97 protein-coding genes and 1 pseudogene (1 of these 98 only partly in view) are annotated in these 115,343 nt (G+C 58.1%); 55 read left to right on the top strand and 43 right to left on the bottom strand.

Translation table 11 applies throughout. From position 1 onward, the window contains the following. A protein-coding gene (locus LC334_RS02685) for a LysR substrate-binding domain-containing protein (RefSeq protein ID WP_085798665.1) crosses the window boundary here: on the top strand, nucleotides 1–372 show its 3' end. It extends 528 nt beyond the left edge of the window; the window shows 372 of its 900 coding nt (coding positions 529–900); its start codon lies off the left edge, out of view; it ends in the stop codon at nucleotides 370–372. Between the two features lie 151 nt (nucleotides 373–523). Here LC334_RS02685 and LC334_RS02680 read toward each other — a convergent pair whose 3' ends face one another. Next, nucleotides 524–721, bottom strand: coding sequence for a DUF1127 domain-containing protein (locus tag LC334_RS02680; RefSeq protein WP_085798664.1), 198 nt, complete (start codon nucleotides 719–721; stop codon nucleotides 524–526). Between the two features lie 110 nt (nucleotides 722–831). Next, the gene (locus tag LC334_RS02675) at nucleotides 832–996 is read right to left on the bottom strand and encodes a hypothetical protein (protein WP_223412852.1); all 165 of its coding nucleotides are present in this window, start codon (nucleotides 994–996) and stop codon (nucleotides 832–834) included. Here LC334_RS02675 and ruvC point away from each other — a divergent pair. From ruvC to folD, 18 genes are all read left to right on the top strand, one after another. Then, nucleotides 995–1,492 carry a crossover junction endodeoxyribonuclease RuvC gene (gene ruvC / locus LC334_RS02670; RefSeq protein ID WP_085798663.1) on the top strand — a complete coding sequence of 166 codons (498 nt, stop codon included), beginning with the start codon at nucleotides 995–997 and terminating at the stop codon, nucleotides 1,490–1,492. The genes LC334_RS02675 and ruvC overlap by 2 nt on opposite strands. Beyond that, a complete protein-coding gene (ruvA, locus tag LC334_RS02665; RefSeq protein ID WP_085798662.1) occupies nucleotides 1,489–2,142 on the top strand; it encodes a Holliday junction branch migration protein RuvA in 654 nt (217 codons plus the stop codon). Before ruvC ends, ruvA begins: the two co-directional genes overlap by 4 nt. Nucleotides 2,143–2,145: 3 nt before the next feature. Further along, nucleotides 2,146–3,174, top strand: a complete 1,029-nt coding sequence (gene ruvB / locus LC334_RS02660) for a Holliday junction branch migration DNA helicase RuvB (protein ID WP_085798661.1) — start codon at nucleotides 2,146–2,148, stop codon at nucleotides 3,172–3,174. A 110-nt stretch (nucleotides 3,175–3,284) separates the two neighbouring features. Further along, entirely contained in the window at nucleotides 3,285–3,920 is a 636-nt protein-coding gene (locus LC334_RS02655) for a hypothetical protein (protein WP_085798660.1), read from the top strand. Nucleotides 3,921–3,982: 62 nt separating this feature from the next. Continuing rightward, on the top strand, nucleotides 3,983–4,483 hold the full coding sequence (thpR, locus tag LC334_RS02650; RefSeq protein ID WP_244900025.1) for an RNA 2',3'-cyclic phosphodiesterase: 501 nt from the start codon (nucleotides 3,983–3,985) through the stop codon (nucleotides 4,481–4,483). A 30-nt stretch (nucleotides 4,484–4,513) separates the two neighbouring features. Then, nucleotides 4,514–4,900 carry a tol-pal system-associated acyl-CoA thioesterase gene (ybgC, locus tag LC334_RS02645; RefSeq protein ID WP_085798659.1) on the top strand — a complete coding sequence of 129 codons (387 nt, stop codon included), beginning with the start codon at nucleotides 4,514–4,516 and terminating at the stop codon, nucleotides 4,898–4,900. 114 nt (nucleotides 4,901–5,014) lie between these two features. Then, nucleotides 5,015–5,710 (top strand): protein TolQ, encoded by a 696-nt coding sequence (tolQ, locus tag LC334_RS02640; protein ID WP_085798658.1) that lies wholly within the window; start codon nucleotides 5,015–5,017, stop codon nucleotides 5,708–5,710. 3 nt (nucleotides 5,711–5,713) lie between these two features. Further along, on the top strand, nucleotides 5,714–6,187 hold the full coding sequence (gene tolR, locus LC334_RS02635) for a protein TolR (protein WP_085798657.1): 474 nt from the start codon (nucleotides 5,714–5,716) through the stop codon (nucleotides 6,185–6,187). Nucleotides 6,188–6,196: 9 nt separating this feature from the next. Then, complete coding sequence (locus LC334_RS02630; protein WP_085798656.1) at nucleotides 6,197–7,309, top strand: energy transducer TonB; 1,113 nt, start codon at nucleotides 6,197–6,199, stop codon at nucleotides 7,307–7,309. After that, nucleotides 7,309–8,631 carry a Tol-Pal system beta propeller repeat protein TolB gene (gene tolB, locus LC334_RS02625; protein ID WP_370737934.1) on the top strand — a complete coding sequence of 441 codons (1,323 nt, stop codon included), beginning with the start codon at nucleotides 7,309–7,311 and terminating at the stop codon, nucleotides 8,629–8,631. The genes LC334_RS02630 and tolB overlap by 1 nt, the downstream gene beginning before the upstream one ends. A 77-nt stretch (nucleotides 8,632–8,708) precedes the next feature. Beyond that, nucleotides 8,709–9,221, top strand: a complete 513-nt coding sequence (gene pal / locus LC334_RS02620; RefSeq protein ID WP_085798654.1) for a peptidoglycan-associated lipoprotein Pal — start codon at nucleotides 8,709–8,711, stop codon at nucleotides 9,219–9,221. Nucleotides 9,222–9,236: 15 nt separating this feature from the next. Continuing rightward, nucleotides 9,237–10,085, top strand: a complete 849-nt coding sequence (gene ybgF / locus LC334_RS02615) for a tol-pal system protein YbgF (protein ID WP_085798653.1) — start codon at nucleotides 9,237–9,239, stop codon at nucleotides 10,083–10,085. Continuing rightward, a complete protein-coding gene (gene tilS, locus LC334_RS02610) occupies nucleotides 10,082–11,341 on the top strand; it encodes a tRNA lysidine(34) synthetase TilS (protein WP_085798652.1) in 1,260 nt (419 codons plus the stop codon). Before ybgF ends, tilS begins: the two co-directional genes overlap by 4 nt. Nucleotides 11,342–11,442: 101 nt before the next feature. Then, nucleotides 11,443–13,359 carry an ATP-dependent zinc metalloprotease FtsH gene (ftsH, locus tag LC334_RS02605; RefSeq protein WP_085798651.1) on the top strand — a complete coding sequence of 639 codons (1,917 nt, stop codon included), beginning with the start codon at nucleotides 11,443–11,445 and terminating at the stop codon, nucleotides 13,357–13,359. 101 nt (nucleotides 13,360–13,460) lie between these two features. Then, nucleotides 13,461–14,141, top strand: a complete 681-nt coding sequence (locus LC334_RS02600; protein ID WP_085798799.1) for a methyltransferase domain-containing protein — start codon at nucleotides 13,461–13,463, stop codon at nucleotides 14,139–14,141. Nucleotides 14,142–14,352: 211 nt separating this feature from the next. Next, complete coding sequence (locus LC334_RS02595) at nucleotides 14,353–14,958, top strand: MOSC domain-containing protein (protein ID WP_085798650.1); 606 nt, start codon at nucleotides 14,353–14,355, stop codon at nucleotides 14,956–14,958. A gap of 182 nt (nucleotides 14,959–15,140) precedes the next feature. After that, complete coding sequence (locus LC334_RS02590; protein WP_085798649.1) at nucleotides 15,141–16,817, top strand: formate--tetrahydrofolate ligase; 1,677 nt, start codon at nucleotides 15,141–15,143, stop codon at nucleotides 16,815–16,817. An 87-nt stretch (nucleotides 16,818–16,904) separates the two neighbouring features. Then, nucleotides 16,905–17,795: a bifunctional methylenetetrahydrofolate dehydrogenase/methenyltetrahydrofolate cyclohydrolase FolD gene (folD, locus tag LC334_RS02585; protein WP_085798648.1), complete on the top strand. Its 891-nt coding sequence runs from the start codon at nucleotides 16,905–16,907 to the stop codon at nucleotides 17,793–17,795. Between the two features lie 55 nt (nucleotides 17,796–17,850). Here the strand turns inward: folD and LC334_RS02580 are convergent, their stop codons facing one another. After that, on the bottom strand, nucleotides 17,851–18,273 hold the full coding sequence (locus LC334_RS02580; RefSeq protein ID WP_085798798.1) for a PaaI family thioesterase: 423 nt from the start codon (nucleotides 18,271–18,273) through the stop codon (nucleotides 17,851–17,853). Nucleotides 18,274–18,434: 161 nt separating this feature from the next. Between LC334_RS02580 and LC334_RS02575 the strand changes: the two genes are divergently transcribed. Beyond that, the gene (locus LC334_RS02575) at nucleotides 18,435–19,217 is read left to right on the top strand and encodes a LytTR family DNA-binding domain-containing protein (RefSeq protein WP_176237601.1); all 783 of its coding nucleotides are present in this window, start codon (nucleotides 18,435–18,437) and stop codon (nucleotides 19,215–19,217) included. Here LC334_RS02575 and pdeM read toward each other — a convergent pair. The 15 genes from pdeM to LC334_RS02500 form a co-directional block, all read right to left on the bottom strand. After that, nucleotides 19,214–19,876 carry a ligase-associated DNA damage response endonuclease PdeM gene (pdeM, locus tag LC334_RS02570; RefSeq protein WP_085798646.1) on the bottom strand — a complete coding sequence of 221 codons (663 nt, stop codon included), beginning with the start codon at nucleotides 19,874–19,876 and terminating at the stop codon, nucleotides 19,214–19,216. The genes LC334_RS02575 and pdeM overlap by 4 nt on opposite strands. Before the next feature lie 39 nt (nucleotides 19,877–19,915). Next, nucleotides 19,916–22,330 carry a ligase-associated DNA damage response DEXH box helicase gene (locus LC334_RS02565; protein WP_085798645.1) on the bottom strand — a complete coding sequence of 805 codons (2,415 nt, stop codon included), beginning with the start codon at nucleotides 22,328–22,330 and terminating at the stop codon, nucleotides 19,916–19,918. Between the two features lie 142 nt (nucleotides 22,331–22,472). Continuing rightward, nucleotides 22,473–23,783, bottom strand: a complete 1,311-nt coding sequence (locus tag LC334_RS02560; protein ID WP_085798644.1) for a P-loop NTPase family protein — start codon at nucleotides 23,781–23,783, stop codon at nucleotides 22,473–22,475. A gap of 163 nt (nucleotides 23,784–23,946) precedes the next feature. After that, entirely contained in the window at nucleotides 23,947–24,447 is a 501-nt protein-coding gene (locus LC334_RS02555; RefSeq protein ID WP_085798643.1) for a prepilin peptidase, read from the bottom strand. 17 nt (nucleotides 24,448–24,464) lie between these two features. After that, nucleotides 24,465–25,322, bottom strand: coding sequence for a tetratricopeptide repeat protein (locus tag LC334_RS02550; protein ID WP_085798642.1), 858 nt, complete (start codon nucleotides 25,320–25,322; stop codon nucleotides 24,465–24,467). Nucleotides 25,323–25,352: 30 nt separating this feature from the next. Then, a complete protein-coding gene (locus tag LC334_RS02545) occupies nucleotides 25,353–25,901 on the bottom strand; it encodes a tetratricopeptide repeat protein (protein WP_085798641.1) in 549 nt (182 codons plus the stop codon). 12 nt (nucleotides 25,902–25,913) lie between these two features. Further along, a complete protein-coding gene (locus LC334_RS02540; protein ID WP_085798640.1) occupies nucleotides 25,914–26,888 on the bottom strand; it encodes a type II secretion system F family protein in 975 nt (324 codons plus the stop codon). 13 nt (nucleotides 26,889–26,901) lie between these two features. Next, on the bottom strand, nucleotides 26,902–27,870 hold the full coding sequence (locus LC334_RS02535) for a type II secretion system F family protein (protein WP_085798639.1): 969 nt from the start codon (nucleotides 27,868–27,870) through the stop codon (nucleotides 26,902–26,904). 5 nt (nucleotides 27,871–27,875) lie between these two features. Beyond that, nucleotides 27,876–29,330, bottom strand: coding sequence for a CpaF family protein (locus LC334_RS02530; protein ID WP_085798638.1), 1,455 nt, complete (start codon nucleotides 29,328–29,330; stop codon nucleotides 27,876–27,878). 14 nt (nucleotides 29,331–29,344) lie between these two features. Next, nucleotides 29,345–30,580 carry an AAA family ATPase gene (locus tag LC334_RS02525; RefSeq protein ID WP_085798637.1) on the bottom strand — a complete coding sequence of 412 codons (1,236 nt, stop codon included), beginning with the start codon at nucleotides 30,578–30,580 and terminating at the stop codon, nucleotides 29,345–29,347. A 268-nt stretch (nucleotides 30,581–30,848) separates the two neighbouring features. Beyond that, a complete protein-coding gene (locus LC334_RS02520) occupies nucleotides 30,849–31,511 on the bottom strand; it encodes an OmpA family protein (RefSeq protein ID WP_085798636.1) in 663 nt (220 codons plus the stop codon). A gap of 17 nt (nucleotides 31,512–31,528) precedes the next feature. Further along, the gene (locus LC334_RS02515; RefSeq protein ID WP_085798635.1) at nucleotides 31,529–32,941 is read right to left on the bottom strand and encodes a type II and III secretion system protein family protein; all 1,413 of its coding nucleotides are present in this window, start codon (nucleotides 32,939–32,941) and stop codon (nucleotides 31,529–31,531) included. A gap of 201 nt (nucleotides 32,942–33,142) precedes the next feature. Beyond that, nucleotides 33,143–34,012, bottom strand: coding sequence for a Flp pilus assembly protein CpaB (cpaB, locus tag LC334_RS02510; protein WP_085798634.1), 870 nt, complete (start codon nucleotides 34,010–34,012; stop codon nucleotides 33,143–33,145). A gap of 210 nt (nucleotides 34,013–34,222) precedes the next feature. Then, nucleotides 34,223–34,432, bottom strand: a complete 210-nt coding sequence (locus LC334_RS02505; protein ID WP_223412851.1) for a hypothetical protein — start codon at nucleotides 34,430–34,432, stop codon at nucleotides 34,223–34,225. 150 nt (nucleotides 34,433–34,582) lie between these two features. After that, a complete protein-coding gene (locus tag LC334_RS02500) occupies nucleotides 34,583–34,771 on the bottom strand; it encodes a Flp family type IVb pilin (protein WP_085798633.1) in 189 nt (62 codons plus the stop codon). A gap of 464 nt (nucleotides 34,772–35,235) precedes the next feature. On the opposite strand from LC334_RS02500, the gene LC334_RS02495 reads away from it, so the two are divergent. Continuing rightward, the gene (locus LC334_RS02495) at nucleotides 35,236–35,946 is read left to right on the top strand and encodes a lytic transglycosylase domain-containing protein (protein ID WP_317850388.1); all 711 of its coding nucleotides are present in this window, start codon (nucleotides 35,236–35,238) and stop codon (nucleotides 35,944–35,946) included. Between the two features lie 61 nt (nucleotides 35,947–36,007). On the opposite strand, the gene LC334_RS02490 is transcribed toward LC334_RS02495, so the two are convergent. The 7 genes from LC334_RS02490 to LC334_RS02460 all read right to left on the bottom strand — a co-directional run bounded on the left by LC334_RS02490 (nucleotide 36,008) and on the right by LC334_RS02460 (nucleotide 46,861). Beyond that, nucleotides 36,008–36,631, bottom strand: a complete 624-nt coding sequence (locus LC334_RS02490) for a 3-oxoacid CoA-transferase subunit B (protein ID WP_085798631.1) — start codon at nucleotides 36,629–36,631, stop codon at nucleotides 36,008–36,010. Continuing rightward, entirely contained in the window at nucleotides 36,631–37,335 is a 705-nt protein-coding gene (locus LC334_RS02485) for a CoA transferase subunit A (RefSeq protein ID WP_085798630.1), read from the bottom strand. The genes LC334_RS02490 and LC334_RS02485 overlap by 1 nt, the downstream gene beginning before the upstream one ends. A gap of 111 nt (nucleotides 37,336–37,446) precedes the next feature. Beyond that, complete coding sequence (gene topA, locus LC334_RS02480) at nucleotides 37,447–39,981, bottom strand: type I DNA topoisomerase (RefSeq protein WP_085798629.1); 2,535 nt, start codon at nucleotides 39,979–39,981, stop codon at nucleotides 37,447–37,449. Nucleotides 39,982–40,188: 207 nt separating this feature from the next. After that, nucleotides 40,189–41,337, bottom strand: coding sequence for a DNA-processing protein DprA (dprA, locus tag LC334_RS02475; protein ID WP_085798628.1), 1,149 nt, complete (start codon nucleotides 41,335–41,337; stop codon nucleotides 40,189–40,191). A 385-nt stretch (nucleotides 41,338–41,722) separates the two neighbouring features. Further along, nucleotides 41,723–42,952, bottom strand: a complete 1,230-nt coding sequence (locus LC334_RS02470) for an HlyD family type I secretion periplasmic adaptor subunit (RefSeq protein ID WP_244900024.1) — start codon at nucleotides 42,950–42,952, stop codon at nucleotides 41,723–41,725. 100 nt (nucleotides 42,953–43,052) lie between these two features. Continuing rightward, a complete protein-coding gene (locus LC334_RS02465; RefSeq protein WP_085798626.1) occupies nucleotides 43,053–45,143 on the bottom strand; it encodes a peptidase domain-containing ABC transporter in 2,091 nt (696 codons plus the stop codon). Beyond that, nucleotides 45,143–46,861, bottom strand: coding sequence for an ABC transporter transmembrane domain-containing protein (locus LC334_RS02460; RefSeq protein WP_176237600.1), 1,719 nt, complete (start codon nucleotides 46,859–46,861; stop codon nucleotides 45,143–45,145). The genes LC334_RS02465 and LC334_RS02460 overlap by 1 nt, the downstream gene beginning before the upstream one ends. 200 nt (nucleotides 46,862–47,061) lie before the next feature. Between LC334_RS02460 and LC334_RS02455 the strand changes: the two genes are divergently transcribed. From LC334_RS02455 to LC334_RS02440, 4 genes are all read left to right on the top strand, one after another. Further along, on the top strand, nucleotides 47,062–49,926 hold the full coding sequence (locus LC334_RS02455; protein WP_085798624.1) for a PA14 domain-containing protein: 2,865 nt from the start codon (nucleotides 47,062–47,064) through the stop codon (nucleotides 49,924–49,926). Nucleotides 49,927–50,203: 277 nt separating this feature from the next. Further along, complete coding sequence (locus tag LC334_RS02450) at nucleotides 50,204–51,718, top strand: malonate--CoA ligase (RefSeq protein ID WP_085798796.1); 1,515 nt, start codon at nucleotides 50,204–50,206, stop codon at nucleotides 51,716–51,718. Between the two features lie 136 nt (nucleotides 51,719–51,854). Continuing rightward, complete coding sequence (gene mtnA / locus LC334_RS02445; protein ID WP_085798623.1) at nucleotides 51,855–52,952, top strand: S-methyl-5-thioribose-1-phosphate isomerase; 1,098 nt, start codon at nucleotides 51,855–51,857, stop codon at nucleotides 52,950–52,952. Between the two features lie 49 nt (nucleotides 52,953–53,001). Then, complete coding sequence (locus LC334_RS02440; protein ID WP_085798622.1) at nucleotides 53,002–55,038, top strand: bifunctional aldolase/short-chain dehydrogenase; 2,037 nt, start codon at nucleotides 53,002–53,004, stop codon at nucleotides 55,036–55,038. Between the two features lie 114 nt (nucleotides 55,039–55,152). Here LC334_RS02440 and LC334_RS02435 read toward each other — a convergent pair whose 3' ends face one another. Beyond that, on the bottom strand, nucleotides 55,153–56,547 hold the full coding sequence (locus tag LC334_RS02435) for an aminotransferase-like domain-containing protein (protein ID WP_217809096.1): 1,395 nt from the start codon (nucleotides 56,545–56,547) through the stop codon (nucleotides 55,153–55,155). A 115-nt stretch (nucleotides 56,548–56,662) separates the two neighbouring features. On the opposite strand from LC334_RS02435, the gene LC334_RS02430 reads away from it, so the two are divergent. Further along, entirely contained in the window at nucleotides 56,663–57,523 is an 861-nt protein-coding gene (locus LC334_RS02430; RefSeq protein WP_085798794.1) for a DMT family transporter, read from the top strand. Between the two features lie 12 nt (nucleotides 57,524–57,535). Here the strand turns inward: LC334_RS02430 and LC334_RS02425 are convergent, their stop codons facing one another. The 7 genes from LC334_RS02425 to LC334_RS02395 all read right to left on the bottom strand — a co-directional run bounded on the left by LC334_RS02425 (nucleotide 57,536) and on the right by LC334_RS02395 (nucleotide 73,960). Beyond that, a complete protein-coding gene (locus tag LC334_RS02425; RefSeq protein WP_085798621.1) occupies nucleotides 57,536–60,901 on the bottom strand; it encodes a hypothetical protein in 3,366 nt (1,121 codons plus the stop codon). After that, on the bottom strand, nucleotides 60,898–62,271 hold the full coding sequence (locus tag LC334_RS02420; RefSeq protein ID WP_085798620.1) for an ATP-binding protein: 1,374 nt from the start codon (nucleotides 62,269–62,271) through the stop codon (nucleotides 60,898–60,900). The genes LC334_RS02425 and LC334_RS02420 overlap by 4 nt, the downstream gene beginning before the upstream one ends. After that, entirely contained in the window at nucleotides 62,264–66,037 is a 3,774-nt protein-coding gene (locus LC334_RS02415; RefSeq protein WP_085798619.1) for a contractile injection system tape measure protein, read from the bottom strand. The genes LC334_RS02420 and LC334_RS02415 overlap by 8 nt, the downstream gene beginning before the upstream one ends. Beyond that, nucleotides 66,034–68,166 carry a hypothetical protein gene (locus LC334_RS02410; protein WP_085798618.1) on the bottom strand — a complete coding sequence of 711 codons (2,133 nt, stop codon included), beginning with the start codon at nucleotides 68,164–68,166 and terminating at the stop codon, nucleotides 66,034–66,036. Before LC334_RS02410 ends, LC334_RS02415 begins: the two co-directional genes overlap by 4 nt. Then, entirely contained in the window at nucleotides 68,163–69,038 is an 876-nt protein-coding gene (locus tag LC334_RS02405; RefSeq protein ID WP_085798617.1) for a hypothetical protein, read from the bottom strand. Before LC334_RS02405 ends, LC334_RS02410 begins: the two co-directional genes overlap by 4 nt. Continuing rightward, on the bottom strand, nucleotides 69,035–72,919 hold the full coding sequence (locus tag LC334_RS02400) for a baseplate J/gp47 family protein (RefSeq protein ID WP_223412850.1): 3,885 nt from the start codon (nucleotides 72,917–72,919) through the stop codon (nucleotides 69,035–69,037). The genes LC334_RS02405 and LC334_RS02400 overlap by 4 nt, the downstream gene beginning before the upstream one ends. Nucleotides 72,920–73,105: 186 nt before the next feature. Further along, the gene (locus LC334_RS02395) at nucleotides 73,106–73,960 is read right to left on the bottom strand and encodes a hypothetical protein (RefSeq protein WP_139836272.1); all 855 of its coding nucleotides are present in this window, start codon (nucleotides 73,958–73,960) and stop codon (nucleotides 73,106–73,108) included. Nucleotides 73,961–74,235: 275 nt separating this feature from the next. On the opposite strand from LC334_RS02395, the gene LC334_RS02390 reads away from it, so the two are divergent. The 14 genes from LC334_RS02390 (at nucleotide 74,236) to LC334_RS02325 (ending at nucleotide 87,364) form a co-directional block, all read left to right on the top strand. Further along, complete coding sequence (locus tag LC334_RS02390) at nucleotides 74,236–76,707, top strand: hypothetical protein (RefSeq protein WP_139836271.1); 2,472 nt, start codon at nucleotides 74,236–74,238, stop codon at nucleotides 76,705–76,707. A gap of 2 nt (nucleotides 76,708–76,709) precedes the next feature. Continuing rightward, entirely contained in the window at nucleotides 76,710–77,240 is a 531-nt protein-coding gene (locus LC334_RS02385) for a hypothetical protein (protein ID WP_085798613.1), read from the top strand. Between the two features lie 81 nt (nucleotides 77,241–77,321). Next, entirely contained in the window at nucleotides 77,322–77,960 is a 639-nt protein-coding gene (locus LC334_RS02380; protein WP_085798612.1) for an eCIS core domain-containing protein, read from the top strand. Further along, entirely contained in the window at nucleotides 77,957–79,207 is a 1,251-nt protein-coding gene (locus LC334_RS02375; RefSeq protein ID WP_085798611.1) for a transporter substrate-binding domain-containing protein, read from the top strand. The genes LC334_RS02380 and LC334_RS02375 overlap by 4 nt, the downstream gene beginning before the upstream one ends. 241 nt (nucleotides 79,208–79,448) lie before the next feature. Then, nucleotides 79,449–80,036 carry a DUF4255 domain-containing protein gene (locus LC334_RS02370; protein ID WP_085798610.1) on the top strand — a complete coding sequence of 196 codons (588 nt, stop codon included), beginning with the start codon at nucleotides 79,449–79,451 and terminating at the stop codon, nucleotides 80,034–80,036. Then, a complete protein-coding gene (locus LC334_RS02365) occupies nucleotides 80,036–80,800 on the top strand; it encodes a hypothetical protein (RefSeq protein ID WP_085798609.1) in 765 nt (254 codons plus the stop codon). The genes LC334_RS02370 and LC334_RS02365 overlap by 1 nt, the downstream gene beginning before the upstream one ends. Nucleotides 80,801–80,819: 19 nt before the next feature. Further along, on the top strand, nucleotides 80,820–83,000 hold the full coding sequence (locus LC334_RS02360) for a cadherin-like domain-containing protein (protein ID WP_085798608.1): 2,181 nt from the start codon (nucleotides 80,820–80,822) through the stop codon (nucleotides 82,998–83,000). Between the two features lie 20 nt (nucleotides 83,001–83,020). Continuing rightward, nucleotides 83,021–83,479, top strand: a complete 459-nt coding sequence (locus LC334_RS02355) for a phage tail protein (RefSeq protein ID WP_085798607.1) — start codon at nucleotides 83,021–83,023, stop codon at nucleotides 83,477–83,479. A gap of 5 nt (nucleotides 83,480–83,484) precedes the next feature. Continuing rightward, a complete protein-coding gene (locus tag LC334_RS02350; RefSeq protein ID WP_085798606.1) occupies nucleotides 83,485–83,940 on the top strand; it encodes a phage tail protein in 456 nt (151 codons plus the stop codon). A 1-nt stretch (nucleotide 83,941) separates the two neighbouring features. After that, on the top strand, nucleotides 83,942–84,121 hold the full coding sequence (locus LC334_RS02345) for a hypothetical protein (protein WP_085798605.1): 180 nt from the start codon (nucleotides 83,942–83,944) through the stop codon (nucleotides 84,119–84,121). Nucleotides 84,122–84,143: 22 nt separating this feature from the next. Then, on the top strand, nucleotides 84,144–84,824 hold the full coding sequence (locus LC334_RS02340) for a CIS tube protein (protein ID WP_085798604.1): 681 nt from the start codon (nucleotides 84,144–84,146) through the stop codon (nucleotides 84,822–84,824). A 7-nt stretch (nucleotides 84,825–84,831) separates the two neighbouring features. Further along, nucleotides 84,832–86,616 (top strand): phage baseplate assembly protein V, encoded by a 1,785-nt coding sequence (locus tag LC334_RS02335; protein ID WP_085798603.1) that lies wholly within the window; start codon nucleotides 84,832–84,834, stop codon nucleotides 86,614–86,616. 15 nt (nucleotides 86,617–86,631) lie between these two features. Beyond that, nucleotides 86,632–86,922: a PAAR domain-containing protein gene (locus tag LC334_RS02330; RefSeq protein WP_085798602.1), complete on the top strand. Its 291-nt coding sequence runs from the start codon at nucleotides 86,632–86,634 to the stop codon at nucleotides 86,920–86,922. A gap of 4 nt (nucleotides 86,923–86,926) precedes the next feature. Further along, on the top strand, nucleotides 86,927–87,364 hold the full coding sequence (locus tag LC334_RS02325; RefSeq protein ID WP_223412849.1) for a GPW/gp25 family protein: 438 nt from the start codon (nucleotides 86,927–86,929) through the stop codon (nucleotides 87,362–87,364). A gap of 60 nt (nucleotides 87,365–87,424) precedes the next feature. On the opposite strand, the gene LC334_RS02320 is transcribed toward LC334_RS02325, so the two are convergent. After that, nucleotides 87,425–87,904 (bottom strand): ion channel, encoded by a 480-nt coding sequence (locus LC334_RS02320; RefSeq protein WP_085798601.1) that lies wholly within the window; start codon nucleotides 87,902–87,904, stop codon nucleotides 87,425–87,427. Nucleotides 87,905–88,059: 155 nt separating this feature from the next. On the opposite strand from LC334_RS02320, the gene LC334_RS02315 reads away from it, so the two are divergent. Both LC334_RS02315 and LC334_RS02310 read left to right on the top strand, forming a co-directional pair. Further along, nucleotides 88,060–89,265, top strand: coding sequence for an efflux RND transporter periplasmic adaptor subunit (locus LC334_RS02315; protein ID WP_223412848.1), 1,206 nt, complete (start codon nucleotides 88,060–88,062; stop codon nucleotides 89,263–89,265). A gap of 3 nt (nucleotides 89,266–89,268) precedes the next feature. Then, nucleotides 89,269–92,319, top strand: coding sequence for an efflux RND transporter permease subunit (locus LC334_RS02310; protein WP_085798599.1), 3,051 nt, complete (start codon nucleotides 89,269–89,271; stop codon nucleotides 92,317–92,319). Between the two features lie 12 nt (nucleotides 92,320–92,331). Here LC334_RS02310 and LC334_RS23005 read toward each other — a convergent pair whose 3' ends face one another. The 5 genes and pseudogenes from LC334_RS23005 to LC334_RS02290 all read right to left on the bottom strand — a co-directional run bounded on the left by LC334_RS23005 (nucleotide 92,332) and on the right by LC334_RS02290 (nucleotide 94,575). Then, entirely contained in the window at nucleotides 92,332–92,748 is a 417-nt protein-coding gene (locus LC334_RS23005) for a trimethylamine methyltransferase family protein (RefSeq protein ID WP_280522411.1), read from the bottom strand. 110 nt (nucleotides 92,749–92,858) lie between these two features. After that, a pseudogene (locus tag LC334_RS02305) lies at nucleotides 92,859–93,479 on the bottom strand (trimethylamine methyltransferase family protein); the annotation flags it as partial. 16 nt (nucleotides 93,480–93,495) lie between these two features. After that, nucleotides 93,496–93,960 carry a carboxymuconolactone decarboxylase family protein gene (locus LC334_RS02300; protein ID WP_085798597.1) on the bottom strand — a complete coding sequence of 155 codons (465 nt, stop codon included), beginning with the start codon at nucleotides 93,958–93,960 and terminating at the stop codon, nucleotides 93,496–93,498. A gap of 9 nt (nucleotides 93,961–93,969) precedes the next feature. After that, entirely contained in the window at nucleotides 93,970–94,194 is a 225-nt protein-coding gene (locus LC334_RS02295; protein ID WP_085798596.1) for a hypothetical protein, read from the bottom strand. Beyond that, nucleotides 94,195–94,575, bottom strand: coding sequence for a hypothetical protein (locus tag LC334_RS02290; RefSeq protein WP_085798595.1), 381 nt, complete (start codon nucleotides 94,573–94,575; stop codon nucleotides 94,195–94,197). 494 nt (nucleotides 94,576–95,069) lie between these two features. Here LC334_RS02290 and LC334_RS02285 point away from each other — a divergent pair, with 494 nt between their 5' ends. From LC334_RS02285 to LC334_RS02260, 6 genes are read left to right on the top strand one after another with little or no spacing between them, the layout of a single operon-like run. Beyond that, complete coding sequence (locus LC334_RS02285) at nucleotides 95,070–96,173, top strand: substrate-binding domain-containing protein (protein ID WP_085798594.1); 1,104 nt, start codon at nucleotides 95,070–95,072, stop codon at nucleotides 96,171–96,173. Continuing rightward, nucleotides 96,170–97,165, top strand: a complete 996-nt coding sequence (locus tag LC334_RS02280; RefSeq protein ID WP_085798593.1) for an ABC transporter substrate-binding protein — start codon at nucleotides 96,170–96,172, stop codon at nucleotides 97,163–97,165. The genes LC334_RS02285 and LC334_RS02280 overlap by 4 nt, the downstream gene beginning before the upstream one ends. A gap of 48 nt (nucleotides 97,166–97,213) precedes the next feature. Next, a complete protein-coding gene (locus LC334_RS02275; protein WP_085798592.1) occupies nucleotides 97,214–98,017 on the top strand; it encodes an ABC transporter permease in 804 nt (267 codons plus the stop codon). Nucleotide 98,018: 1 nt separating this feature from the next. After that, on the top strand, nucleotides 98,019–98,810 hold the full coding sequence (locus LC334_RS02270; RefSeq protein WP_085798591.1) for an ABC transporter permease: 792 nt from the start codon (nucleotides 98,019–98,021) through the stop codon (nucleotides 98,808–98,810). Beyond that, the gene (locus LC334_RS02265) at nucleotides 98,807–99,841 is read left to right on the top strand and encodes an ABC transporter ATP-binding protein (RefSeq protein WP_085798590.1); all 1,035 of its coding nucleotides are present in this window, start codon (nucleotides 98,807–98,809) and stop codon (nucleotides 99,839–99,841) included. The genes LC334_RS02270 and LC334_RS02265 overlap by 4 nt, the downstream gene beginning before the upstream one ends. After that, entirely contained in the window at nucleotides 99,838–100,659 is an 822-nt protein-coding gene (locus LC334_RS02260) for a phosphodiesterase (RefSeq protein ID WP_085798589.1), read from the top strand. Before LC334_RS02265 ends, LC334_RS02260 begins: the two co-directional genes overlap by 4 nt. A 175-nt stretch (nucleotides 100,660–100,834) precedes the next feature. Here LC334_RS02260 and LC334_RS02255 read toward each other — a convergent pair whose 3' ends face one another. The 3 genes from LC334_RS02255 to LC334_RS02245 all read right to left on the bottom strand — a co-directional run bounded on the left by LC334_RS02255 (nucleotide 100,835) and on the right by LC334_RS02245 (nucleotide 104,588). Beyond that, nucleotides 100,835–101,974, bottom strand: coding sequence for a Hint domain-containing protein (locus LC334_RS02255; RefSeq protein WP_085798588.1), 1,140 nt, complete (start codon nucleotides 101,972–101,974; stop codon nucleotides 100,835–100,837). A 431-nt stretch (nucleotides 101,975–102,405) separates the two neighbouring features. Continuing rightward, a complete protein-coding gene (locus LC334_RS02250; protein ID WP_223412847.1) occupies nucleotides 102,406–103,509 on the bottom strand; it encodes an alcohol dehydrogenase family protein in 1,104 nt (367 codons plus the stop codon). 200 nt (nucleotides 103,510–103,709) lie between these two features. Then, on the bottom strand, nucleotides 103,710–104,588 hold the full coding sequence (locus LC334_RS02245) for a LysR family transcriptional regulator (RefSeq protein WP_085798587.1): 879 nt from the start codon (nucleotides 104,586–104,588) through the stop codon (nucleotides 103,710–103,712). Between the two features lie 201 nt (nucleotides 104,589–104,789). On the opposite strand from LC334_RS02245, the gene LC334_RS02240 reads away from it, so the two are divergent. Genes LC334_RS02240 through LC334_RS02230 form a run of 3 tightly spaced genes read left to right on the top strand, consistent with a single transcriptional unit; the run spans nucleotide 104,790 to nucleotide 109,103 of the window. Beyond that, complete coding sequence (locus tag LC334_RS02240; protein WP_085798586.1) at nucleotides 104,790–106,415, top strand: GMC family oxidoreductase; 1,626 nt, start codon at nucleotides 104,790–104,792, stop codon at nucleotides 106,413–106,415. A 29-nt stretch (nucleotides 106,416–106,444) separates the two neighbouring features. Further along, complete coding sequence (locus LC334_RS02235) at nucleotides 106,445–107,647, top strand: mandelate racemase/muconate lactonizing enzyme family protein (RefSeq protein ID WP_085798585.1); 1,203 nt, start codon at nucleotides 106,445–106,447, stop codon at nucleotides 107,645–107,647. A 25-nt stretch (nucleotides 107,648–107,672) separates the two neighbouring features. Next, nucleotides 107,673–109,103, top strand: coding sequence for an aldehyde dehydrogenase family protein (locus tag LC334_RS02230; RefSeq protein ID WP_085798584.1), 1,431 nt, complete (start codon nucleotides 107,673–107,675; stop codon nucleotides 109,101–109,103). 123 nt (nucleotides 109,104–109,226) lie between these two features. Here LC334_RS02230 and betI read toward each other — a convergent pair whose 3' ends face one another. Beyond that, nucleotides 109,227–109,823 carry a choline-binding transcriptional repressor BetI gene (gene betI / locus LC334_RS02225; RefSeq protein ID WP_085798583.1) on the bottom strand — a complete coding sequence of 199 codons (597 nt, stop codon included), beginning with the start codon at nucleotides 109,821–109,823 and terminating at the stop codon, nucleotides 109,227–109,229. A gap of 139 nt (nucleotides 109,824–109,962) precedes the next feature. Between betI and betA the strand changes: the two genes are divergently transcribed. From betA to LC334_RS02205, 4 genes are all read left to right on the top strand, one after another. Beyond that, a complete protein-coding gene (gene betA, locus LC334_RS02220; protein WP_085798582.1) occupies nucleotides 109,963–111,639 on the top strand; it encodes a choline dehydrogenase in 1,677 nt (558 codons plus the stop codon). Between the two features lie 317 nt (nucleotides 111,640–111,956). Further along, nucleotides 111,957–112,544 carry a TetR/AcrR family transcriptional regulator gene (locus LC334_RS02215; RefSeq protein WP_085798581.1) on the top strand — a complete coding sequence of 196 codons (588 nt, stop codon included), beginning with the start codon at nucleotides 111,957–111,959 and terminating at the stop codon, nucleotides 112,542–112,544. Further along, the gene (locus LC334_RS02210) at nucleotides 112,541–113,728 is read left to right on the top strand and encodes a pyridoxal phosphate-dependent aminotransferase (RefSeq protein WP_085798580.1); all 1,188 of its coding nucleotides are present in this window, start codon (nucleotides 112,541–112,543) and stop codon (nucleotides 113,726–113,728) included. The genes LC334_RS02215 and LC334_RS02210 overlap by 4 nt, the downstream gene beginning before the upstream one ends. Further along, the gene (locus LC334_RS02205) at nucleotides 113,725–115,323 is read left to right on the top strand and encodes a 5-guanidino-2-oxopentanoate decarboxylase (protein WP_085798579.1); all 1,599 of its coding nucleotides are present in this window, start codon (nucleotides 113,725–113,727) and stop codon (nucleotides 115,321–115,323) included. Before LC334_RS02210 ends, LC334_RS02205 begins: the two co-directional genes overlap by 4 nt. Nucleotides 115,324–115,343 lie beyond the last annotated feature (20 nt).

Raw genomic sequence — 115,343 nt, 5'->3', positions numbered from 1 at the left:
GGAGGACTTTCGGCTCCGGGGGATGTTCTGCGCGCCGATCTGCTGCATCTGTCGGACCGCGGTGATTGGACGGCGTGGTTGCGCATGGCGGATGTGGCAGGCCGCGAGGATATGAAGGGCATCATATTCGCGGATATGACGCAGGTTTATTCGGCGGCGATCAATGCCCAGGGCATTGCGATGGGCGACGAGTTTATCTGTCACGACGCGATGGCGGCGGGGCACTTGGTCCGCCCGTTCGATCTGGCGGTTAATCCCGCGAAATCATATTATCTGTGGGTGCCGCCGACAAAGCAGGATATCGCCAGCGTGATTGCCTTTCGCAACTGGATCCTCGCCGAACTTCCAAGTCCGAAAGCCGCCCGCGCATAAGAGTTGTTGGCAAACCTTGTTTGTCAAATCCTGAGCAGCCGCTGGCTTGCACATGGGGTCAAACAGGCCTGAAAGAAAAAACCCTGCGCAGGGAGGGGCGCAGGGCTCTTTATTGCTAAATCGGCCAGGGAGAGTGACCGGAAAGCAAATCTCAGTGGTAGATGCCAATGCGGCTGATGTCGGCGCGGCTCAACCCGATATCGTCAAGCTCGCGCTCGCTGAGTTGCGACAGGGCCTTACGGGTGGCGCGGGCGTCAAACCATGCGGTGAACGCAGCGGTGAATTTTGCAACGGCGTCGCCAATGATGCCGGTTGCGGCATGGGTGCGGGTGGTGTCGATGACGGCCATGATTTTCTTCCTTCTTTCCGGTATGTTGACCCGGTTTGTAACAGTTCGATGTCTGTGGCTGAGCTAGTCCTGAAATGCCGCACTTACAAGCGGCGAAAACTGCATATTCCCTATGCAATCAATGCATAACTGGCGTGTTCCGTATGGCTTTCGCCGCCATTTTGATGTGATGCTGAATGGGGGAGATGCGAGATAACGTTGCGCATTCCGCTTGGTGTTTGTTCTCGTTTCGTGCTAGTGCTTGGCAAAACACAAAAGAGCAGGGCTGTTTTCATGCGTGTATTGGGTATTGACCCCGGGTTGCGAAACCTCGGATGGGGAGTGATTGACGTGGATGGCAGCCGTCTGAGCCATGTGGCGAATGGCGTCTGCAAATCAAGGGGAGAGGATATGTCGGCGCGCCTGTTATCCCTTCATCAACAGCTTACAGCAGTGTGCGAGGCCCACATGCCGGATACGGCTGCGGTGGAACAAACCTTCGTCAACAAGGATGGCGCGGGCACGCTGAAACTGGGCCAGGCGCGGGGCATTGCGATGCTGGTGCCGGCGCAGTTCGGGTTGAACGTCGGGGAATATGCGCCCAACCGGGTCAAGAAGACCGTTGTGGGTGTGGGGCACGCCGACAAGGCGCAGATCGGTCATATGGTGAAGGTGCAGCTGCCGGGGTGCGATCCGGCCAGCCCCGATGCGGCGGACGCTTTGGCAATTGCCATATGTCATGCGCATTATGCGCGGTCGATCCAGGTAACAGCTGAGAAGGTGCGTGCATGATCGGGCGGATCGCAGGCCGGGTGGATTACCGCGCCGAGGATCACGTGCTGATCGATGTGCGCGGTGTGGGGTATCTGGTCTATTGTAATGATCGCACGCTGCAATCGCTGCCAGGGGTCGGCGAACATACTGCGCTTTATACCGACCTTCTGGTGCGCGAGGATAATCTGCAGCTTTTCGGTTTCACCTCATTGGTCGAAAAGGAGTGGCACCGGCTCCTGATGTCGGTGCAGGGGGTTGGTGCCAAGGCGTCAATGGCGATTCTGGGCGCGCTGGGGCCTGACGGCGTGGGCCGTACGATTGCGCTGGGCGACTGGAATTCGGTCAAGGCGGCTAAGGGGATCGGCCCCAAGACCGCGCAGCGCGTGGTAAATGAGTTGAAAGACAAGGCGCCGCAAGTGATGGCGATGGGCGCGAGCCCGGTGCCGGTTATTGATCGCGGCAGCGATGAGGTGATCGAGGCAACTGTGCCCGCCGCACCTGTAGCCGGGTCCGGCGCGCAGGCCGAGGCGCTGTCAGCCCTGAGTAATCTGGGTTATGCGCCGGGCGAAGCCGCCGGTGCCGTGGCGCAGGCGGCAGGTGATGCGCCCGAGGCGGAGACCTCTGCGCTGATCCGGGCGGCGCTGAAATTGCTGGCACCGAAAGGGTGATAGATGGCCGAGCCTGATCCCACCTTGCGGCCTGAACATCTTCCTGAAGATCAGGACCGGTCGCTGCGGCCGCAACAGCTGAGCGAATTCATCGGTCAGGCCGAAGCGCGGGCCAATTTGCGCGTCTTCATCCAGTCCGCCCGCCAGCGCGGCGAGGCGATGGATCATACGCTGTTTCATGGCCCGCCCGGTCTGGGTAAGACGACGCTGGCGCAGATCCTGTCGAGAGAGCTGGGCGTCGGGTTCCGGATGACCTCGGGCCCGGTGTTGGCCAAGGCGGGGGATCTGGCGGCGATCCTGACCAATCTGGAGCGCAATGATGTGCTGTTCATCGATGAAATTCACCGGCTGAACCCGGCGGTTGAGGAGGTGCTCTACCCCGCGCTGGAGGATTTCGAGCTGGATTTGGTGATCGGCGAGGGCCCGGCTGCGCGCACGGTGCGGATCGAATTGCAGCCCTTCACGCTGGTCGGGGCGACCACGCGGTTAGGGCTGTTGACGACGCCGCTGCGCGACCGGTTCGGCATCCCGGTGCGGTTGCAGTTCTATACCGATGACGAGCTTTTCGAGATCGTGAGCCGCAATGCCGATCTGCTGGGCGCGCCCGCCGATGCAGAGGGTGCGCGAGAAATTGCCCGTCGCGCGCGGGGCACGCCGAGGATTGCCGGCCGACTGCTCCGGCGCGTGGTGGATTTTGCCCTGGTTGAAAGTGATGGCCGGGTGACGCACGCCATTGCCGATCACGCGCTGACCCGATTGGGCGTGGATCATATGGGTTGCGATGGCGCTGACCGGCGGTATCTGACGCTGATCGCCGACGCCTACCAGGGCGGGCCGGTGGGGATCGAGACCATCAGTGCCGCGTTGTCGGAATCGCGCGATGCGCTTGAAGAGGTGATCGAGCCGTTCCTGTTGCAGCAGGGGCTGATCCAACGCACCCCGCGCGGACGCATGCTGGCGCAACGCGGCTGGCGGCATCTGGGCTTGGCCGCGCCAGACGGAAAGGCGCAATCTGACCTCTTTGGGAAGTGACTTTCCTGTCTGGATTTCGAGTATTTTGGGGAAAGGAGAAGCAAGGGTGCGTTGACCTCGGGCCCGGTTTTGGTATGTCGTCCGGGATTTGAGATAAAGGACTTTCGGGAATGCAACCGGACGAGATAGAGGCGTATTTCACCCGCAGCGACGATACGTATCTTTTTGCTCGGTGGGGACGGCCGATTGCGCCTATTGTCTTTGGCGTCGATGATGCGACGCTGAGCGTGGTCAAGGGGGCAGTCGAGGCCGTGGTACGCCTTGCCGGTCACGAAATGGCCGAGGCCGACCCGGAACTGGGTGCGAACCTGATGTTCTTTTTCTTTCGCGATTGGGACGAGCTGCCTCAGGTGCCCGATCTTGACCGGTTGATCCCGGATCTTGGCCCTCTGGTGGCGCGGTTGAAGGCGGCGGATGCTAACCAGTATCGCAGTTTCCGCTTCGACGACGCAGGCGCAATTCAGGCAAGCTTTGTTTTCCTGCGCATGGACCAAAGCCTGAGCGATATCCCCGCTGAAACACTGGCGCTGAACCAGATGGTCCAGACGATCCTGCTATGGTCGGATCAGGCGTTTCTTGATCATTCCCCGCTGGCGAACTTGCCCGAGAGCGGCGGCGTGATCCTCAAGCCTGAAATTGGGGACCTGATCCGGGTCAGTTATGATCCGATCCTGCCGGTGGTGGCGCAGGATGCCAGTCATGCGCTGCGGATATACGCGCGGATGCAAGCCGCCCCACAGACCTAGCTTACGATGCGTGCGTTTGTCGGCCCCCCCTTCCGGACAAGGTAATTTCCGCGCTCGAGCGCGTGCAGGCGGAGCTGTCGATCGGGCGGGCAGTGGCGCCGGAAAACCTGCACCTGACTCTGGCCTTTCTGGACGAACAACCCGAGATGGTTCTGGCGGCGCTACACGACGAACTTGCCCTGATCACCGGGCCGCAGCCACGTATACGGATCGCGGGACTGGATGCACTCGGCGGCGCAAAGGCACGGTTGGTCTTTGCTGCTGTTTCGCCAGATCCGGCGCTAGTTTCTCTGCGAAAGCGCGTACGTATCGCGGCGCGCGCCGTGGGCGTGAACCTGCCACGCGAGCGCTTTCGCCCGCATGTGACCCTGGCCCGGTTCCGGCAACGCCAGGTACCCGGTGAGTCCGAAAAGCTTGCAGCGTTTCTTGCACGAGAGGGCGCCTTTTCACTGCCGGAATTTATGGTCGCGGACTTCGCGCTCTACCGCTCGACGCTGACACCGGAGGGGCCTATCTATGACACTTTGGCGTCCTACTCTCTGGCTATTGGGCCGGACTTGTAACCAGACGAGACTGCCCATAGGGTCCGCGACATGAGCTATATTTTCCCGATCCGCGTCTACTACGAAGATACCGACATGGGCGGGATCGTGTATTACGCCAACTACCTGAAGTTCATCGAGCGCGCCCGAAGTGATTGGGTGCGTGAGATCGGGATTGATCAGAATGCGATGCGCGATCAGGGCGTCGTCTTTGCTGTCCGGCGGGTTGAAGCCGACTATCTGGCACCTGCCCGGTTTGACGATGAATTGCAGGTTGAGACCACTACGCAGGCGGTGACCGGCGCGCGACTGGTGATGGAGCAGAAGGTCAGCCGGGGCGATGATCTGCTTTTTTCGGCGATCGTGACGATTGTTTGCCTGAATGAGAATGGGCAACCGGCGCGTCTTCCGGCAAATATCCGCCTGATGCTGCATTAAACCCTGAAAAAAACCGCTCCTGATGCGATGTGATTGGCTTTCCCCTTTTAAATCGTCTAGTTTGCACAGCAATAAGTCTGGGACATAACCGGGCCAAAATAAAAGAGCAGGCAGATGGAAGCAGAAACCCTGGCAATGGCACAGGAGATTGATTTCTCCATGTGGGCGCTATTCGCACGCGCAACCTTTATCGTAAAAATCGTCATGCTGATGCTGATCGTGGCCTCCTTCTGGGCCTGGTCGATCATCATTCAGAAATGGATTACCTATCGAAAGGCGCGCCGCGAGGCAGAAATTTTTGACCGCCGTTTCTGGTCCGGAGAGCCGCTGGACCAGCTTTTCGATGAAATCGGCCCCGAGCCTGGTGGGCAGTCGGAGCGCATCTTTGCCGCCGGCATGATGGAATGGCGACGGTCGCACCGTAATGATGGCGAGATGATCGCCGGAGCCACCGCGCGGATCGACCGCAGCATGGACGTGGCCGTGACGAAAGAGGCCGAAGGGCTGCAGCATGGGTTGCAGGTGCTGGCCACGGTCGGCTCGACCGCGCCGTTTGTCGGGCTTTTCGGCACGGTCTGGGGGATCATGAACGCCTTTATCGAGATTGCCGAACAGCAAAGCACCAATCTGGCGGTTGTCGCGCCGGGCATCGCCGAGGCGCTTCTGGCCACGGGGCTGGGGCTGCTGGCAGCGATCCCGGCGGTGATCTTCTACAATAAGCTAAGTGCCGACAGCGACAGGATCGTCGCCGGTTACGAGGCGTTTGCAGATGAATTCGCCACCATCCTCAGCCGCCAGTTGGACGGCTGACCGATGGGGGGTGGTGTCATGCAAAAGGCCGGTGACGGGGGCCGCAGACGGCGGGGCCGGGGGCGGTCGCGCCCGATGTCCGAGATCAATGTCACGCCTTTCGTGGATGTGATGCTGGTGCTGCTGATCATCTTCATGGTGGCGGCGCCGCTGATGACGGTGGGCGTGCCGGTGGAATTGCCAAAAACCGCTGCTGCGGCCTTGCCGGGAGAGCAGGAAGAGCCACTGACAGTCACCGTAACTGCCGAGGGCGTCGTGATGATCCAGACGACTGAGGTAGACCGCAATGAGCTGGTGGCGAAATTGCAGGCGATTGCTGCCGAGCGGGACAGCGCGCGCATATACCTGCGCGCAGACGGGTCGGTGTCTTACGCCGACGTGGTGCAGGTGATGGGCGCGCTCAATCGAGGCGGTTTCAATGATATCGGGCTGGTGACGGATACCGGCGGCCCGACGCTGGACGGCCGGGACGGCTGACGCAGAGAGATGAATACCGGGCAGATCATATCCGGGGCGGGGCATCTGGCCCTGATCAGCTGGGCCTTGCTGGGCGGCGTGTTCAAATCCGAGCCGCTGCCTTTTGAGGTGACCGAAGTGACGGCGATTTCCGGCGAGGAATACGCGGCCCTGGTCGCACCGCAGGAGGCACCGGATACGGCAGTGGATATCACGACGCCGGAAGCGCCTGCTGAGGACAGTGCACCTGAGTTGGGCACTGCCGCCGATAGCTCGCCCGAGATTGCCCAGCCCGAAGAGGCTGAAACAGCACCACCGGACGAGAGCCCGGATGTAAGTGAGTTGGCTCCACCTCCCGAAGCTGAGGTCAGCGATGAGGCACCGGAACTGACGCCGCCCGCTGAAGATGTTGCTGTGTTGGTGCCCGAGGTGGCCGAGCAACCCAAGCCGCGGGCGGCAGAACGGGTCGCACCGGAACCGGTCGCCCAACCCGAACCTGAGACGCAGGTGGACGAGGTTGCCCAGCCCGAGACCGTGCCTGATGAAGCCGCAGAAACCCCGCGTGAAGAAACCGAAGCCACCGCGCCTGAGGAGGCCGCGACCGAGATCGTGACGGAAGCCGAAGAGCCTGCGCAGGCTCCGGTAACCTCGTTACGGCCAAAAAATCGCCCGTCGCGGCCAGAACCGACCGAACCGGTGGAGCCGGTACAAACGGCCCAACCCGACACCGAGGTGACTGAACCGCGGACCGACAGCAGTTCGGTCAATGACGCACTTGCCGAAGCTTTGGGAGGTGGTGAAACCGGGACAGCCGCGCCAAGCGGGCCACCGCTGACCCGTGGTGAGAAGGATGCGCTGCGCGTTGCCGTCAAGCAATGCTGGAACGTTGGCAGCCTGAGCACCGACGCGTTGCAGGTGACCGTGGTGGTGGGCGTCAAAATGACCCAGGATGGAAAACCCCAATCCGTAACACAGCTAAGCGCCACCGGCGGATCGGGCGCAGCGGTCAGCAAGGCATATGAGGCCGCGCGCCGGGCGGTTTTGCGCTGCGGGGCCAAAGGCTTCGATCTTCCCCGCGACAAGTATGACCATTGGCGCGATATTGAGATGACATTCAATCCCGAAAAAATGAGGATCAAATGATGAAACAGTTTCTTACGCTCCTAATGGCCCTGACGCTGTTTATCGCCCCTGCCGCCGCGCAGAGCCCCGGTCCGCTTCGAATCGAGATTGACGAGGGTGTGATCGAGCCCTTGCCCTACGCGGTGCCGGATTTTGTGGCAGACTCGGGCGCGGGAGCGGAGTTTGGGCGTAACATAGCGCGGGTGATCGCGGCGGATCTGAGCGGAACCGGACTTTTTCGGGAATTGCCAAAGGAGGCGTTCATCAGCCAGATCACCAGCTTTTCAAGCCCGGTACAGTTCGCCGACTGGAAGGCGATCAACGCTCAGGCACTTATTGCCGGTGCTGTCAGCGTTGATAGTCAGGGCAAGTTGGTGGTGCGGTTCCGGGTTTATGACGTGTTCGCAGGTCAGGAATTGGGGCAGGGGCAGCAACTGGTCGGAACCCAGGATGGGTGGCGGCGTATCGCCCACAAGATTGCAGATCAGGTTTATTCCCGCATCACCGGTGAGGGCGGCTATTTCGACAGCCGGGTTGTCTATGTCGCGGAAAGTGGCCCCAAGGATAAACGCGCCAAGCGGTTGGCGATCATGGATTATGACGGGGCCAATGTGAAATATCTGACCGACAGCGCGGCCATCGTGCTGGCGCCGCGATTTTCCCCGACCGGCGATCGCATTCTCTACACAAGCTATGAAACCGGCGAGCCGCGCATCTATGTGTTGAATATCGCTAACGTGAATCGGCGTGTGTTGGAAACGCAGGCAGGCACGATGAGCTTTGCGCCACGCTTTGGCCCTGATGGGCAAACGGTCGTCTATTCGCAGACCCAGGGCGGCAATACCGACCTTTTTGCTATGAACATCGCGTCCGGTTCAGCGACACGGCTGACGACAACTCCATCAATCGAAACGGCACCTAGTTTCAGTCCTGATGGCAGCCAGATCGTGTTTGAATCTGACCGCTCGGGCACGCCACAGCTTTACATCATGTCGTCGGGTGGCGGCGAGGCGCGGCGGATCAGTTTCGGTCAGGGGCGCTATGGCACACCGGTCTGGTCGCCGCGCGGTGACCTGGTGGCCTTTACCAAGCAATCGAAGGGGCGTTTCCATATCGGGGTGATGCGAACCGATGGCAGCGAAGAGCGGCTGTTGACGGCGTCATTTCTGGACGAGGGGCCGACCTGGGCACCCAATGGCAGGGTGATCATGTTTACCCGCGAAACCCAGGGCGCAGCAGGCAAGGCCGGGCTTTATTCGGTGGATATCAGCGGTCGGAACCTGAAACCGGTCACGACCGAGTCGGGCGCCAGCGATCCGGCTTGGTCTCCGTTGCAAAATTAGGTGGGACGCGCGTTTTCATGGCGTGCGGGCTATGATAGAAGGCACTAGGGCAATGAAACAAACGAGTGGGGCACAACATGACATATCTGAGCAAGACACTATTGCTATGCGCCGGTCTGGCGCTGGCGGCATGTACCAATGCCGACCGGTTCGGTGGTGCGAATGGCGGTGCCGGTGGCGCGGGCAGCGGCGCCTTTGAGCCGGGCAGCGCACAGGATCCAAAATCACCGCTTTATTTCCAACAGACTGTGGGCGACCGGGTACTGTTCCAGGTTGACCAGTCGACGCTCACACCGCAGGCACAGGTTACGTTGGACGGGCAGGCGCAATGGCTGACGTCGAACCCTGAATTTAACGCGACGATCGAAGGTCATGCGGACGAGCAGGGTACACGGGAATATAACGTGGCGCTTGGAGCGCGGCGTTCAAATTCGGTACAGGAATATCTTGTGAGCCGTGGTGTAGCGCCGAACCGCCTGAAAGTGGTGAGCTTCGGTAAGGAACGCCCGATCGAGATTTGCAGTGAAGAGGCCTGCTACGCGAAGAACCGTCGGGCGGTGACCGTGGTTTCAGTCGTGCCGGTCAGTTAAGCGCGGAGGAAGAAGATGCGCCGATTTATTACTGTTCTGGCTTTGTTGGCCGTTGTCAGCCCCCTTGGGGCACAGGCGCAGAATGACGAAACCCTGGCGGACATCCGCCAGGAGTTGTCGATCCTTTATGTCGAAGTGCAGCGGCTCAAGCGCGAGCTCAGCACCACCGGCGCCTCTGGCGATGTTGCGGTGGGTGGCTCGGCCCTTGATCGACTGGGTGCGATCGAAAGTGAACTGCAACGCCTTATCTCCAAGACCGAAGAGCTGGAGTTTCGCATCGACCGGGTGGTGACCGATGGCACGAACCGCGTTGGCGATCTTGAATTTCGCCTGTGTGAGCTTGAAAGCGGCTGCGATGTCAGCACGCTTGAGACCGGCGATACACTGGGCGGCGTGGCACCCGCGACCAATGGCGGCACCGATGCCGTGATTTTACCAGCAGACGATGATGCTACTCTGCCCGAAGACGGACCTGAACTGGCGGTAAGTGAGAAAGCTGATTTCGAGGCGGCAGAGGCAGCTTTGACAGCGGGTGACTATGCAGTTGCCGCAACCAAGCTCGCGGCGTTTCAGCAGGCCTATCCCGGTGGTCCTCTGACTGAAAGAGCAGGGTTGATGCGGGGCGAGGCGCTGGAAAAATCCGGTGATCTGAAGCAGGCGGGGCGCGCCTATCTTGATCTCTTCAGTACGAATGAGGCCGGACCGCTTGCGCCGGAAGCGTTGTACCGGCTTGGCGCTATTCTGGGACAACTGGGGCAGACTGACCAGGCCTGTGTGACGCTGAGCGAGGTCGGAGTGAGATTCCCGCAGGATGCGGTGGCGCCGCAGGCGCAGACCCAGATGGGACAATTGGGCTGTCAGTGACCGCAAGGGGCAACACGTCGCTGATCGACCGTATCGCCAGCGCATTTTTGCCTGATCGCCCCGTTCGGCTTGGTGTCGCGGTATCGGGAGGCAGTGATTCGCTGGCGCTGATGTATCTGCTACGTGACTGGGCCGACCAGGACGGCCCGGTGCTGCACGCGGTTACGGTAGACCACGGATTGCGGCCGGAATCTGCGGATGAGGCCGCACAGGTTGCCGAACACGCGGCACGTCTGGGTATCAGCCACGATTGCCTGATCTGGGGTGGCTGGGATGGCCGTGGTAATCTGCCGGATCAGGCACGGCGCGCGCGGTATCGATTGCTTGAAAGCTGGGCCGTCAATCGTGGGATCAGCCACGTCGCTTTGGGTCATACTGCCGATGACCAGGCAGAAACCTTTCTGATGCGACTGGCACGAGAGGCGGGGGTAGATGGCTTATCGGCCATGGCACCATCCCGGCGTCAGGGGCAGGTCGTGTTCTGTCGTCCAGCGCTTGAGGTTAGTCGGGAAGAGCTTCGGAGTGAATTGCGCAATCGCGGTGTGCGCTGGATCGACGACCCGACCAATGAAGACGACGCCTATGAACGGGTTCGCGCCCGTCAGGTTCTTGCGGCGCTGGCACCATTGGGCATTAACGCCGCTTCGCTGACCGCGGTGGCGCGGCATATGTCCGATGTGCGAAAGACGCTCGGTTGGTATGTTTTTCAGGCCGCCCGCGACCTGGTGACCTTTCAGGCGGGCGACATTCTGATCACACGTCAAGAATTTGATGCGCTGCCGCACGAGGTTGCGCGCCGGCTGATTCAATCGGTCCTGAAATGGATCAGCAATGCCGAGTATTCAGCGCGCGGACGAGCGATCGAATTGCTTATGGCGGCAATCCGCGACGGGACAGGCATGACCTTGCAGGGGTGTCAGGTGATCATAGAGCCTGATCGATTGAGGGTCATTCGGGAATACCAGGCGGTTACAGAATCGCGTGTCGATATCGGGGAGGTCTGGGACGCGCGATGGCGGTTGACAGGCGATATCAGCACAGATGATTTGAAGATCGGGGCGCTTGGTCCAGAAGGGTTACGACAATGCCCCGATTGGCGTTTGGCGGGTCTGCCGGAAGCCTCGCAACTGTCGGGCCCAGCGGTCTGGCGAGGTGGCGAGTTGGTCGCGGCACCGTTGGCAAATCACGGTAATAGCTGGGTCGCGCAGCTGATCCGCCACGAAGAAGGCTATTTTGCCTCATTATTATGCTCGTAAGATGCTATAGAATGACGTTGAAGATCGAGTAATGATCTCTATTTAAGACAGGTGGGTCTTGTGCTAGACGCGGGTCCGATCGATTTCATGGGAGAGTTTCCTTGGGTAACGCGAGAAATGTCGCCTTTTGGCTTGTTTTGTTCCTGCTGATCCTGGCGCTGTTCAATCTGTTCAGTGGCTCGGGCAACACGCTGCAAAGCAAGACGCTGAAGTATTCCGAATTCATCAGCGCGTTGGAGGATGGCAAGATCAGCCAGGTCACGCTGGATGGTGAAAATGTCCGGTTCCGCGATGCGGACGGTAAGGAATATATCACGGTCAAACCGCAGGACGCCGAGGTGACCCAGCTTTTGATCGAAAAAGGTATCCCGGTTGCCGCCGAAAGTCAGGAGCAATCGGGTTTCCAGACCTTCTTGCTGTCGCTGCTACCCTTTGCGTTGCTGATCGGGGTGTGGATATATTTCATGAACCGCATGCAGGGCGGCGGTAAGGGCGGTGCAATGGGCTTTGGCAAGTCCAAGGCCAAGATGCTGACCGAAAAGCAGGGCCGTGTCACCTTTGACGACGTGGCCGGTATCGACGAAGCCAAGGAAGAGCTGCAGGAAATCGTCGAATTCCTGCGTCATCCGCAAAAGTTTTCGCGCCTTGGCGGACAAATCCCCAAGGGCGCGTTGCTGGTGGGCCCACCGGGCACCGGTAAGACATTGCTGGCACGGGCCATTGCCGGTGAGGCGGGGGTGCCGTTCTTCACCATCTCGGGCTCGGATTTCGTGGAAATGTTCGTGGGTGTCGGCGCAAGCCGTGTCCGTGACATGTTCGAACAAGCCAAGAAAAACGCACCCTGCATCGTCTTCATCGACGAGATTGACGCCGTGGGTCGCCACCGGGGTGCGGGTTACGGCGGCGGTAATGACGAGCGCGAGCAGACACTGAACCAGCTGCTGGTGGAAATGGATGGTTTTGAGGCCAATGAGGGCGTGATCATAATCGCCGCCACCAACCGGAAGGACGTGCTGGATCCGGCGCTGCTGCGCCCGGGCCGGTTTGACCGTCAGGTGACGGTACCTAATCCAGACATCAAGGGTCGCGAAAAGATCCTCGCCGTGCATGCGCGCAAGACACCGCTGGGCCCGGATGTGGATCTGCGGATCATCGCCCGTGGGACGCCTGGCTTCTCGGGCGCTGATCTGGCGAACCTGGTGAACGAGGCGGCGTTAACCGCTGCCCGTGTCGGACGCCGGTTTGTGACGATGGATGACTTTGAAAACGCCAAGGACAAGGTCATGATGGGCGCCGAGCGCCGATCAATGGTGCTGACCGACGACCAGAAGGAAAAAACCGCGTATCACGAAGCCGGTCACGCGGTTGTTGGACTTACGCTGCCGAAATGCGATCCGGTCTACAAGGCCACGATCATCCCGCGCGGTGGCGCGCTTGGCATGGTGGTCAGCCTGCCCGAGATTGACCGGCTGAACTGGCATAAATCAGAATGCGAGGAAAAGCTTGCGATGACCATGGCGGGCAAAGCCGCGGAGATCATCAAATACGGGCCTGACGATGTGTCGAACGGGCCGGCGGGTGATATTCAGCAGGCCAGCGGCTTGGCGCGGGCGATGGTGCTGCGCTGGGGCATGTCCGACAAGGTTGGAAATGTCGATTACGAACAGGCCCACGAAGGATATATGGGTAATGCGGCTGGCGGGTTCTCGATCTCGGCGGCGACCAAGGAACTGATCGAAGATGAGGTCAAGCGCCTGATCGACGACGCCTATGCCAAAGCCTTCGAGATTCTGACCGACAAAAAGGAAGAATGGGAGCGTCTGGCCAAGGGTTTGCTGGAATATGAAACGCTGACCGGCGAACAGATTGTGCGCGTAATCAAGGGCGAACCGCCGGAAGCCGATGATGACGGCGACACGCCCGATGATGGAACAGCGCCGTCGGTTACGGCAATACCCAAGACGAAACCCAAATCGCGCCGTGGCGATGGCGGGTTGGAGCCAGAGCCATCAACGTGAGTGATACTGCGCGATCTTCTGACTGGAATCCCGGAGCCTACGCCCGGTTCCACGACCTGCGCCTGCGGCCCGGGCTGGATCTGCTTAATGCGGTTGGGCGGATGGGTGCCGGTGACGTGGTTGATCTGGGTTGCGGCAATGGCGCACTGGGTGAAGCATTGGCGGCGCGCGCCGCAGGGCGTTCGGTTATTGGCGTGGATGCCTCGCCGGCGATGCTGACCAAGGCGCGGCAGTCCAAGGGTTACACGACATTACAGCAGGCAGATATCCGCGATTGGCATCCGCGCAGCACGCCGGGAATGATTTTTTCCAATGCGGCGCTGCATTGGGTTGGCAATCACGAACAGCTGCTGCCGCGTCTGGCACGGATATTGGGCAAGGGTGGTACGCTGGCGGTGCAGATGCCGCATCAGAACAAGTCGCCCTCGCATCGGGTCTGGCTCAGCCTTGCTGAGGAGCTTTATCCCGACCGAGTTGAGAAAATGGGCACCCCCGGTGTGATGGCGCCGGTGAAATACGAAGAGCTTCTGGCCCCGATGGGACAATTCCGGCTTTGGGAAACCGAGTATTTTCAGCGCCTTGGTGCCGAAGAGGGAAGCCACCCCGTGCGCCGGTTCACCGAGAGCACTTATGCTCGTCCCATCCTTGAGGCGCTTAATGCCGAGGAAAAGGCCGACATGATTTCGCGCTACGAAGAGGTCATGCATGCGGCCTATCCGGTGCGTAAGGACGGCTCTGTCCTGTTCCCGTTCCGGCGGATGTTCTTCACCCTGACGGTGTGACCTTGCGGCGGTTCTTACTGAACCGAGGTCGCTAGCGATCACGCAGTTCAGTTCTGCGCCAGGGGCGTTGCTCTGAACCTCGGAGTATTTCTGTAAAGGTGAATTGAGGACGCTGCCCACTACATTTGCCACTTGCATTCACAATTTGTCATTTGACGCCTGTCGCCGGGGGCGGGAAGCTACGCGGGACATCTAACCCGGAGAGCATACGATGCCTGCACTTTTGCCCACGGAATTCACCGCAAGGATAACCTGGTTGGGGCGGGTGGAGCGGGGTGGCGAGGGTATTCGTTCGGTGCCGCTGGAAATGGTCGAGGCGACCTTTGCCGGGGTAGAAGGCGAAGTTCACGGCGGGTTGACCCGTGCGGCCTGTGTACGGGTGCGCGACCAACATCCTGAAGGCACGGAAATCCGTAACGTGCGGCAATTTTCGATCGTTTCAGCCGAGGAAATGGCGGTGATCGCATCGGAAATCGGCGTCGATGTGCTGGCGCCCACATGGCTTGGTGCGTCACTGGTGATAGCGGGCATTCCGGATTTCAGTCATGTGCCGCCTTCATCAAGGTTGCAAAGTGCCGCGGGCACGACCCTGGTGATCGATATGCAGAACCGGCCCTGCATCTATCCTGCCAAGGAAATTGACAAGGACAAGCCGGGGTATGGCAAGGCCTTCAAACCGGCGGCAACCGGGCGCAGGGGTGTGACCGCCTGGGTCGAGCGTGAGGGGCCTTTGCACCTGGGCGATAAGTTGCGCCTGCATGTGCCTGACCAGCGGGCTTGGGCGCATATTCACGATAGCCTGGATCGCGCCGAGTAGATCAGCCTCGGATTCTGAATTCCCCTGTTTTTTCAGGGCAGCACTGTTTCCGATGGGAAACTTTGGCTTGGGTTGCCGACGCAACAGGTGTGGGATATGTCGGATTTGCGTTCTGTATACCGTGGAAGACTCGGTACACCCGGTTCGACACTTCAGCCCGGCTGCCCAAACGAGGACAAGAAATGAGCTATAAATCCGACATCGAGATTGCGCGTGAAGCGCAGAAAAAGCCGATCCAGGAGATCGGTGACAAGCTGGGGATTCCCACGGAACATCTGCTGCCCTACGGCCATGACAAGGCGAAGGTGAGCCAAGACTACATCAACTCGGTTCAGGGCAACAAAAGCGGCAAGCTGATCCTCGTGACTGCGATCAATCCGACCCCGGCAGGTGAAGGCAAGACCACCACGACCGTGGGGCTGGGTGACGGTCTGAACCGGATCGGCAAGAAAGCGATGATCTGTATCCGTGAAGCGTCGCTTGGGCCGAATTTCGGGATGAAGGGTGGCGCCGCTGGCGGTGGTTATGCGCAGGTTGTGCCGATGGAGGATATGAACCTCCACTTCACCGGCGATTTTCACGCGATCACCTCGGCGCATTCGCTGCTGAGCGCGATGATCGACAACCACATCTACTGGGGCAACGAGCTGGAAATCGACGTGCGACGGGTGCAGTGGCGCCGGGTTGTCGACATGAACGATCGCGCTCTGCGACAGATCAATGTCTCGCTTGGTGGCGTGGCCAACGGCTTCCCGCGGGAGGGCGGATTTGACATCACCGTGGCCTCCGAGGTCATGGCGATCCTGTGTCTGGCTAAGGATTTGCAGGATCTTGAGAAACGTCTGGGCGACATGATCGTGGCCTATCGGCGCGACCGCAGCCCGGTTTTCTGCCGTGATATCAAGGCGGAAGGCGCGATGACAGTTCTGCTTAAGGATGCGATGCAGCCAAACCTGGTGCAGACGCTAGAAAACAACCCGGCCTTTGTGCATGGCGGTCCGTTCGCCAACATCGCTCATGGTTGTAACTCGGTCACCGCGACCACGACCGCGCTGAAGATCGCCGACTATGTGGTGACGGAAGCCGGTTTCGGGGCCGATCTGGGTGCCGAGAAATTCATGAACATCAAGTGCCGCAAGGCGGGACTGGCCCCCGATTGTGTGGTGCTGGTTGCCACGGTCCGCGCGATGAAGATGAACGGTGGCGTGGCCAAGGCTGATCTGGGCGCAGAAAATGTCGAAGCGGTCAAGAACGGGTGTGCCAATCTGGGCCGCCATATCGAAAACCTGAAAGGTTTCGGTGTGCCGGTTGTGGTCGCGGTCAACCACTTTGTGACCGACACTGACGCAGAGGTGGCGGCGGTCAGCGAGTTTGCCAAAGCACAAGGCTCGGAGGCGATTTTGTCTCGCCACTGGGAACTGGGTGGTGAAGGAGCCGAGGCTCTGGCCCGTCGCGTGGCCGAGGTGGCCGAAAGTGGCACATCGCAGTTCTCGCCGATTTACCCCGACGAGATGAGCTTGTTTGAGAAGATCGAGACGGTCGCCAAGCGTATCTATCGCGCCGACGAGGTGCTTGCGGACAAGAAAATCCGTGACCAGCTAAAGCTGTGGGAAGAGCAGGGCTATGGCAATCTGCCGGTCTGCATGGCCAAGACACAGTATAGTTTTTCCACCGATCCCAATTTGCGCGGTGCGCCGACGGGTCATTCGGTACCAGTGCGCGAAGTACGTTTGAGTGCTGGCGCGGGATTTGTCGTCGTGGTCTGCGGTGAGATCATGACCATGCCCGGCCTGCCACGCACGCCAGCGGCGGAAAACATTCATCTGAACGAAGGTGGCCAGATCGAAGGCCTGTTCTGATTGGGATGGCGGGGCGACGCTCGGGCCCCTCGGGCCCATCTCCCCGCCCACCATCCCACAAAGATGTGACAGTATAAGGACGATGGAATGACGGCGCAGATTATTGATGGCAAGGCTTTTGCCGCGTCCGTACGCGAAAAGGTAACGGGTCATGTGAACCGGTTGAAAGAGGAAAACGGCATAACGCCAGGTCTGGCAGTGGTTCTGGTGGGTGAAGACCCGGCCAGCCAGGTCTATGTGCGCTCGAAAGGCAAACAGACCGTTGAGGTCGGCATGAACTCTTTCGAGCACAAACTGGATGTCGATACACCCGAGACTGAGCTGCTGACGCTGATCGACAAGCTGAACAATGATCGCGATGTGCATGGCATACTGGTTCAACTGCCGCTGCCGGATCATATGAATGCCGACAAGGTGATCAATGCGATCGCTCCGGAAAAGGACGTTGACGGATTTCACATCTCGAATGTTGGCCTGCTGGGTACCGGGCAGAAAAGCATGGTGCCCTGCACACCGCTGGGCAGCCTGATGATGCTTCGTGATCACCTTGGCAGCCTGTCTGGTAAGGATGCCGTAGTTATCGGACGCTCCAATATCGTGGGCAAGCCGATGGCGCAACTTTTGCTGGGCGAAAGCTGCACGGTGACGATTGCCCATAGCCGCACCAAGGATTTGCCGGATGTTGTCCGTCGCGCCGACATCGTGATTGCCGCCGTGGGTCGTCCTGAAATGGTACCGGGTGACTGGATCAAACCGGGGGCAACGGTTATCGACGTTGGCATTAACCGGATCGAGAGGAATGGGAAAAATATCCTCGTCGGTGATGTCGATTTCGCCAGCGCCAAGGATGTTGCAGGTGCCATCACTCCCGTCCCAGGAGGGGTTGGTCCGATGACGATTGCATGCCTGCTTGCCAATACAGTGACAGCCTGCTGCCGCGCTAATGGATTGTCCGAGCCTGAAGGGTTGACGGCCTGACGATCCGAAAAACATATCCGACACGATTTGCGGCCCCGGGGTTGTCCGGGGCCTTCTACGCTACAGCGATCGGGATCATTGTACCGGTCAACAGGGCGATATGAGTTTCGCGGCCATCGTCGATTGCAAATACATCTGATTGCACGATGACGAGACGGCGGCCCGGTTTGATGACCCGGCCCCGTGCAATCAGATACGCACCCTTGGCAGGTGCCAGCAGGTTGATTTTCATTTCTGTCGTCAACACCTCGTTCCCTTCGGGCATCATCGAGAGGGCGGCATACCCTGCGGCGCTGTCGCCGATCGCGAATGTCAGCGCGGCATGCGCAAAGCCGTGTTGTTGACGGCTGCCAGGTAAGATTGGCGCGTGAATTTCGACATTCCCTTGATCAACCCTTTCTAACGTTGCCCCCAGCGTTTGCATCATTGACTGCCCGGCGAAACTTTCGCGAATGCGTTGCTGACTCAGAGGGGACATTTCGGCTTTCTTTCCCATTGCTTACGTTGGTTCATGAGGGAACTGTAATGTCAGTGACAACTGGTGGGAATGGCTGGTGCAGGGGAAAATCCCATGATAATACACGTCAAGATAGTAAGTGCGATGGCGAAATGCCCTTGAGGGTTAAAATCAGACACAGTTTGGCGGTAATTTTCCAGACGCTTTTTTCACCGCTGACGGTGTTTATCTGGCTGGCCTCGATTATCGTCGCGACGATCGCCAGTCCCTTCGGTACATCCGTGATCGCCGAGTGGCCGATGCGCGCCGTGTATTGGCTGGTGATTGTCAGCGTCTCAGTCGTGATTGGATATGCTATCCGGGCGGTCTCGATTGTGCTGGTGGGAATACGCCGACCGGTCCTGCTGGATGTGGTCATGATTGTGTTGATACTGCTTGTGATTACTCCGGTGATTTGGGGATTCACACGTATTGCCCGGTTTATTCCGGAAACGGACCTTATGCCGCTTTCGGTAGTTGCCGGTTACGTGATTTTATGCGCGTCGGTCATCGTCGTCGGTCGCAGGGTGATGCCGGGGTTTGAGGGCCCGCCCGTTGATATTGTTCGCGAAACGGCGACTGAACCTATAGTACAGCCCTCAAGGGCGCATCCCCCCCGCATTCTGCGCCGCCTGGAACCCGGGATGCACGGTCAAATCTTGCGTTTGACCGCGAATGACCATTTCGTGGAAATTGCAACAGTGAATGGTATTACATCACTACGGATGCGGTTGACGGATGCAATCGCTGAAATGGAACCGGTCATCGGATATTGCGTACATCGCTCGCATTGGGTGGCGCATGATGCCATTGTCAGAGTCGAGCGCCAAAATACGCAAAAACTCTACGTGGTGCTGGCGAACGGGGAGCAGATCCCGGTCAGTCGAAAATACCGTGTGAATCTAGAAAGAGCCGGATTGATTTAACGCGGCATTGGCACCGGGCGCGGGGTCGGGCCAGTCATGACAGCGAGGGCGTCCGGCCGCATCAGCGATTGCAGCGCCGCGTGGCTGCTGCGCAGCCCGCCGGTATAGGTGCCGAAGGCAGGCAGGATGACACGGCAAGCGTCGATCAGAAAAGCGCGGCGCGTGATGCTGCGGCCTTTGGTGGCGAGCGTCACCTTAGGGTGGTAATGTCCGGAGATTTCGTTTTTTTGATGTGGGTCCGCGATATGGCGGAAAGCCAGGTTGTCAATCTTGAACTCGGCCAGGTGCGTGCCGCCCAGATTAATCGGACCGGGATCATGATTGCCCTCGATCCAGATCCACCGCCGACCAGCCTGCAATTGCGTAATCCATATCTTTGTCTGCTCAGGCATTGCGTCGACAGCGGCTGCATCATCGAAACTGTCGCCAAGGCAGATAACGGTTTTTGCTCCTGATCTGTGCAGGTCGGCTTCAATCCGTGACAGGGTATCCTGTGTCTCGTAGGGGGGCAGCGTTGCATCGCCCAGCCGGGCACGGCGTTCCGACTTTCCAAGGTGCAAATCCGAGACGCAGATAAGCTCTTGTGCACGCCAATAAAGCGCTCCCGAGCCAAGCGCCGTCAGCGTTGTGTCGGCAAAGGTGAAATCGTGTCCGTTCATGTCCGGGTATCTTGCCCAGCTAGCGCGCCGGGGCAAGGGTCAGCTTGTCAGTCCAGCGGCTTGCATAAGACGTTCGGTTTCTTCGGCCAGCAGGCGTTCTTGCGCGGTGCCGTCCACCGGTGTCCTTCCTGCTTCCAGGAAAAGAGGCGCCGCAAGCGGTGTGACGCGAGGCAATCGTCGCAGCTCAATGCGGTTTTCAACACGGGCGACCATCTCTTCGATCCGGCCAAAATCAATCAGACCGCGCATCGCCTCTTCTCTTGTGACCTGTAGCAACAGGTGGTCGGGGTCGTATTTGACCAATGTGTCATAGAGGATATCCGACGAAAACGTTGCTTGCCTGCCGGATTTTCGCGCTTGTGGAGAGTTGCGGTTGATCAGCCCCGCAATCGTGGCAGAGGCGCGAAAGGTACGTTTCATCAACGTGTTACCCGTTAACCAACTGTCTAGCCCCTCGCGAAGTGCGGCGGGTGTAAAAAGTGGGGCTGCGTCGTTTAGCGGCTCCAGCCCCCAGATCAGCGTGGCGTAGTCGGTCGAGACGAAGCCCAATGGATCGAGGCCCAGCTCCTCCATGCGTTTGGTCAGAATCAAGCCCAAAGTCTGCTGCGCATTGCGGCCCGCGAAGCCATAGATCACCACATGTTCCTGCTTGTTGTGAGGGAAGCTTTCGATGAGCAGTTGGCCCGCTTGCGGAAGCTGCGAGATGTCACGCTGCAGCCTCAGCCAGTCGCGGGTGTGATCCGGTAAATCTGGCCAGTCATCCTGAGCCAATAGGCGAAGAATGCGGTGGCTGAGCTGTGTGGAGGTGGCAAATTTGGTGCCGGAGAACACCGCGACTTTGGGCTTGCGCCCCCGCTCGCGACTGACTTCGACCGTCATCTCGCGTAAGCCTTCATAGCGCACGATCTGGCCACCAATCAGGAAGGTATCGCCGGGCGTCAGCGAGGCGGCGAACCCTTCTTCCACCTCACCCAGCGGCTTGCCCCCACGGGTGCGCCGGAGCCTGACCTTGAGTTTGTCGCTATCCTGTATGGTGCCAATATTCATCCTTATGAGTTGTGCAGCACGCGGGTCGCGCAATTGCCATTGGCCATCCGGGCGTTGCAGAAGGCGTTGCCACTGGTCGTAGGCGCGCAGCGCATAACCGCCGGTCGCGCAAAACGTAAGGCAATCGTCGTACTCTGCCCGGGTGAGAGCAGTGTAGGGCCCAGCGGTTGTGACTTCACGGTAAAGCTGATCAGCGTCGAAGGGACCGGCGCAGGCGCGGATCAGGATGTGTTGGCAGAGCACGTCTCGTGGGCCGGGCCCCCGCGAGTCGCCATCCAGATCATGATCTTTTGCAGCCTGCAAAGCAGCGTGGCATTCGACCACTTCGAACCGGTTTGCTGGTATCAAAATGGCCTTGGAGGGGGCATTATAGCGGTGGTTGGCCCGGCCGATGCGCTGCACAAGCCGTTTAACGTTTTTCGGGGCGCCCACCTGAATGACCAGATCGACATCGCCCCAGTCGATGCCCAGGTCAAGACTTCCTGTGCAGATGATGGCGCGCAGTTCACCACGCTGCATTGCGGCTTCTACGCGCTCGCGCTGCTGCCGGTCAAGGCTGCCGTGATGAATGCCGATCGGTAGGCCTTCAGAGTTCGCAAGCCACAGATTATGAAAGAAAATTTCCGCCTGAGCTCGGGTGTTGTGGAAGATAAGAGTGGTGGTGTGCTGTCGGATCTGCGCCATAACGGCGGGGATGGCGTAGGCGCCACCACCTCCGGCCCAGGGTGGTGGCTCTACTGCGTCGAGCATTGTGATGTCCGGAGCGGGCCCGGGATCGGCAACAAGGATTTCGCAGGGATCGGGATGGCAGGCGAGGGTGCGGGCCATGGCTGACGGGTCTTCCACCGTGGCCGACAGGCCCACGCGGCGCATGTCAGGGCACAGGACCTGAAGCCTGCTCAGCGCCAGTATCAACTGATCGCCGCGTTTCGAGTCGGCCAAGGCATGGATTTCATCGACCACGACCCGCTTGAGGCCCGCGAACATGCGTGGTGCGTCCTCATACGAGGTCAACAGTGCGAGGCTTTCGGGGGTTGTCAGAAGGATATGTGGGGGATCGGCTCGCTGCCGTTTCTTACGGCTGGCGGGTGTGTCGCCGGTGCGATCGTCGATGCGAATTGGCAAGCCCATTTCGTCAACCGGGGTTCGAAGATTGCGCTTGATATCCGCCGCAAGAGCCTTGAGCGGCGAGATGTAGAGCGTATGGATCCCATCGTGATCGCGCGACGTTGTGGCAAGATCGACAAGTGTCGGCAGGAAACCAGCTAATGTCTTGCCACCGCCGGTTGGTGCGATGAGCAACAGCGCCGGATCATCCGACCGGGCCAGCATGTCGCGCTGGTGGGGATGAACCGTCCAGCCGCGAGTAGCAAACCAGTCTGAAAAGGGCGGTGGCAAGAATGACATGCCGGCAGGTTAGTTTGCCGGCATGTCGAATAAAAGTCGGCTTATAGCGCTGTCGGAGAAATCTGAATCACATGCCTGCTCCGCGGCTTTGTTTCATGCACAAATTATTTTTAGAACCGTTTTCCACTTTTCGGTTCGCGCTCTAATGGGCGATTTTCTCCTGCTTGACGAACATGTTGGCCCAGGCCCGATCAATCAAGTCCGGCGTCATCTGATAGGGAATTCCCTCAAACTCGCAGATCGAGATCATCTGATCGATCAGGAAGATCGGTTGGTAGTTCGCATAGACGTTTTCAATCGTCGGGTATTTCTGTTTCAGCAGATGCACCAGGGCGGTTTCGTCTAGCGGCATCTGGCGCTTTTTCGCGACCATGGCGAAGATTTTGAGGAAATCTTCCTGTGTCGGTCCGTCGATCTTGATCTTGAAAAAGATCCGGCGCAGAGCGGCGTTATCGAAAATGTCATTCGGGTGGAAGTTGGTCGAGAAAATCACCAACGTATCGAACGGTACTTCGAATTTCTCACCGGATTGCAACGCCAGGATATCTTTTGATTCCTCCAGTGGAACGATCCAGCGGTTGACCAGCGACTGCGGCGGCTCGGCCTGACGACCAAGGTCGTCCACGATGAAGATGCCGCCGGTGGATTTGAGCTGTAGCGGTGCCTGATAAGTCCGCGCGGTCGGGTTATAGACCAGGTCGAGCATATCAAGGCTTAGTTCACCGCCGGTAATGACCGTGGGTCGTTCGCATTTGACATAGCGTGCATCAAATGTCCGGCGGCGGCGCAGCGAATTGGGATCATCGACCTCTTCCTCGGCTTTGGAATGTACGATCGGATCATAGACGGTGATCACCTGGCCGGAATATTCGATCGCACGGGGAACAAAGATCTTGTCGCCCATCGCATCGCGGATACCGTTCGAGATACTGGATTTACCGTTGCCCGGGGGGCCGTACATCAGGATCGAACGACCAGCGCCTACGGCGGGGCCCAGATGGTCAAGTAAGCTGTCGGGCAGGATCAGGTGACCCATGGCGCCGGTCAGCTGATCGCGGGTGATCTGGATATTGCGGATCGATTGGCGTTTGACTTGTTCGCGATAAACCGCCAGCGGTACCGGCATGGCGCCGAAATATTCCGATTGGGCGAGGGCATCCAGTGCGCGGGCTTTGCCGGCATCGGTCAGTTGATAACCCATTTCACCGCCGCTATTGGCGTTGAGCGTGCCCGTCGCCTCAAGCAGTTTTTGCGTGCGGGCCTGATCGACCAGTTCCTGGGTGACAGCGCGGGGCAGGCAAATAGCCTGAGAAAGTTCGGACACGAGGTCGATGTTCTTGCGGAACATGGTTTTGATCAGGATGTCGCGCATCATAACGATCGGCAGCCGCATTTCGTCAAGGCTGACTGGCGGCGGCGGTGGTTGAACACCTGGGGTCACTTGCATATTCATTTGTTTCGGCCCGCTTTTTATTACACGACAACAGAACAGGGCCCGGCTGCGCGCACGGGCACAACGCTAGTTATGCCGTCGAAAGGTGCAGAAATTGTGGAGATGATGGGGCAGGCTCGAGCCAAATTTTTCTAGAAATTTAGCTTCGGCAAGAAAAAATTGTTTAAACGCCGTATATTACACCCAGAAACAGGTAGATTGCCAATGTACTGCCAAGTGAAAAACCCATTGGAAACTTGCGCCCCCGCGACCAGCTTTCCCAATTTGGTGCGAGATTGCGCAGAGCTGTGTGTTTGGCAATTCGGTGGGCGGTAAAGCATGCAAGCAGATTGGCTGCGAAAATCAGACAAAGCATGACCGGGTCGCCAGGATCGATGAAAGGTGCTGCGGCGGCGATGAATTTCGCGTCGCCAGCGCCCATCAGGCCGGCTGCGTTCATGACGATGCCGATAAGCAAGGCTACGACCATCGTTGCCAATCGCCACGGGTATTCGGGAAACGGTAGGGCGATCAGGCCGACAACCAGGAAGATACAGGCCAACGCAACAACCGCCTTGTTGCGAATGCGCATCAGGCTAAGGTCGGTCCAGGCGACCCAGATGCAGATCGGCAGCACGAAGGGCAGAAACCACAACGCTTCGGCAGAGGTAATATTCAACAGCATCGGGTGAGCCTGCCAGATTAGTTCGCCACGTTCTCTTCCAGTGCCCGCAGGCTACGGACGGCAGCTTCAAAATGCTGCGGATGGGTGTCGATTGCATCCCTCAGCAAACCTTTGCCAATTGCCGTATCCCCTTGTTTTATGGCTGATAGCCCAAGTGTATAGAGAAGCTGGGCGCGCTCTATCTGTGTGGTGTCGATCACTGGCAGGGCATAGTTACCTTGTGCGCCACGGGCGAGGATGAGGTTGTTTTTGGCGGTAAATAACGATTTGTCCTGCCGGATGGCATCCGAGAACAGGCGCTCGGCACCGGGGAAATCTCCGCGTGTCAGCTTGGAATATCCCCAGTTATTCATTACAGCAGCGGGGCGAGTGGTCAAACCCACCGCGATTTCATAAAAGCTGTCAGCTTTTTCCCATTCCTGATTGCTGTCAGCAATCATGGCCTCAAGGCGGTAGCGCTTGAACGTTTCGAATGTGGGCGGGATAGAATCCAGAATTTTATCCGCTTCAGCCCAGTCGTTATTTCGGATCAACGCATCGGCGAGATTGACGCGATCAGCATTCGTCGCGTCCTCGTGAGCGGTCACCTTACGCCAGGCTGACACGCTTTCCGTCGTGCGCTTGGCGCGTACCAGCGATGCTGCCAGACCTCGTTGCAGATCAATGCGATCCGAATCCTGAGCCGTTGCGCGCTGGAAATAGGCGACCGCTTCGTTCGGGTCAGCAGCGCTTAGCATAACGTCATTCAGATTGCTTTCGTCAATTACATTGACGTCCTGAAATGCCCGGTCAACATCTTCAGTTGATTTCTTGTCACAAGCTGACAGCGCAAATGCACCTGTCACGCAAAGCGTTAGGAGAATGGGATGGCGCATTTTTGCGTCCTTTTACTGCCTCGGCCTCAATCATGGTATCTTGTGGATCAGATATTCGTCGCTGCTCCGCCGTACCACTTTGTAGTCTTGTTCTTGAGCCTCACCATAATCAGAATTTTCCGTTTTTGCGAGTGCTAAGCGTAAATTATCACGAATTGAGTCACTTTCGCCATCATCGAGCGCGTACGCGCGGCGAAAAAACTGCTCAGCTTCGGCATTTTTGCCCTGTTCGATCAGCACAACGCCGAGATTGTTCCAGATTTCAGGGGATTTTTCGTCCTGTTCGAGGGCCTGGCGCAATAACTCTTCGGCCTGCCCCAGACGTCCCAGGCCCAGATTTGCGGTGCCCAATCCGGCGAGAACATCCGGAGTCATGCCGTGAACCAACGCTGCACGCGAGAACGCGTCGAGCGCAAGATCGTATTCCCCGGCTGCCATCAACCGATTGCCGACGATCAGGCCATCGACGGCCTCACCCCTTTTACTCACGCCCGGCGCAAAGGGATTGTCGTCAGAAGGGCCTTTGCTGCACGCAGCCAAGGCCAGGCACATTGCCAGAAACGCCCCCGTTTTCCTCATCTTGCCTCTTTGTCACGGCCCGCCCATAGCGAAGAGTTTCATGATCCCCAGGATCGACGGGCCAACCAGAATGATCAGCAATGGTGGAACTGTAAGCATCATCGTCGCCAATGTCATCTTGGTCGGCAGTTTGTTGGCTTTTTCTTCTGCGCGCATGACCCGTTTGTCACGCATTTCACCAGCATAGACCCGTAACGCATCCGCGATCGACGTACCGAAGGTCTGGGACTGCACGAGAACCGTCACAAAGCTTGATATATCCGGCACGCCACAACGCTCGGCCATTTCGTTGAGAACGGAAGGCTTGTCGCGGCCTGCTTTGACTTGCTGCGCGACAATCTCGTACTCTTCTGCAAGCGCGGGATAGGACGCACGGATTTCGCCCGCCACACGGATGATCGATTGATCCATCGACTGACCCGCTTCTATACAGACCAGCATCATATCCAGCGAGTCGGGAAACCCGTCGGTGATCTCTTCCTGTCGCTGCTGCTGGCGTTTGGTTACCCAGTATTTGGGCAGCATATAGCCAACGCCGCCGGGCCCGAGGATATAGAGAACGACCTGCTGTGTGGATGTCTCGCCATCAGACTGGAACAGCAGAAAATAGATCACACCGAGGACCAGAAACCCGATCCCCAGAGCCATTTGTGCAAAGTGGAAGAACCGAACCGCATCGCGATGGCGATAGCCCGCCTGCAATAGCGTCAGCTTGATCTGGGAATAGGCCTTCTCGTCCTGCGGTTCGAGGAAGTTGGCGTATTTGTCCAGTTTTTCGTTGCGTGACCCGGTTCTCAGACGCTTCTTCTGATCCGGTTGTTCGACGACGCCTGACCGCGACGCTTTTTTCAGTTTGTCGAGAGGATCCTGACGCCCCTTTAGGAGTATCGGAACGGTGATCAGAATCATCAGTAGACCAAGCGTGCCGACCGCGATCAGAGGGCCAAAAGGCCCCAGAAAATCAAACATCTGAGAGGTAACTTTCATCGGAATTTCCTTTTCAGACCTTGATGTTCACAAGGGCGCGCATGACGAGCAGGTTTACGACCAGAAAGGTGCCGACGACCAGGCAGGCGGGGATGAACCAGGGATGTTCCATCGCCTCATCATAGTAGTCGGGTTTGATCAGCTGGATGCCGATGAGCGCCAGGATCGGGAAACCCGACAGGAACTTGCCCGACCATTTCGCCTCGGCGGTGATGGCCTTGACCCGGCGGAACAGACGGAATCTGGCGCGGATCACCTTGGACAGGCCAGCCAGGATTTCGGCAAGGTTACCCCCGGATTGCTGCTGGATGGCGACTGCGACCGCTAGGAAGCGCATATCCTGCATGTCCAGTCTTTCCGCCATGTCTTTGAGAGCCTCGCCGATATCGCGGCCATAGGCGGCTTCGTCGGAAATAATGCCGAACTCCGTGCCCAGTGGATCTGGAACTTCGCTTGAAACGACCTGCAGTGCTGTGGAAAACGGATGCCCGACTTTGAGTGAACGAACCATCAGTTCGATGGCGTCTGGCAACTGCTCTTCCAGCAGGGCCATGCGTTTGCCTGCCTTCATGTTGATCCAGGTGAATACACCGCCGATCCCCATGGCCACCGACACCAGTGCGCGGACCGGTACAGAGGTTGCAGTGCCGACCGAAAGACCGAGAAAGGCGAGTATGCTTACGCCGATCATCAAGAGCACCAATTGCTTCGGAGTGAATGCAATCGCCGCCTTCTGGGCTTTGTTGGACAGGATCGAATAAAGCGGAATCTTGCGTGCCTTGAGATGCTGCTGCATTTCCTTGCGCAAGGTTTCCATCACCTCTTCGCGGTTGCCGCTCTTATCGAGCATATCCAACCGGCGATTGACGCGGTTGTTCAGGCTAATAGAGCGGCCAAAAACGGTAAGATACAGCCCTTCTACAAGGACCAGAACCCCAACGAAAATAAGACCGTAGATAATCGGTTCTGCACTGATTGTCATATCGCTTACTCCGCTGCGATGGGTTCAAAAATGCTGGGAGGCAGGTCGTAGCCCCACAGACGGAAACGCTCGGTAAAGTTTGACCGCACGCCGGTGCCGGTGAAATGACCGACAATCTTATTATCCGAGGTCAGCCCGACACGCTGGAAACGGAAGATTTCCTGCATGGAAATCACTTCGCCCTCCATGCCCGTGATTTCGGTGATCGAGGTCATCCGGCGCGAGCCATCCTGCAAGCGGCTGGCCTGCACGATCAGGTTCACGGCCGAGGAAATCTGCGACCGGACCGCCTTGAGCGGCATTTCGATCCCGGCCATCGCAACCATGTTTTCCAAACGGCTGATGCCGTCGCGTGGGTTGTTGGCGTGGATCGTCGTCATCGAGCCGTCATGGCCTGTGTTCATGGCCTGCAGCATGTCGATCACTTCTTCACCTCGCGTCTCACCCACGATGATACGATCGGGGCGCATCCGCAGGGCGTTTTTCAGACAATCGCGCGGCGAAACCTCGCCCTTGCCTTCCACGTTGGGGGGGCGGCTTTCCATCCGGCCCACGTGAACCTGTTGGAGCTGAAGTTCCGCGGTATCCTCAATGGTCAGGATGCGCTCGGAATTGTCGATAAAACTGGACAGTGCGTTCAGCGTCGTAGTTTTACCGGAACCCGTACCGCCCGAAACGATGACATTCAGACGCGTGGCCACGGCGGCCTGCAAATAGGCGGCCATTTCCTCGGAAAAGGCGCCGAACCGCACCAGATCATCAATCCCGAGCTTATCCTTTTTAAACTTCCGGATCGAGACCAGGCTGCCATCCACCGCGATCGGCGGTACCATGGCGTTGAAACGCGACCCGTCTTGCAAACGGGCGTCCACATAGGGGTTGGATTCATCGACGCGCCGGCCCACGGCGGATACAATCTTGTCGATGATCCGGAGCAGGTGTTTTTCATCCTTGAAAGTGATGTCGCTGAGTTCCAGCTTGCCGGCGCGCTCTACGAAAATCTGCTGCGGGCCGTTAACCAGGATGTCGTTTACCGTATCATCCTTGAGAAGCGTTTCGAGCGGGCCGAGCCCGCGTACCTCATCATAGAGTTCCTGGGTCAGGATCGCGCGATCTTCCCGGTTCAGGACAATACTTTGTTCTTCCAGAACCTCGCTGGCGATAGAACTTATTTCGGCGCGAAGATCTGCTTCGCTGGCCGAATCGAGCGCGGAAAGGTTGAGATTGTCGAGCAATGACCGGTGCAGGTCGAGCTTGATTTCCGACAGCCGCTCCTTGCGTTTGCGTTCTTTGTCCACCGGCGCAACGGCAGCAGGTGACGCTTGAACCGGTCGGCGCAAAGATTGCGCCGAGGCCTCACCAACGGGTTTGGTTTCCGTCGCTTGCGGTTGGTCTGCGTCGGGTTTGCCAGTCGCTTTCGCGTCACCAACAGCAGTGGGCTTTTTGTATCTTGAAAACATCCAGTATTACCTTTTTACGCAGCCTCTGCTTCACTTTTCCCCAATTCGTGAAGAGATACGGCAAGTTTTGCAATTTCCTTACGCAGAGGATTTTTTGCTGAGGATGATGCTAGTGGCAGGCCATGATCCGCGCTCTGGCTGATCGGGCGGCCGCCATCCGGCAGGTGAATTTCAATGCCGATTTCCAGGCTTTCGGCCATGCGCTTGACCCGTGATTTGCCATTCAGATCGGTAAATTTCGGGGCGCGGTTCATACAGAAACGCAGCTTTTCAAGGGGCAGTTCCTCGGCCTTCAAAGCTCTCTTAAGCCGCAACACATTTTGAGCCGAGCGCATATCCAATTCCAGGGTGGCGAAATAGATCTGGGACGCGGTCAACACGGTTTCGGACCACTGAACCAGCGTGGACGGCATATCAACAACCACATAGTCGAACTTGCTGCGGGCCAGCTCGATCACCCGGCCAACATCTTCCGGTGTGATCATATCAAGCGGCAGCATGTCTGGCGGCGCTGTCAATACCCACATCTTTTCCTCAAAGGAAACAAGCGCTTGTTTTAGGATATCGTCATCCATCGAGTCGGTGTCGGACCACATCTCGTAGACGACTTCACGACGGGGCAGATCTAGATAGGTCGCGACAGAGCCGAACTGAAGATCCAGGTCAATCAAGCAGACGCGGGGCGCATCCTTATCGCTGGCATTGGCCAACTCCCACGCGAGGTTGACCGCCAATGTGGTTGAGCCGGTTCCGCCTGCCATGCCGTGGGTTGCAAATAAGACGCCTTCGCTGTCGGGGGTGGCCGTGTTGAACGGGGCTTGTTCAGGATGTGCCACGGGGTCGGGCTTGCGAAGACGTTCAATTGCGGCCTGCAATTCGTTTTCCGGAAGCGGGTAGGGGACAAACTCATCTGCTCCCTGCCGTAGCAACTGGTGCAGTGCGGCGGGGCTGACATCTTCGGCGATAAGAATAACTTTAATACGGTGTGATTTCGCCAGCGAAATCAATTCCCCCAACATCGACAGGTCTTCCTCGTCGGTCTCATCCACGGCAATTGCCACGAATTCGAGAGAGGCGGCTTCAGGTTGGTTGAAAAAGGCCAGCGCCTCGGAAAAGCCAAGATCGCCCCATGCTTCGCCAAGGATGGCTTCCATGTCTTCGATTAGCAAATCGAAATTCTGAACATCCCGGCTTATCGTGCATGCAACTATCGGGCTGGGATCTGGATGTTGTATCGCGCTGCTCGTCATCGTACCAAAAATCCTATTCCTGTAAGCATTGCGCGGCTTTTGAACGGCACTTAGTTCACCTGTTTGCGGCCGTGTTTCACTGCACAACGCCCCCTTACTTCATGGGGAACGCAAAGGCGTTGTAGCGAGAATGGCTTAAAATCTAGGCAACATTTGGGCCAAAAGATCGTAATTGTGCGTTTTTGAGATACAAAAAAAACCCGCCAGGCGGCGGGTTTTTCAGGTGGCCCGGCGCTTGCCGGGCAGGGAGATTTCGTACCGTCTGTGGTTAGCCTCCGTCTCCGACGATGGTTTCCCCGTCGCTTACGGTTGCCAGACTTGTCGGCGGTATCGCGCTTGCTACGTACTCGCGATAAACCACCTGCGCATACTTGCCTTCCATGACAACTGGGTGGGTGCCAACAAATCCGGATACGTCGGTCACGGTCCGGCGGTTGCGCCGTTCGCGACCCTGCGTGACGATCAGAGGTTGGGTTTCTCCGAAGGATACGACCGCTTCAAGCCGTGACCTGCTGATCCCCTGCGTTGCCAGGTAGCTGACGACTGCCTGCGCGCGGCGCAGACCAAGGCGTTTGTTGTAGCTATTCGAGCCCACTGCATCGGTATGCCCGTATACCCTGAAACGCACCTCGGGGAATTGCCGGATCCATTGTGCCTGCTCGCGCAATGTCGATTGCGCGGCTGCATCCAGCTGTGCCGAGTTGAATGCGAAGTTCACCGTGCTCAGCACCTCGTTCGAAAACCGGTTCGAGAGGTTTTCGACATAACTCCGCTGTCCCGTCATAACGAGGTGGTTGTTCATGACGGCGTTGCCGAAATTGCCACCGTCGACCACCGATCCTGCTTCCGAGAGGTAGGACCGGTAAACCTGGCCCTGTTGGGAACAGGCGGTGAGTGCGACAAGTCCTGCAGTTGCGAGAAGATATTTCATTTGCCCCTGCCTTTCTATCATTCCATGACGTAGCCGTACGAACCGGAGAAGTCTTGCTTTGCGACTTCACCGGCCGAACCGCGGTTTCTGACATCCTTCGCGACCCGACCATTTAGGAAGAGATCCTTCTCGGTCGGTAGTTTAACCCGATCAGTGGGGAGCGCGTATGCGTCACCATTGGTGGGTGAAACCAGATGTGCCGTGATAATGATGACCAACTCGGTTTGCGAGCGCTGATAATCCGCGCTGCGGAAGAGCGCACCGAGAACCGGAATATCGCCTAGCCATGGTACTTGAGCGTTGTTGTCGATGAAATCATCCTGCAAGAGACCGGCTACAGCGAAACTCTGGCCATCGCGCAATGATACAGTTGTCGATGTATCGCGGCGGCGGAAGGCCGGTAGCTGTATCGGGCCGACAGTAACGCTATTGGTGGTGTCGATCGAGGACACAGCCGCGGCCATTTCCAAGTTAATGATGTTTTCATCAACCACTCTTGGGATGAAGTTCAGCTCAACTCCGAAAGGCTTGAATTCGACTTCGATACCGTCATCACCTGAATCCACCGGGATCGGGAATTCACCGCCAGCGAGAAACTTCGCCTCCTGGCCCGAAAGTGCGGTCAGGTTCGGCTCCGCCAGCGTTCTGACAATGCCTTTGTTTTCAAGCGCTTCAAGCAAAACTGACAACTGAGTAGAACCTAAGCTGAGGTCCACTCCCAAGGCGCCCTGCGTGCCGGGGGGAAGAACATTTCCTCCCAGTGCCGGTGCGCCGTTGCCTTGCACAAGAAACGTGCCAGTTTCGGTCCCAAGGGACAGATCGTTCCCGAGAGAAAAGATGCCAATCGAAGAACTGAGCGACTTTGATACGGAACGCTGCATTTCGGCGAAACGCACCTTCAGCATAACCTGCTGCTGGCCAGAGACGACCATCAGGTTTGATACTCGTTCCGGCGCGTAGCGCTCGGCGAGTTCAAGAGCCCGCGTCATGCGCGCCATGCTGGAAACGCTGCCGGACAGGACAATTCCGTCGTTGGCCGAGCGCACTTCGATCTTCTCGTTCGGGATGATCTGGCGCAGCCGTTCCTTGAATTCTGAAACGTCCGGCGTGACATGCACATCGACATTGGTGATCAGGCGACCGGTTGCATCCAGCAGAGTCAGCGTGGTGCGCCCCGGTGTCTTGCCAAGCACGTAGATCGTCCGATCCGACAAGGTCGAAAAGTCGGCGATTGCCGGGTTGGCGATGCTGAGCTCCGCGAACGGTGTGTCGCTTTCGACAACAACGGCGCGGTTCATCGCGACGTTCAGATCGCGACTTGTGCCTTTTCGTACTACGGTGATATTTTCTGCACTTACGGCAGAGGCGAATGGTCCAAACGCCACCGCCAGCCCAAGGAGGGCAGCTTTGAATAAGCCTAGATTTTTCATGTGACCTGCCTTTCCGATCACGCCTCAATTTAGGGTCTTAACGCCCCGGATTGCGGGTACTCTGCGGCAATCGGCTATTTTTTTCAAGATTCAATGGGTTCGGGCGCAATATTATTGTGGCTTGCCTGCAATAGTCGCCAAAATGCAACGGAGCGCCGATCGCCCGACGCCCCGTTCAAATTCGAATTGTCACGATGCTAATCAGTTCGTGCAGGGGATCTCTGTCGCAATAGTCTCGCCACCACGACGTGTTCGGATCGTACAGACTTCCTCTTCTACAGGTGCCTGGGCGACCGGTATTTGTGTCAGGCCGAGAAGGCTGCGTTGGTCAACTTCAATCGCTTCGGCAACGGTATCGTCTTCAGCGCCGACCAATGATAGCGCCAGTCGACCGGTTGTCTGTGCCTGCGCCAGAGCCGCCACCTGCTGTGGTCGCACAGCGACTGTAACAGTGCGGGCGATAATGGCGCCGGTTGTGTCACCGTTGGCCACCTGATCCACCGCGATAAGTTTGACGCCGGTTTCGATCAGCTTGGTTACGTCACCTGTTGAGTTTCCTTCGGTTACTGTCCCTTTGCCCGTAATCCGGCCTGTCCAGTAGACGTCGACCCGGTCACCAGGGCGTAGAAAGCCCGAAACACCGCTGGAAACATCAACTTTGATTGCAAAGGCGCGCATTCCGCGCTCAAGCTGTGAAGTCAGACCTGCTTCTTCGCCCGGCCCGGTGACCTTGACGGCAAGAATCGCTTCGTTCGGTTCCATCGCACGAGTTACCGTACGTGGCTCGTCATCGCCTTCTGGAAATAGTGCTTCGTATGTTTCAAAGACACCTTCGGGAAGGGAGGATTTTGGAAAGCTTACAAGACGCACACTGTCTTTCCTCAGTGTTTCGCCATATTTCAGTGGCCTTTCGGCGACATAAATGTCGACCGTTTCAATTGCGGGCGCCCGTTGAGCGCGCTCATTGGCAAGCTGTTGCTGATAGCCCTGAATATAGTTTTTGGCCATGTAGACGGCAAAACCGGCCAGCCCGAGACCTACAATCAGTACAAGCCCAAATACCAATCTCATGGCTCTGTCCTTTCAAGGTTACTGTTTTAATACGGTACAGGTCTTGTACCGCTACAACGTTACATATTGCTTTCGAATGTGGCGAAAAATTGGTGTGGCGGTGATAGTTTCTAGACAGAAAACGATGAATTTCCGTATCGAAACAGCAATGAGGCGGCCTGGTACAAGCCGCCCTCATTGTACGCGAGTTATTGATTCAGTGTGCCGCGGCTACGGCTGAGGCACGTTCATCGCACTCATCTTACCTGAGATAGAGTTGGCTGCGGCAACTGTGGCGTTTTGAGTAGAGGTCACGGCCGATACCGCAAGCCCAATAATCGCCGCGCTCAGGACAACCCAATCGACAGCGACAGCGCCATCTTCATTCTCGCAGAATTTTTTGAATTTTAGAAAGTTGAACATTTCGAATTCTTCCGCCATTCGCATTATATGTTACACAACAGCGTTGAAAATTCGTACTGATCATTCAATGCTGCAACCCCGATACCCGATCTCGTTGCATTTACTTGTTTAGGGCGGTGACCGCCAGCCGGAGGCCGGCGATCAACCAAGTTTCAGAAAGAGCCGTTCTTACGGAGCACCGTTAACGGTCTGAGCTTTCACACCAGTTTCGATTTTGGTCGCCAGGCTGCTGATGCCGTCGCTGACAGTAGCAACACCGGCAACACCAAGGCCAACAACTGCTGCGGTCAGAACGACCCAGTCAACTGTTACGGCGCCGTCTTCGTCTTTGTTGAAGTTCTTGAAGAATTTAATCATTGTTAGGTCCCTCCAGAGGATCTGTTACTAAGGTTCGCAACCGCTTGTGCTATAGTGTCGGACCGTACTCTCTTAATTGGCCCGCTGCCGTTGCGGTATGGGAAGATATAGCCAGCCAAATCAGGCAGGAATTGGGCGGCAATAGTTCCTTTTTTGCACCGCTAAAGATTTATCGCGGAGATACGTTTAACTAATTGAATATAAACAAATAAAAAAACGAAAAAACACTTGATAGGGGTATTTTGGTGGACGATTCGAGCGTCTGATCGTGGTTTCCGGTTTCTTAAGAAAAGACAATGCTGGCGGAAAATCGGGACTTTTGCGATACTCGCTCCAAAGATTAAGAAAAAGAACGGCAGGCAATCATGAGTATTTCCAGATGGGCGGTAATTTTGGCGGTATCCTTGGTTTCAGCGCCATCTCAGGCGGCGGATCCGCCGCCATTTCCCGAATTCACTTTCAAGATGGGGACACCACCGAAGGCCGGCGTACGCAAACGCATAACAGTGCAGATCGAACCGGAAGTGATAAAAGAGCCAACCGCTACGCCGGATAAGACACCGGAGGTTCCCAGCGTGTCATCGCATTACAGCTGGTTCTGGGAAAAAGTATCGCCCGGTATCGACGAGAATGCGTCTGACAGGTTGCGGCTCGCGCTTGAGAGCTTGTCGACGGGGCCTGACGGCGCACGGGTTGTCAGCCCGCGATTGCAGGCGTTGCAGGCGATCACACGCAGCGAAGGGGCGAATATCCTGTCAGCGACGATAGGAACGAATGTCTCGCCCGCTTTGGTTCTTGCGATTATCTCGGTTGAATCCAGCGGGCGAACCGAGGCAGTGAGCAGTAAGGGCGCGCAGGGGCTGATGCAGCTGATGCCTGATACGGCGAAACGGTTTGGTGTTACGGACAGCCTGTCAGCGGCGGCAAATATCAAAGGTGGTGTAAGCTACCTTCACTGGCTGCTGAACGAATTCGACGGCGATGCTGTCATGGCCATTGCAGGATATAATGCCGGGGAAAACGCGGTGAAGAAGCATGAGGGCGTACCACCCTATGCAGAAACCCGCGATTACGTACCCAAAGTGCTTGCGGCGTTCGAGGTGGCAAAGGGGTTGTGCAAAACCCGCCCTGAGCTTGTCAGCGACGGCTGTGCTTTAAATCTGGCGTCGAACTGAAAAGGGGCACCACCGGCGCCCCTCTCTGCACTATATATAATGTGGATAGATTTGCGCGCGATCAGACGATCTTGGCCTCGGTCGCCGCGATCATGTCTTCTCGGGTGACGCCCGGGGCCAGTTCCTGAATATGCAGGCCCTTGTGGGTGACGTCTAGGACCCCCAGGTTGGTAATGACTCGATCAACCACCGCTTTGCCGGTCAGAGGCAGCGTGCATTCCTTCAGCAACTTACTATCGCCATGCTTGTTGGTGTGGTCCATGATCACGATCACGCGGCCAACGCCCGCCACAAGATCCATCGCGCCGCCCATGCCCTTCACCAGCTTGCCCGGAATCATCCAGTTGGCCAGATCACCCTGTTCGCTGACCTCCATCGCGCCCAGGATTGCCGCGGCAATCTTACCGCCCCGGATCATGCCGAAGCTCTGCGCGCTGTCGAAATATGAAGTGCGGCGCAATTCAGTGATGGTCTGCTTGCCTGCGTTGATCAGGTCCGGATCTTCCTCGCCGTCGAACGGGAAGGGACCCATGCCCAGCATGCCATTCTCTGATTGCAGGGTAATATCCTTGTCTCCAACATAGTTCGCCACCAGCGTCGGGATGCCGATGCCAAGGTTGACATACATGCCGTCTTCCAGCTCCTGAGCGGCCCGTTCGGCCATCTGATTACGATCCCAGGGCATTATGCGTCCTCCCGTGTGCGTGTGGTGCGTTGCTCGATGCGTTTCTCATGATTGCCCTGGATCAGGCGGTGCACGTAGATGCCAGGCAGATGAATGTGATCACCGTCCAGTTCACCGGGTTCTACGATCTCTTCGACCTCCATGATGCAGATTTTACCGCACATCGCCGCGGGGGGATTAAAGTTGCGCGCGGTTTTGCGGAAGACCGCATTGCCGGTGGTATCGGCCTTCCACGCCTTCACAATCGACAGATCCGCGAAAATCCCGCGCTCAAGAATATAGGTCTGACCGTCGAAATCCTTATGTTCCTTGCCCTCGGCAATCACGGTGCCCACGCCGGTCTTGGTATAGAAACCCGGGATGCCGCATCCACCTGCGCGCATCCGCTCGGCCAAGGTGCCCTGCGGGTTAAACTCAAGCTCAAGCTCACCCGACAGATACTGACGCATGAATTCGGCGTTCTCGCCCACATAGGACGACATCATCTTCTTGATCTGTTTGGTATCGAGCAGTTTCCCCAGACCAAATCCGTCAACGCCGCAATTGTTCGATGCCACCGTGAGATCTTTGACCCCGCTTTCCACGATCGCATCGATCAGCAATTCGGGGATACCGCAAAGCCCGAAGCCCCCGGCGGCAATGGTCATGCCCTCGTGTAGCACGCCGTTCAGCGCCTCGGACGCGCTTTCGTACACTTTCTTCATGGTAGAAACCTCTTCCAGCCCTTTTCCACGGATATGAGGTTCGGGACGGGGGAGAGTCAACTCAAAGGCGACGGAAAGCGAGCCCTTTGGGTATTACCGCGTAACGATAGCTTACTTGCTGGCTGCTGCCTTCTTCTTGGTGGTTTTCTTGGCGGGCGCTTTCTTGCGGCCCTTGCCCTTCTTCGCAGCCCTTTCCGCAATCAACCCTACGGCCATTTCCATTGTGACGTCTACAGGCTCTACGCCTTTAGGAAGGGTGGCGTTCACCTTCTCCCACTTCACATAAGGCCCATATCGGCCATCCATCACATTGACGGGCCCGCCATCATCGGGATGCTCACCGAGCTCCTTCAGCGGTTTTGCGGACGTTCGGCCTCCGCCCCGGCTTGCGGCCTTCTTGGCCAGTTCCTCGACAGCGCGGTTCATGCCGATGGTAAAGACCTCGTCAACCTCCTTGAGATTGGCGTAAAGGCGGCCATGCTTGACGAAGGGGCCATATCGGCCGATGCCCGCCTCGATCATCTCGCCATCTTCGGGGTGGGGACCCACCTCGCGCGGCAGGCTTAGTAGCGTCAGCGCCTTTTCCAGGTCCATATCGTCCGGCGACCAGCCCTTGGGCAAGCTGGCGCGCGGGGGTTTCTTATTCTCTTCCGTGGCCTCGCCACGCTGGACATACGGCCCAAATCGGCCCGAGCGCAGGCTGATCTCATCACCGGCATCCTCGCCCAGCACCCGGTCGCCGCCCTCTGCCGTATCGCCACCGATGGGGCGGGTATAGCGGCATTCGGGGTAATTGCCACAACCGACGAAACCGCCGGTCTTGGAGGTCTTGAGGTGCAGTTTCCCGTTGCCGCAGAGCGGACAGACGCGCGGGTCGCTGCCATCTTCGCGCGGGGGATAAAGCGTGGGGGCCAGTGCTTCATCCAGCACATCCAGCACTTCGGTGATGCGCAATTCGGAGGTTTCGGCAATCGCCGCTGAGAAATCCCGCCAAAACTTCGCCAGCGTCTCCTTATAGTCGCCATCGCCCGCGCTGATGACGTCGAGTTCCTCTTCCAGATTTGCGGTGAATTCATAGCCCACATATTTACGGAAGAAATTCAGCAGGAAGATCGTAACGATCCGACCCTTATCCTCGGGGATCAGGCGGTTCTTGTCCTTTCGGACATACTCGCGGTCCTGGATCGTGGTGACGATGCTGGCATAGGTGGAGGGGCGGCCGATTCCGAGTTCTTCCATGCGCTTCACCAAAGTTGCCTCGGTATAGCGCGGCGGGGGCTGGGTGAAATGCTGCTCGGGCGCGACGCTGCGTTTGTCGGCGGCTTCTCCCTGCATGATCTGGGGTAGACGTTTGTCGTCATCATCGACGACCGCATCGTCACGGCCTTCCTCATAGACTTTCATGAAGCCTTCAAAGAGAACCACTTGGCCAGTGGCGCGCAGCCCGACCTGACCATCGGCACTGCCGATGTCGACCGTAGTGCGCTCCAGCCGGGCCGAGGCCATCTGGCAGGCCAGCGTGCGTTTCCAGATCAGATCATAGAGCTTGCGCTGATCGGCATCGGTGGTTTTGATCCCGTTGGCATCGCGCGTCATGTCGGTCGGGCGGATACATTCATGAGCTTCCTGCGCGTTCTTGGCCTTGTTCTTGTACATGCGCGGCGATTTGGAAACGTACTCCTCGCCATAACGGCCCTTGATCGCGTCGCGCGCCGCCATCACCGCCTCGGGCGCCATGTCTATCCCGTCGGTCCGCATATAGGTAATGTATCCCGCCTCGTAGAGACGCTGCGCCGCCGACATCGTTTGCCGCGCACCCATGCCGAACTTGCGGCTGGCTTCCTGTTGCAGGGTCGAAGTCATGAACGGGGCAGACGGGTTGCGCGCTGCTGGTTTCGCCTCGACCGAGGTCACCGTCAGATCGCGACTTTCAATTGCCTGAACCGCCAGTTCGGCCTGGGTGGCGTTAGCGATGTCGAACTTGTCAAGCTTCTTGCCCGCAAGGATCGTCAGCCGTGCCTCGTATTCCTGACCGCGCGGCGTGCCGAGGATGGCCTTGACCGACCAGTATTCCTGCGGGTTGAACGCCTCGATCTCCATCTCGCGTTCGACAATGAGACGCAGGCAGACCGATTGAACGCGCCCAGCCGATTTGGCGCCGGGCAGCTTGCGCCACAGAACCGGGCTGAGGTTAAACCCTACCAGATAATCCAGCGCGCGGCGGGCCAGATAGGCCTCGACCAGCGGGCCGTCGACCTGGCGCGGATTTTCCATCGCTTCGGTCACGGCGGATTTGGTGATGGCGTTGAACACCACACGGCTGACCGGCGTGTCCTTATTGATAGCCTTGCGTTTGCGCAGCGCCTCTTCCAGGTGCCAGCTGATTGCCTCGCCCTCACGGTCCGGGTCGGTGGCGAGGATCAGGGCGTTGTCATCCTTCAGCGCGTCGGCGATGGCCTTGACGTGTTTGCGGCTGTCATAGCCGACCTCCCATTTCATGTCGAAATCGTTTTCGGTATCGACTGAACCATCCTTGGGGGGCAGGTCGCGCACATGGCCGTAGGACGCCAGAACCGTGTAATCCGAACCCAGATACTTGTTGATTGTCTTGGCCTTGGCCGGGGATTCGACAACGACAACGGGCATGGAAAATCCTTTCGACTCGGGACAAGGCTTATGGCGGCGGAACATGTGGGCTGGCAAGAGTAATTGTCAATGCACCCCGTGCAGTCGGGTTGAAATTCATGACCATGCATGTGTTTTGGCACATACCCGCGGCAATATTGTTCTGGAAAACGGGATGTTCGGATAAGCTCATTTGGAACGACAGGACGTTTCGCGCCATTCGGGAAATCAATCGGCCAGTGCCAGCAACCCTCCGGCCTGGCGTTTGATGCGGCCCTCCAGTTCCAGATCGACCAATATCGGCGACACGCGGCGTGCGGGTGCGGCCAGATCGCGGATCAGTTGATCTTCCGAGACGGGCGAGGGCCCAAGCCGATTGAGAATCTCGTTGTGCAGATCACCGGTCTCGCGCAGGCTACGATCGCTGGCTGGTGGTTTGGGTGTCAGTGCCAACGGCAAGTTCGGTTGTTGATCAAGGTTGATAGCAGGAAGTGCTTCGATGACGTCATCAGCGTTACGCACCAGCCGCGCACCGTCACGGATCAGCATGTTGCAGCCTGCCGCGCGTGCATCGAACGGGTGACCGGGTACCGAAAGAACCTCGCGCCCCTGATCAAGGGCATTACGGGCGGTGATCAGGCTACCGGATTTTGCCGCCGCTTCCACGACGATAGTAGCGCGGGTCATGCCACTAATGATGCGATTGCGGCGTGGGAAATGGCGTGCTTGTGGTGTCAGGCCCATTGGCTGTTCCGATAGGCGCAGGCCGTTTTGTGCTATCTCTTGTGCGAGCAGCGTGTTTTCTGCCGGATACATCACGTCAACGCCGCCGCCCAAAACGGCAATCGTGCCCGTGCCGAGCGCGGCCTGATGACCAGCTGTGTCGATGCCGCGGGCCATGCCCGAGACGATGACGTATCCCCGTTCCCCTAAATCGGTCGCCAGGGCGCGGGCCATGCGCACGCCCAGTGACGATGCGTTGCGCGCGCCCACGAGCGCGATCATCGGGCGGGACAGGATGGATGTATCGCCAATGGCCCAGAGGAGTGGCGGTGCATCGCAAACTTGCAGAAGGTCACTAGGGTAGTCCGGATCACCTGCGCATAGGAGGTGAGCACCGGCGGCTTTGGCGCTCCTGATTTCAGCCAGTACGACACCCTCGGGGCAGATCTCGTAACCCTCGACACCGGCAGCGCGGGCGATTTCAGGAAGCGCTTCCAGCGCGGCATTGGCCGCGCCATGTTCATTCATCAAGCGAAAAAAGGTGGAGGGCCCGACCCGGCGGGAACGCAATAGGCGGAGCCACGATATCCGATCATCTTCCGTGGTGGGTGGGAGTGGGGGGTGAGTGGAAGGATGTTGTAAATCCTCAGTCATCGTAACTCCGCCTGCTTGCAAATCCAGTATTAGTTGTAGTGTGGTTAATAGGGAGTAAACTGTAGCCAAGCTTGGCATGGAAAACGAAAAATATAGTGTAAGTTATTGATTTTTAAATTAAATCAATTCGTACAACTAGGAGTCTGATATTTAACTTTGATATGGTTTGCGGGGTGGCGTGGAGTTCCCGGCCCGATCTCTTAACAATGCGATTCGTACGACCCGGCAAGCGAATGCCGAAATTACGGAGCGGCAATTCGGCCGGTAGTCAGGTAGCGTTTGCCGGAATGCGATACGCCGCACGGACCGCGTGTCATTTCAACTATCCCCAAGACGCCGATTCTTTGAATGCTGCGGCGGTACGGGGAACGTCTATAAAGTCTGGTTATCTCTCACCAAAAGCATTTGTTAGGGACCTGTTGATCGGTTTGATGAGATAGGCCAGTACGGTGCGTTCATCCGTGACGATTTCTGCGGATGCGCCCATCCCGACTTGCAAGGGGCGTTCCCATATACCGGCTCCGATCGACATCTGCTCCAGTGCGACCGTCGCGCGGAAGTGACCGAGGCCGGTTTGTTCGTCGATGACCGAATTTGGTGAGATCGCTGTAATGTTACCGTCGAGTTGACCGAAACGGCGCGCATCGAACGTATCGAATTTCAACGCAACTGAATCGCCGAGCCGGATATGACCAATGTCTACAGGATCAATTTTCAGCTGGGCGACCAACCGGTTTACCGATGGCATCACTTCGAACAGGGTTGTCCCGGCAGCGATAACCTCACCGGCGTTGGGAAAGCCTACTGCATGAATAACACCTGCTTCGGGCGCTCGGATCTGAAGCGTTTGCAAGCGCTTTTCCAAGGCTTGTGCCTGCACGACAAGCGCTTCCAAGCGGTCTTCAAGATCAAACTTTTCCTTACTGGTTTGTTCCAGCAGCGATATCAGATTTTGTTCCAGGGTGGCACTGACGCCGCCAAGTTCCTTTTTGGCCTGTGCCAGCTGAATTTCGATGTCAATGAGGTCTGCCCGCAACTGGTCTAATCCATCGCGCTGAAGCTCCAGATCGCGACGGCGTGTCAGATTGCTTTCGAACAGTTTTTCCGCGCGTTCCACCCTTTCCACACGTGTTGCAACCCTGTTTTTCGTCAGGCCACGCGCACTTTTCAGCGTTTCAACCGTCGCTTGAAGATGCTGCCGAAGAGATAGCTGAACGGTTTGCTGAGCGGCAAACAGCTCAAGCTGCGATTTTGCATAAGACCAATCTACGCTGTCTGACGTGGTAAGCTCGACATCGGTGATATCTGACCAGTTTTGACCTGTTTCGAGAATCATATGCAGGTTCTGAAGGCGTACCTTCATCGCGCGTTGTTCGCGCCTCACCTCGTTCAGCGCCTGTTCCAATTCGGGCGAAGACAGGATCGTCAGGACCTGGTTTTTCCCGACATGATGTCCTTCTTCGACCAACACCTGGGTGACGACACCCTGTTCGGGGGCCTGGACTTGCCGGAAATGCCCCAGTGGAATGAGCGTTCCGTGGGCACGAACTAGCTCAGGAACATTTGTAACCGCCGCCAGTGAGATCGCGCCCGTCAGCAGAGCGGTGACCGACAAGATGACAATTCCCGCAATCGACGTGCCACGACGCGCGCCCCGTATCTCGGCGCTGCCAAAGACACCGCGGGGTTTTGAACGCAATGACTTGGATACCATTTCAATTACCTCCGGATTTTCGTTGCAATGCGGCAAGCTTTTTCCGCCCTGCCAGACCGGTGTCGTTGGCAATGACGCGACCCTGGTCGAGGTAGACGAACCGGTCACCCAATTCGATCAGACGCTGGTCGCTTGTTGCCACGAGGATTGTTTTGGATCCTTTCAGGTGCGATAGCTTTTCAGCCAGCGCGATTTTGCGGGATTGATCCAGACCCGTTGTCGGTTCGTTCAGCAGCAGCACGGGGCCTTCGCGTCCAATACTTCGCGCAAGCGCCAATGCGCTTAGCGTTGACGATGGCAGGGTGGCACGGAAAGTCTCCGACAGACGCGTATGGATGCTATTCGGGAACTTTTCGACCTCTTCCAGGATATCCATTGTGCGCAATATCCCGACCACCTCCTGTTCGCTGATATCCGGCGAGGCCAGGCGGAAGTTCTGATAGAGGGTACCATAGAATAACTGCGACTGAGATTGTTCGTAAGTGATTGCGCGCCTGAGATCGTCGACCGCGATTTGTCGAACATCGACACCATCAAGCTGAATCGAACCAATGCTGGGCTGGCGAAATCCACAGATCAGATCGAGCAAAGATGTCTTGCCGCCATTGCTGTCACCGCAAAGCAGCACGAATTCGCCCGCCTGAATATCCAGTGAAACCTGCGACAGGACCGGTGCAGAGGCCACATCGTAACGGTGGGTAACGCCGCTGAAGCTAATTTGCCCTTCGAAGGCTTTCTGATGGCTCTGGCCGATACCGCGGACAACTTCCTCCGACAAAGCAAGCACGCGATCGCTCTGCCGCTTGCTGGACAGAAACGAAAGAATTTGTGGCGCGTTCGAATATAGTGCCTGAAGCGGCGTCAGGACTTTCCAGACAAGTGCCATGACTGCGATCAAGGCGCCGAAAGTGATGTCGCCTTCGATGGCGCTCATTGCGCTGATGACAACGGCACCAACGCCTGCAACTGCCATCAGACCCTGCCCGATAAATTGCGACACCAAGCTGCGACCGCCTGCCTTGCGTGCAGCTTGCGCCGCCTGCTTTACAAGGGCGGCGTTCTTTTCTTTCCAGTGCTGAACCAGGCCCAGGGTTTGAATGGCATGTTGTTTTTCGGTCGCTTCAAAGATGTGGCTCTGGAGCTGCGTTTTGGCCTCTGCGGCCTGCGCGTTCAGCTTCTTCAGTTTCGGCAGATTCTGCGTGATGGCCAGGGCGAACACCAAAATCAGGCAGATCACCAGCCACGCCACTGGCGGGCACAGGACGAATAGCACTGCCAGGAAGATCAGAATAAAGGGCAGATCAAGCAATGTCGTCAGAACCTGCCCGCTGAATATGTCTCTGAGACTTTCGAACTGCCGGAATCTCGCCAGCTGTTGCTCGACATCTGATTTCTGAATCTGATCTATTGGCAGGGCGAGCAGTTTTCGAAAAAGGGCCAGACCCATCTGATGTTCAGCGTGCCGTCCCATGTAGGCGACGGCGCTGGAGCGCGCGAAGCGAAAGCCACAATCTGCTGCCAGCACCAGCAGGACAGCTACGACGAGCGACAATACCAGATCGACCGACCCCGACGGAATGACACGGTCATAGACCACCATGATCAATAAAGGCGTGGCCAGCCCTGCAAGGTTGGACATGAACGAGGCAGAAATCAGCCACGGGGAAATTCCGCTGAATTCGCTACAGATATGGGAAAAGCCGAGCGTGATTTCGGTTTCGATCCCACTGTCGAAGCGTTCCAGCCGGATCAGTCGCCCACGGCCTTCCGAGGCGGCTTGCCAGATGGGTTTGTCCTCAGCGACGCTACATGTCAGCAGCTGCGCATCCTTGGCGTCGAGTATCGCGGAAATCGTGCCGTCTTCGCGGACAAACAGAGCCGGGCAATCCCCCTCGCGTACCAGATCAAGAGAGCAATCCTGCTGTGTCAGAGGAACACCGAGGTTCTCCAACGTCTTTATCATGTCGCTGGCATTCAGCTGTTGTGACATGTGCGGCACTGCTTCGAAGAGCCGGTTATGGTTGCTGTGCCAACCGGCCGCCGACATGACCCTGTCAAGAGTGTTGATTGCGGATGGTAGTGTGTTGTCCATCAGCCGATCCGTTTCGTGTTGGTGCCACCGTCAGTGGAGCGATTGGTCGCGTCCGCGGCGGTGCGTTCGTCGGCGAGATCCTTCGCCCATGCGCGTGCAGTGGTGGACGTGGTGGATTCCAGCTGGATTTTCGTGTTTGCGAGCTGGCTTGCAACGCCAGCGCCATCAGAGATGATAATCGTGGCGCTGCCTTTCATTTCCGATAAGACAGTTTCAAACCTTACCTTAGTGGTGTTGTCGATGGTGGCGGTTACATCGTTGAGCAGCAGGATGCTTGGGCGTAGCGCCAAAGCCCGAACCAGGTTAACGCTCTGAAGAAAATTCAGGTTGCTCATTAACGCCCGGCTTTCGTGAACCGGGGTGTTGTATCCCAATGGCAGGCGATTGAGGATCTTGTCGAGGCCCATCAATTCCGACAATTGCAGTGCATTTTTGATAACTTCGCCATCGCCAAAGGCCGAAATATTTTCAAGCACAGTGCCCGAAAACACCACCGCGTTCTTTTCGCAATACACAATTCCACCCGCGCCGCGTGCGTTCGAGACCTCACCGGGCTGAAACCCGTCGATCAATACGGTGCCAACTGATGGCTGGCGCTCCGCCAAGAGCACTTTGAAGAAAGTGGTGCCCGCAAGTTCATTGTCCGCTTGCAACACGGCACAGTCGCCCGGTTTTACCTGGCCCGAGACGTTCCGGAACAGATATTCGTCGCGGTCGGAACGCTTGAGGGTTAGATTTTCGAGCTGGATATGACCTTTCAGAGGTTCAACGAGGCTTGGCGCTGCGGGTCGCTGCGGGATTTCGCAGGCATCGCGAATTTTTGCCTTGGCCATGGCGATACTTTCTGATTGCGCCCAAAGATTCAGCGCCTTCAACATTGGTTGGACGGTACGGCCATTCAGCAGCATGCAGGCGGCCAGTTCGGCAATTCCCAGATGCTCCGTGATCACCAGATAGCAGCCCAGCAAACCCATGCCGGCGACGGCCAGCTGCGAAAAGAGCGCCCCAAAGGTCTGCGACAGCCCTGAGAACTGAATAACACTATGGCTGATGTCAGCGGTTTGCTTTTGCAGCATTTCGTAGCGCCGAAGCATCTGCGGTTCCATCGCGTTGGCTTTCAGCGTCCTGATCTGCGACAAGGATTCGACCAGAAACGAATATCGTCGGCCATCAAGTTTTTTGCGTTTGCTGAAAACTGTGGACTGGGCCTTGGTCAGAGCGGTCTTGAACAGCAAGAGCAATGCCATGCTGGCCAGAGGCACGATCACGAGCCAGCCGCCGATCAGGCCGATCATCGCGACAAATATTAGGGTGAAGGGCAAGTCTATCAACAGAAGCCGCGCCTGACCGCCATAATGCGCGCGCAACTGCGCAATGGCGCTGAGGCGCTCCATATGCGCAGCCGGCGTCGTCTGGCGAAACACTTCCGGATCTGCCCCTAGCGTCGCATCCACAAATTTCTGATAGAGATTTATCTCGAATTGTTCAGCTTGCTCGCTTTGCAGGATTGATCGGCACCACTTGAGGATAAACTCCAGCAGCACAACCACACATAGGCCCATAAACAGGAATGACAGTGTTTCAACTGCCTCGAATGGGATCACGCGATCAAATACCTGAAGCACGACCAGCGGTAGGGCCAGAGCCAGCAAATTAAGACTTAGCGTGGCCGCAAGCGTGGTCAGCCCGATCCGCGGTGGACGAACAGCTAGAGACACGGAGGAGGCCGATGGCTCCACAGGTGAAAACTCCCTCACTTGGTCGTTCACTTATGTCGCGACAGCGTTACGCAATTCCTTAAATTTCCAGAATAGAACCGTCATTTTTAATCTATTTGGCCGGTAATCTACCGACGGAGTTAATTTTTTCTTTTTCGAAACTGCACAAGGTCGCCCTGACATTGACGTCAGGAGACGACATGGAAGATGAAAACTACGGCGATGGTGCGCCTGAAGAATTTCAACCCGATAGCGATGATCTTAAGAAGAAGGCCGTGGCGCAATCTTCCCAGGCCGCAGAACAATTGCCCGACGGCCAAAATCGTGGTGTCCTGCATTACGGCCAGCCCCACGAGGGCGACCCAACCGGCGCCGTGCTACCACAATCGGACCCGCGGGATCTGGATCAAACCGCGTTACCAGATAACAAAACAGAAAGTGATTTCTCAGCTGAGCAAGAGGTGGGTTCAACGTATGATTTCGGCCTGGAGAGGCGTGAGGTTGACCAGGATGCGACAAGGGTAGAGGCCGAAACCAGTTCCAAAGACATTGCATCAGACACCGGTTCAAGTACCACGCAAGACGCAGGGCAGGTTACGGCGGAAACTGAAAGCGCCGCTGCCGATGCCACCACGCCGTTGAATGTCTCGCAAGATACGGTGGAGATGATCGAGAACGACGAGGTCGATGCCGAACGACCCGTCGATGAGGTGCCTGACAGCGAAGAGCAGACTACCGAGAACAGGGCTCCGACCGAATTGACGATGTCGAACCTTGCAGTGGCGGAGAACGTCGAGGGTGTTGTTGTAGGCACGCTCTCTGTGAGCGATCCGGATGCGGGCGACAGTCATACGTTCTCTCTGTCCGATGACCGGTTCGAAGTGGTCGACGGTCAGGTCAAGCTGAAAGCGGGTATGAGCCTTGATCACGAGGATGCGGCAGGTGTCTCGCTTGACGTAATGGTCACCGACAGTGGCGGTGCGACTTTCACCGAGAGCTTTGATATTGCCGTCGAGGATGTCAACGAAGAACCGACCGAGTTGACAATGTCGAACCTGGCGGTCGCCGAGAATGTCGAGGGCGCTGTTGTGGGCACGCTTTCCGTGAGCGATCAGGACATAGGGGACCTTCATACCTTTTCGCTCTCTGATGATCGGTTCGAAGTGGTTGATGGTCGGGTCAAGCTGAAGCCAGACGCGAGCCTTGATCATCAGGATGCGGCAAGTGTGTCACTTGACGTGACGGTCACTGACAGTGGCGGCGCGACGTTCACAGAGAGCTTTGATATCGCGGTTGCAGATATGCCCGATATTGCGCTTGATACGGGGTTCCATGCCAAATATTTCGATATGGATCAGCACCTTGACGAAATTGATGATATCGACTGGAATAGTGAAGCCACTCATGAAGAACTCGTGGGCGATATCAACTACACCAACAGCTCAAACTCTTTTTGGGACGGCGGTTCCAGGGATACCTTCGGCGTTCAGATTACCGGTAATATTGAGGTTGAAGAGGGGGGTGTATTTAACTTCCATATTGGCGGCGATGACGGGGTTGTTCTTTATGTCGACGGCAAAGAAGTGGTCGATAATGACGGCCTGCACGGGTATCGCACCCGTTCGGGTGAGGTCGAGTTGGAACCGGGCGCACATGTTATTGAGGTTCGTTACTTTGAAAACTACGGGCATGCGGGCCTGAAGGTCGAATGGGAGGGGCCAGGAATTGACGGGCGTGAGCTTTTGGCGCCTCCTGATGTCGGCGAGCTTCAGACTGTCAGTGGTATGCCGGTTACGCTTGATCTCGACATCGATATGTCGCAATCGGGCGCCGGCGATATCAGTCATGTGATCGAAGGGCTGCCGTCCGGTACGGTGGTTCAGGCGGGTGACATGATTATCGAAGTGGGCGAGGCAGGTACTGCCGAGATCACGGGATGGGATACATCAATGCTGACCATCACGCCACCGGTTGATTTTGTAGGTAAAGTGGACGCCCAGCTAACGACGAACCTCACGTTGGAAACTGGCGATACGGCCGTTTCAGCCACGGGGCTGGCCTTCGGCGTAGACGAGGCCGACCTTTCCGTCCCACCGCTTGAGTTGGAGGCTGGGTTTCGTGCCAGCTATTTCGATGTCGATCATACGCTCCGCACGCTTGACGATGTCAATTGGGAGGCTGACCCAACCAAAGAAGAAGTGGTCGGGGAAATCGACTATGAAAACGGGCGAGAGTCGTTCTGGGAGGGTGGTTCCAGCGATACGTTTGGTGTGCGTATCACCGGTGAGATAACAGTCGATGAAGCCGGTAGTTTCGATTTCTTTATAGGTGGTGACGACGGTGTTGTCCTTTATGTCGATGGGATTGAGGTGATCGATAACGATGGCCTGCACGGCTATCGTACACGATCGGGCGAGATCGACTTGGAACCCGGCACTCACGAAATCGAGGTTCGCTATTTCGAAAACTACGGACATGCCGGGCTGAAGCTGGAATGGGAAGGGCCCGGAACAGACGGGCGTGAGCTTGTCCGTGCGGATACCGATCTGTCAGTAGCCGAAAACGGCACCTTGGAAATTCGCTTAAGCAATGCCGATGTGAGCGAAGACGGATCCGTCACGATCTCCGGATTGCCGCCGGAAACAATACTGATCAGTGGTGATCAGTCGGCCGTTTCCGACGGGTCCGACATAGATCTGAGCGGTTGGGATCTCGATATCATTGAACTGTCACCCCCGGTTGATTTCGAAGGCGTGATATCCGCGGAGATTTCGATGACGGATCGGGCTTTCAATGGCGCGACGATAGAGAGTAGCGAGACATTTGAGATCGAAGTGGGTGACGTTGAAAACGCATCAGAACCCGACGACGCCCACGACCATATGCTGCTGGCGGACTCCGAGAATCCCGACGCAGATGGTCAGAGCTGGGTTGACGATTCCGATACGGCTCAGGGCGATGATGATGCGTCCGAGGATGATGTGATGGATGAGCCTGTTGCTGAATCACATGGCAATGAACAGTCTTCTGAAATGGTGGAAACCTACGAACGTTCGGATTGGTAACGGTGCTCGTAGCAAAATCGGACACGTTTCGATGCGCATCGGGTTTCCAGTATTCACCTGCACGTAGCACCGCCTCGGCTCTTAGAACCCTGTGGCGGGATTTGAGGTCAACACTCATGCCCGTTTTTGCAGCTTGCGGGTGAAAGCGCTTTACAATCTGCCGGAGGTTGCCCGATACATTGAGCGCTTTGTAGACAAGCGTAGCGGTGCCGCCGCTGAGTAGCGGGCGCAGCCACCGAATATAAGGCGCTCATCAAGATCTGGGAAAGGGGACATGATGGCAAATCCGCTTTTTGATCGTCTCTTTGGCGTCCATGCGGGGAAAACCACGCCATTTCTCTATTTACCGAGCGGCGATGTCATTACGCATCAGGATTTTCTGGTGCTGGCTGCTGGTATGGCCAACGTAATGATCAATATCGGACTTAAACCGGGTGACCGCGTCGCGGCACAGGTCCAGAAGTCGCCCGAGGCGCTTGCGCTGTATGCTGCCTGCGTGCAGGCCGGGCTGATTTTCCTTCCGCTGAACACGGCTTATACGGCGGAGGAACTTGGCTATTTCGTCGAAAACAGCGGTGCGACGCTGATCGTTTGTGACGCGGCGCGCGAGAGGAGCGTATCGGCGCTGGGCCGGAAGCTGTCGGCACGGGTGGAAACGCTGAATGCGGACGGGAGCGGTACGCTAGCTGACAAGGCGCGGGACATGCCGGACAGTTTTGAAACCGTGGCGCGTGAAGGTGAGGATCTGGCAGCATTCCTGTATACATCGGGTACAACCGGGCGTTCGAAAGGCGCAATGCTGACTCAGAACAACCTTTTGTCCAATGCCCTTGTGCTGGCGGAGGAATGGCGTTTTACCGCGCGCGACGTGCTGCTGCATGCGCTGCCGATTTTCCATACCCATGGTCTGTTCGTGGCAACCAATATCATTCTGACGACCGGCGGAAGCATGATATTTCTGCCCAAATTTGAAGCTGGTGCCGTCATTGATCACTTGCCGAGGGCGACGTCGATGATGGGCGTGCCGACCTTTTATACGCGATTGCTGGGCGACGCGCGCTTCACCGGTGATGTCGCTGCGCATATGCGGCTTTTCGTCTCCGGCTCGGCCCCGCTTCTGGCCGAGACCCATCAGCAGTTCAAACACAGGACCGGGCACCGCATTCTCGAGCGTTATGGCATGACCGAAACCAACATGAACACGTCGAACCCCTATGATGGTGAGCGCCGCGCCGGAACCGTCGGCTTTCCGCTGCCCGGGGTTGAGTTGAAGATCACGAACCCCGAAACCGGTGAAACACTGCCTGATGGCGAGATCGGTCAGATCGAAGTGCGCGGCCGGAACGTGTTCAAGGGCTACTGGCAGATGCCCGAGAAAACTGCCGCCGAACTGCGCCATAACGGGTTCTTCATTACCGGCGATCTAGGCATGACCGACGAGGACGGATATGTACACATCGTTGGCCGCAACAAGGATCTGATCATTTCGGGTGGTTACAACATCTACCCCAAGGAAATCGAGCTGGTGCTTGACGAACAACCGGGTGTGTTGGAAAGCGCCGTTATAGGTGCGCCGCATCCCGACTTTGGCGAAACCCCGGTTGGCGTTATTGTGGGGGAGCAGGGGCAGGCGCCCGATCTTACAATAGTGATGGAGGCGCTGAAAGCCTCGCTGGCGCGTTATAAACACCCGGCTAAACTGGTTCTTCTTGACCAGCTTCCGCGCAACACGATGGGAAAGGTTCAGAAAAACATCCTGCGTGAGCGCTATAAGGACATGTTTTTCCCCTGACTGTTTCCCGCGCCAGACGCCGCTTGGCAGTATGGATATGGATAACGGGCCGAAAATCTGTTGTGATGCCGAACAACACGCCTGACACAGCACGATCGATGTTGAGCGCAATGCGCAGGAAGAGGGAGACCACGGAATGAAGGTGAAGGGTGATCACTATCGCTCGATCTGGTGGGATGACGCAGCGGGCGAGGTCCGGATCATTGATCAGCGCTGGCTGCCACACGAGTTTCGGATCGTAACACTTGACACTCTGGAAGAGTTTGCCGTGGCGATCCGTGACATGTGGGTCAGAGGCGCGCCCCTTATTGGCGCGACGGCCGCTTTCGGGATTGCCGGGCAGATGTCCCGTGATAGCTCGGACGCGTCGTTTGAGGTCGCCTATGATACTCTTAACGCCACGCGACCCACGGCGATCAATCTGAAATGGGCGCTTGATCGGTGTCGTGGTGCGCTGATGCCGCTGCCTGCTTCTGAACGCGCCTCTCACGCCCGTCAGCTTGCCCGGGCCATTGCCGACGAAGATGTCGACATCAATGCCGCAATCGGCCGTCATGGCCTTGACCTGATCAGGGAAATCGCCGCTCGGAAACCTAAAGGTGAGCCGGTGCGCCTGCTGACCCACTGCAACGCCGGCTGGTTGGCAACGGTGGATTGGGGCACTGCAACAAGCCCGATGTATCATGCCCATGAGGCGGGCATTCCCGTTCATGTCTGGGTCGATGAAACACGCCCGCGCAACCAGGGGGCGCTGACCTCGTGGGAGTTGGGCGAACATGGTATTTCGCATCGCTATATTGTCGATAATGCGGGCGGGCATCTTATGCAGCACGGGCTTGTCGACGCGGTGATCACGGGCACGGATCGAACGACCGCGCAGGGCGATGTCTGCAACAAGATCGGCACCTATCTGAAAGCGCTTGCGGCCCATGACAATGGCATTCCCTTCTATGTCGCATTGCCGTCGCCGACGATTGACTGGACGGTGCGGGACGGCGTTGCCGAGATCCCGATTGAAGAGCGTGACCAGCGTGAGGTTACCCATGTCATGGGGGTTGCCGAAGAGAATACCGTGTCAGACGTGCGCGTGACACCGGAGGGCACCGAAGGCGGGAACCCGGCATTTGACGTAACGCCAAATCGTCTGGTGACGGGTTTGATAACTGAACGTGGCGTTTGCGAGGCATCGGCAGAGGGGCTGGCGACGCTATTTCCAGAACGCGCCGACACATGAGTTTACTCAAGGCAGAACTGAGGCTGATTGAAGTGGTCGAGAGAGAACAATGATCGAAAACTGGTACCGGGCAGAGGACGCGCAACGCTGGCGCAGCGAGGCAGGTAACGACCCTGCCGATCAAGAGCTTGGCGAGCGCGTTTATACCTCGCGCCTGATCGGGCAGAACCCTGATCTTCTGATGCATGGCGGCGGGAATACATCGGTCAAAGTTGAGCGCCCAGACCTCTTTGGTGATCCGCAACGGGTGTTGCATGTGAAGGGATCAGGCTGGGATCTGGACGTGATCGAAGCGCCCGGTTTGCCAGCGGTGTGGCTTGACCCTCTTATGAAACTGCGTGCGCTTGAGCGGCTTTCCGATGAAGACATGGTCAATGTGCAACGCAGCAACCTGCTTGATTCCAGCTCGCCCAATCCATCGGTCGAAACCCTTCTGCACGCGTTTTTGCCGCATAAATATGTGGATCACACCCACGCCACGCCGTTTCTGATCCTGGCAAATCTGCCGAATGCCGCCGATATCTGCCGTGAGATCTTCGGCGACCGTCTTGGCATCGTACCTTATATCATGCCCGGCTTTGGATTGGCCAGGAAAGCGGCCGAGGTTTTTGACGAAAATCCGAAGGTCGAAGGGCTTCTGCTTTTGCAACACGGACATTTCACTTTTGGCGGGACCGCCAAGGAAAGCTACGACCGGATCGTCACCCATACCAACGAGGTTGCGGCCTATTTCGGTTTGAAAGAAGTGACGCCAATCGGCGTTCGGGAACCTGCCGAGAATCTTGATGTTCTGCCCATGCTGCGGGGTGTCATTGCCGAGGTCAACGCGGCGCGTGACGCGCCGATGCCGGTTTTCGACCTTCGGAACGGATCGGCGGTGATGGATTTCTTTCATCGGACGGATATCGAAGCTTTGGCAATGCGCGGTATGGCATCGCCTGATCATGTGTTGCGCACGAAAGGCTTCCCGCTTGTGCTTCGAAGCGAGGATCTGACCGGTGATCGCGCACGGCTGAAGGCGAGGGTTGAAGAATTTGCCGACACCTATCGCGCTTATTTCGACCGGCAGGCCCCCCAGGCGGCTGAGCCCAAGACATTGCTGACACCGGACCCGAAACACGCCTGGATCGAAGGTGTCGGGATCGTGGGTATGGGGCCGAATGCCAAGGCCGCAGCTGCGGCGGCGGATCTTGCCGAGCAGAACCTGCGCGTCCGGGCGGTTGGCGAGGATGCAGGCGGCTTTCATCCGCTCGGCGAGAAAGACCGATTTGACTGTGAATACTGGTCGCTGGAGCAGGCGAAACTGGGCAAGGGCACTCCGCCACCCTTCCAGGGCAAGATCGTGATTGTGACCGGCGGCGCCGGTGCCATTGGATTAGCAACCGCCAGGGCTTTTGCCGATGGCGGTGCCAGTATCCTGTTGGTCGACCGGGACGACGCCGCATTAACACAGGCGCGCGCGACCCTTGGCCGCTGGCACGCGACCCATGTCTGCGACATAACGCAGGAAGGCGCCGCCGATGCCGCGATGAAGGCCGCTATCCATCGCTTTGGCGGTGTAGACATCCTTGTGTCCAATGCTGGCTCGGCGACCGGCGGCGCGCTGCTTAATCTTGATGATCGCGATTTTCGTGCAGCATTTGAATTGAATTTCTTTGCCCATAAGGCCTTCGCGCTCAGCGCAGCGCGGGCGATGCGCACACAGCAGCGGGGCGGGCAGATCCTGTTCAACATCAGCAAGCAGGCGATTAATCCCGGCAAGGATATGGGCGCTTACGGCACGCCCAAAGCTGCCACGATGTTTCTTCTGCGACAGCTCACGCTTGAACTCGCCGGGATGGGCATCCGGGTCAATGGAGTGAATGCCGATCGTATCCGCTCAGGCCTGTTGACCGATGATTTCATTCAGGAACGCGCCGCTGCGCGCCATGTGACCGAAGAAGAATACATGGGTGGAAATCTGTTGGGCCGCGAAGTCGAGGCAACGCACGTCGCTGACGCTTTCGTGGCATTGGCGAAATTGGCCCGGACCACAGGCCATGTTGTGACCGTTGATGGAGGCAATACCGAGGCAGAGCTGCGCTGAAGGACACGAGCGCGTAGGATGTTAACGCTGGCCGTTGTTTCTAGTCTTCCGAGAAGGTCGAAATTTGGGAGGGTTGCGTCTGATCAAGAAGGACTAAGGCGGCCTGACCAGCGATTACGAAATGTCAGATCGACTTAACAACTTGCGAAGCACCTCCAAGTGAGAAGTACCATTCATCTGGCTGACGTTGAAGCGCATGAACGAGTTCATGGACTGCGTTGGGCTGAAAACATTGCCTGGCGCAAAGACAACACCTTGCCGAAGAGCGGCGCGCGCAAGTCTGGCGACATCTTGTTGCCCGGGAAACTCGCACCACAAGTAGAACCCGCCACGCGGTTTGACCCAGGGCACAATGCCCATCGTGCTGAGTTCACCAATTGTGCGATTGCGCGCACCGTCTAGCCGGGTTTTGAGCGCCTCCATATGTTTGCGATAGCTGCCATCAGTCAGGGCGGCATACAGCAATGTTGTCACCATCGGGCTCGGGCCGCCAAAGTTGGTCGCCACCTGCAGATCAGTCAGGGCCGCTATCCAGTCCGGGCGCGCCACGATATAGCCACAGCGCAGCGACGCCGACAGCGTTTTGGAAAAACTGCCAATCGTCAGCACGCGATCCAGCCCATCCAGCGCGGCAAGGCGCGGGGACAGGTCCGGCTCGAACTCCGAGAATATTGCATCCTCCACGATCAGCATGTCATACGATTCAGCCAGCGAGAGGACACGGTGCGCGGTGGCTGCCGTGATCGTCGCGCCGGTCGGATTGTGTAGTGCCGAGTTGGTCAGATAAAGTCGCGGGCGTTGTTCCTTCAGGACGTTTTCAAACGTGGGCAGATCGGGGCCGTTTCGCGTATGACGAACGCTGGCGACGGTGATCCGGTGCGCCCTCAGAAGCGCCTGAAAGTTGAAATAACATGGGTCATCGACCAGGACCGTGTCGCCGGGTTTCAGCAGCAGCCTGCAAATCAGGTCCAGCGCCTGCGATCCGGAATTGGTCAGCAATACGTGATCCGGATCCACTCCGACCCCCTGATCGTGCAGCTTCCGAGCGATGTGGCGACGCAGGTCAGCATGCCCCTGAGCATTTCCATAATCCGTCAGTACGCTGCTGTCTCCGCGCGTGACACGACGCATGGCACGGCGCAGCGACTCGACTGGCATCCAGTCCGCCGGCATCCAGCCGCATCCGGGCTTGGCAACCTCAGCGCCAGAATCGATTGATTGCCGTGCCACCCAGAGTGGGTCGACCTCGCGTTCAAGCTCAGGGCCGGTTTGCGACACGGCAAAAGGCTGCACGCGGTCGGCCACAAAAAACCCTGATCCGCGCAGCGCAAAGATGGCGCCGTCTGCGGCCAGCACATCATAGGCTTCAACCACGGTTGACGGCGACACGCCTAGCCTGGCGGCGAGGCCCCGAACCGATGGGAGCCTGTCTCCGGCCCCAAGCGTACGGGACTGGATCAGGCGGGTGATGTGATCCATCACAAAGCTGCGGCGGGTTGCTGTGGCCACGTTAGATCTCGGTGTATGGGGTGTTATGGCAATACAGTTTTATAATATTGTATTGTTTTGTATCTGCCTTTGTCACCCCGTGCCGGCTACAAAACCGAAAAAGGGAAGTCTGGCGATGAAATCTTCGTTTTCGGGATGGGGCAGCGGGTTGCTCGGTGTTTTGATTTTCAGCGGGTCACTGCCTGCCACGCGGGTGGCAGTTGCCGGGTTTGATCCGTTCTTCCTGACCTCGGCCCGTGCCGTGTTGGCGGCAATCCTGGCTCTTCTTCTGCTGATGTTGTTCCAAGTGAACCGGCCGTCGCGAGCAGATCTGACATCTGTTGTGATAGTGGCCCTGGGCGTTGTCATCGGCTTTCCGCTCTTGACGGCACTGGCCCTGCAACACATCACGGCAGCGCATTCAATAGTCTTTATCGGCCTGTTGCCGCTGATGACGGCGGTTTTTGGCGGTCTGCGCGGAGGTGAGCGCCCGGCGCCATTATTCTGGGTATTCTCAATCCTCGGCAGTGCGGCGGTTGTCGGATTTGCATTGATGCAGAATTCGGACGCGTCGCTGATGGGAGATATGTTCATGGTGGCCGCCATTATTGCCTGCGGGTTGGGGTATGCCGAGGGCGCCGTGCTTTCACGCCGCCTGGGTGGATGGCAGGTCATTTCCTGGGCACTGGTTTTGTCGCTACCCTGGATGATCGGTTGTGCAATCCTGATGCGTCCGGACACGTTTGCGGGGCTCAGCGCTCCGGTCTGGATCAGCCTGGGCTATGTCTCGATCTTTTCCATGCTGGTCGGATTTGTCTTCTGGTATCGCGGCCTTGCACTAGGCGGCACTGCGGGTGTTGGGCAGCTTCAACTTCTGCAACCGTTTTTCGGCCTGATCCTTGCAGGCGTTTTGCTTGCGGAGCCAATTGCGCCGTCGATGATCGGCGTGACAGTCTTTGTCGTGTTCTGCGTGGCCGGGGCCAAGCGCTTTGCTTGATGAGTACTCACGTCACGGCTTTGGTCCGTTGCGAGCACGCTGATAGCCGTTGAATCCCAGAAGCAGCAGCAGGCCTATGACCAGCGTGGCCAGCGCAATAGGCGCGATCAGTGCCGCAGGGTCGCACAGGGTGAGCGCCGCCAGAATGGCTGCTACCGTGCCTGTCCCGATCCAGACAGTACCCATCCGGAAGGCAATCGTATCGGCCAACCCGCTGTAGAAAGAGCGCCAGACGATCAGTGCAGTCAGTATCGCGAGCAGCGCGGCTGCCGTGCCCAGATAGGCGCGGTTGGGGCAAATCCAGTTGCAGGCTTTGGTGATATCTTCGGTAAAGGGCGCAAGCACCGCAGGAATACCGGGCAGCATCAGAAGATTGTCCATGATGGCCTGCATCTGCGGCATGTCCGGGCTGCTCGGGTCCGGGGCGGGCCAAAATCCAATACCGGCGAAATTGTCCTGAAAATAGACGATGTCATCGTAGAACTGACTGAACTCTTCGGTCGTTGCGGTACTGGCGTCTACCGCACGTGAATCTTGCAGCACGTAACGGTGCCCTCCCGGCGGGACGACCGGCAGGATGCGGCGCAGAACCTCGGTGCGTTCGACCCCTTTGTAATCACCGCGTTCCATCCGGGCGCGCATCAGCTTTTTGGTGTTGGTGGTTGGGCGTTCCAGAAAGACGAGGATTTTGTCGACGGGTGGCGGGCTGTCGGAGTTGCCTGAGCTCGCTTCCGTAGCAGCGGTCCCGCCAGCGGCGTTGGGTGTTGGTAGCTGACCGACGTCGACGAGAATGGAGCGCAAGTCGCTCATCAATCCGCTGTCAGCCGCGACGCCGGCCAGCTCAAGATCGAGGCCGAGATTGACAGATTGCCCGCGTTCTTTGAGCTTCGCGGCGACGCGGGCGACCATCGCGCGAAGCCTTAGGATCGATTCCCCTGCGCCGTCGACGCCGGTATAACCGCGAAAGATCAGCGTGACTCCATCAGGACGAGGCGCGTCGAATATGGTCGGATACGCGGCGATGAAGCCTCTGAACCCCTTGTCTTTCACACGTCTGAACGGCGCGGACAGATCGACGATCTTGTCGGCAACGTTTTCGATTTCGGAGCTGCTCCATTGGTCCCAGCCGGTAAGCGTTATGGCAAGGTCGGCCTTGGCGCGATGCAGATGGGCAGCATTGACGAAATTCCGACGCGATTCGATCCAGCGGGCCTGGTTGGCTAGCCGGATGATCCTGTCATCGGCGGCGGCCTCGGGATTGCCATAGGCGAATTCGAGGCCGTAAAAAGCGATGCGGCTGACCAGCCCGAAGTCAATCTGATGAAGCGGTTCCGGCGCGGCGGCCTTTTTGTCGGTGCCTTCCTCATCACTGTCGGGCGGCTCATCGGTATTCGAGGCCGGATCATCGCCGGGCAGTGCCAGTTTGGGCAAGAGCCAGAAGGGGTAGAAGGCATAGATTTCGGCATTTTCGCGCCGCGCCGCTGTGCAACGGCAATCCGGCAAGGCAAGATCACTCGCGCTGCGCGGCGCGGTTGGGTCCGCCACGGTGTGGAACCCGGCAAGCCGGGCCTGCGCTGCGACGGCATCCGGTGGTGCTGGCGAAACTGCTGCCACGGCAGAGGCCAGTAGCTTTTCATTCGGGTATTCGACACCCACGAGGGCCTTTAGCGCATCGGCGTTTTCAGGCGTCAGATCCATGCTTTGGGCGGCGCTGACCGCTGGGGCAGACAGAATGGCACCGTTCAGATCTGGGGTCAGTTGCCAGCTGCGATCCACGACTTTCTGAATTTGTGACATGGCGCCCGATACGATCGTGTCCACCTTGTCCGCTGCAATAGGCGCAAGGATGCGGCGCACATCGCCCTTCAGCACCTCGGTGTTGGGGGCGGGGGCGTAATTGGCATCAAGCAGGGCTTTCTGAAAGTCCGCGTCCTTTACAGTGGCGGTTACGGCGCTGTCCGTGGCTTCGGTCACGCCAATCGGCGTTGCCACCGGAAGCTCGGGGAATTCCGGGACATCCTGCGGCCTGGTATCGAGGGCCGAGGCCAGCTCTTCGGACGCGGCGGCTAGGGTCTCGGCAGCCAGGGCAATCTCGGCGTTGATCGCTGTCTGCGCGTCTTTGAGAATTGCAATGCGCACACCAGAGAGAAGCGCGCCGCGCGTCTGCGCCGAAAGACCGATCAGCGGCGTGACGGCATCGGCGCTTTCGGTGAACCCGTCAACCAGCGCGAGGTTGGCGGTGGCTTCCGGATCCAGCGCATAGCGCAGACCAAGGTCTTCGGAGCTGAAAACCGCAAGGCCGATCTGATCCAGCGTGCATTGCGACACCTGCCCGTCGAGCGCTGTGGTAATTGCGACCATCAGCGCATCGGCGCTGTCAAAGGTTTTGTCGGCGAGGCCGGACAGGACACCGGCCACATCCACCGGCTGCACCAGATTGTCGAGATCGCTTTGGGTGAAGGCCGAATATTCCAGCACATTGGTGCTTTTCGGTTCCGCGCAGGAGGTGGGTAACTTTTTGAAAAGACCGGAATAATCGCGTGGTGCGGCGGGGCGATCTGCGGCGCGGTATTCTGCAATCAGGGCGATAACTGCTGCGTCGGAACCGGTCAGCCGTGGTACGCGAGTGTTCTGCTCCTCGACCAACCAGGCCGAGAAATCCGGTGCCAGAAGTTGGACCAACGCGCCCGGCAGTGCAACTTCGATGGCGGCATAGGATTCGAGCGTGTGTTGGAAGCTCGTGTTATCAGCCGTGTCGGATTTTGTTGCCAGCGCTGTGCAGAGAGCTTCCGGCTTCGACCAGCCGTCAGGACCCGCCGCAATCAGTGCGTCCAGCCCGGCCAGCGCGGGTTCGGACAGATCGTCGGTGCTGAAACCCTGGCAGCCGGCGCCTTGGGCAAGGGTGTTCTCCAGCGTTTCCAGGGTAAGTTGTGGTGGTCCGGCAAGGCGGAGCGTAACCGCATTCACACCGTTCTGCGGAGATGCGGTCATCCGCGCCTTGAGGGCGGTGGAGGTAGCTTTGCCAACCCAGTCTGGATCGCCTGTCGCGATGGTGCCGTAGTCGATGGCCAGATTGAGCGTACCATCGACCGGGCTGGTCCCAGTGGGCAGCGGCACCTGCCCGCAAAGCCGCACCAGCGCTTGCCTTGTATAGGCCCCGATCCGTCCATCCTGAAGCAGGCCGCTTTTGTCCTGCAGCTTGGTGCGCGCCCCCAATTGGATCAACGCGATATCTTTCGGTGATCCGGTCACGCCCGGATCGGTCAACAGGGCATTGCAGTGTTCGGCAGATCGCGCGGCCAAGGCGGTGAAAGCGCAGCATATCCAGACGACGAGGGCGATCATCAGTTGGGCAAAGACCGGGGCGGGGCGGGTCATGCGGTACGTCCTTCTTTTCGCAATTCGACGGCGATGGCCTGTTGCAGATCATGCGCGCCGACAACTTTGACGCCACGGCGCAAGGCGCTGATCGTAGCGTGATGAACAACATTGGTGATCGCGCCACCGGACAGTTCGTGTTCTTCCGCGAACGCGTCGATGTCGACACCTTCAGACAGCGGCACGCGCTCAATGATGTTTTGCCAGAGCTTGCGTCTCAGGTTGGCATCGGGCCGGGTAAAGCCCATCGACATCTGGAACCGCCGGAAAAACGCATCGTCGATATTGTTTCGCAGGTTCGTGGCTAGGATAACCAGCCCCGGGCAATCCTCGATCCGCTGCAACAGGTATGACACCTCCTGATTGGCGTAACGATCGTTCGAACTGGTCGTCGCTGTGCGGGTGCCGAATAGCGCGTCGGCCTCATCGAAGAACAGAATCCAGTCGTTTTCTTCTGCCATATCAAAAACATGGCTGAGGTTCTTTTCGGTTTCACCGATATATTTCGATACCACCATCGACAAATCAATACGGTAGACATCAAGCCCGGTGCGTTTGCCCAGCATGGCCGCTGTCAGGGTCTTGCCGGTGCCGGGGGGGCCATGAAACAGCGCCTTGAATCCGGGCCCGACGCGACGACCCAGCCCCCAGCTATCGCGGATCAGGTTGCGATGTTCATACCAGGCGATGATATGTTCGATGCCGTGTTTCAATCCGGAAGGCAAAACCAGATCCTGCCAGTCAAGTGCCGTTTCCAACCGTTTGGCAGGGAATTGCGGTGAAAAATCCGGCCGGGGCGGGCACCCGGCACAAAGCGTTAATACGCGGTGCGGCGGCAGGATTAGGGGGCCGGCCATCACGGCGTCATGACCGGTTTGCGCCGGGTCACCTGCTCTTCCGATGGTAAGCCCCGCTTGCTGTCGCAGCGGATGATCTGGGGCAAATATTGCCATGGCTTCGATCCGTGCTGCCGTGTCCGCACCGCCCAGAAGGAAAAGCGCCGTCACGGCACTGGGTACAAATCCGGCACCATCGGCCCGGGCTGCGCCGAATTCCGAAAAAACCCGGTCAATGGCCGAGTTCTTGACGAAGAACGGATCGAGTGCCGCAGGCCCGATCTGCGGGGCAAGGGCCAGCGCCAACACCAGCCGGGCCGATGCATCCAGCGGCGCATCAGAGACCAGCCGTGTCAGCGCCGCGCTTTCGGGCAAATCTTGTGGCGGCGGCGCTATGAAGTACGTGTCGGTGCCGTCGAAGAAATGGGTCAGCCGGGCGGTGATCACCTCGGACAGCCAAGACAGCTCGACCTGCAATGCCTTTGCGTGGACGCTGTCATCCGGATGCGGCAGGGCCACGGCGGGATCAGTCATCTTGCTGCCTCCATATCACGTTCAGAGGGACGGCCATCCAGGGCAGAGCGACAGGCGACAGCGCCCAACGCAGCCCGTCAAGCAACATGTCATAGGGGCCTTCATCGACCAGAAGCCGCGGCGCCTCTCCATCGGTCTGTAACAGGCCGGTGCGGCGGATGAAGGCCTCTCGCAGACCTGCCGGGGAGGTTTGACCAAGACGCGGCCACTGCGCAAGGACGCTGCGCATCAGGCTGTCAATGAGGCTGAGATCACTGTCCGGCAATCTCTCGGGTGCGAGTTCTGCCGTGTCGGGCATCGCCAGCAGTAGGCGCTCAAGCGGATCAGGCATCATCTGATGCGGTGTGTCGTCGGCCAGCGCTGCCAGTGCCGCTGCGGCGCGTGACAATTGTTCGGGCCGGATGTGTTTTTGCGGCGTCAACAAACCCATTCGGTCGAACAGCATCGGCAGATAAGGGTGGAAGATGACCAAACCAGCGCGTGCAGTGGTCTTGAAACTGGTGTGGGGATCGGGTTCTGCCGACGCGGTTGACGTATCCCGCTTGCCATTCAGAAGGTTTTCCAGAACGGAACAGGTTTCGCGGCGCAAGACCGGATCGCTTCCGGGCTGAGCGTATCCAAGACGGGCGCGCAGCACCCGCAACAGGTTGTGCCGGGACGTATCATCAGGTTCGGCCACGCTGAGGAAGGCGGCGACCGCATGCTCTTGTGCCGAACGGTCCTGAGGCGCCGAAAGGACCGCCACCAGAGCGGCCTGCCAGTACCGCGACCGGTCACGCCTGTTGTATTCAGCGTTATCTGACAATGTCGACCAGATCAGATCCAGCATCTCACGGAGCCGTGGCGCCTCAGGGGTTGCCGCGTCGAACAATGCGCCAAGTCGCATTTCGGTGCCTTGTGTGTCGGCGGCTCGAAGCGGCGCAGCGCGAGCGCTTTCGGGTTGATCCTCAGGGCTGAGACCAGATGGGTGCACAGTGCCTTCGGGCGCTTGTTGGCCTAGGCTCGCGTCGGGCGGATACGTGTCTGACGTTTGTTCGGCCCTAGCGGTCGAGGGCGCCTCAGTATTTTCACCCGGCCCGTTGGTTGGGGAGGGCGTCACGGACGCAGTATCCTGATCCGTAATTTGATGATCGGTGGCCTCCGGATTGCGCGCGCCAGCGTTGGTCTGAGACGCGGTGCCGGATGTTTCCTTCGGTGCTTGTCTGTGGCGCAAGGCCTCCTTTGACCGCAGTGTCTCCGCGGCCTCTCCGGCGCCATCCGCCGAGGCATCACCAGCTTTATCGGAGCGATCAACGGTTTTATGCGATTTAACTTCCGGCTCTTCTGAACCGGGTTCTGTCTCGCTTGGCCGTGATGCAGTGTCTTGCGTCCGTGTCGTTTCGCGCGGGTGCGGTGCCTTCGGTAACAGGTGCGAGCCTGTTGTCGGATCGGTGTCTTTAACCGGTTCGTCTTTGGCAGCATCGGGTTTGCCAGAAGGTGCCATATCGCCCGGAGTGCTTTGCGGCTCGTCGGTTTTGGATGCGGCATCCTTGGGCTGCATGGTTGGCGGAAGATCGGTGGTCTGCCTCTCGGGTGTCGGACCGGGCGCGCCGACCGAGCGCGCCGCCATCGGCGTGGCTTTGCTTTCGCCCGAACCGGCATGCTTCCATTCTATTGATTGATCATCGCTGATTTCATTCCCTCGCACCCACTGGCGGTCGCGTTTGCGGTTGTTGTCGCCTCGCTGCGTGGTTGGCTCAATCCAGTCTGGAGAAACGGCGCGGTCATCCGCAGATGTCTCGGTGTGATCTGCCGCCGGATCTGGTACCAACGTGTCGCTTGGGCCGCTGTCAGTCTCGGCCGCCTCATTCAGCGGTGGTTCTGGTGCGCCGACCTGGGACTTGGCGCGATTCCCGGTGAAAACCGGTTGAACCGGCAGGGGAGGCCGAGCTTTTCTGCGATCGTCTTCAATTTCGTCAGGGTAAACAGTGTGGGGCTCGTCCTGAGCGCGTTGCGATGTGGCGCTGGCTTTCCGGTGTTGTGGTGCCGCGTCCGCCGGGGATACGACATCGAGGCTGGAGGGGGCGGGATCGTCGACCATTGGACTTGTCGGCGACAAACTATGTTGCGCTGACGGCGGTAGGTTTGTCTGATCTTCGGACGGTGCGCCCGCGTCGGTTTCGTTGGGCCTGCGTGATACTTGCGAAGACCGTTCATGGACGAATGCGGTGATTTCGGGTGCTGGAGTATCCAGCGCCTGCAGCAGCGCTACAATGGCTGCCATGGCCGTATCGTCGTGGGTGCGTACGGCGCGGCGCGCAAGTTCAAGATCGACCGGCCTGCTTTCCAGAAGAGCCAGAGCCACGACACGAAGCGCCTCGGCAGGATCGACGGACGTAGTGTCTAGTTGATCAATGGCACCGGATAGTTCTGTCGCATTTTCCGGCAAGAGTTCGGCAATCAATTCGCGTAGCTCAGCGCTGGTCAGCTGCGTCAGATCGGATTTGCTCAAAGGGCTTGTTTTTGGCCTGTCGTGAGTGTCTTTCGGTACCGATTTATTTGGCACCGTTTGTGTTGAGGGGGCTACGCCCGTCAGAGGGTGTAGCGCGCGTTCTGCAATATTTCTAAGCCGTTCCGGATCGGGTCGCGACTGTCCAATATCCGGAAAAACCCCATGCAGGGCTGCGGTCAATTCGGTGATCTGCGGCGTTTCCGACGCAAACGAGGCTGTCTCTTCAAGGGCGCGTTCAATCCGATTGATCAGGTCAGTTTTCAGGGTAGGGGCGTCGCTGATTGATGACGCCTCCAAACTGGCATGCTGCGCCCATTCCGGGTTGGTCACAGCATCCAGCGCCGTCGATAGGTGCGCAAGATCGTGCTGCGAAAGAGCCGCAAGCTCTTCGCGCAATCGTGCCGGGGCATACCGGTATCGCCAGCGGAGATCTGTCATCAGAATGCCAAGCACCCTGGTATCCGGCGCATCGCTCGTCAGGCGGCGCAGCATTTCGGGGATCCCGCCCGCCGCCTGGATGGCGCTCTTGTCGTCTGACAGAGGCTTGGCATGCAGCGAGGATGCCGGCTGTTCGGGCAGCAATGGCAAGAACCGCCGCGCCGCGTGCTGGTCATGGTCCGCAGACCTTGTCTGATTTTGTCCGGGGTTTTGGCGTAAAGCATGACCACGCGAGGTTGGGCGCTTGGTTGATTCCCGATCCGGCATGCTTGACTCAGTGACGTCATATACCCCCATCGCATCATCTACGGGCTTTCGACGTATGCTCTTGAATTCGGGTTCGGGTGTATCGGCACCCATCACGTCATGATCTGAATCCGACGCTTCCGGCCCTGCGCTCTGGGGCGGACTCTCGGCCCGGTCCGCTGCGGTCTCCTTGATCGTAGCCGGTAGATGGGTGGCGTCGCCTGATCCCCATGCGCGCTTGTTTGGCATGGTGGGATCGTCTGATGCTGGCTTAGGGTAGAGATATGGGGTCAGTTCGGCCAGCAGGCGCTGCCGGAGCGTGGTGCGTACCTGTTGCCAGTCTGGCGGGTCCGGGATATCGCCAAGGTTGATATCGAGATGCGCCAGACGGATATCGGCCTTGTCGCGTGTGGCTTCGCCCAGGGTGTTGTCGATGACCTCAAGAAGCTCGGCGCGTACCGCCATCAGGAGCTTTTCCGGTGCACCCAGTTGACGCGAAGCATCACTGACATCGAACCGAAATTCCAACTCGCCGATACGGTTCACTTCAGGGTCGTGGTCGCGTGTGTGGGGTTGCGGTTGCGATGTCATGATGCGGTCTCGTCGTGGATGGCGGTCATCGCCGCCCTGAGCGCCCCGCCAGCGCCTTCCTCGCCCGCGCGCCATGCCTGCACCAGTGGTGCGAGTACCTGGCCCGCTTCCTGCGATAGCCAAAGCGGGCGGATATTTACGTGGGCCGGGGAAACCCGCAGGATCATATCCTCGACATAGCTACGGAAGGCACGTCGTGTGGTGCGGGCCGTCCAGCCGGTCAGAAGCGCGGTTGCTGAGGCATGGCGGAAATCGGTCATGCCGCTGCGCAGTTCGACATCTTCGATAAGTGAGATTGTCTCGCAGTCGCGGTTGAGCGTTTGCCAACTGTTGCAGAGGCGGTTGCCGAGCACCACCATTTCCTCCCGGTCCCGACCGCTGCCGCAGGCGTAAAACTTATCTGCGTCCTCGTAGGGTTCAAGCAGCAATTGCCAATCGCTGTTCCGGTCGCGCGCCAGCAGGTAAGCGTCGGGATCGGCGGCGCGGCGATACAAATCAGGGGTTGTCCCCGTCTCGCTGAGCCAGGGTGAGAGCTTGCGCAGCTTATGTGCAGGAAGCGGTTCAGCGTCGGCGTCACGTTCAAGCAGCATATCTGTGGGACGGTAAGGCAGCAGGAGCGAACGGCGTTCGACCGTAGGGTCGGGTAAGGTTGCGGCAAGGTCCAACGCAATCCCGGCATCCGCCAACGTCTCAGCATCACCAGCGTTGAGGTCGGTGAGATGCGCCAGTCGTGCCAGAACCCCGAATTCCGGATGGGCCGTTCCCTGATAGAAGTTCATCCGGGGAAGCTGTTTTAGATAGCTTTCGCGCCACGCGACCTGCCAGCGGGCCCGCGCCGCGGGGTTTCGGTAGTGGTTGACACCCGATTGCGATGTCGCGGGCATTTCCTCGCCCTGTAACGCAATCAGATAATCGAGCATCTCGATCCGACGCCGGATATCGGCCGGGTTGGACCAGTCTATAGTGCGCAGCGCAGCGTAGTGGTTGGGTAGATGGGAGAGCGGCGTAGCAATCGCGCCCAGATGTGCGTTGATGGTTTGGCGGTAGGGTTTCGCCGTATCAAGGCCGCGATAGCGATAGATGGCAGGAAGGGTTGCATCGGCATCAATGGTCGTGGGTGCGTGGCGAGGGCGGCCCGGTGCGAGCACGTCAAAATCATGCAGATCAAGCTGGTTACCCTGCCGTGCGATGTGCGCCGCCACGACGCGGCCATATTCCTCGGCGATCGCGTCCGGATCAAGCGGGACGGGATGGCCATTGAGAGACAGCTCAAGCGAGGTATCTTGATCGCTGGTGGGCAATCTGACCTCATAGACCACGCCGTGGCGTGTGTTGCCGGGAACGCTCAGGCCGGTTTCGACAGACGTAAGCGCAAGGTCCTGCAAGCTTTCGACACCGTCTATCCGTTGCAGCGCGGCCAGCGCCAGGTCTATCTGGGTGGGATTGCCCGGTTCGGCGAGAACACGTGCCCAGATTGCCGCAGGGTCATTGAATACATCGTCGCGCGTCGCACCCGTGCGCCCGCCAATTCCGTCATCTTCGAACCCGTGTAGCGCTAGGTTGATGCGATGGTAAATCTCAGCGGCAATCGCATCGGGCTTGGCAAAGACATTGATCTCGATCCGGCCTGACAGGGCCAGCATATGGCGTTTTATTACGGTGATCTGGTTGGCATCGGTGCCGACCATGCGGATCTGCGCGAACGTGTCTCGCACGGTGGCAATCGCCGCTTCATCCGTAACGCCGGGACCGGGGATTACTGAGATGTCGAGCAGGCCACGCGCGGCGGCCCGGTGGACGAAAACCCGCTCAACTGCCTTTGACGCTGACAATCCGGCGGCAAGATCATGCGCGGTAACCGGGCGGCCGGGCAAAACCTGCCGGGGACCGGACAGAGCCAAGGCGTCGGGATCGAAACCGCCATCGGGCTGCGTGAGCAGATCCCGCACCGCATGATCGCTGCGATAGGCGATCTCGCTTAAGGCAAAGCAGGTCTGTTCCAGCAGCGTGACGCCCGGGTCGTGGATATTATAGTCTGTCCAGATATCGCCCGAAGCGCGTTGCGCAGCAGGGATGGCTTCGTCACGCAGCGCGTCGAAGCTGAGAGGCGGTGGCAGGTCCGAGGTCACAAAAGGCCCCCTTCGCGCCCCGGGCCGCCGCGCGAGCCGGACATCGCAGGGTCGAACCACAGCCGCGTCATGTAATAGCGGATCGTCTTGCCCTCGCCGAAATTGGCGTTGGTGCGCATCTGAAGCTTGAAGTGGTGTCGTTCACTGGCGGCAACCCAACGCAGGCGGATCCGGTCGGCATAGCTGCCATACATCGCTGTCTGGCTGCGGATGCGTCGCCGGCCAAAGAGCCAGTTCAGGATCGGGTTGCGCGGGTGATAGGCGTTCATCGCTATGGCATGAACCATCGAATAGCGGCCGTAATTCACTTCGCCGCCGGCACCGGCCATGACCTCGAACGCTTGACAGCCGGTCATCGACCGGGTCACGTCATGCCAGCTGCCATCGGCGGGAACCTGTTCCAAGCCTTCGGTCGGCTGGCCGATCCGGCCCTGCATGCGGGCCACGCCGCCGACGTCAAGCCGCCATTCCGGCGCATCGCTATGCACGCCCAAGCGACCATCCCGTGACAGCGCCAGTCCCGACGGTGCGGGGGCCGGTTTTTTCCCACCGTCCTCGGGGTCGGTGTCGGGAGCGTCGCTGTCGAGATCGTTCCCGGCAAGTCCAAGTCCCTGCCGGAAATGCAGGCTGCCAGCGGCTTCACCATGTTCCAGCACCCAGGACGGGTAAGGCGTGGACAGGCCCTGATAAAGGCTCATCACCGCCCGCGATTCGCCGACCGAAGACAGCCGGAGCCCGTCTGCGGGGGTTTTCGAAAAACCGTCTTCAATTTGGTTGACGGTGCTGTCGATCAGATCACCGTAACGTTCGGCAGAGGGCAGTGCACCATCCCTGAAAAACGATTTGAGCGTGGTTCTGTCCTGTTTCGTCACAGCTTCGCCTCCTGTCCCACGACCAGCATGTCACCGATCTTCAGCCGTCCGATGCCGCTTTGCGAGGGGGGGATGTTCCGTTTGTAGTCAGTCGCCGTGATGGCATGGTTCTGGGCGGAAAGGGCAAGCGCCCAGGGGCGCGAGGGTTGTATTACCGTCCCATGTGGCCCGCGGCCATCGCTTTGGGCGGTGTCCGCAAGCCGATAGGCACCCTCATCGTCAGAGGTGAAGTGCAGCACTGAGAAATCGGTGACGTCTTCGATATAACTCAGCGCGCTGATCCGGGCGCGCAGCAGCGACACATTCAGCGACCAGCCGAAACGTGAAATATCCTCGGGTGCGGTCCAAACCGAGAGCTGATGCGCCAGATAGGCCCTGAGCCGAAAGGCCAGCGCGCCGTCGTCACTATATTCGGCGAACCGGACCTTGGCCCTGACATGCAGCCGGTCGAAGCCGGGGTTGACGACCTCGAAGCGCGCAAAAGGCGGTGCGTGACGTTTGATGTAGCCGCTGATCCGTTCCAGCTTACCCACATCGAACAAAAGCTCCTGCGATACGTCGCTGGCGGTGTCGTCGAATAATGGCGGGCGGCGGACCGCAACCACCGTGGCCGCGCCGGGGCAGGGCGCGGCGGTGTCGTGGGTGAGATGCGGCAGGCATTTGACCCGCCAGACCTCGGGGAATTCCTCAAGCACGAGCCGCTCGATATCCCATGGCGTGACTGCGCGTTTGCGATGGCGCAGACGTTCGGACACGCGGGCACGAAAGGCGGGATTGTCCTCGGGCGGGCGCGGAGGGGTACGGCGCGCAACCTCGACCGGTTTGCCGGTGCCCGGCACGCCGGGATCGAAACTCCAGACACGTGTGCCACCACGGTTTGGACCGCCGGCATCGACAGCTTCAACCCAAATCCCATTGGTTTTGACACGAGACAGCACTGGATGGGTGTCAAAGCCCCGGCGCGTCGCTGAAACGGCAAGCCACAGGCCGCCACCGGGCATAATTGCCGTGTTGCTGCCTGCGTCGTCGGGCAGATCCACATTGATTGTGCCCGAACGCAGTAAACCATCGGTCGTATCCGATGAGATCTCGGTCTGGGGTAACGCCGTCCAGCCATCGGCGGTCAGGTAATGCCAGACCAAAGGTACCTGCTGTCGGGCGATCCGCGAATGGCCGCTATCGGCAATATCAAACAGCAGGCTGAGGCGCTTGTTGGCATCCGGCCCGGTGATCTTGATGAAAAGCGACGCATAGCCCAGCCGGGGCGGAAACAGGGTTGCCCGGCGCCCGGTCCGCTCGGGAAACAGCCTCGCGCGCGCGAAGGGTGTGATCTGGTAAAGCCGATCCCGGGGGCGGGCGCTGTCGGGGGCGGACAGCTCGATCGTCGCCCGGGCTTCGTAGCCAAGTCGCAAACTGGCGATCCTTGGCAGGTATGGTGGCTTCGGCAAGGGGCGTTTCAGCATCGGGATAAGGCTGGGGCGCATCGCCTGCGCCAGCGCCCGTGGGTAGAGGTTTCGCCCAAAGCCGTTCGCCGTGCCCGCCAGGGTCAGTCGCAGGGCCCCGCCGCGTACGTTACCGCGCGACTTTGGGAGCGTCATCGCTGCGATGCTGTCATCCGGGATTGCCGGGCTGTCGAAATTCCCGGTGCGCCGCCAATCAGACAGGAGTGTCCGGGTGGCAGCATCGCGGTCGGCCAGCGGTGTCGCAGCGTCGCGCAGGCGTTTCCATTTGCCGCCGGAAAGATAGTCCATCTGCAATTCCGGTGATGGAATCTCGGTTCCCTCGGGATACTGCGCGTAGTGCTCGTCAAACCCTTCCGACGTTCCCGGCAAATCGGCCCATGTCACCGCAAGCGAGACGCTGCTGACAGGTTTCAGCGCCATTTCCGGCGCGGCGATGGTCAGGGTCGATCCATCAGTGGGCCGACTGGTGAAGGGCAGAAAGCTCTGGTCCGGGGCGACCGGGCCATCGTCGGAAAATGCGGCAAAGGTCTTGAGGTCGGTGGCCTTTACCCGCATCGCGATATTTTCAAGTTCGTAGCGTTCGAAAAAGCTTGCGGGGCATATCCGGGCGCCGGACGCATAGCGCAGTGACATGACCGGGGCGGTCTCGGGCGTTTCCGCCGGCGGCATGATCGGCGCCACATCGGGTTCCAGTGTCATGCGCAGCGTAAAGCCTGCAGGTGCGTCGGGTCCGTTCGGCAGTACCTGCAGAACATCAGGGCGGACGGGTCCGTCAGCGGTGCTGAGCGTGACCTTGAAAGCGTCTGACAGGAATTTCTGGAACACATCGTCAGGGCTGAAAATAAACGTTCCGTCGCCATTCAGGGCGAACGCCTCACCCAGGATGGAATTTCCCTCGGCGGAGCGGTGCCAGAACATCTCGGATGTATTCGGAGTAACCAGCCGTTGACCCGACAGCGCCGCTTGGCTGGCGTCGATCCGTTGTTTCAGGACAGCCCAGTACTCGCCTGTGGGCCACGGGGTGCCTTCGACCAGCCCGAGGGTGAATATCCGGCCCAGAAGCTGGCGCAACGGTTCGACGCCGAGCGTCTTGCGCACCATTGCCTCGTAGATCAGCGACAGGGAGGGGGAACAACCGCGCGCCCGGGCGAGTTGTTCTACCTCCTCGACAATCCGGTCGATCCCTTCTTCGAGGCTGGCAAATCCGCAGGCAAGGACCAGTTCGGGGTCGCTTTGCAATTCAAGCCGGATATGCGGATCGGGCTCGGGCCCCGGAGGTGTCGCGTTTGGTATTGATGTCGCCCGCAGTGGCGTAGCGCGGCGCATGTTAAGCCGCAGCTCGATCTGACGGCGGCCTTCGCGCAGCCGAAACATGTCCGAGGCGATATCGAGCCCCATATCCACCGGCGTGTCGTTCGGGGCGACGAACACGCCCCGGCCCAGCGGCAGATCTTCCGAACGGTCGATCCCGGCGCGAATGCCGGTGATTGCGCCCAAGGTGGTGTAGAGCGATACCTGAGGGTCGGTTTCGTATGTGATGCCGGCTGTGTCCGTCACGCGGGCGCTTGTCAGGGGAAGGCGGCTTTCGGTGCAGAACCGTTCAGTCTGCCCATCTTCACCGCGCGCGGTTAATGAGGTCCCTTTGGGCAGATACCGCCTTGCCGTGGAGGGGGGGAGATGCAGCAGCACATGTTCGGTAGCAGCCTCTGCCGGTTTCTGGCCCAGTATATCACGATAGTAAAACCCGGTATGACGTCGCGTGAAGAGGTTGAGCCGCGCATCCACGACGCCCGCCGCGGCCAATTCGGCTAACAGGAGACCGACAGCGGGTTCGATCGTGCCTGCCTTTAACCGTTCTTCGAACACCAGGCGGGCTGTTGGTTGCAGCGATCCGATGGCATGGATCAGCTGCCGGTGTGCGGCGCTGAGCCAGGACCTGACGTATTTGGCCTGTGCAACCGCATCGCGCGGGCCTGCAACGGCGTCGGCCGAAAGCGAGTTTCTGAACAAGGTGGTCATGGACGACACCGTGGCCTCGGCCATGTCAGCAACGCGTTTATGCAGGTTCATCCCGCGATCAAGGGCGTCAAGCGTTTCAGCGAACGGGCCGGGCAGCTGGGTCCGGACCCGGTTAAGCCAGTCATCGAGGCGGCGGGCAAGATCGGCGATATGTCTGACAAGCGCTTCCGGCCCCGCTTCGGCCACCAGATCGTAGCCCATGATCGCGTCATCAAGCCGAAAGGCAGCGATCTGTGCCGCGACGACTGCAGGTTCGCGGCGCAGTGTGTCGCGCCATGGTTGCGGTGCGTGTGCCAATAGCTCGGCTAGATTTTCAGCCAGAGACGCAGGCCGGATCAGAGGGGCATCTGATATCAGCGGCGCCGGCAGGCGACGATCCGCGGCGGCTTCTAGCGTCACGCGTATTTCGGACCAGTCGTAAATCAAATATCCCTCTTCAAATCAGTACCTTGCCCAAAGCCACAAGGCGTTCGATCATATCTCCCGATTGGCCAAGGAAGACTCGTTAACTGGTTCACTGAAATGTCCTTACGTCCCAGGGGATAGTTACCCAACGTCATCTTCAGGGCAAGAGAAGAAACAAGTTTAGGGAGAGTCTTTTGATAAAAATACTCCCATGACGCTTGCCGCGTTGCCTTGAATGGCAAAGACACCGCCGACCGACCCCGGGGGGCCGGGACGCTCGCTTGCCGCGAACTGACTGCTTTCGAATGCCATAGTTGCAGCCGGGTCGGTGCCGGGGTCGATCAAGGCCACGCGCCCGCCGTCGGCAGAGGTGAAACTGGTCCCGCCCTGACCGCTGCTGACGATGCGCGGCGCGCAGATACCCAGACGCGACCACGAGAGTTTGGCGAAAGGCAGATCAGGGCCGCTGTCGACAGTGAAATCCGAGGCCGAGAAGGCCGCGCGCCCGGTGCCATAGCCGATCAGCAGTCTGAACGTGCCGGTGGCCTCGGTCGTGGAGGTGACCCCGTCTGCGTCGGTGCTGGTGAAGCTGATTTTGACCGGCCCGGACATCGCGGCCTGGCCCGATTGCGGGATTTCCTGGGCAGTCGGGCTAAGTCCGACCACCAGTGGCCCCTTATAATCTACCTTCACCGCCCGGTAGCTGAGCTGATAGGCCTGCGGCAGCACATCCTTTTCGCCCAGCCCTGCAATCGGCTCGGCGGTTGCCTTTTTCGAGCCTTTGAGGACTGCTTCGCCATCCTGCTCCTGAGGGGACAGGCGCTTGATCTTGCTTTCCTCCAACACCAGCTTACGCGGCAGCGGTGCCTTTGAGGGTTTGCCGGTGACATATTGCAAGGCACCGCCCGGCGTGCCGACAGGGCTTTGCAGGAAGGAACCGGCCATGCGGCGCTGCTCGTAAAGGTCAATGTCGCAAGGTATGTCTTCTCCCAAACCCAGCCGTTCAACCATCGGGATCGCCTGCACCTTTTTCACCACTCCGCATCCTGCGAGCATAATCAAAACCCCGCAGACCGTGCTTGCTTTTACAACTGAGTTTCGCGCCAAAAGGACAGCTCCCGCTAAGCCGGTTTCAGTCGGCAGTTTCCCACCAAATGCACGGTGCCGGACAGCGCGGCATGCGTCAACCCTGGCGGTATTTTCGTTTATATGTATCGTGTGGGGGTTGCTAGGAAAACGGCTTGTGCGTAGGCTCGCAGCAAACCGGAAGCGCAATTTTGGCGCCGCAGGCAGAATGGCGGAGAGATATCTTGTCACGTCAGGCCACGAAAGCACGGCATCGCGCGAACAAACCGCACGTCACCCCGGCGGCGATGGCGGCGGTGCATCAAGGCATCCGTATTCAGGCGACGGCAGAACTTCAGCGCAAGGCCAACGCCAGCCTGCCTGTCGCCCATCTTAATGGCCTTCAGAGCCAGGTGGTCCAGCGCGAAGCGGTGATGGATTATGTCACCTGGAAGGACTCCAGTTCCAAAACCGGCAGGAAACGGTCCAACGACCTTCTGGCGATCGACGAAGCGCTGGTTCTGTATCAGGAGTCTCTGGAAGAGAAGGTGAGCGTTCAGCGACACCGGCTTGAAGATTTGCAAGCGGCGATCGATGGCTGGGAGCTGTCCAAGAAGGGAAGCGACAGCACGGTCAAGAGCATACGGGCTGGGAAAGTGGCGCGGCTCAAGCGGCAGGTCGCGGACAAGATGGCCAAGCTCAAGAAAATCCCGGACGCCAAGCCGCAATACGGAAGCCGCAGCGACTTTACTCATGATGTCTATTCGCGGGTGCGCGCGCGGGTGCAGAACATTCTGTCGATTGAACGGCCGCGTGCCAGCCGGGATACGCGCAAGCAGATGGTGGCGCATCTTGCCGAGATGCGCGAGCAGGCACGCGATATCGATCCCAACCACAAACCGGTCGATGCGCTGTGGGATGCCTGCAGTGTGCTGATCGCCGTGGCCGAAGTGCATCTTGGCGTTCGTGTGCACACCCGGAACCATAAGAGTGCCCGCGCGGCGCTGTCTGTCTATAGATCAAGGTTTGATGGCAGTTTGCTGGCGGCGCGTAAGCAGATTTCGAAAAGCCCGAAAGCGGCAAGCCGTATCACCACTTACCTCGAAACCGCTGTGCGTGATCTGAACGTCTTCAGCGCCATTGGTCGCACGGTTGAAACCGATATGCCTGATATGGGGCCGGGCGACGCGTTTGACGAATTCACCGGGGTCGCGGATGAGGCGATGAACGCGCTTGGCATGCAGGGCACTGGCGGCAAGGGCAATGAGGGGCTTGAGGAATACTGGAAGACCAATATCGATGGCTGCGATCCGCTGGCGGAAGCCAAGAAAACCGTCGCAAAGATAACTGGCGGGCTGCATCAGAAAACGGGTGACAATGCCACCGAGCAGGAAAAGGCGCAGGCATCCTCGGCCAATGACCAGATGAGTGGCGCCGCCGATTATGGCGCGGGTCTGGTGATGGCCACCCAGCTCGGCGCTGAGATCGCCCGCTATGTTAATATCGTCAAATACTGCAAGGGCAAACCCGAACTCAAAGCGCGCCGGAATTGGGCGATCGCAAAGATCGTCCTGCTGACCACCGCGGGGACCACCGCGACTTTGTCCAAGGCTCTGGGTGGTGAACTGACCTTTGCGCGCGGTCACGGCTATACAGCAAATTCCAATTTCTTTGACAATACGCAAGAAAACAAAGACCAGGGCATCGACATGAGCACCGATGTCAAGCTTGTGGGGGACAGTGCTAATATTCTGCTTTCGGCGGTGGCGGCGGTAAAATCAATCGTATCGACGGTGCGCAAGATCAAAAAACGTACGGCCACGACCGAAAACTACAAGAAGGGCAATAAGAAAGTGGCCGAAGATACGCTCGACTCGGCAGGCGATATCGCGGGCACGGTGTCGGCGGCGGCGAATACCTATTCGGCGCTGACAAAGGTCTACTTTCAGATTGCCGGGGGCGGGCAGATCGCGAGTGAATCGGCTTCGGCCATCGCCAAGGGCACGACCGGGCCGATCTCGATCGTGCCGCTGCTTGGGGTGGTCAAGGGTGTGCTGGATCTGGTGCGCAAGGGGATAGATGTAGGCAAGGCCGTGAAGTCCCGCAAGAAGGTGACCAAGGCGCGCGATAAGTTTGCCAAGGAAGGCAGCGAGGGCCTTTTGGCCGCGCTCAGGGTGACGAAGGAAACCTACAACAAGCGCATGAAGCGAGCGATCATCGACATCATTCATTCGGCGGGATCGATCACTGGTGGCATACTGGCCACGACCGGGTTTGGGACAGCAATCAGCGGGTTGATTGGCATCGCCTCGGGTGTGGCCAAGCTGTTTCAGATCGGTGCGCGGACCGCCAAGCAGAAATTACGCAACAAGAAGGGCGGCAAGCTGACCAATCTTGAAAAACAGGCCGAGGCGGAACTGGATCCGCATCAGGAGTTTGTCAGCCAGCATCTGAAAAATGTCCGCAAGCGGCTAAAAGGAAAATCTGCACGCGGTTTCAACGCGGACAAGACCACCGTCAATAAGGAAGCGCGCTATCGCAACGCGGCGCTGGAAATTTTGCGCGCTCCACCGGATCAGCAGAAGGTCTTTATCAAGACCATGCGGCTGCGGCGCGGGATGACGGAAATTGAGAACAAGTTCAAAAAGGATGGCAATCAACAGAAAAGGGTGGCACGGCAGATTAACCTGATCGTATCCGCCTTCAAAGAGCGTTAGGGATGGCTGAGCCAGAAGATTTCATCGCCGCTCTAAAACGTGCGGGCAGGGCCGCTGAATGGGTGGTCGAAGACCCGGGTGACCCAGGCCACATCGCGGTGCCACTGAGTGATGATTGCGGCATGCTCAGAATCAATCAGTTGGAAAGTTCCGATGAAGTTATGGCGATCTGGCAGCTGGTTTTTATATTTCCCGCCGTTGCGACTTCTGAACATGTATTCGATCTGGCCAGGGCGGCGCTGAACACGGTCAACAATGCGCTATTTCTGGGCAAGGTGATTGCCGCTGAAGACGAAGAGATGCTCTATTTCTCTTACAACCACGTTACCCACGGCGCTGCCGGCCTCGACGCAACGGCCCCTTTCGTGGTCGACCTGATCTGCGACCTGCTCGAGGTTCTGAGCCCGCCGCTCTGCACCCTGCTGGAAGCCGACACCACACCTTACGAAAGCGAAGTCGATGGCATTCTGACGCAGCTGAGCGATGCGGAAGCGGCGCTGGAAGAGTTGCTGGCCGGTTTCGGTGCCCGGTAAGGCTCAGCTCCCGATTGTCCTTGCCAGGAATCAGCAACCTATGGTTACTTTGAATGCAATTGAGCAATCATAGGTTTAGACATGGCGCAAATATTTCAGAGCGACCGGGCGCGCGCATCTGCGCATAACCCAACACGGGCCGGGAATGAACGCGAGGGGCCGCAGAACAGCCAGCTATCCGACTTGCAGCAAAAAGCCGATGCCGGCCAGTCGTCCCGCGAGCTGGGGGCGATCCAGCGTCAGGCCGAAACCGTGCAACGCCAACCTGAAGAGGAAGAAGCGCTGCAGGGTAAGGCCGAGGGGACCACGCTGCAACGCCAGGAGGAGGAAGAAGCGCTGCAGGGCAAAGCCGAAGGCTCTGCGTTGCAACGTCAGGAAGAAGAGAACTTGCAGATGAAACCTGCGGCCGGTGGATCGGCGTTGCCGAGCCAGTTGAAATCGGGGATTGAAGCGCTGTCAGGCCAGTCGATGGACCATGTGCGGGTGCACCGGAATTCCGAGAATCCGGCGGCGATCGGGGCCCATGCCTATGCGCAAGGATCGGATATTCATCTGGCGCCGGGTCAGGAACAGCACCTGCCGCACGAGGCCTGGCACACAGTTCAGCAGGCTGAAGGACGCGTGCCCGCGACCACTGATGTGGGTGGTGTCGCCGTCAACGACAGTCCCTCGCTTGAGCAGGAAGCAGACGCGATGGGCAGTAAAGCCGCCGAAAAATGACGCTCAGGCTTTGTATCGGCCTGCTTCTGGCTCTTGTTTTGACGCCACCACTGCGGGCCGAGGCCTGCAGCGGTGCAGATAGTCCTGCAGGCATTCTCGATATCGGGTTAAGCGATGCGCCGCCTTTCGTGATCTTGAAGGAAGGCGCGCCACCCGGTGGCTTGTCGGTCGAATTATGGCAGCGTGTCGAAATGGGGTTGATCGAAGATGGGCTGATTTCGGGCAGCCGACTGGTGCGTTGCGATGCCATAAAAGATATCAATATCGCGCTGAGAGAAGGATCTCTCGATATGGCGCTCTCGCCGCTGACGGTGACCACGGAGCGGCTTAACATCCACGACATGTCGCGCCAGTATTTCCTTTCGGGGCTGACAGTGGCGCGGCTTAACAGCGGTCAGATCGCCTTTGATCACGCATTGGATGTTCTCGCCTCGACCCTTTTCCAGCCTGGGACGATGCAGGCAATCATCCTGTTTCTCCTTTTCAATCTGGCGCTTGCGGCGCTGATCCGCTTGCTTTTGCAGGATGCGCGTGGACGCCCGGAGGGAGATGGGGATGGGGAGGGCCGAACCGGCGTGGTCACGGCCTATGTCGATCCGTTTCTCGAAGCGATCGAACGCACACTTGGCCTTAAGGGGATCAGTAACGCCAGTTCCAAACTTGCCGGCCGTCTGCTCGAAATTTTCATGGCCATCATCGGCGCCGCGTTATCTGCGGCGCTGCTGGGGGTTCTGACCTCGGCCTTTGTTTCGGCCATCGGTCAGACCGAACGGTTGGAGGCAGATGATCTGCTGGATCTGCATGTGGGGGTCGTCGCGGATTCGTCAGCGCAGGATTTCCTGACCCATGCCAGCGGCGAGGATGATGCCAAGACCACCAACTGCCAGCCACTGATCTTGGCGGGTGATACCCCTGCGGGTGGCACTGAAACCGACGGTTCCGAACCCGGTTGCAGCACCACCGAAACCATCACCCAACTGGTCGATCCGCTGGTCGACGGCAAGGTCGATGTGGTGCTGGGGGACTGGGCCGAGCTGACCTATCTGTCGCGGATCGGGTCTTCGGCGGGCAAAATCCGGATTGAAGATCTGGTGTTTCGCAACGAGCCGCTGGGTTGGGGATACGGCAAAAACATGACCGATCTGTCTGAGCATATTGATCGGGCACTGATCGAGAAAATCCGCTCACCCGACTGGCGCCGTCTGGTGCAGCAGCATATGGGCAGCGGCAGTATCTCACCGGACTGAAACCACCGGCGCCAAAGCTTCGACGCACGCAAATTTCGACAATCAGCAACTCAGCGCTTGCCTTGGCGCGCTTTTTTATGGTTGAGTTGACCTAAGGACAACACTACTTCCGGTTTATTTCGCCTTTCCAATCCTGCTCGGGCAGGTTGCGGTTATCGCGCCGGAAGAAAGACTTGGGAGATGAAATGGTCGTATTCGTGCCCGGATACAGTGATCGCCGCGCGCAAAGGGTTGCTGCCGTATGATCGACCAGGTGCTGACCCTTGTCGTGAACCGTCTGAACGGACATCTGGCCGGACAGTTCCGGACATCCGAGGAAATCGTCAACCTGTCGCCGCTGACCGATGTCGAGGGCAAGCCCGCCGATAATATCCGCAACAAGCTGGCCTTTTTCATCACCAACATCGCCCAGGATCAGATGCCGCGCGGGGTTCGCGGTGGGCGCGGTTCTTCCCTGGGGCAGGTCAACTCGGTATCTCCGGTGCATCTGGATATCTATGTGATGCTCGCGGCGGCGCATGATCCCGACAAATATGTCGAAGGGCTGAAACAGCTCTCAATGGCGCTACGATTCTTTCAGGCGCAGCCGGTGATGACACCACAGAATACACCCGAGCTGCCGACAGGGCTTGAACAGCTCTCTTTCGAGATCAGTAATCTCAAGGTCGAAGAGATGGGCCAGATGTGGGGAAATCTGGGTGGGCGTTATGTGCCATCAGTGATGTTCAAGATGCGTTTCGTTACCATAGACGCCGGTGTTGTGACCGGCATTGCGCCGGTTATCCGCAGTCCGCAACGTAGTGCCGAGCCTGCGGAAGGAGGACGGTGATGGAATATCGCGCGGCGCTGGAAATCGATATTCGCCATGACTACTGGGGCGACGCCCCCGCGCCGTTTCGCGTGAGCGCGGCAGATCCGAGCCTCTTGCAGCGTGCCGGTCTGGTCCTGCGCAGCGGCGGTCCCGGTGCAGTACTGGTCGCGCCGGTCGAGATCGAAGAGGTACCTGAACGTGTGACGCTGGATATCATCGCCGACGATACTCAACTGATCGGCCTGACGCGGGGATGGCGCTCCGATACCGTGCCGGTATTCGCGCCAGAGCTTGCAACGACCCCGGGCGATGACGTGGCGCAGATTTCGATCTCGCCAACCGATAGCGCCCAATCCGACCTGCCGCGTCGCCCGGGCGACCGGCGGCTTTGCCAGCTTGATCTTCCGTTCGACCCGGCGCGTTTCCCGATCACCTGCACCGTCGCCTGCGAAACGGTTCAGGCACTCTGGGCCTATCACATTGTCGGCAAGGGCAGCGCCGATCCGATCCGCGTTGTCGATGACACCGACAAGATTGCTTTCGACGATCTGGGCGAGGAGATCTTGCCAAACGGGCGCACCGCGCGCGTCCTGCGGTCAAGCACGCCCGTACCGATCCGGCAGCGTAACGCGATCCGACTCGCGCTGAAGGAAGACCAGCCGCCACCTTATGATCCCGAAACCCTGATCCCGGTCCTGCCGGTCGGCGGTTCAAACCTCAGACCTATTCCCGGCGCAACGCCCGCCGACATCCTGCAATCCGACATATACGTCAGCCTATAATCCCAGAGGAGATTTCGAAATGGCCATGAAGACACCCGGAGTTTACATCGTTGAGAAGAACGCCTTTCCCAACTCGGTTGTTCAGGTGGCCACCGCGGTTCCGGCCTTTATCGGTTATACCGAGAAGGCGATGAACGGTAATGTGTCGTTGCATATGTCGCCGTTCCGGATCACCTCATTTTCGGAATTTGTGAGTTACTTCGGCGGACCAGCCAACCCGATCTACGAGCTTGTGGAGTACGAAGAGGCCGGCGGCCCCTCGCCGCTTTCCGCTGACGGTACGGCGATGAAGGACGCGCTGCCGCGCGCGGTCTTCCCGGTCAAGGACAAGAAGTTCGAACTGAAGCAGAAAAAGGGTAATCCGGCCTTCTGTCTCTTTGCCAACATGCGGCTGTTTTTTCAGAACGGCGGCGGCGCCTGCTATGTCACCTCGATCGGCACCTATAAGGTAAAGAACGATCAGGGCGAAACAGTCGACAACGTGATCGATTCTGACCTGATGCTGAAGGCGCTGATCGAGCTGAAGAAAGAGCCTGAGCCGACCATGGTGGTGATCCCCGAAACCACGCGGCTGGCCCGGCAAAACGCGGTCAAAGTGCAGCAGGCGATGCTCAAGCATTGCGGCAACGACATGAAGAACCGCTTCGCGATCCTCGATATCTTCGGCGGCCATCTGAGCCAGAAGGACCCGCTGGGTAACCCGGTTTCGACCTTCCGCAACGATGTCGGCATCAACAACCTTGATTTTGGCGCGGCCTATTACCCGTGGCTCGACACCTCGATATTCCAGGCGCGTGATTTCACCTTTGAGAACATCGACGGCGCCAGCCACCCCACGATGATGTCGCTGCTCAGAATGTCGGTGCGCGACAAGGAGCTGGCGAAAGAGATCAACCGCATCAGCGCGCCCAGTGTATCCGGGGATTTCACCATATCGGTGCCCAAAGGCGGTACGGTACCGGTCACCTCGCATGACCTGAACGCAGAAGATGACGAAAGCGACATGACCGGGCTGACCTACAGCATCACCAAGGGTGATGCGATGGGTGGCAGTTTTCTGAACGGTACCGCTGCGGCGACCGAGTTTACACAGGACGATCTGGAGCAGGGTAAAATCAGCTTCAAACATGACGGCAAGGCCGCCGAGGGTAAGGCAGAACTGGTGGTCACGGATGAATTGGGCATGTCCACCGATACGCTTAATCTTGCGGTCGAGGTTGTTGGCGGTGTGCTGGCCCCGGCGGACATCAAGAAAGAAAGCGCGGTGACTGTGGACGTACCCGCGGATCATCCCGATGGCGACCCCAAGACCGTGGTGCTTGAGGATGCCACCAGCGACGATGGCAAGACCCGTGCGGTCGAAGGCATCGGGCTGTGGAAGGTAGGCAATGCCGGCAAGGTGACTTTCAAGCCCGAGCCGGACTTTGCCGGGCCAGAGGCCAAGACCAGTTATTCGATCTTCAAGGATGACGTGTTGGTTGCGAAATCCGAAATCCGGGTTCTGGTTGATGGTGCCAGCGCAGTTGTCAGCCAGGGTCCCTCGGCCGAGACCATAGATAAGACCCTGCGGGCGCAGGTGCCGCTTTACAACACGATGATGGATGCGATCACCAAGCGCGAAAACAGCCTGCCGCCCTCGGCGGGCATGGCCGGGCTCTATACGATGGTCGATAATTCGCGCGGGGTCTGGAAGGCTCCGGCCAATATCAGCATGAACTCGGTCGTGGCCCCCAAGGTCAACATCAACAATGAGGAACAGGAAAACCTCAACGTGTCGACCACTGGCAAATCGATCAACGCGATCCGGCCCTTCGTGGGCGAGGGTACGCTGGTCTGGGGTGCGCGCACGCTCGACGGCAACAGCCTTGACTGGCGCTACATCAACGTGCGCCGGACGATGATCATGATCGAGGAATCGCTGCGCCTGGCCTCCAAGGCTTACGTCTTTGAGCCCAACACCGCACAGACCTGGGTGACCATGCGATCCATGATTGAGAATTTCCTGACCTCAATCTGGAAACAGGGCGGACTGGCAGGCGCTGTGCCCGCTGATGCGTTCAGCGTCCATGTGGGTCTTGGCGATACCATGACCCCGGTGGATATTCTCGAAGGCATATTGCGGATCACCGTTCTGGTCGCCATCGTGCGCCCGGCGGAATTCATCGAGATCACTTTCCAGCAACAAATGCAAAAATCCTGATAAGAGAAGGAAGATAAACCATGGCAGATGACGGCTCCGCCCAGACACAGACAGTCTGGCCGCTTCCCAAGTTCTACTTTCAGGTCAAGTGGGACGACAGCGAACTCGCGTTTCAGGAGGTCTCGGGCCTCGATATCGAATCCGAGGCGATCGAATACCGCTCGGGCAACTCTCCGGTCTTTTCCAAGGTCAAGATGCCCGGCATGATCAAGAACTCGAATATCACGATGAAGAAGGGTGTTTTCGTCAAGGACAATGCGATCTTCGACTGGTTCTCGGAAATCAAGATGAACACCATCAAGCGTAAGGCGCTGACCATCTCGCTGCTGGACGAGCAGGGCAACCCGACCATGGTCTGGAAGGTGCAGAACGCCTTCCCGGTCAAGGTCACCGGGACTGATCTGAAATCGGAAGGCAACGAGGTTGCGGTGGAGGGTATCGAGATTGCCCATGAAGGGTTCAGCATCGAGAATAGCTGACCTTCATGGATTTGGTAACACCACCCGTCGCATTCCACTTCAATGTGACCTTCACCGGACTTGATCCGCCTGTGCTTGATATGGCGTTTCAGGAGGTCAGCGGGCTTGATAGTAAGATCGAGACGACACCGCTGCGTGAGGGGGGTGAGAACCGTTTCGTGCATAACCTGCCGGACAAGGTGACGCATTCGAACCTTGTGCTAAAACGGGCGATGACAACGATGGCCAGTGGGCTGGTACTCTGGTGCAAGTCCACGCTCGAAGGTGGATTTGACGAGGCGATCAAGCCCAAGGGGGTGGTGATCATGTTGATGAACGAGCTGATGGTGCCGGTGGCCAGCTGGTCGGTCGAAAATGCCTATCCGGTTAAGTGGAGTGTTGGCAATTTCGATGCGATGAAGAACGAGTTGGCCATCGAGACGATTGAGTTGTCCTATCTTTCGATCCAAAGGAAGACCTGACATGAGTATCGAAATCGGAAGCCTGGTGGTGCGCGGGTCGTTTGGACGAGGGCAGGGGGATTCGGACGATGCCGTCAACGAAGACCGGTTACGCGATGTGCTTGAAGCACTGCGCCGCGACCTGCGCGAAGAGGTGGCGCGCGCTGCCGAGCGTATCGAACGACGATTACGCGAGAGTTGAAAAGTAAGTCCCGGGGGGGAATTTGACAAAACTCAAGATCACGCGATGCGAAATCAGCGGCGGCGACATCGTCCCGATGTCCGGCGATGACAACATCTTCAATGCCACGATCAACCCGTCCGCCTTCAGCCGCAAATACAAGACCCGCTTTTCCGGCGTCGATGGCGACACCGCGATCGGCAAGTCCAAGCCGGTGCCAAAATACGACCGCTCCGACCCCGAGGAATTGTCGCTGACCATTACGCTTGATGGCACCGGCGTGGTACCCGACGCCGCCGATACCACCGTGACTGATCAGCTCGAACAGCTGCGTAACGTGGCCTATAGCTATGACGGCGACAATCATGAACCGAACCCGGTGGAAATCGAATGGGGCGATGGCCTCTCGGATTTTCAGGGCCGGATGACCGGGCTTGATGTCGATTACTCGCTGTTCCAAACCGATGGCACGCCCCTCAGGGCAACGGTCAAGATGACCTTTATCGAGGCACTGACCGAAGAGATGGAGGCCAAGGAAAGCAATGACAAATCCCCCGATCTGACCCATATCCTTCAGGTGCGCGAGGGCGATACCTTGCCGCTGATGTGCCAACGGGTCTACAAGGATGTCTCAAAGTATCTTGAGATTGCCCGGTTCAACGATCTGGACGGGTTCCGCGATCTCCAGCCGGGAACCTTGCTGCGGTTCCCGCCGATGAGGTGAAGACCCGATGGCCGACAGCCCGACCGCCAATACCGACGGCCCGCTGGGCGTCAGCATCAAGCTGAACGGAACTGCTTTGGCCGATGAGGTGGGCATCGTATCGGTAAATGTGGAGAGCGAGCTTAACCGTATCCCGTCCGCGGTGGTGGTCCTGGATGACGGCTCGATCCCCGAAAACGAATTCCCGCTGATGGACAGCGATGACAACAAACCCGGCACCGAGATCGAAATCGCTGCCTTCTATGGCTCCAACTCGGAACAGACACTGTTCAAGGGCATCATCACTGCCACCCGTCTGCGCATCCGGGCCGCGACCGGCAGCCAGCTGGAACTGACCTGCCGCGACAAGGCAATCGCGCTTGCGGATATCCGTCGCACTGCAGCTTCAACGCAGGTTAAGGATTCGGATGTGATGAGCCAGATCATCAGCGATGCCGGTTTGACTGCAGATATCGGTGCCACCAATGGCCCACAGACAGATATCGTCCAGTATGATTGCACCGATTGGGATTTCCTTCGGATGCTGGCGGATCGCAACGGAATGACGCTCGCTGTGGATGACGGCACGATCGCCGCCGCCGCGCCTGATCCGTCGGGTAGCGCCAAACTCACCCTTACCCTGGGCGTTGATGTGCTCGATTTCGACGCGCGGGTGGACACGGTGGCGCTGGAAAAGACCGCTTCGGTTACTGGCTGGAGCACCGCGGATCAGGCGGTGACCTCCCAGACCTCAGATGCCGCTGCCAGCGGTAGCTGGGGTAACTCGACGCTCAGCGACCTGACCGGCGTGACCGACGACCGGACCCGTAGCCTCACCACGCCATATGCCGAGGGTCAATTGTCGCTTTCCGATGTGGCCTCGGCCCGTGCTGACCGCGTCAGCCTGGCGTCGATGCAGGGGCGGTGTAGTTATGTCGGTTCGGCCACAGCGGGCCCGGGCGATACGATCGAACTCACCGGCGTGGGCGAGCGTGTCGGGGGTACGGCCTTTGTTTCCGGCGTTACCCATGTGCTGAAGGACGGTCACTGGACCACCACCGCGCAACTGGGTCTGCCGCAGGGCTGGCGCGGCGACAGTTTCGGCGCCGCAGCCCCAGCCGGATCGGCCTTGACGGCACCGGTGCACGGGCTTCATGTGGCCAAGGTGTTGGCGATTGTCGATGACGCGGGTGTCAACCCGATGTCTGACGCGACGATGATACAGGTCAGCCTGCCCCTGATGGGAGAGACCCCGGCGGAAATCTGGGCGCGCTATGCGCAGCCCTACGCCTCGAACGGTGCCGGCATCCAGTTTTTGCCCGAGGTCGATGATGAGGTGATCGTTGGCTTCCTCTCTGCCGATCCCAGCGCGCCGGTCATCCTGGGTTCGCTCCACAGCGGCAGTCTGGTACGGACAAATGACGCCACTCAAGAAAACGAACTCAAGACCCTGACTACGATTTCAGGACTTGCGATCACCTTTGACGACGACAAGAAAATCCTCACTGCCGAGACCCCCGGCGGGCATTCGATCGTCATGGATGACGATCAGAAAACCGTCACGGTCACCGACCTGACCGGGAATTCTATCACGATGAGCGATAGCGGCGTTGCAATCGACAGCACCGGCACGCTCGACCTCACCGCCAGCAGCGATATCTCGATTTCCTCAAGTGGCGGCGATGTTACAATTGACGGAAACAATGTCACGGCCAATGGCAATATGGGCGCCACGGTCAAGGGCGGTTCCACCGCCGAGCTGAGTTCGGGCGGCCAGACCACCGTCAAGGGCTCGATGGTAATGATCAACTGAGAAAGGAGAACGGCCATGCCCCCGGCAGCAAGACTGACAGATACCCAAACCTGCCCGATGGTGACCGGCATCGTGCCGCATGTGGGCGGGCCGATTATCGGGCCGGGTGAACCCACGGTTCTGATCAACAGCTTGCCCGCCGCCGTGATGGGCGATAATTGCACCTGCGTCGGCCCACCGTCGACCATCGTCAAGGGCTCGGCCACAGTGATGATCGGCGGCACTCCGGCGGCGCGTCTAGGCGACAGCACTGCCCATGGCGGGACCATTGTGATGGGCAGTCCGACCGTGATGATCGGGGGCTGATGTGATGGCGATGCAGGATGATCCGGGATTTCTGGGCCGAGGCTGGCGCTTCCCGGTCGAGTTCGACGGTAATACCGGCTCGGCGCGGTTGGTGCAGGCTGTCGATGACATTAACGAAAGCCTGCGCATTCTGTTCGAGACCCGCCCCGGCGAACGGGTCATGCATCCAAATTATGGATGCCGGATTCACGATCTGGTTTTTGAGCCGATGAACACCACCACCGCGCGGGCTATCGAAAACGCCATATCGCGCGCCATTCTCTATTTTGAGCCGCGCATCATCCTGCGCAAGGTAAAGGTCCGGTTCGAAGATTGGGCGCAAGGCCGGATGAAAGTGCATCTGGAATATGAGATTGAACAGACCAACTCTCGGCACAATATCGTGTTTCCCTTCTATGCCGACGAAGGCACGCTGGTAACGTCCGTTCCGGTGGCTGAATAATCCCACAAGCGCGCTGCCCGACGTCGTGATCAGGCCACTAGCAAGGGGAAGCGCGCGCTATTACCCAGCCTCAATTTTATGCGCCGTTCGAGTTTTGGTCGGGAAGCAAAGTCGCTTGGCGTCATGTTTCCAGGCGATGAATGCCTGTCGGTCGCTCGTGAACCGCTGGGTGCACAAGACAGCAGGTAGAATGCGGATGAGAAAGGTGATGTTGATCCCGAAAGTCAGCACATCTGCGATTACGGTAAAGCTGCTCAAAATGCGCATGGAAGGATCAGGGGCGATATCGTCGCATCCTGATGTCGTGTAGGTTACGGTCGAGAAATATACGCTATCGGCGAAGTTTGAAAAAGCATCCGAAGCATAGAATCCGACAGCCCAGAAGCTTCTAGTCAACGTGTCGCGATGATCAAGCTGCCAACAGCTGCGCTCAGCAAGGACGGGTTCCGTAAAACGTCTTACCGATTGTGTTGCACCAAACAGTTTCGCTATTTTGAGGTTACAAATGGCGAACACGACGACATGAGACAGCGCACTCAAAAAGCAGGAAGAGGCTGCCGATGGCGATTTATACGATAATGCCTGTCAATACTTGATCGCTTCAGGTTACATTTGCCTACTATGCGGCAAGCTTGTTGGCCAAGACTATTGAAGGGATCGATCAAGTGAAACGGTTACTGAATTCTGCTCTACTGTTGTCAATTCTGGCGTTCCCGTCACTTGCGCAGGATACGCCAAGACCGGCAAAGGTCTTCACGGTTCAGGAGCAGAAGACCGAAATCATCCGCCGCTATCCCGGTATTGTCCTTCCATCGCAAGAGGTTGAGATTTCCTTCCGGGTCAGCGGTAATTTGATCGAGCTGCCGATACGCGGATCGATGCGCGTCAAGGCGGGTGATGTTATCGGACAGCTTGATACCCGCGATTTTGAAACCCAGATGGCCCAGCTGCAAAGCCAGCTGGATCAGGCGAAAGCAGAGTTTTCAGCGCTTCAGACGGGCGCACGCCCACAGGAGATTTCGTCTCTGGAAGCAGCGGTCGACGCCGCCCGAGCGCAGGTTGAACAAGCCCGCGATCAGGTGGAGCGGTCGCGCAATCTTGAGGAACGCGGTACCGTGACCCGCGTGACCCGTGAACAGGATGAAGCAACCCTGCGCGTGGCTGAAGCACAGCTGAGAGCCGAGCTTGAAAATCTTGCCATCGGACGCGAGGGTGGGAGACCTGAAGAAATTCAGGCGGCAGAGGCGGTTATTCGCGGGATTGAGGCGCAGATCAAGGTGTCGGAGAACAATATTTCCGACGCGACATTGCGCGCGCCTTTCGACGGCGTCATTGCCCGGCGCGATGTAGAGAATTTCACCAACATCCAGGCCGGTCAGAGCGTTGCGTTGTTGCAGGCGCTTTCGGTCATTCATGTTTCCTTTGACGTGCCGGCCCCTGACGTCACCGCTTTGACGGCGAATGGCGCCGATAAGATCAAAAACGTTGTCATGCTGGACGCCTTGCCGGGCCAGGCCCTTGCGGCCGAAACCGTGGAGTTTTCTGTGCAGGCAGACAGCGCCACGCAAACTTACCGAGGGCGCGTCGCTGTTGACGTTCCGGAAGAGGCGTTTGTTCTGCCGGGTATGGTTGGTACTGTTGTGTCCTCGGCACCGGGGCCGCAACCAACCTTGGCGGTACCCCTTTCCGCGGTTGCGGCGAGTGCCGACAGCACGCCGAAAGTATGGGTGGTCGATGACAAGGGCGTTGTTTCGGAACGGCCAATTGTGCTTGGTGAGGTATCAGGCGGTTTGGTGGGCGTCACCGAAGGGATCAAAGCAGGTGAGACCGTTGTCGCTGCGGGTGTTCACGCTTTGACGCCCGGCATGACTATCCGCCCCGTCGACAAGATTGGGGGCTAAATTATGGATTTGGCCCGTTTCGCCATTGAGAAGCGGCTGATTTCAGCCGTTGCGTCGATCCTGATCCTGGTTGCTGGTTATTTTGCCTACACCGCCTTGCCGCGGTTCGAAGACCCCGAATTCATCATTCGTCAGGCGCAGATTATCACCCCTTACCCGGGCGCCAGTGCCGAAGAGGTCGCCGAAGAAGTCACCGAGGTTGTCGAAAATGCCCTGCAGGAATTGCAAGGCGTGGATGAGGTGCGATCGGTTTCGTCGCCGGGTTTGAGTAATGTATCTGTCGAGTTCACCATTGCATCCACCAAGGATTACGACGCGCTTTACCAGCGGTTCGCTCAACTGCGGGCAAAGGTTGATGACGCACAAAGCGACCTGCCGCCCAACGCGCTTTCTTCTATCGTCTATGATGATTTCGGAGATGTCTTTGCGCTTTATTTTGCCGTGATCGGCGACGGGTATTCGCTGACCGAATTGCACGAATATGCTAAGGATTTGCAGCGTGATCTGGTGACTGTCGACGGTGTCTCAAAAATCGTTCTCTCAGGGGTGCAGGAAGAGGTCATCTATGTCGAGTATGCCCCTGCCAGGTTGATTGAACTTGGTCTGGCGCCGACGCAGATCGCTGATATCCTCAAGGGTCAGAACCTGGTGTCACCGGCCGGATCAATCGTTGCAGGCCACACGCGGCTGGCGTTACGCCCGCTATCGGCTGTCGATTCGCTTGACGCGATTGGTGCGCAGTTGATCACCAACCCGCAAACCGGGGCGTCCTTTCGCCTGTCCGACATCGCCAGCATTTCCCGTGGCCTCGAAGATCCGGCGACAACCTCGCTTTACCGCGATGGGCAACCCGCCATCGGTATCGGCATTTCAAACACCATCGGTGGTAATGTGGTGAATATGGGCGAGGCGGTGAAGGAACGCATGAACCAGCTGATCTCGGAACGACCCATCGGAATGGATGTGGTGGCGATCTCGGACCAGTCTTCAAGCGTCAAGACCTCCGTGGCTGATTTTGTCATGAATGTCGTTCTGGCGCTGATCATCGTGGTTGGCGTTCTGTTGGTCTTCATGGGGCTGCGATCGGGTATCCTAATGGGTGGTATCCTGTTGGTCACCGTCGCGGGCACGTTGATGGGCATGTATCTATATGGTCTGGACATGCAGCGTATCTCGCTGGGTGCGCTGATCATCGCCCTGGGCATGTTGGTAGATAACGCCATTGTTGTCGTCGAAGGCACGCTTGTGCGGGTGCAGGCGGGAGAAGAACCGAGAGCGGCCAGTATGGCCGTTGTTAACCAGACAAAATGGCCGCTGCTTGGCGGTACCATTGTTGGATTTCTGGCGTTCTCACCCGTTGGGTTTTCTCCTGACAACACCGGAGAGTATGCGGGCAGTCTATTCTGGACGATCGCCATTGCGCTTCTGTTCTCTTGGCTCGTCGCGATCTGGTTGACGCCTTATTTCTGCACCTTGATGCTGAAGTCCGGCAAGGCCGAAGCCAAGGGCGAAAACGCGGTTCTGCGCGGCTATCGGAGCATTCTGGGCAAAGCAATCCGAATCCGTTTCATCACTATTGTCATAGTACTGGCTCTCTTCGGGTCGGCCCTTGCGATGTTCAGCCAGGTCCCGGCGGGCTTTTTTCCATCCTCCACCCGAAATCAGTTTGTGGTCGACTATTTCCTGCCACTGGGCACGGATATTGAACAAACACGCAAAGACCTGCTCAGGATCGAAGAATTCGCCCGCACCCTGGATGGTGTCACTGGTACAAACCTAAGCGTCGGTGGGGGCCATACGCGGTTCATGCTGACCTATGAAAGCGAGGATGCTAGCCCGTCATATGGTCAGGTGCTGGTCGATGTGGAGGATTATAGCCAGATCGCTGATCTGCGCGCTGTGTTGCAGGACTGGGTTAATGTGGAATATCCCAATTCGGCCGCGAAGGTGTGGACATTCGTGCTCGGGCCCGGTGGCGGCTCCAAGATCGAAGCCCGCTTTGTCGGGCCCGATGTCAGCGTCTTGCGCGACTTGTCAGAGCAAGCCAAACGGATCATGGCGGAAGCAGGTGCCATCGCAATAAAGGATGACTGGCGCGAGCAGATGCAGGTCATTCGCCCCGTGATAAACGAAACCAACGCCCGGCGTCTGGGCCTGACACAGGGCGAAATCGCAAATGCGCTTTATACCCATCTGAGCGGAGCCAATATTGGTACATTCCGCGAAGGTGACGAACTGCGACCCATTGTCATGCGTCCTGTTGAGACTGCCCGAAACGAGGTTGGCGCGCTGCGGGACGTGCAGATATTCAGCCAGGTGACCGGGCGGTATATCCCGATATCTCAGGTGGTGGATAGCTTCGATCTGGTGTTCGAAGCCGGGAACCTGCGGCGCATTGATCGCAAACTGGCCATCACGGCACAGTCCGACAACGCACCTGGCGTATTGTCCGGTGATCTGTTCGACGCCGTTCGAAGCCCCATTGAAGCAATTGATCTGCCCCCCGGCTACACGCTTGAATGGAAGGGGGAATTCGGAAACTCCACTGAAGCCAACGCCGGTTTGGCTGCAACCATGCCTCTTGGTTTCGGCGCCATGATCCTCGTGGTGATTTTCCTGTTCAACGCGTTGCGGCAACCCTTGATCATCTGGTTGACCGTGCCGCTTGCCCTGATCGGGGTGATCTGGGGCCTTGCTCTGACCAACACGCCGCTCGAGTTCATGGCAATCCTCGGTGTCCTGTCGCTGACCGGTATGCTCATCAAGAACGCCATTGTTTTGCTGGACGAAACCGACAGCCAGATCGGCGCGGGAAAAGCCCGTATGGACGCGGTTGTGGATGCCGCCGTCAGTCGTGTGCGGCCTGTATCTCTTGGTGTGCTGACGACGGTGCTGGGTGTGATGCCATTGCTGTGGGACCCGTTTTTTAAGTCTCTCGCGGTGGTGATTATTGCCGGTCTCAGCTTTGCGACCATCCTGACGCTCATCGTCGTGCCGGTGCTTTACACGATGTTCTTCCGTGTCACATCAGACGAGTCGGCTGTCGCACAGTGACGCTCTTTCAGTTCAATCCAGAATCTCCGATAGTTTCGCCCTAATCCGCGCCTGCAGGTCAGCGCTGCCGTTTTCAAGCCAGGCTTCGGCATCGGATCGCTCGAAAAGAGCAGGGTACCAGTTCTCGCTTAGGTATCTGTCCTGCGTGTGTTGATCGGTCAGAAAGGAGTTCTCTGGCGCGGCGCGTTTGACCACATCGAAGGCGATAGCGTCGGCGTCCACGGTGCAGCCAACCGACATCTGGTTGGTCCAGCCGACCAATTCATCGCAGAGTGTGAGCATTTCTAGCGAGCCGGTCCTGCCGCCAGACAGAAATCCGAGGTTATCCACGAATGGTGTGCCCGCCAGCGCGGCGATCGCCATATTTGCCCCGGCCTCTGCCGCAGCCTGCGCATCGAAGGCGTGGGAATCCGAACAGCCCGCACCGATCCATGACGGAATGCCGATGGCGCTGAAGTAATCTGCAGCTCCAAGCCCTTCAGCATGTATTCGGGTGAGCCATAGGCGAGATCGGCCTGTCGCATGTCCATGGGCAGAACCGCGGAGCCGCTCAGGATCGGTGCGCCCGGCTCGGTCAGTTGATGGATGACAACACCGGCAATCGCTTCAGCCGAGGATTGCGCGATAGCCCCGGCGACGCTGATCGGGCTGAACATGCCCGGAAACGTTGCCGGGTAGCAGACGATTGGCAGGCGATGGTGGGCGGCGTTGATGACGCGTTCGCAAAATTCCGCCGGCAGTCGCAGCGGCGATATCGGCCCCATCAGCTCAAGCGCAATGGGTTTATCCCCCAGATTTTGATAACCGCCAGCGAGATTCGACAGATGCGCCAGAATGCGGGCCTGGATATGCTCGTCATGCGCCAGAATTGCCGCTGGCTTGGTGCAATGCTCGAACAGGGTTTTGACGGTTGCAGCCCCCTCATCCTCGGCCGGAACATTACCGGGATAGCCCAGCGAGCAGGACATGCTGATATTGGCCAGCGCCTCGTAAACTTTTGCGGTTTCGCGAATGTCCTGCAGCGTACATGGCCGCAGCGTGCCGGTGACACGATCCAGAATGCGTACGCAGTTGTGACCCGGGCAGTAGGAGGTGATCCGGCTGGACATGTCGACCTTCAGGTTGCCGTTCAGATCGTAGAGCCTGATGGTGCGGGGCACGGTTTCCAGAGCGCGATCAATCAGATCGGGGGCATCCGTAGATATCCGCCCTGATCATGATCTGCGGCTCCCGGGTCAGCTTGCGTGTATAGACTGCAACGGCGCGTTGCCGGTCCGACAGGAGGTCAGATTGCAGGTTATCGCGTTCCAATACCTCAAGCTCAGCCTTGGCCCTGGTCCGGTCCGAGGCGGTCGCGCAATAATTTGCGCCATGATGTGCCCGCGCATAAGTGCAGTTTTTCAGAATGGTCACATGGGTTGCGACGAACTCGGCGCTGTTTAGGTCGAGGGGAGCATCCGGTGCATGCAAGATGGCCTGATAGAATTTATGGACCGGCGGGATGGCCGATGGCCATGAGGACAGGGCCTGATAAAGACGATGGAGTGTGCCGTCTTCACGGCAGACCTCGTGACGTATCTCATCGGTCAGGAAGTCCGTGACCAGCCTGCCATCTTCGATCCAACTGACGGAATTGGGCATAGTGTGATCTCACAATCCGATATCTTGATGGGTGGTCATGTCCTGCGGACGCAGTCCATAATCCCTCAGAGGGTCGCGCGCCTCGGCGGTTTGAAAGAATGCGACTTGACCGGAATTCAGAAAGACCTCTCCGTCATATCGCACGGTCGGGTCGATGATGTGCCAGTTGATCTCGCCCAGGGGATAGTCACCGCAGGTGTGGAAACGCAGATGACGGGGCGAGCCGAAGATCATTCAGTTCCACCGCGCCGGATCATTGTTGGCGGTGGCGAAATAGCCGGTGCTGGGGTTCAGACCGTGATGCCATGAATGGTTCAGTGTTTCGTCCAAGCCGAACTTGTCGGCCACCATGCGGCCGTGGGTGCGAAAGGCGGCGACATCTGCCGCGTCGCCTTCCAAGTTGACTAAATGACCGTTTTCAACCTGCACGATGACCGGAGTGTTCAGGAAATGGACCTCGGGCGAATAGGCATGGGTATTGGTGCCCGTTACCCAACGTTGCAGCACGATCTTGCCGTTCATCGTGTCTGCGGGAATGCGCTTATGCGCGGGCATGGGAAATAGCCGCACCGCAAAACCACCGCTGGTCTCCGATACAGGTTTGGGTTCGGGCATCTTGCCTTCTATCACTCCCCGCCGGACAGGTAATGTGCCAGCGTTTTTTGCCGTCCAGTGCGGTGCTGAACAAGGCGACTATGCGGGTCATCAGGTCAAATCGGCCACTTACGAAATTTGACACGTTCATCGGAGAACTCTTCGCGTGGTCAGCGACTTGTCGAAGAGTGACGCGTTTTGTCCGGGCCATGTGAATTGCGCCTCAAATTAGCGGTACCGAATTTCCAAGACCATAACACCGAGTTGGCGATTGTGAGCTGGGCGAAATCAACGATGCCTCGGCGCACGCCCAGCCTCACACGCCAAGGGCGCTTTGCACTAATCTTGCTGGCTTTCCGCTGGATGCCAATCACGCCACCAAATTCATCGAAATCATTGGCAGCGGGGTTCCAACGCCACCTGAATCAAAGCAGAACTGTCATCTGTTTGTTGCTTAGCTTGCCTATTTTCGTAAATGAGATTATCAGTATGGAAACGTTTCCATAGGGGGGAATGTGCGACAACCCGTTACCATCAAGGATGTCGCCCAAGCTGCCGGCTGCGGTGTTGCTTCTGTCAGTCGGGTGTTGAACGGCACGGGCCCATCCAGTGCAGAGCTGCGAAAAAGGGTGCGCGACGCCGTTGATGAACTGGGCTTTGAGTTCAGCGAAATCGGGCGGTCGCTGCAAAGCAGTACGACCCGCACAATTGGTTGTGTTGTTCCGTCGCTGGCTAATCCGGTGTTTGCTGATGCCGTTCAGGGTGCGCAGGAAACATTTCAGGCCGCAGGTTATCAAACGCTGCTTGTCTGCACGAACTACGACACAGAAAGCGAGGTGCAGGTCATACGAACGCTGTTGGCCAAACAGGTCGATGGGTTTGTGTTGACCGTCAGCGATGCCGCATCAAGCGATGGTTTGAAATCAGTTCAGGTTCGTGAAATTCCGCACTGTCTTTTGTTCAACGCGGCGCCCGAAAACGAAAGAAGCTGGTCGGTGGATGATCGCGCGGCCGCCTTGACGGTAGCCCAGGCGTTCAAAGACGAGGGTCATAAGCAAGTTGGCTTTCTGGCGCTTAAGTTCAAATCATCGGACCGGGCGCGTCTGCGCTATCAAGGCTTTGTCGAAGGTTGTGCCCAATACGGCATTAAGGAACCAGCATTGCTGGAAATTGATGACGACAGCGAAAACCTGACGACGCTCCTGCAAGCCTTTCTGGAGCGCAACCCGACACTGACCGGGATATTCGTATCCAACGATTTTCTGGCGCTTGCCACGATTCGCAGCGCCCGCGTGCTTGGGCTGAATGTGCCAGCTGACCTGTCCATCGTAGGCTTTGATGGGATCGAAGTAGGCACGATGGTCGAGCCAAGCCTTGCGACGATCGTTACGGACCCGAAAATGCTGGGCAGCGGTGCCGCTGAAACGGTGTTGTCAATCATAAACGGTAACCGACCACCCAAACAGCCTGAGCCCGATTTATCATTCAGTTTCCGCGCCGGAGGCAGCCTTGCGCCGCCAGCAGCAGAAAGAACTGACGGCGAAAAAGGTGCAACTTTTTCGCCGTCAAATAATCCACCCAAGAAGAACGCTAAAATCCAACTGGAGAGATCAAAATGAGATATAAACTCGCAGCTGCCTTTCTGACAATGACTATCGCATCACCGGCTCTTGCCGAAGATGCGGTGTGCTACAACTGCCCGCCGCAATGGGCGGACTGGGCGTCGATGCTTGAAGCAATCGACAAGGAAATCGACATTCAGATGCCCCACGACAACAAGAACTCGGGCCAGACATTGAGTCAGCTTCTGGCCGAGAAGGACAACCCCGTCGCAGACGTCGCCTATTACGGTGTAACCACCGGCATCAAGGCTGGAAACGAGGGTGTCGCGACCGCCTACAAGCCCGCGGGGTTTGATGAGGTTCCGGAGGGGTTGAAGGACCCCGATGGCAAATGGTTCGCCATTCACTATGGCACCCTGGGATTTTTCGTGAATGTCGATGCCTTGGGGGGCGCGGCGGTGCCGCAATGCTTCGCTGATCTGACCAAGCCGGACTATCGCGGCATGGTCGGCTATCTTGATCCGTCCTCGGCCTTTGTTGGTTATGCCGGTGCCGTGGCAGTCAATATGGCGTTTGGCGGCGATCTGGATAATTTCGACCCGGCGATCAAATTCTTCAACGATCTGGCCGAAAATTCACCCATCGTGCCGAAGCAGACCTCGTATGCGCGGGTCGTTTCGGGTGAAATTCCGATCCTCTTCGACTATGATTTCAACGCTTATCGCGGCAAATATGAAGAAGACGGGAATTTCGAATTTGTGCTGCCCTGCGAAGGGTCCGTTCGCGTGCCCTACGTGATGAGCCTAGTGAACAACGGCCCGAACCCCGAGCTTGGCAAACGCGTACTGGATTTCATCCTGTCCGACAAAGGTCAGGCAATCTGGACGAACGCCTATCTGCAGCCATCGCGCCCGGTGGAGCTGCCTGCCGAGGTGGCCGCGAAATTCCTGCCGGCAAGCGATTACGAACGTGCCGTCGCGGTTGACTATGCAAAGATGGAAAAAGCGCAGGCCGGGTTTGGCGAGCGATATCTGTCAGAAGTCAAATAACCCTATTCAAAAGGAGGGGCCGGGCAACGGTCCGGTCCCGCAAAACCAATGAATAATCGGAATTTTGTTCTCGCGTGCCTGACGCCGCTCCTGATCTTTTCACTGGCGTTCCTGGCCTTGCCGCTTGTGCGATTGTTTCTCGCCTCGGGTGAAGGCGATGCGGGCTGGGCGATCTACCTGGATATCCTGCGCAAGCCCAGATACCTCAACACGCTGGTTCTGACGGTGCTTGTCTCGCTGGCGACGACCTTTGCAGCGCTTGCCATTTCGACCACAGCGGGCATGTTCCTGTCGCGCAACCGGTTTCGTGGCAGGGGGTTGCTCTTGTCGATCATGACTTTGCCACTGGCCTTTCCGGGCGTGGTAATCGGGTTCCTGATCATACTGCTTGGCGGACGTCAGGGGCTGATCAATCAGATCACACCGGGGCATGTGGTCTTTGCCTATTCGGTCATTGGTCTTTTTCTTGGCTATCTCTATTTCTCGATCCCGCGGGTGTTGCTGACGGTGATGGCAGCCGCGGAAAAACTTGACCCCGCGCTTGAAGAGGCCGCGCGCACGCTGGGGGCGTCACCTTACCGGGTCGTGGTGGATGTGATCATGCCAGGGTTGATGCCGTCGCTGATCGCAGCCGGCGCCATTGCGTTCGCCACGGCTATGGGCGCCTTTGGCACCGCCTTCACGCTGGCCACCAATATCGACGTCCTGCCGATGGTGATCTACACCGAGTTCACGCTGTCTGCCAATATTGCTATGGCCTCGGCCCTGTCTATTGTGCTCGGCATCGTCACCTGGATATTGCTGCTGATCGCGCGCAGCCTATCGGGCACAACCGTTGCGGCGGGGGGCTGAGATGTTCAACTCCAAGGCCAAGATGCTGCAACTGACGGTCACTTTAACGGCCTGTGCCTTCCTGCTGATCCCGACGATACTATCGGTCATGGCGGGCGTCACGGCCAACTATTTTCAGGGCATCTCCTCCGGCCTGACCTTCAAATGGGTCTACAAGGTGTGGGAGCTTTATGCCGACAGCATCTTTCTGTCGCTCTGGATCGCCATCGCCTGTTTGTTCGTGACACTGATCATTGGCCTGCCAGCCGCGTACGGCCTCGCAAGGCACCCAGGTTGGCTGTCGCGACTGCTTGAGGAATTCATTTCACTCCCCCTTGCGGTACCAGGCCTGGCGCTGGCACTTGCGCTCTTGCAACTCTACGGTTCCATGAAGGGTTTCCGCGTGTCGTGGACATTCATTCTGGTGGGTCACGTGCTTTACACGCTGCCCTTCATGGTCCGGTCCATCCTGGCGGTTCTGGCCGCGATGGACCTCAAGACGCTTGAAGAAGGGGCCGCATCGCTTGGCGCTTCTCCGTGGCAGCGGTTTCGGGACATCGTGGTGCCTAATGCCATGCCCGGTATTCTGGCAGGTGCACTCACCGTCGTCACCTTGTCGATTGGCGAATTCAACCTGACCTGGATGCTGCACACACCCTATCTCAAGACGCTGCCCGTCGGTCTGGCGGACAGCTACGCTTCCATGCGGCTTGAAATCGCATCGGCCTATACGCTTGTATTCTTCGTCCTCATCGTGCCGCTATTGATGGCCATGCAATGGGCGTCGGCCCGTGCCCAAAGGATCGCCCAATGACCCTGCGACTGACCAACACCGCCAAGACCTATCCCGACGGCACAAGGGCGCTTTTGCCGACGGGACTGACGGTCGACACCGGCGAGGTCGTATCCCTGCTGGGTCCGTCCGGCTGTGGCAAGACGACCTTGCTGCGGATCATTGCCGGGCTGGAAACGCCGGACGCGGGCGGGGAAATCTGGTTCGACGAGGATAATGTCACCGCCCTGCCGGTCGAGCGCCGCAACGTGGGCATGGTGTTCCAGTCTTATGCGCTTTTTCCCAACATGTCTGTACGCGCGAATATCGGCTATGGCCTGAAGATGCAGAGATTGCCAAAGCCCGAGATCGATGCCCGGGTGCACGAAGTTCTGGACATGTGCCAGCTTGGGGATTTCTCGCATCGCGATATCGCCGCGTTGTCGGGTGGTCAGCGGCAGCGTGTGGCCCTAGCGCGCGCCATCGCCCCGCGTCCGCGCGTTTTGTTGCTGGATGAACCGCTTTCGGCACTGGATGCGGCCCTGCGCGAGACGTTGCGCGACGAGTTGGCGATACTGCTGCGCAAATTTGAGATCACCGCAATCTTCGTAACCCACGATCAGGACGAGGCCATGGCAATTGCCGATCGTGTCGCTGTGATGTCTCAGGGCCGTGTTGCCCAAAGCGGCACGCCGGAGGAGTTGTATCGCAATCCGCAATCCGCCTTTGTCGCTGGTTTTGTTGGCAACGCGATGCAACTGAAAGGTCAAATCGACGGCTCTGCACTGATGCTGCCCGGTGGCGTATTACCGCTGCAACAAGATGGCACCGGACAGGACGTCTTTGTGCGCGCCGAGGATGTGCTGGTCGATCCGACGGGCCCGCTGAGCGGCCAGGTCGAAAGCGTCACTTTCCTTGGCACGCATTACCGCGTCAGCATTAGAGGCATCATGACTGACGTACTAACGTCGATCTTTCCGGGCCAGAATGCGCCCAAGCCAGGTGATACCGTGCAGATTTCGATCAAGCCTGAGGCATTGATGCTGCTGCAGCAAACCGGATCTGCAGAATGACCAAAATCATTCAGATATCCGACCCACATATCGTGCCACACGGCCAGCTTGCCTATGGCCGCGTAGACACCGCAACCCCGCTGTCTGATTGCGTCGAAACGATCAACCGAATGTTGCCACAGATAGGTCCTGTCGACATGGTCATTGTAACCGGTGACCTGACGGATTTTGGCACGGCCGAGGAATACCAGAGGTTTCGAGATATCATGGAGCCGCTGCAAATACCCTTCCGCGCGGTGCCCGGAAACCATGATGATCTTGACGCGATGCGGTCCAGTTTTTCTGATCAGGACTGGATGCCAAAAACTGGCCCGATCAACTGGACGCAGGACTTTTCAGACCTCGTTCTGATTGGACTCGATTCAAGCGTTTCCGGCAAGCCTCATGGGCATCTCAGCGCTGCAACATTGGGCTATCTGCAACAAGCCTTGGACTCAGCGTGTGAAAAACCGGTCATTGTGGGCGTTCACCATCCGCCGTTCCTGACTGGCAAGGAAAAAATGGATATTCAGAACCTGAGGGACAGCGCGGCGCTCAGCGAAATTCTGTCGGCTTATCGCGGCGAGGCGAAACTGATCTGCGGCCATGTGCACCGAAATATCGTCACGCTATTTGGCAACGTAATCTGCCAGATCGCCCCGGGCACGTCGCATGCTGTCACTATGGACCAGCGCATCGCTGCACCTAACTGCCTGACAAGGGAGCCGGGTGGATTTTTGTTACACGAGATACGAGGCGGGTTGGTGTCGCATCATATCCCCGTCGGACAGTTCGATGGTCCCTGGCTTTTCTACCCTGACAATTCTCATGGCGGATGAAGCACGTTACGGCGCTGCTTCCTCTGGCAGGTCGCGCAGCGTTGGGCGATCTAGGCTTTGATCCGGTATCTGATTCAACGTCCAGCCGAAACGCTACAGGCTTTGTTTGAACGCCATTCATTCGAGCTTGGGGGCAACATTGCGGTCAACGACGCGGATCTTGTTGCTTTGTCGCCTAGCTATGTGCGCAAAGAAGAGGTTTTTTGTTTTGTAGATGACGCGCCACCAGACGTGCTTGCCGATGTCCGGGTGGTATGTATCGGGCCGGTTCCGGCCTGTATCTGATATCAGCGATTTCCGGAAAAATTGCCAAAATCTCGTTTTTTGCTTCCGCACTGATTGATTTGAGCGCTTCAGGGCCGGTAAACAGGCTTTCGGTTGGCGCACCTTCGGCAAAAATAACTTCGTGACGATCAAAAAGAAGGTGGAAATATTCAATGGCTTCAATGCTTTCATCCAAGTAGATTCCCGGCAGTCCAGCCAACTTTATTGCCGGCAGCAAAACCTCGGAAATGCCAAACATGCGCGCGGCAATCTTCGAATTCACCAGCATACGGTGCTGTCTTGAGATGAGCAGATCTCTGGCCGGAAGTTTATTGCCTAACGACCCTGCCTTGATCCGCACTGGCCGCAGGTTGGGATTGGCCATAAGTTCGTCATGGGGCAAAAAGCGCCGGCCAATCCAACGTATCCTTTGAAGTCTGTTTTCTGACGTTGGGACGGCGTCGCCAATCTTGAGGTTTTGGATTGGAACAAGCCCGTTCTTGGCCCTAATCAAAGTGCCCCCCGCAAAGCATGGAAATCCTGTTCCGCTTTCGAAGGTTGAGTAGGTTATTGTATTTCCGGAAGGTAGCGTGAAGGTGCCGTTAGACAGGCTGTAACTCCCACCGGACGTCACCGTAAATGTGCCGAACGACGAGTCGCTTACAATCGTTCCGACCGGGAGATTGAGCGTATCGGTTCCACTGCCGCCCCGGACGTCGCCCGAAACGGTCGAGCCTATGAAATCCAGTGTATCGTTGCCGTTGCCTAACCGGATATTGCCAACGTTTGAGCCCTGAACGCTGACGGTATCATCATCTCGCCCGCTGTTGAGCGTGCCGGAAATTGTACTTCCCGAAACCGAAATATCGTCAGATCCGCGATTGCCGCGAACGCCATTGGCGATTGTGCTATCTGTGACCGAAATCGTGTCATTGCCGCCGCGAGTACGAATATCATCAATCGGCGTACCCTGCGGGCTGCCATTCAGCGTGCCATCGTCGTTACTAACGTCGATATTATCATCGTTATTTGTTCCGATGATGTCGGGCATGATCTAACTCTCGACATGATCCAAACGCGTCGCATGAGAAGATTTTGGTTCTCTGATGCAGGTCAGTTCTGTTGGTTCAGCCGTCCCTCACGTAGCTCCTAAGTCACTATAGCCTTGGCATGCAATGGCGCAATATCATTCAGCTTTTGCTTCAGATCCACAGCCATGCCGCCGTCGCCTCTGTTTTGGTTCGATCTTTGATGCACAACTTAACGTGGAAAGCTGGCCGAAATATGACGGTCTGATCTTGCTTCATGTTTGTCAGCTGTGTCGCATTGGTCGGTTGGCTTTGTGTTTGACGAAGCGCATCACCTCAGGGCGTCGCATGATGGGGGTAGCGTGGCCAATGGGTTCGATGCGGAAAGGGATGATCCAGGAATTCGGCCAATAGCTACTTTCGGACGTGTCGATTAATATGAAGGGTAAGATCTCTACGCCGCGCCGCAATCGTCCGCAGGGGGGATCAGTACGATCTTTCCGGTATATCGCTTTTCTAGGAAATCCCTCTGCGCGTCCGCGATCTGGGCAAGGGGGTAGGTATCGGCCAGCAGCGGCCTGATCTCGCCCTTTTCGATATACGAGATCAGGTTGGGAAAGACCGGCTCGTCCCACCCGGTGCAGCCAATCAGCGTGATATCTTTGAGATACATGTCGCGCATGTCTAGATCGACGATTGGTCCGGCGATCGCGCCGGACGAGACGTAAGAGCCCCCGCGCCGAAGCAGTTTCAACATGATGCCGAAGCCCGGCCCCGCAACGTTGTCGATGACAACATCGACGCTCTCCTTGCCTAAGACGTCCAGCAAATCGTCCTCGCGGGTCAGCACCCGGTCTGCGCCGATTTGCGCTACGGTTTCGCGCTTAGAGGCGCTGGTTATGGCGATAACCTCGGCACCGCGCCGCTTGACGAGTTGGACAAGTGCTGATCCTACACCACCCGATGCACCTGGCACCAGAACACTCATGCCGGCACACACGCCTGCGCGGTGAACCATATTCTCGGCTGTTCCATATGCGCAGGGGATCGTTGCCAGCTCGGCGTCGCTCCAGTCACATTCCACCTTGAAGACTTCGCTTTCGGGCACTTTGACATACTGGGCGAATGCACCGTCGAAATCAGATCCCATCCAGATATTATCCATCCGGTCGAAACCGTGCTTGCGCATGCATGATCGCACGAGAACGCGCTGGCCGATCCGGCCTTCATCGCCGGCGGTGCCTGCCGAGACCACCTCGCCGCAGCAATCGGTGCCCTGAATGAAAGGAAAGGGTGTCGCTTCATTCCAGCCGCCATCGGGCCGGTCTTCGTGATTGCTGGTATCTCCGGTGCCGTCTGTCACGGATGAGGAATACCAGCCAAGCCGCGTATTGATCTCTGTGTTATTTACGCCCGCGGCCAGCACGCGCAAGAGCACCTCGCCCGGGCCGGGTACGGGAATGGGCACAAGCTTGTATTCAAGCTTGTCGTAGCCGCCTGTGCCGGTCGTCACGACCGCCATCATGTTTTTGAGCTTGTCGACCTGCGCGTCCTGCATTACCCCTCCCTTCGAAGCCTCTTCGTACTCCGCAAAAATACCCGCATTTGATGTGTTTGTCTTTCTCAAGGAAAGCACGCCAACAACAGTTGAGGATACGACCAGCCAGACGCCGTCAATGTGGTGCCCCGCATGCCCATATCTGTTGTCTTATTATTCCTTCGGAGGGTTCACTTACAACGAAGATGGCGGCCATGACCCTATTGGAGCGACGTAATCCATTTTCGAAAACTGACTACTTCGGTGCGTATCATTTGCCCGTCTCTGACAACAAGAAAATAGGATTCACGGATCGGTAGCTGGTACTCAAAAGGTGATATCAGCAGACCGGTATCCAGATATTGCTTCGTAAAGCTGTCCTGCAATATCGCCGCACCTTTTCCCGCCGAAATGATCTGTAGGGCTATGAGTGAGGAATCTGCTTTCATCCAGCTTTTGACAGGCGGGAGGTCGAGGTCGAAATGGTCGGACAGGCGGGCCCATTCAATCTCCGAACCTATGATCTTAACAACCTCGGCGCGCGCGATGTCTTGCACGCTCGGCGCGCCGCCCAGGGACCTCAGGTAGTCGGGGTGGCAGATCACAGCGGCGGTTTCCCGGCTGATCTGCCAGATATTCTGCTCGGGCCAGTCGCCAGCGCCATAGCGAATGTCTGCATCGATGGTTTCATCATCCATGCGGTCGGACCACACGGCGGTGGAGAGTTGCACCTCGATCTCTGGGTGCAGTTCCTTGAATTTGTGCAGCTGCGGGGCCAGAACCAATGCGGCGTAGGAAATCGAAGACCGTACCCGCACGACGCTTTTCTTCTTTGAGCCAAACAAACCGCTGGTCGCATTATGCATTTCAAGAAATGATTTGCGGATCGGCTGGGCATAGGCCTGTCCGACATCGGTCAGGCTCACGCCTCGGGGCAGCCGCACGAACAGATGGACGCCCAGGTGTTTCTCAAGCAGCCGGATTTGCTGACTGACCGCTGCCGGGGTCAGGTTCAGTTCTTCGGCGGCGGAGGAGAAACTGCTGTGGCGTGCGGCGGCTTCGAATGTCCTAAGCCAGGTCGCATGCGGGAGTTGGGTCATGATGCTGCAATCTGATTGTAGTCAAATAGGGAATCTTCACCGATTCCATTGCAGGTTAGCTCATTTTGCTTTGCATGGGTACGTGCAGTGACCCGACCTTCAAAAATTATTTAGCCATTGGGGAAATACCCATTGTTTGTGTTGTAAGATGAAAACGGCGATCAGTTGATGATGAAACACTAACCGCCGGGATAATCCGAGATGACCGCTTCGGAATTCGATTTCATCATCATAGGCGCGGGTTCGGCCGGATGTGTTTTGGCTGACAGGTTGACCGCTAACGGAAACAATAAGGTCTTGCTGATTGAGGCTGGCGGATCGGATGCAAAATTCTGGATCAAGGTCCCGCTTGGTTATGGCATGACCTATGCCGACCCCAAGCTCAATTGGGGATATAATACTCAACCCGATCCCGGGCTGAAATCCCGGTCGATCTATTGGCCGCGCGGCAAGGTTATCGGCGGGTCCAGCTCGATCAATGCGATGACCTATGTGCGTGGCCTGCCGCAGGATTTCCAAGATTGGGAAACATCCGGCGCCACGGGCTGGGGCTGGGATAATGTCAGACGGACTTATGAGAGGTTGGAAACCAGTTCCGAGCTGTCACCGGATGGTGTTCCGCAGAAATACGGGTCGGGGTCACTATGGGTGAGCGACCTCAGCGATCAGATGAACCCGTTCTCGCGACGGTTCCTGCAAGCTGCCAATGATCTTGGCTGGCCGATCACCGAAAACATGAACGGTGCGCGACCCGAAGGCTTGTCGCCCTATCGCAGCAATGTGCGCAATGGTCGGCGCTGGTCCGCCGCGGATGCCTTCCTGCGGCCGGCGCGCCGGCGACGCAATCTGAAAGTCGTCACCGGGGCGCTGGTCGAAAAGCTGGTGATCAAAGAGGGCAGGGCGACGAGCGTCAGATACAAGCTGGGCAATCAGACGATGATTGCCCACGCCATCCGCGAGGTGATCGTCAGCGCCGGGGCAATCAATTCTCCACAGCTGCTGCAACTGTCGGGGATCGGGCCGGCGGAACATCTGAGAGCGCATGGTATTGAGGTCCACCAGGACCTGGGTGAGGTTGGAAAAGGGTTGCAGGATCATCTGGCGATTTCCTACCATTTCCGGGCGACAGAGCCGACGCTGAACAACATCCTCGGAAATCGCAGAGGCCAGCTGCTTGCCGGACTTAAGTATATGCTGACACGGCGTGGTCCGCTTGCCGTTCCGGTCAATCAGGTCGGGGGCTTCCTGCGCACGGATCGCACAAAGAACACGCCTGACGTCCAGCTTTTTTGCAATCCGGCCACCTATTCTACTCGCGAGACGGGCAAAGTCGTGATCGACCGGGTGCCTGGCTTTCTTTTGTCTGCGCAGCCCTGTCGACCCACAAGCAGGGGCAGCGTTCGCATTCAGTCTGCCAAGGTTGCGGATGCGCCCGTGATTGAGCCCAATTCGCTTGCGACAGAATCCGATCGTGACATGGTCCTGCGCGCCGGCAGGCTTCTGCGTGAACTGGCACTATCCCCCACGCTTGCAGGAGTTACTAAAGAACGCAAATCACCGGATCTGATCCGGATGGATGACGATGAGATGCGTGATGATTTTCGGGCAAGGGCGTCGACTGTGTTTCACCCGACCTGTACCTGCCGTATGGGGCGTAGTGCTGCAGATTCTGTTCTGGATGCGCGCCTCAGGGTACACGGCGTGCGGGGATTGCGGGTTGTCGACGCCTCGGCCTTTCCCAACATCACCTCGGGCAATACAAATGCGCCAACCATGATGCTGGCGTTGCGGGCCGCTGATCTGATCCTCGAGGATGCTCGGACCTGAGCCCCAATCCCCCAAAGCGGAGCGCTGCCATGCGTCTTGAACAAATCGAAACCTTTGTCTTTGGTAATCCGCCACCAAGACATGGTGGGCGGTACTTCATTTTCGTGCGGTTGACGACATGCTGCGGCATTACTGGTGTCGGAGAGATCTATAACGCCACCTTCGGACCTGATCTTTGCGCTGCGATGGCCGTTGAGGTTTTTGATCGCCATTTCGCGGGCAGCGACCCCCACCATATCGAGCGGCTATGGCGGCGCACCTACGGGGCCGGTTTCACCCAGCGTCCCGACGTCACGGTAATGGGTGTTCTCAGTGGATTGGAAATGGCCTGTTGGGACATCATCGGCAAGGCCGCCAACAAACCCGTTTACGAACTGCTTGGCGGCAAGGTTCACGACAGGCTGCGAAGCTATACCTATCTCTATCCGCCTGAAGGTGACGTGTATCCCGACCCGGATACGCCTAATGTCTACAACGATCCCGACCTGGCCGCTCAGGCCGCTATTGCCGCAGTTGATCAGGGGTTTACGGCAATCAAGTTTGATCCGGCGGGACCGTTTACGATTTACGACGGTCATCAGCCCGGACTGGAGGATCTGGAGCGAAGTGAGCAGTTCTGCAAACATATCCGCGAAGCCGTGGGCACGCGGGCCGATCTGCTCTTCGGGACACATGGGCAGTTCACCGTGTCCGGGGCCAAACGTATGGCCCGCAGGTTGGAAAAATACGAACCGCTTTGGTTTGAAGAACCCACCACGCCCGAAAACCCGGCAAACATGGCCGAGATCGCCAGGTTTACTTCTGTGCCGATAGCGACTGGTGAACGGCTTTGTACCAAGCACGAATTTGCCCGGCTGCTCGAGGTCGGTGCGGCCTCGATCCTGCAAATGAATCTGGGGCGCGTTGGCGGTTTGCTGGAAGCCAAGAAGATCGCGGCAATGGCCGAAACACAGCAGGCACAGATTGCCCCGCATCTTTATTGCGGTCCGGTCGTGGCCGCTGCCAATATACAGATCGCCACCTGCAGTCCGAACTTTCTGATTCTTGAAAGCATCGGAACATTCGATGGCCCCTATATGTCGCCAATCAGCACCCCGATCGAGTGGCAGGCCGGGTATGTCATCCCGCCGACAGCGCCCGGTCTTGGGATTGAACTGAATGACGAGGTGATTGCAGCCAGCCCTTATACGGGCAGCGAGCTGCATCTGGATATGGCACATACGCCAGTTTAATCATATCTGAGGCAAAGGAAACGATATGAAAACGCTCAATAAATTCTATATCGATGGTGCTTGGGTTGATCCCATCTCAGACGCCGTTATGCCGGTGATGAACCCGGCAACAAACGCTCAGATCGGGACGGTATCCTTGGGCAATGCCGCAGATGTCGACAAAGCTGTCGCCGCCGCAAAGCGCGCCTTCGAGACCTTTTCAAAGACGTCAAAGACCGAACGGCTGGCACTGCTACAACGCCTTCTCGACGTCAGCGTGAAGAGAAAGGAAGATCTGGCGCTGGCCATTACCGCCGAAATGGGCGCGCCGATTTCGATGTCTCGGGATGCGCAGGCCGATTGTGCCATTGGCCACCTTGAAGGCTATATTGCAGCGCTTAGCGCCCAGGAAGAGCGTGAAACCCTGCCGAATGGGGATGTTTTGACCCGTGAACCCATCGGCGTCTGCGGGTTGATCACGCCCTGGAACTGGCCGATCAATCAGATCGTGCAAAAAGTCGTGCCCGTGCTTGCCAGCGGATCGACCTGTATTTTGAAACCATCTGAACACACGCCGCTGTCGGCCATTGTCTATGCCGAGATCATTGACGAGGCGGGCTATCCGGCTGGGGTCTTCAACCTGGTGCATGGCGACGGGCCCGGCGTCGGGGCGGCCATGTCGCGGCATCCTGATATTGCGATGATGTCGTTTACCGGATCGACCCGTGCGGGCGCATTGGTCACCAAAGATGCCGCCGACACGGTGAAACGCGTCACGCTTGAACTGGGTGGCAAATCCCCCAATCTGGTCTTTGCCGACAGCGATCTGCCACGCAGCGTGGCCGACGGGATCAGCAAATGCTTCTACAACACTGGCCAATCCTGCGACGCGCCAACGCGGATGCTGGTTGAACGGAGCTGTTATGATCAGGTTCTGGAACTTGCAGCGATGATCGGGCAGGCGCACGCCGTGGGTGATCCCACGCAGGAGGGCGACCACCTTGGCCCGCTTTTTGACAAGATGCAGTATGATCGCGTCCAGGCGATGATCCGGATGGGTATCGACGAAGGCGCCCGTCTTTTGGTCGGTGGGCTTGGTAAGCCCGAAGGTTTTGAGGATGGATGGTACGTCAAACCCACCATCTTCGTTGATGTGAGCAACAATATGAGGATCGCACGCGAAGAGATCTTTGGTCCGGTTCTGGTCATCATTCCGTTTGATACCGAGGAAGACGCAATCGCGATGGCGAATGACACCGATTACGGGCTGGCCGCCTATCTGCAAACCGGCGATGCGGCGCGCGCAGAGCGTGTGTTCGGGCAACTCCGGGCTGGCGGTATTCACATCAACGGGCGTAGCGCAGGATATGGATCGCCCTTTGGTGGGTACAAACACTCGGGCAATGGCCGCGAGGGTGGGGTGTTTGGCCTTGAAGATTATCAGGAACTGAAAGTTCGCGCGCCTATCGTGGTATGACGATCAACGAGGTACCGGATTTAACCGCGCCGCACTTTTACGGTTGGCTTGGCGTTTTGTGCGGCAGCCAAAGGTTAAATCCGGGGCGTGGCGCTAGAAATTTGTTGGTCGTAACGCTTAGGTTTACTCGGCCGTTATAGCACGCAGGCTGAGCGAATGCGCTAGAAATTCCCGGGCTCTTTCCTGTATGTGCACTAGATCCGGTTCGTGCTGGGATTGCGCTGCCTGAACCCATACGCCATCCATAAAGGCCTGGACAGCACCGACCATGGCGTTGACGGATTGCTCCGGAAACAGCTGCTTCAGCTCCGCCGCCAAATTGCTTCTGACCCGCGCCTTGTTCAGTTTCTGAAGGCGCGATAACCCCTGGTGATAAGGCGCATAGGCCCAAAACTGGGTCCAGACCCGGCAGGTCTCGATTGACATGAATGTCTCGTCAAAATTGGCCAGAACGACGGCTTCAAGGCGCTCTGTCGGCTGACTCAACCCCGATAGGCGCGATACTGCGGCGTCGTGCAATCTGGAAAGCAGGTGGCGCATCGTCGCTTCAAGCAGCGCTTCCTTGCCGCCAAAGTAGTAGTGGATGCTGCCTGTCGATGTCTCTGCATCCTGCGCAATCTGATTGACCGTCAAATCAGCAAATCCATGGCGATAGATGGCTGTGATCGAGGCCTGAATCAGCTCCTGCTTTCGGATCAGCTTAATGTTCTTACGACCCATCGGCCCCTCTTTTTTCAGAGATCGCTACATGCTTTATATTTCAGAGTTGTACAATAGTGCAATTTTTTGCATAAACGTGCAATTAATGTGAAGGCTGAGAGCAGAATCTGTCTGCAAGCCGGGTGGAGGCAGTTTGTTGATGCAAGCGGATTATATTATCATCGGGTCCGGCTCGGCCGGTTCGGCAATGGCCTATCGTCTGTCCGAGGATGGCCAACATTCGGTGCTGGTTCTGGAATATGGCGGCACGGATATCGGCCCGTTTGTTCAGATGCCCGGAGCGCTGAGCTATCCGATGAATATGAGCATTTACGACTGGGGTTTTGAAACCGAGCCCGAACCGCATCTGAACAACCGGCGCCTTGCCTGTCCCCGGGGCAAAGTCATGGGCGGATCAAGCTCGATCAACGGAATGGTCTACGTGCGCGGTCATGCCAAGGATTTCGATCATTGGGAAGAAAGCGGAGCTGCAGGATGGGGGTATAAAAATGTACTGCCCTACTACATGCGCATGGAAAACTGGCATGACGGCGGGCATGGCGGCGATCCAAGCTGGCGCGGAAATTCGGGCCCCTTGCATGTCTCACGTGGCCCGCGCGCCAACCCGCTCTATCAGGCCTTTGTCGATGCCGGACAACAGGCGGGGTATGAACTGACCGGCGATTACAACGGCGAAAAGCAGGAAGGCTTTGGCCCGATGGAGCAAACCGTCTGGAAGGGACGGCGCTGGTCGGCGGCAAATGCCTATTTGCGACCTGCCTTGCAACGTCCGAACTGCGATATGATCCGTTGCTTTGTCCGTAAGGTGATTATCGAGGAAGGCCGTGCCACTGGCGTGGAAGTTGAACGTGGTGGACGCACCGAAACCATTCACGCCAACCGCGAGGTCATTCTCGCCGCCTCGTCTATCAATTCACCAAAAATCCTCATGCTCTCGGGTATCGGCCCTGCGTCAGAACTGACCGAACATGGTATTGAGGTCATCGCGGACCGCACGGGTGTGGGTAAAAACCTGCAAGATCATCTTGAACTCTATATCCAGCAGGCCTGCACCCAACCGATTACCTTGTTCAAATACTGGAACCTCTTTGGTAAGGGGTTGGTCGGGGCGCAGTGGCTTTTTACCAAGACCGGTCTGGGGGCGTCCAATCAGTTCGAGAGCGCTGCATTTCTAAGATCGAAGCCCGGCATGGATTACCCGGATATTCAGTACCACTTTTTGCCAATGGCCGTACGATATGACGGCAAGGCGGCCGCGGAAGGGCACGGGTTTCAGGCGCATGTCGGTCCAATGCGATCTAAATCAAGGGGTGAGATCACCCTTCGGTCTGGCAATCCGAATGATGCACCAAAGATCACGTTCAACTACATGTCCCACCCCGATGATTGGGAAGAGTTCCGACATTGCATTCGCCTGACCCGCGACATTTTCAGTCAGGCGGCGTTTGATCCGTACCGGGGAGAGGAAATCCAGCCCGGAGAAGCAGTTCAAACCGATGACGAGCTGGATGATTTTATCCGTGAACATGCCGAAAGCGCGTATCATCCTTGCGGGACTTGCAAGATGGGCGACAAGGGTGATCCGATGGCCGTGGTCGACCCTCAGTGCAGGGTGATCGGGGTCGACGGGCTGCGCGTTGCCGATAGCTCAATCTTTCCGCGGATCACGAACGGAAATTTGAACGCCCCGTCGATCATGTCGGGGGAAAAGGCGTCCGATCATATTCTGGGAAAAGAGATGTTACCTGCGTCGAATCGCCAACCGTGGCTTCATCCCCAATGGGAAAATACCGTGTTTGCCAACGAAGGTAGCTGAGTCTGGGGAATGACATCGCTCTCGTTATTGACCGCTCTCAAAGGTGCCGTCTTTGATGCCGGCTGCGTGTGGCCAACGACATATCTTTGCGCAAACCCCTGATATGGTGATCGGCCTAAGCCGCACGCGAGGTGTGTGGCTTGATTTGTCCACCCAGGTTCAATTCCTGACAGCAACCGGTCATTTTATGGCTTGTTGTTCCGATTGAGTTCATTAATTATACAAACGTATAATTATGGAATCGAGAGACACAGGTGCCGGAAGCTGCCCCAAAATTCAGGCGAGAGTCCGCAGAACAGCGCAAAGAGGCGTTGATTATGGCAACCTTGTCCCTGATCGCCGAACAGGGTGTGCAGGGGGCGACGGTGCGTGCCATTGCCCAGCGGGCCGAGGTTACGCAGGGGCTGATCCGGCATTATTTTTCGTCAAAAGAAGACCTGATAACCGCCGCCTACGAATATCACATGTGCAAGATGACCGAGTTGACCGACGCGTCTAGTGCCGGGGCGCATGCCTCGTGCAGATCGCGGCTGATGGCCTTTGTCGTGGCAGGCCTAGAGCCACCGGTTGTTGATCCGCGATCAGTCTCGCTATGGGCAGGTTTCGTGAACAAGATCCGTGAAGACCGGCGGATGCAGGAGATTCACGAACAGACCTACGGCGATTTCCGCGACCGGCTGGAGATACTCATCGCGGATGCATTGAACGAGGCGAACCGGCCCGCAACACCGCAGCTTTTGCTTAGCCTGGCCATCGCCTGCAACGCGGTGATGGACGGGTTGTGGATGGAAGGTGGCGCCTTGCCCGGCGCGTTTGAACCGGGCGAGCTGCCCCGGATCGGGCTGACCTCGGTCGGGGCGATCATCGGGTTGGAGCTGACGGAGCCAGAAGAGGGGCAGCAATGAAACAGACAGCAATCACAAAACGCCTTGCGGGCTTAGGTGGTGCAAAGTGGGAAGTCTATTCCAAGGCCAAGGAATTGGTGGCTGAAGGTCGAGATATCATCGAAATGACCATTGGCGAGCCGGATGTACCAACGCCGGTCGAGCTGGTAGATGCCACCGTTCATGCGTTGCGTCAGGGGCGCACGGCCTATTCCAATGGCCCCGGTGAAGCCGGGTTGCGCAACGCATTGGCCGACCGTTATTCGCGCCGCGTCGGGCGGGTCATCTCCGATGATCAGATACTGTGCTTTCCTGGCACGCAAACGGCGCTTTACACGGTGTTGATGGGCGTGGCCGAGGCAGGGAATGAGGTGCTGGTCGGCGATCCCATGTATGCTACCTATGAGGGCGTGATCCGGGCGAGCGGTGCGGACATGGTGCCCGTACCGCTACGATCCGAGAACGGGTTTCGCATCGCGGCGCAGGATATCGCTGACCGGATCAACGACAGAACATCTGCAATTCTTCTGACCACGCCGCATAATCCCACCGGGTCGATCCTGACCGATGCTGACATAGATGCCATTGGTCAGTTGGCGCTGGAGCATGATCTGTGGATCATCTCGGACGAAGTGTATGACGAGCTGATCTTTGACGGATCAGCTTTTGCATCGCCGCTGTCACGGCCGGAACTTGCCGACCGGGTGATCGTGGTCTCGTCGATTTCGAAATCCCACGCTGCGCCGGGATTTCGCAGCGGCTGGTGCGTTGGTCCCAGGGACTTTACCAGGGCGCTGCTGCCCCTGTCGGAGACAATGCTGTTCGGCAATCAACCCTTCATTGCGGATATGACCGAAAAGGCCATTCGCGAAGGGTCGAGCGTGGTTGCGGGGATGGCGCATCGCTATGCCGAGCGGGCTGAGCGGCTGCAGAACCGTCTGAGCCAGGAAACCAGATTGCGCGTCCACCGGCCACAGGCTGGCATGTTTGCAATGATCGAGGTGTCGGAGACGGGCATGAACGGCAACGACTATGCACTGCACCTGCTGGAGCACGGCAATGTCGCGGTCATGCCCGGGACGTCCTTTGGCGAGACTATGGAAAACTGGGTGCGGGTCGCGCTGACGGTTGACGACGCAACATTCACCACCGCCTGCGACCGGATCATCAATCACGCAAATCGACTGCAATTGGAGACAGCATGACAAGTATCGGAGAAGCGCTTGTTGCCCAACTGGTCGAACGCGGGGTTGATACCGTGTTCGGTATTCCCGGCGTACATACGATCGAGCTTTACCGGGGGCTGGCGGCCTCGGGTATCCAACATGTCACCCCCCGGCACGAGCAGGGCGCCGGATTCATGGCCGATGGCTATGCACGGGTGTCGGGCAAGCCAGGTGTGGCTTTTGTCATTACCGGGCCCGGTTTGGCGAATACGTTGACGGCAATGGGCCAGGCGCGCGCTGATAGCATTCCGATGCTTGTGGTATCGGGTGTGAACACGTTGCCCAGCCTTGGTAAGGGTTTGGGACATCTGCATGAGCTTCCTGATCAGCGTGCGATGGCGCAAACGGTGGCTTTGCTGTCCGAAAGGGTCGAACGCGCTGAGGATCTCACACCAGCGCTCGACCGGGCTTTCCGGCCGTTTCAATCCGGTCGGCCGGGTCCAACACATATCGAAATCCCGTTGGATGTTGCGGGGACCAAATATTCAGCCGAACCTGCCCGCGCCGCTCAGACCGGTGGTGACGCAACAGACCCAAACCTGATTTCACGGGCGGTTGAGTTGCTGGCCGGTGCCAAGAGCCCGGTCATCCTGGCCGGTGGTGGCGCGCGTCGGGCAGGAGCGCAGATATGCGCTCTGGCCGAAAAACTCGATGCACCGGTGGTCCAGACGGTGAATGCGCGTGGCCTGATGTTTGATCATCCGCTCGGCGTACCTGCCAGCCCCAGCCTGCAGGCGGTGCGGGCGCTGATCGAGGCTGCGGATGTCGTTCTGGCGCTGGGCAGCGAGTTGGGCCAGACCGATTATGACATGTATGCCACTGGTACGATGGCGGTGATGCAATCCCTGATCCGTGTTGACCTTTGTGCCGATCAACTGGCGCGCCACCCTGCAGCCCTTTCGATTGTAGCCGACGCATCAGACATAGCTGCGGCCATCAACGACGGCCTCGGAGAACACGCTTCCGATGCGAACGGTGCGGCGCGTGCGGCAAACGCGCGTCGGGATGCATTCGAGGAAATAGGCCCCGAAATGCGTGCTCTTTGCGAAGTGTTGGAGGCCATGCGTGAGGCGGTTCCGCAAGCGATCATGGTGGGCGACTCCCTCTATCCGATCTATGCTGGCAACCTCTACTACGATCACGATCGTCCTGGCGGATGGTTCAACGCGGCCACCGGCTTTGGTGCGCTGGGGTTTGGCATCCCTGCTGCAATCGGCGCCGCTTTGGCCGATCCGTCCGCGCCTGTCATCGCAATCGCGGGGGATGGTGGTGCACAGTTCAGCCTACCGGAACTGATGTGTGCCGTGGACGAAAAACTGCCGATCACTTTCGTGATCTGGAACAATTTCGGCTATCAGGAAATCGCCACCTCGATGCAGGCAGTTGAAGTTACGGTGTTAGGGTGCGACCCAACACCGCCGGACTTCGAATATGTGGCGCGGTCTTGCGGTATGCCCTTTTGGTGCATTGGGCCTGACCCCGAAGAAGTGGCGGAAACGCTGAAGGCGTCGCAGAGCCATGCGGCGCCCCGGCTGATCGAAATTCGCGCACCAAACCAATCGCATTCCTCCTGATGAACCGAGGTCGAATAAGC

This window comes from Roseovarius aestuarii (assembly GCF_019966515.1).
Classification (GTDB): Bacteria; Pseudomonadota; Alphaproteobacteria; order Rhodobacterales; family Rhodobacteraceae; genus Roseovarius; species Roseovarius aestuarii.
The sequence above is the reverse complement of the archived record's forward strand: the minus strand, read 5'-3'. Positions and strand labels throughout refer to the sequence as shown.

Excerpts from the sequence above, each read along its gene's own strand:
- LC334_RS02415 (WP_085798619.1), bottom strand. The coding sequence starts at position 66,037 with ATGACATCGCAACCGCAACCCCACACACGCGACCACGACCCTGAAGTG.
- LC334_RS02595 (WP_085798650.1), top strand. The coding sequence starts at position 14,353 with ATGCCTGCACTTTTGCCCACGGAATTCACCGCAAGGATAACCTGGTTG.
- LC334_RS02420 (WP_085798620.1), bottom strand. The coding sequence starts at position 62,271 with ATGACTGATCCCGCCGTGGCCCTGCCGCATCCGGATGACAGCGTCCAC.
- LC334_RS02495 (WP_317850388.1), top strand. The coding sequence starts at position 35,236 with ATGGGGACACCACCGAAGGCCGGCGTACGCAAACGCATAACAGTGCAG.
- LC334_RS02255 (WP_085798588.1), bottom strand. The coding sequence starts at position 101,974 with ATGCCCGACATCATCGGAACAAATAACGATGATAATATCGACGTTAGT.
- ruvB (WP_085798661.1), top strand. The coding sequence starts at position 2,146 with ATGGCCGAGCCTGATCCCACCTTGCGGCCTGAACATCTTCCTGAAGAT.
- LC334_RS02275 (WP_085798592.1), top strand. The coding sequence starts at position 97,214 with ATGAATAATCGGAATTTTGTTCTCGCGTGCCTGACGCCGCTCCTGATC.
- tolR (WP_085798657.1), top strand. The coding sequence starts at position 5,714 with ATGGGGGGTGGTGTCATGCAAAAGGCCGGTGACGGGGGCCGCAGACGG.
- LC334_RS02260 (WP_085798589.1), top strand. The coding sequence starts at position 99,838 with ATGACCAAAATCATTCAGATATCCGACCCACATATCGTGCCACACGGC.
- mtnA (WP_085798623.1), top strand. The coding sequence starts at position 51,855 with ATGAAGGTGAAGGGTGATCACTATCGCTCGATCTGGTGGGATGACGCA.
- dprA (WP_085798628.1), bottom strand. The coding sequence starts at position 41,337 with ATGACTGAGGATTTACAACATCCTTCCACTCACCCCCCACTCCCACCC.
- cpaB (WP_085798634.1), bottom strand. The coding sequence starts at position 34,012 with ATGAGATTGGTATTTGGGCTTGTACTGATTGTAGGTCTCGGGCTGGCC.
- LC334_RS02655 (WP_085798660.1), top strand. The coding sequence starts at position 3,285 with ATGCAACCGGACGAGATAGAGGCGTATTTCACCCGCAGCGACGATACG.
- LC334_RS02520 (WP_085798636.1), bottom strand. The coding sequence starts at position 31,511 with ATGAAATATCTTCTCGCAACTGCAGGACTTGTCGCACTCACCGCCTGT.
- LC334_RS02380 (WP_085798612.1), top strand. The coding sequence starts at position 77,322 with ATGGCGCAAATATTTCAGAGCGACCGGGCGCGCGCATCTGCGCATAAC.
- LC334_RS02455 (WP_085798624.1), top strand. The coding sequence starts at position 47,062 with ATGGAAGATGAAAACTACGGCGATGGTGCGCCTGAAGAATTTCAACCC.
- LC334_RS02290 (WP_085798595.1), bottom strand. The coding sequence starts at position 94,575 with ATGCCCGAACCCAAACCTGTATCGGAGACCAGCGGTGGTTTTGCGGTG.
- LC334_RS02205 (WP_085798579.1), top strand. The coding sequence starts at position 113,725 with ATGACAAGTATCGGAGAAGCGCTTGTTGCCCAACTGGTCGAACGCGGG.
- betA (WP_085798582.1), top strand. The coding sequence starts at position 109,963 with ATGCAAGCGGATTATATTATCATCGGGTCCGGCTCGGCCGGTTCGGCA.
- ruvC (WP_085798663.1), top strand. The coding sequence starts at position 995 with ATGCGTGTATTGGGTATTGACCCCGGGTTGCGAAACCTCGGATGGGGA.
- LC334_RS02535 (WP_085798639.1), bottom strand. The coding sequence starts at position 27,870 with ATGACAATCAGTGCAGAACCGATTATCTACGGTCTTATTTTCGTTGGG.
- LC334_RS02430 (WP_085798794.1), top strand. The coding sequence starts at position 56,663 with ATGAAATCTTCGTTTTCGGGATGGGGCAGCGGGTTGCTCGGTGTTTTG.
- LC334_RS02600 (WP_085798799.1), top strand. The coding sequence starts at position 13,461 with ATGGGTGCCGGTGACGTGGTTGATCTGGGTTGCGGCAATGGCGCACTG.
- LC334_RS02590 (WP_085798649.1), top strand. The coding sequence starts at position 15,141 with ATGAGCTATAAATCCGACATCGAGATTGCGCGTGAAGCGCAGAAAAAG.
- LC334_RS02450 (WP_085798796.1), top strand. The coding sequence starts at position 50,204 with ATGGCAAATCCGCTTTTTGATCGTCTCTTTGGCGTCCATGCGGGGAAA.
- LC334_RS02330 (WP_085798602.1), top strand. The coding sequence starts at position 86,632 with ATGCCCCCGGCAGCAAGACTGACAGATACCCAAACCTGCCCGATGGTG.
- LC334_RS02500 (WP_085798633.1), bottom strand. The coding sequence starts at position 34,771 with ATGATTAAATTCTTCAAGAACTTCAACAAAGACGAAGACGGCGCCGTA.
- LC334_RS02505 (WP_223412851.1), bottom strand. The coding sequence starts at position 34,432 with ATGGCGGAAGAATTCGAAATGTTCAACTTTCTAAAATTCAAAAAATTC.
- LC334_RS02485 (WP_085798630.1), bottom strand. The coding sequence starts at position 37,335 with ATGAAGAAAGTGTACGAAAGCGCGTCCGAGGCGCTGAACGGCGTGCTA.
- LC334_RS02440 (WP_085798622.1), top strand. The coding sequence starts at position 53,002 with ATGATCGAAAACTGGTACCGGGCAGAGGACGCGCAACGCTGGCGCAGC.
- LC334_RS02680 (WP_085798664.1), bottom strand. The coding sequence starts at position 721 with ATGGCCGTCATCGACACCACCCGCACCCATGCCGCAACCGGCATCATT.
- LC334_RS02245 (WP_085798587.1), bottom strand. The coding sequence starts at position 104,588 with ATGACCCAACTCCCGCATGCGACCTGGCTTAGGACATTCGAAGCCGCC.
- pdeM (WP_085798646.1), bottom strand. The coding sequence starts at position 19,876 with ATGAACGGACACGATTTCACCTTTGCCGACACAACGCTGACGGCGCTT.
- LC334_RS02560 (WP_085798644.1), bottom strand. The coding sequence starts at position 23,783 with ATGAATATGCAAGTGACCCCAGGTGTTCAACCACCGCCGCCGCCAGTC.
- LC334_RS02370 (WP_085798610.1), top strand. The coding sequence starts at position 79,449 with ATGATCGACCAGGTGCTGACCCTTGTCGTGAACCGTCTGAACGGACAT.
- LC334_RS02525 (WP_085798637.1), bottom strand. The coding sequence starts at position 30,580 with ATGACGAGCAGCGCGATACAACATCCAGATCCCAGCCCGATAGTTGCA.
- LC334_RS02545 (WP_085798641.1), bottom strand. The coding sequence starts at position 25,901 with ATGAGGAAAACGGGGGCGTTTCTGGCAATGTGCCTGGCCTTGGCTGCG.
- LC334_RS02345 (WP_085798605.1), top strand. The coding sequence starts at position 83,942 with ATGAGTATCGAAATCGGAAGCCTGGTGGTGCGCGGGTCGTTTGGACGA.
- ruvA (WP_085798662.1), top strand. The coding sequence starts at position 1,489 with ATGATCGGGCGGATCGCAGGCCGGGTGGATTACCGCGCCGAGGATCAC.
- LC334_RS02630 (WP_085798656.1), top strand. The coding sequence starts at position 6,197 with ATGAATACCGGGCAGATCATATCCGGGGCGGGGCATCTGGCCCTGATC.
- LC334_RS02565 (WP_085798645.1), bottom strand. The coding sequence starts at position 22,330 with ATGTCATTCTTGCCACCGCCCTTTTCAGACTGGTTTGCTACTCGCGGC.
- betI (WP_085798583.1), bottom strand. The coding sequence starts at position 109,823 with ATGGGTCGTAAGAACATTAAGCTGATCCGAAAGCAGGAGCTGATTCAG.
- LC334_RS02540 (WP_085798640.1), bottom strand. The coding sequence starts at position 26,888 with ATGAAAGTTACCTCTCAGATGTTTGATTTTCTGGGGCCTTTTGGCCCT.
- LC334_RS02555 (WP_085798643.1), bottom strand. The coding sequence starts at position 24,447 with ATGCTGTTGAATATTACCTCTGCCGAAGCGTTGTGGTTTCTGCCCTTC.
- LC334_RS02580 (WP_085798798.1), bottom strand. The coding sequence starts at position 18,273 with ATGTCCCCTCTGAGTCAGCAACGCATTCGCGAAAGTTTCGCCGGGCAG.
- LC334_RS02250 (WP_223412847.1), bottom strand. The coding sequence starts at position 103,509 with ATGCAGGACGCGCAGGTCGACAAGCTCAAAAACATGATGGCGGTCGTG.
- LC334_RS02465 (WP_085798626.1), bottom strand. The coding sequence starts at position 45,143 with ATGGACAACACACTACCATCCGCAATCAACACTCTTGACAGGGTCATG.
- LC334_RS02675 (WP_223412852.1), bottom strand. The coding sequence starts at position 996 with ATGAAAACAGCCCTGCTCTTTTGTGTTTTGCCAAGCACTAGCACGAAA.
- LC334_RS02280 (WP_085798593.1), top strand. The coding sequence starts at position 96,170 with ATGAGATATAAACTCGCAGCTGCCTTTCTGACAATGACTATCGCATCA.
- LC334_RS02295 (WP_085798596.1), bottom strand. The coding sequence starts at position 94,194 with ATGATCTTCGGCTCGCCCCGTCATCTGCGTTTCCACACCTGCGGTGAC.
- LC334_RS02325 (WP_223412849.1), top strand. The coding sequence starts at position 86,927 with ATGGCGATGCAGGATGATCCGGGATTTCTGGGCCGAGGCTGGCGCTTC.
- LC334_RS02235 (WP_085798585.1), top strand. The coding sequence starts at position 106,445 with ATGCGTCTTGAACAAATCGAAACCTTTGTCTTTGGTAATCCGCCACCA.
- LC334_RS02425 (WP_085798621.1), bottom strand. The coding sequence starts at position 60,901 with ATGACCCGCCCCGCCCCGGTCTTTGCCCAACTGATGATCGCCCTCGTC.
- LC334_RS02530 (WP_085798638.1), bottom strand. The coding sequence starts at position 29,330 with ATGTTTTCAAGATACAAAAAGCCCACTGCTGTTGGTGACGCGAAAGCG.
- LC334_RS02335 (WP_085798603.1), top strand. The coding sequence starts at position 84,832 with ATGGCCGACAGCCCGACCGCCAATACCGACGGCCCGCTGGGCGTCAGC.
- LC334_RS02355 (WP_085798607.1), top strand. The coding sequence starts at position 83,021 with ATGGCAGATGACGGCTCCGCCCAGACACAGACAGTCTGGCCGCTTCCC.
- pal (WP_085798654.1), top strand. The coding sequence starts at position 8,709 with ATGACATATCTGAGCAAGACACTATTGCTATGCGCCGGTCTGGCGCTG.
- LC334_RS02360 (WP_085798608.1), top strand. The coding sequence starts at position 80,820 with ATGGCCATGAAGACACCCGGAGTTTACATCGTTGAGAAGAACGCCTTT.
- LC334_RS02550 (WP_085798642.1), bottom strand. The coding sequence starts at position 25,322 with ATGCGCCATCCCATTCTCCTAACGCTTTGCGTGACAGGTGCATTTGCG.
- folD (WP_085798648.1), top strand. The coding sequence starts at position 16,905 with ATGACGGCGCAGATTATTGATGGCAAGGCTTTTGCCGCGTCCGTACGC.
- topA (WP_085798629.1), bottom strand. The coding sequence starts at position 39,981 with ATGCCCGTTGTCGTTGTCGAATCCCCGGCCAAGGCCAAGACAATCAAC.
- LC334_RS02300 (WP_085798597.1), bottom strand. The coding sequence starts at position 93,960 with ATGCCCAATTCCGTCAGTTGGATCGAAGATGGCAGGCTGGTCACGGAC.
- LC334_RS02375 (WP_085798611.1), top strand. The coding sequence starts at position 77,957 with ATGACGCTCAGGCTTTGTATCGGCCTGCTTCTGGCTCTTGTTTTGACG.
- LC334_RS02490 (WP_085798631.1), bottom strand. The coding sequence starts at position 36,631 with ATGCCCTGGGATCGTAATCAGATGGCCGAACGGGCCGCTCAGGAGCTG.
- LC334_RS02230 (WP_085798584.1), top strand. The coding sequence starts at position 107,673 with ATGAAAACGCTCAATAAATTCTATATCGATGGTGCTTGGGTTGATCCC.
- LC334_RS02350 (WP_085798606.1), top strand. The coding sequence starts at position 83,485 with ATGGATTTGGTAACACCACCCGTCGCATTCCACTTCAATGTGACCTTC.
- LC334_RS02270 (WP_085798591.1), top strand. The coding sequence starts at position 98,019 with ATGTTCAACTCCAAGGCCAAGATGCTGCAACTGACGGTCACTTTAACG.
- LC334_RS02515 (WP_085798635.1), bottom strand. The coding sequence starts at position 32,941 with ATGAAAAATCTAGGCTTATTCAAAGCTGCCCTCCTTGGGCTGGCGGTG.
- LC334_RS02240 (WP_085798586.1), top strand. The coding sequence starts at position 104,790 with ATGACCGCTTCGGAATTCGATTTCATCATCATAGGCGCGGGTTCGGCC.
- ybgF (WP_085798653.1), top strand. The coding sequence starts at position 9,237 with ATGCGCCGATTTATTACTGTTCTGGCTTTGTTGGCCGTTGTCAGCCCC.
- LC334_RS02215 (WP_085798581.1), top strand. The coding sequence starts at position 111,957 with ATGGCAACCTTGTCCCTGATCGCCGAACAGGGTGTGCAGGGGGCGACG.
- LC334_RS02385 (WP_085798613.1), top strand. The coding sequence starts at position 76,710 with ATGGCTGAGCCAGAAGATTTCATCGCCGCTCTAAAACGTGCGGGCAGG.
- LC334_RS02310 (WP_085798599.1), top strand. The coding sequence starts at position 89,269 with ATGGATTTGGCCCGTTTCGCCATTGAGAAGCGGCTGATTTCAGCCGTT.
- ybgC (WP_085798659.1), top strand. The coding sequence starts at position 4,514 with ATGAGCTATATTTTCCCGATCCGCGTCTACTACGAAGATACCGACATG.
- LC334_RS02210 (WP_085798580.1), top strand. The coding sequence starts at position 112,541 with ATGAAACAGACAGCAATCACAAAACGCCTTGCGGGCTTAGGTGGTGCA.
- LC334_RS02365 (WP_085798609.1), top strand. The coding sequence starts at position 80,036 with ATGGAATATCGCGCGGCGCTGGAAATCGATATTCGCCATGACTACTGG.
- tolB (WP_370737934.1), top strand. The coding sequence starts at position 7,309 with ATGAAACAGTTTCTTACGCTCCTAATGGCCCTGACGCTGTTTATCGCC.
- tolQ (WP_085798658.1), top strand. The coding sequence starts at position 5,015 with ATGGAAGCAGAAACCCTGGCAATGGCACAGGAGATTGATTTCTCCATG.
- LC334_RS02265 (WP_085798590.1), top strand. The coding sequence starts at position 98,807 with ATGACCCTGCGACTGACCAACACCGCCAAGACCTATCCCGACGGCACA.